The 115,343-nt window shown below is 36.0% G+C and carries 89 protein-coding genes (2 of these 89 cut by a window edge); 32 read left to right on the top strand and 57 right to left on the bottom strand.

The genetic code is table 11. From position 1 onward, the window contains the following. From C1638_RS08540 to C1638_RS08555, 4 genes are all read right to left on the bottom strand, one after another. A protein-coding gene (locus C1638_RS08540; RefSeq protein ID WP_109620632.1) for a beta-mannosidase crosses the window boundary here: on the bottom strand, positions 1 to 1,748 show its 5' portion. Its footprint begins 733 nt before the window's first position; only the first 1,748 of its 2,481 coding nucleotides appear in the window; its start codon is at positions 1,746 to 1,748; its stop codon lies beyond the left edge, outside the window. Between the two features lie 142 nt (positions 1,749 to 1,890). After that, positions 1,891 to 2,553 carry a copper homeostasis protein CutC gene (locus tag C1638_RS08545; RefSeq protein WP_109620034.1) on the bottom strand — a complete coding sequence of 221 codons (663 nt, stop codon included), beginning with the start codon at positions 2,551 to 2,553 and terminating at the stop codon, positions 1,891 to 1,893. A 14-nt stretch (positions 2,554 to 2,567) separates the two neighbouring features. Then, entirely contained in the window at positions 2,568 to 3,131 is a 564-nt protein-coding gene (locus tag C1638_RS08550) for a hypothetical protein (protein WP_109620036.1), read from the bottom strand. Between the two features lie 171 nt (positions 3,132 to 3,302). Next, on the bottom strand, positions 3,303 to 4,298 hold the full coding sequence (locus C1638_RS08555) for an isoaspartyl peptidase/L-asparaginase family protein (RefSeq protein ID WP_109620038.1): 996 nt from the start codon (positions 4,296 to 4,298) through the stop codon (positions 3,303 to 3,305). Between the two features lie 112 nt (positions 4,299 to 4,410). Here C1638_RS08555 and C1638_RS08560 point away from each other — a divergent pair, with 112 nt between their 5' ends. The 4 genes from C1638_RS08560 (at position 4,411) to C1638_RS08575 (ending at position 8,146) form a co-directional block, all read left to right on the top strand. Then, positions 4,411 to 5,016 (top strand): Crp/Fnr family transcriptional regulator, encoded by a 606-nt coding sequence (locus tag C1638_RS08560; RefSeq protein WP_185140418.1) that lies wholly within the window; start codon positions 4,411 to 4,413, stop codon positions 5,014 to 5,016. A 205-nt stretch (positions 5,017 to 5,221) separates the two neighbouring features. After that, the gene (locus tag C1638_RS08565) at positions 5,222 to 5,593 is read left to right on the top strand and encodes a DUF3302 domain-containing protein (protein ID WP_109620040.1); all 372 of its coding nucleotides are present in this window, start codon (positions 5,222 to 5,224) and stop codon (positions 5,591 to 5,593) included. Next, on the top strand, positions 5,587 to 6,744 hold the full coding sequence (locus C1638_RS08570) for an HlyD family secretion protein (RefSeq protein ID WP_109620042.1): 1,158 nt from the start codon (positions 5,587 to 5,589) through the stop codon (positions 6,742 to 6,744). The genes C1638_RS08565 and C1638_RS08570 overlap by 7 nt, the downstream gene beginning before the upstream one ends. A gap of 1 nt (position 6,745) precedes the next feature. Then, a complete protein-coding gene (locus tag C1638_RS08575; RefSeq protein WP_109620043.1) occupies positions 6,746 to 8,146 on the top strand; it encodes a TolC family protein in 1,401 nt (466 codons plus the stop codon). Positions 8,147 to 8,298: 152 nt separating this feature from the next. On the opposite strand, the gene C1638_RS08580 is transcribed toward C1638_RS08575, so the two are convergent. From C1638_RS08580 to C1638_RS08605, 6 genes are all read right to left on the bottom strand, one after another. Next, the gene (locus C1638_RS08580; RefSeq protein ID WP_109620634.1) at positions 8,299 to 8,787 is read right to left on the bottom strand and encodes a DUF6691 family protein; all 489 of its coding nucleotides are present in this window, start codon (positions 8,785 to 8,787) and stop codon (positions 8,299 to 8,301) included. Between the two features lie 26 nt (positions 8,788 to 8,813). Then, the gene (locus C1638_RS08585; RefSeq protein WP_109620045.1) at positions 8,814 to 9,377 is read right to left on the bottom strand and encodes a YeeE/YedE family protein; all 564 of its coding nucleotides are present in this window, start codon (positions 9,375 to 9,377) and stop codon (positions 8,814 to 8,816) included. Positions 9,378 to 9,397: 20 nt separating this feature from the next. Then, complete coding sequence (locus C1638_RS08590) at positions 9,398 to 10,810, bottom strand: MBL fold metallo-hydrolase (protein WP_109620047.1); 1,413 nt, start codon at positions 10,808 to 10,810, stop codon at positions 9,398 to 9,400. Positions 10,811 to 10,894: 84 nt separating this feature from the next. Beyond that, entirely contained in the window at positions 10,895 to 11,698 is an 804-nt protein-coding gene (locus tag C1638_RS08595) for a sulfite exporter TauE/SafE family protein (protein WP_109620049.1), read from the bottom strand. A 233-nt stretch (positions 11,699 to 11,931) separates the two neighbouring features. Further along, the gene (locus C1638_RS08600; protein ID WP_109620051.1) at positions 11,932 to 12,573 is read right to left on the bottom strand and encodes a Crp/Fnr family transcriptional regulator; all 642 of its coding nucleotides are present in this window, start codon (positions 12,571 to 12,573) and stop codon (positions 11,932 to 11,934) included. A 20-nt stretch (positions 12,574 to 12,593) separates the two neighbouring features. Continuing rightward, positions 12,594 to 14,843: a beta-N-acetylhexosaminidase gene (locus C1638_RS08605; protein ID WP_109620053.1), complete on the bottom strand. Its 2,250-nt coding sequence runs from the start codon at positions 14,841 to 14,843 to the stop codon at positions 12,594 to 12,596. A gap of 265 nt (positions 14,844 to 15,108) precedes the next feature. Here C1638_RS08605 and C1638_RS08610 point away from each other — a divergent pair, with 265 nt between their 5' ends. Next, complete coding sequence (locus tag C1638_RS08610; protein WP_185140419.1) at positions 15,109 to 15,921, top strand: DUF4197 domain-containing protein; 813 nt, start codon at positions 15,109 to 15,111, stop codon at positions 15,919 to 15,921. 200 nt (positions 15,922 to 16,121) lie between these two features. Here the strand turns inward: C1638_RS08610 and C1638_RS08615 are convergent, their stop codons facing one another. Then, a complete protein-coding gene (locus tag C1638_RS08615) occupies positions 16,122 to 16,775 on the bottom strand; it encodes a CoA transferase subunit B (protein ID WP_109620055.1) in 654 nt (217 codons plus the stop codon). Positions 16,776 to 16,780: 5 nt separating this feature from the next. Beyond that, a complete protein-coding gene (locus C1638_RS08620; RefSeq protein WP_109620056.1) occupies positions 16,781 to 17,479 on the bottom strand; it encodes a CoA transferase subunit A in 699 nt (232 codons plus the stop codon). A gap of 381 nt (positions 17,480 to 17,860) precedes the next feature. Between C1638_RS08620 and C1638_RS08625 the strand changes: the two genes are divergently transcribed. Further along, complete coding sequence (locus C1638_RS08625) at positions 17,861 to 19,408, top strand: toxin-antitoxin system YwqK family antitoxin (protein ID WP_109620058.1); 1,548 nt, start codon at positions 17,861 to 17,863, stop codon at positions 19,406 to 19,408. 278 nt (positions 19,409 to 19,686) lie between these two features. Here C1638_RS08625 and C1638_RS08630 read toward each other — a convergent pair whose 3' ends face one another. After that, positions 19,687 to 22,425 carry a fibronectin type III domain-containing protein gene (locus C1638_RS08630; RefSeq protein ID WP_109620060.1) on the bottom strand — a complete coding sequence of 913 codons (2,739 nt, stop codon included), beginning with the start codon at positions 22,423 to 22,425 and terminating at the stop codon, positions 19,687 to 19,689. Positions 22,426 to 22,717: 292 nt separating this feature from the next. Between C1638_RS08630 and rplS the strand changes: the two genes are divergently transcribed. Then, on the top strand, positions 22,718 to 23,074 hold the full coding sequence (rplS, locus tag C1638_RS08635; RefSeq protein ID WP_109620061.1) for a 50S ribosomal protein L19: 357 nt from the start codon (positions 22,718 to 22,720) through the stop codon (positions 23,072 to 23,074). 76 nt (positions 23,075 to 23,150) lie between these two features. Here rplS and C1638_RS08640 read toward each other — a convergent pair whose 3' ends face one another. Next, positions 23,151 to 23,594 (bottom strand): SRPBCC family protein, encoded by a 444-nt coding sequence (locus tag C1638_RS08640; protein ID WP_109620063.1) that lies wholly within the window; start codon positions 23,592 to 23,594, stop codon positions 23,151 to 23,153. 101 nt (positions 23,595 to 23,695) lie between these two features. Beyond that, entirely contained in the window at positions 23,696 to 24,478 is a 783-nt protein-coding gene (locus tag C1638_RS08645; RefSeq protein WP_109620065.1) for an AraC family transcriptional regulator, read from the bottom strand. 75 nt (positions 24,479 to 24,553) lie between these two features. Here C1638_RS08645 and C1638_RS08650 point away from each other — a divergent pair, with 75 nt between their 5' ends. Further along, positions 24,554 to 25,699 carry an MFS transporter gene (locus C1638_RS08650; protein WP_109620067.1) on the top strand — a complete coding sequence of 382 codons (1,146 nt, stop codon included), beginning with the start codon at positions 24,554 to 24,556 and terminating at the stop codon, positions 25,697 to 25,699. Here C1638_RS08650 and C1638_RS08655 read toward each other — a convergent pair whose 3' ends face one another. The 10 genes from C1638_RS08655 to rpsA all read right to left on the bottom strand — a co-directional run bounded on the left by C1638_RS08655 (position 25,700) and on the right by rpsA (position 39,348). Continuing rightward, positions 25,700 to 26,191, bottom strand: coding sequence for a DUF3592 domain-containing protein (locus tag C1638_RS08655; protein ID WP_109620069.1), 492 nt, complete (start codon positions 26,189 to 26,191; stop codon positions 25,700 to 25,702). It lies immediately after the preceding gene. 27 nt (positions 26,192 to 26,218) lie between these two features. After that, entirely contained in the window at positions 26,219 to 26,929 is a 711-nt protein-coding gene (locus tag C1638_RS08660) for a hypothetical protein (RefSeq protein ID WP_109620071.1), read from the bottom strand. Positions 26,930 to 26,974: 45 nt separating this feature from the next. Continuing rightward, positions 26,975 to 27,769, bottom strand: coding sequence for a hypothetical protein (locus tag C1638_RS08665; protein WP_123838361.1), 795 nt, complete (start codon positions 27,767 to 27,769; stop codon positions 26,975 to 26,977). A gap of 79 nt (positions 27,770 to 27,848) precedes the next feature. Further along, entirely contained in the window at positions 27,849 to 30,665 is a 2,817-nt protein-coding gene (locus C1638_RS08670) for a hypothetical protein (RefSeq protein WP_109620075.1), read from the bottom strand. Positions 30,666 to 30,667: 2 nt separating this feature from the next. After that, positions 30,668 to 31,144, bottom strand: a complete 477-nt coding sequence (locus C1638_RS08675) for a DUF4280 domain-containing protein (protein ID WP_109620077.1) — start codon at positions 31,142 to 31,144, stop codon at positions 30,668 to 30,670. 48 nt (positions 31,145 to 31,192) lie between these two features. Then, the gene (locus tag C1638_RS08680) at positions 31,193 to 32,182 is read right to left on the bottom strand and encodes a hypothetical protein (RefSeq protein WP_109620079.1); all 990 of its coding nucleotides are present in this window, start codon (positions 32,180 to 32,182) and stop codon (positions 31,193 to 31,195) included. A gap of 116 nt (positions 32,183 to 32,298) precedes the next feature. Beyond that, positions 32,299 to 33,294: an alpha/beta fold hydrolase gene (locus C1638_RS08685; protein WP_109620081.1), complete on the bottom strand. Its 996-nt coding sequence runs from the start codon at positions 33,292 to 33,294 to the stop codon at positions 32,299 to 32,301. 84 nt (positions 33,295 to 33,378) lie between these two features. Next, the gene (locus tag C1638_RS08690) at positions 33,379 to 34,365 is read right to left on the bottom strand and encodes an EamA family transporter (protein ID WP_109620083.1); all 987 of its coding nucleotides are present in this window, start codon (positions 34,363 to 34,365) and stop codon (positions 33,379 to 33,381) included. Between the two features lie 128 nt (positions 34,366 to 34,493). After that, positions 34,494 to 37,130 carry a T9SS-dependent M36 family metallopeptidase gene (locus C1638_RS08695; RefSeq protein WP_228428087.1) on the bottom strand — a complete coding sequence of 879 codons (2,637 nt, stop codon included), beginning with the start codon at positions 37,128 to 37,130 and terminating at the stop codon, positions 34,494 to 34,496. Positions 37,131 to 37,557: 427 nt separating this feature from the next. Then, positions 37,558 to 39,348 (bottom strand): 30S ribosomal protein S1, encoded by a 1,791-nt coding sequence (rpsA, locus tag C1638_RS08700; protein WP_076353893.1) that lies wholly within the window; start codon positions 39,346 to 39,348, stop codon positions 37,558 to 37,560. A 388-nt stretch (positions 39,349 to 39,736) separates the two neighbouring features. Between rpsA and C1638_RS08705 the strand changes: the two genes are divergently transcribed. Then, positions 39,737 to 41,044 carry a DEAD/DEAH box helicase gene (locus C1638_RS08705; protein WP_109620086.1) on the top strand — a complete coding sequence of 436 codons (1,308 nt, stop codon included), beginning with the start codon at positions 39,737 to 39,739 and terminating at the stop codon, positions 41,042 to 41,044. 84 nt (positions 41,045 to 41,128) lie between these two features. On the opposite strand, the gene C1638_RS08710 is transcribed toward C1638_RS08705, so the two are convergent. Beyond that, on the bottom strand, positions 41,129 to 42,022 hold the full coding sequence (locus tag C1638_RS08710; RefSeq protein WP_109620088.1) for an SMP-30/gluconolactonase/LRE family protein: 894 nt from the start codon (positions 42,020 to 42,022) through the stop codon (positions 41,129 to 41,131). A gap of 257 nt (positions 42,023 to 42,279) precedes the next feature. Here C1638_RS08710 and ccoG point away from each other — a divergent pair, with 257 nt between their 5' ends. Beyond that, positions 42,280 to 43,722 (top strand): cytochrome c oxidase accessory protein CcoG, encoded by a 1,443-nt coding sequence (gene ccoG / locus C1638_RS08715; RefSeq protein WP_109620090.1) that lies wholly within the window; start codon positions 42,280 to 42,282, stop codon positions 43,720 to 43,722. Between the two features lie 29 nt (positions 43,723 to 43,751). On the opposite strand, the gene C1638_RS08720 is transcribed toward ccoG, so the two are convergent. Further along, positions 43,752 to 44,633, bottom strand: coding sequence for an AraC family transcriptional regulator (locus C1638_RS08720; RefSeq protein ID WP_109620092.1), 882 nt, complete (start codon positions 44,631 to 44,633; stop codon positions 43,752 to 43,754). 131 nt (positions 44,634 to 44,764) lie between these two features. Further along, entirely contained in the window at positions 44,765 to 47,440 is a 2,676-nt protein-coding gene (locus C1638_RS08725) for a zinc-dependent metalloprotease (protein WP_109620094.1), read from the bottom strand. 178 nt (positions 47,441 to 47,618) lie between these two features. Between C1638_RS08725 and C1638_RS08730 the strand changes: the two genes are divergently transcribed. Continuing rightward, positions 47,619 to 47,963 (top strand): MerR family transcriptional regulator, encoded by a 345-nt coding sequence (locus C1638_RS08730; protein ID WP_109620096.1) that lies wholly within the window; start codon positions 47,619 to 47,621, stop codon positions 47,961 to 47,963. 224 nt (positions 47,964 to 48,187) lie between these two features. Beyond that, positions 48,188 to 49,420, top strand: coding sequence for a helix-hairpin-helix domain-containing protein (locus C1638_RS08735; protein ID WP_228428089.1), 1,233 nt, complete (start codon positions 48,188 to 48,190; stop codon positions 49,418 to 49,420). Positions 49,421 to 49,535: 115 nt separating this feature from the next. Here C1638_RS08735 and C1638_RS08740 read toward each other — a convergent pair whose 3' ends face one another. From C1638_RS08740 to C1638_RS08770, 7 genes are all read right to left on the bottom strand, one after another. After that, positions 49,536 to 50,759, bottom strand: a complete 1,224-nt coding sequence (locus tag C1638_RS08740; protein ID WP_109620100.1) for a YncE family protein — start codon at positions 50,757 to 50,759, stop codon at positions 49,536 to 49,538. A gap of 170 nt (positions 50,760 to 50,929) precedes the next feature. Then, positions 50,930 to 51,652, bottom strand: coding sequence for a 23S rRNA pseudouridine(2604) synthase RluF (rluF, locus tag C1638_RS08745; protein ID WP_109620102.1), 723 nt, complete (start codon positions 51,650 to 51,652; stop codon positions 50,930 to 50,932). Then, positions 51,652 to 52,146, bottom strand: a complete 495-nt coding sequence (locus C1638_RS08750) for a hypothetical protein (protein ID WP_123838362.1) — start codon at positions 52,144 to 52,146, stop codon at positions 51,652 to 51,654. Before C1638_RS08750 ends, rluF begins: the two co-directional genes overlap by 1 nt. A gap of 80 nt (positions 52,147 to 52,226) precedes the next feature. Further along, positions 52,227 to 52,925 carry a tRNA pseudouridine(55) synthase TruB gene (truB, locus tag C1638_RS08755; RefSeq protein ID WP_109620106.1) on the bottom strand — a complete coding sequence of 233 codons (699 nt, stop codon included), beginning with the start codon at positions 52,923 to 52,925 and terminating at the stop codon, positions 52,227 to 52,229. Positions 52,926 to 52,947: 22 nt separating this feature from the next. After that, complete coding sequence (locus tag C1638_RS08760; RefSeq protein ID WP_109620108.1) at positions 52,948 to 53,766, bottom strand: undecaprenyl-diphosphate phosphatase; 819 nt, start codon at positions 53,764 to 53,766, stop codon at positions 52,948 to 52,950. 93 nt (positions 53,767 to 53,859) lie between these two features. Next, on the bottom strand, positions 53,860 to 54,156 hold the full coding sequence (locus C1638_RS08765; protein ID WP_109620110.1) for a DUF3098 domain-containing protein: 297 nt from the start codon (positions 54,154 to 54,156) through the stop codon (positions 53,860 to 53,862). Positions 54,157 to 54,158: 2 nt separating this feature from the next. Further along, complete coding sequence (locus C1638_RS08770) at positions 54,159 to 55,058, bottom strand: cell division protein FtsX (protein WP_109620112.1); 900 nt, start codon at positions 55,056 to 55,058, stop codon at positions 54,159 to 54,161. 91 nt (positions 55,059 to 55,149) lie between these two features. On the opposite strand from C1638_RS08770, the gene rsmA reads away from it, so the two are divergent. Continuing rightward, positions 55,150 to 55,920, top strand: coding sequence for a 16S rRNA (adenine(1518)-N(6)/adenine(1519)-N(6))-dimethyltransferase RsmA (rsmA, locus tag C1638_RS08775; RefSeq protein WP_109620113.1), 771 nt, complete (start codon positions 55,150 to 55,152; stop codon positions 55,918 to 55,920). A gap of 88 nt (positions 55,921 to 56,008) precedes the next feature. On the opposite strand, the gene C1638_RS08780 is transcribed toward rsmA, so the two are convergent. The 8 genes from C1638_RS08780 to C1638_RS08815 all read right to left on the bottom strand — a co-directional run bounded on the left by C1638_RS08780 (position 56,009) and on the right by C1638_RS08815 (position 68,792). After that, a complete protein-coding gene (locus C1638_RS08780) occupies positions 56,009 to 58,366 on the bottom strand; it encodes a choice-of-anchor L domain-containing protein (RefSeq protein ID WP_109620115.1) in 2,358 nt (785 codons plus the stop codon). Between the two features lie 275 nt (positions 58,367 to 58,641). Beyond that, positions 58,642 to 62,229, bottom strand: coding sequence for a choice-of-anchor L domain-containing protein (locus C1638_RS08785; protein WP_109620117.1), 3,588 nt, complete (start codon positions 62,227 to 62,229; stop codon positions 58,642 to 58,644). A 169-nt stretch (positions 62,230 to 62,398) separates the two neighbouring features. Then, positions 62,399 to 64,759 (bottom strand): choice-of-anchor L domain-containing protein, encoded by a 2,361-nt coding sequence (locus C1638_RS08790; RefSeq protein WP_109620119.1) that lies wholly within the window; start codon positions 64,757 to 64,759, stop codon positions 62,399 to 62,401. 213 nt (positions 64,760 to 64,972) lie between these two features. After that, positions 64,973 to 65,506 carry a DUF1003 domain-containing protein gene (locus tag C1638_RS08795; RefSeq protein WP_109620638.1) on the bottom strand — a complete coding sequence of 178 codons (534 nt, stop codon included), beginning with the start codon at positions 65,504 to 65,506 and terminating at the stop codon, positions 64,973 to 64,975. Between the two features lie 11 nt (positions 65,507 to 65,517). After that, positions 65,518 to 66,288, bottom strand: a complete 771-nt coding sequence (locus tag C1638_RS08800; protein WP_438829975.1) for a TIGR02757 family protein — start codon at positions 66,286 to 66,288, stop codon at positions 65,518 to 65,520. Between the two features lie 6 nt (positions 66,289 to 66,294). Then, entirely contained in the window at positions 66,295 to 67,209 is a 915-nt protein-coding gene (locus tag C1638_RS08805; RefSeq protein WP_109620120.1) for a ribonuclease Z, read from the bottom strand. Between the two features lie 134 nt (positions 67,210 to 67,343). Then, the gene (gene rdgB, locus C1638_RS08810; protein WP_438829976.1) at positions 67,344 to 67,931 is read right to left on the bottom strand and encodes an RdgB/HAM1 family non-canonical purine NTP pyrophosphatase; all 588 of its coding nucleotides are present in this window, start codon (positions 67,929 to 67,931) and stop codon (positions 67,344 to 67,346) included. A 30-nt stretch (positions 67,932 to 67,961) separates the two neighbouring features. Beyond that, on the bottom strand, positions 67,962 to 68,792 hold the full coding sequence (locus C1638_RS08815) for a CPBP family intramembrane glutamic endopeptidase (RefSeq protein ID WP_109620122.1): 831 nt from the start codon (positions 68,790 to 68,792) through the stop codon (positions 67,962 to 67,964). A gap of 198 nt (positions 68,793 to 68,990) precedes the next feature. Between C1638_RS08815 and C1638_RS08820 the strand changes: the two genes are divergently transcribed. Next, positions 68,991 to 70,586, top strand: a complete 1,596-nt coding sequence (locus C1638_RS08820; RefSeq protein WP_109620124.1) for a peptide chain release factor 3 — start codon at positions 68,991 to 68,993, stop codon at positions 70,584 to 70,586. A gap of 339 nt (positions 70,587 to 70,925) precedes the next feature. Further along, a complete protein-coding gene (locus C1638_RS08825; RefSeq protein WP_109620125.1) occupies positions 70,926 to 71,867 on the top strand; it encodes a DUF4349 domain-containing protein in 942 nt (313 codons plus the stop codon). A 286-nt stretch (positions 71,868 to 72,153) separates the two neighbouring features. Here the strand turns inward: C1638_RS08825 and C1638_RS08830 are convergent, their stop codons facing one another. Then, positions 72,154 to 72,519, bottom strand: a complete 366-nt coding sequence (locus C1638_RS08830; RefSeq protein ID WP_109620127.1) for a hypothetical protein — start codon at positions 72,517 to 72,519, stop codon at positions 72,154 to 72,156. A gap of 21 nt (positions 72,520 to 72,540) precedes the next feature. Then, positions 72,541 to 73,680, bottom strand: coding sequence for an acyl-CoA dehydrogenase (locus C1638_RS08835; RefSeq protein WP_076353842.1), 1,140 nt, complete (start codon positions 73,678 to 73,680; stop codon positions 72,541 to 72,543). Between the two features lie 355 nt (positions 73,681 to 74,035). Between C1638_RS08835 and C1638_RS08840 the strand changes: the two genes are divergently transcribed. Next, positions 74,036 to 75,814, top strand: a complete 1,779-nt coding sequence (locus C1638_RS08840) for an AMP-dependent synthetase/ligase (protein WP_109620129.1) — start codon at positions 74,036 to 74,038, stop codon at positions 75,812 to 75,814. A gap of 206 nt (positions 75,815 to 76,020) precedes the next feature. Here C1638_RS08840 and C1638_RS08845 read toward each other — a convergent pair whose 3' ends face one another. Together C1638_RS08845 and C1638_RS08850 are read right to left on the bottom strand one after the other, a co-directional pair. After that, positions 76,021 to 76,797 (bottom strand): zinc ribbon domain-containing protein, encoded by a 777-nt coding sequence (locus tag C1638_RS08845; RefSeq protein ID WP_109620131.1) that lies wholly within the window; start codon positions 76,795 to 76,797, stop codon positions 76,021 to 76,023. Between the two features lie 2 nt (positions 76,798 to 76,799). Further along, a complete protein-coding gene (locus tag C1638_RS08850) occupies positions 76,800 to 77,897 on the bottom strand; it encodes a Nif3-like dinuclear metal center hexameric protein (protein WP_109620133.1) in 1,098 nt (365 codons plus the stop codon). A gap of 61 nt (positions 77,898 to 77,958) precedes the next feature. On the opposite strand from C1638_RS08850, the gene C1638_RS08855 reads away from it, so the two are divergent. Together C1638_RS08855 and C1638_RS22300 are read left to right on the top strand one after the other, a co-directional pair. Beyond that, positions 77,959 to 78,786, top strand: coding sequence for an ion transporter (locus tag C1638_RS08855; protein WP_109620135.1), 828 nt, complete (start codon positions 77,959 to 77,961; stop codon positions 78,784 to 78,786). 43 nt (positions 78,787 to 78,829) lie between these two features. Further along, the gene (locus C1638_RS22300) at positions 78,830 to 78,988 is read left to right on the top strand and encodes a hypothetical protein (protein ID WP_164463094.1); all 159 of its coding nucleotides are present in this window, start codon (positions 78,830 to 78,832) and stop codon (positions 78,986 to 78,988) included. Positions 78,989 to 79,174: 186 nt separating this feature from the next. On the opposite strand, the gene C1638_RS08860 is transcribed toward C1638_RS22300, so the two are convergent. From C1638_RS08860 to dnaE, 3 genes are all read right to left on the bottom strand, one after another. Continuing rightward, positions 79,175 to 81,964 carry a T9SS type A sorting domain-containing protein gene (locus C1638_RS08860; protein ID WP_109620137.1) on the bottom strand — a complete coding sequence of 930 codons (2,790 nt, stop codon included), beginning with the start codon at positions 81,962 to 81,964 and terminating at the stop codon, positions 79,175 to 79,177. Between the two features lie 125 nt (positions 81,965 to 82,089). Continuing rightward, the gene (locus tag C1638_RS08865) at positions 82,090 to 85,587 is read right to left on the bottom strand and encodes a T9SS type A sorting domain-containing protein (RefSeq protein ID WP_109620139.1); all 3,498 of its coding nucleotides are present in this window, start codon (positions 85,585 to 85,587) and stop codon (positions 82,090 to 82,092) included. A 332-nt stretch (positions 85,588 to 85,919) separates the two neighbouring features. Further along, a complete protein-coding gene (gene dnaE / locus C1638_RS08870) occupies positions 85,920 to 90,587 on the bottom strand; it encodes a DNA polymerase III subunit alpha (RefSeq protein WP_109620141.1) in 4,668 nt (1,555 codons plus the stop codon). 270 nt (positions 90,588 to 90,857) lie between these two features. On the opposite strand from dnaE, the gene C1638_RS08875 reads away from it, so the two are divergent. From C1638_RS08875 to C1638_RS08885, 3 genes are all read left to right on the top strand, one after another. Next, entirely contained in the window at positions 90,858 to 92,999 is a 2,142-nt protein-coding gene (locus tag C1638_RS08875; RefSeq protein WP_109620143.1) for a S8 family peptidase, read from the top strand. A gap of 396 nt (positions 93,000 to 93,395) precedes the next feature. Further along, complete coding sequence (locus tag C1638_RS08880; RefSeq protein ID WP_109620145.1) at positions 93,396 to 95,468, top strand: alpha-ketoacid dehydrogenase subunit alpha/beta; 2,073 nt, start codon at positions 93,396 to 93,398, stop codon at positions 95,466 to 95,468. A 204-nt stretch (positions 95,469 to 95,672) separates the two neighbouring features. Further along, a complete protein-coding gene (locus tag C1638_RS08885) occupies positions 95,673 to 96,701 on the top strand; it encodes a bestrophin family protein (protein WP_109620147.1) in 1,029 nt (342 codons plus the stop codon). A gap of 56 nt (positions 96,702 to 96,757) precedes the next feature. Here the strand turns inward: C1638_RS08885 and C1638_RS08890 are convergent, their stop codons facing one another. Continuing rightward, positions 96,758 to 97,216 carry an Lrp/AsnC family transcriptional regulator gene (locus tag C1638_RS08890; RefSeq protein ID WP_109620148.1) on the bottom strand — a complete coding sequence of 153 codons (459 nt, stop codon included), beginning with the start codon at positions 97,214 to 97,216 and terminating at the stop codon, positions 96,758 to 96,760. Positions 97,217 to 97,373: 157 nt separating this feature from the next. Here C1638_RS08890 and C1638_RS08895 point away from each other — a divergent pair, with 157 nt between their 5' ends. Then, complete coding sequence (locus C1638_RS08895) at positions 97,374 to 98,600, top strand: aminotransferase class I/II-fold pyridoxal phosphate-dependent enzyme (protein ID WP_109620644.1); 1,227 nt, start codon at positions 97,374 to 97,376, stop codon at positions 98,598 to 98,600. Positions 98,601 to 98,700: 100 nt separating this feature from the next. Here the strand turns inward: C1638_RS08895 and C1638_RS08900 are convergent, their stop codons facing one another. The 3 genes from C1638_RS08900 to C1638_RS08910 all read right to left on the bottom strand — a co-directional run bounded on the left by C1638_RS08900 (position 98,701) and on the right by C1638_RS08910 (position 101,361). Next, a complete protein-coding gene (locus C1638_RS08900) occupies positions 98,701 to 99,705 on the bottom strand; it encodes a glycosyltransferase family 2 protein (protein ID WP_109620150.1) in 1,005 nt (334 codons plus the stop codon). 85 nt (positions 99,706 to 99,790) lie between these two features. Further along, positions 99,791 to 100,192 carry a branched-chain amino acid ABC transporter substrate-binding protein gene (locus C1638_RS08905; RefSeq protein WP_109620152.1) on the bottom strand — a complete coding sequence of 134 codons (402 nt, stop codon included), beginning with the start codon at positions 100,190 to 100,192 and terminating at the stop codon, positions 99,791 to 99,793. Between the two features lie 2 nt (positions 100,193 to 100,194). Continuing rightward, positions 100,195 to 101,361 (bottom strand): THUMP domain-containing class I SAM-dependent RNA methyltransferase, encoded by a 1,167-nt coding sequence (locus C1638_RS08910; RefSeq protein WP_109620153.1) that lies wholly within the window; start codon positions 101,359 to 101,361, stop codon positions 100,195 to 100,197. A gap of 138 nt (positions 101,362 to 101,499) precedes the next feature. Here C1638_RS08910 and C1638_RS08915 point away from each other — a divergent pair, with 138 nt between their 5' ends. Together C1638_RS08915 and C1638_RS08920 are read left to right on the top strand one after the other, a co-directional pair. After that, a complete protein-coding gene (locus C1638_RS08915) occupies positions 101,500 to 102,225 on the top strand; it encodes a class I SAM-dependent DNA methyltransferase (protein WP_109620155.1) in 726 nt (241 codons plus the stop codon). 2 nt (positions 102,226 to 102,227) lie between these two features. Then, positions 102,228 to 102,956 (top strand): ZIP family metal transporter, encoded by a 729-nt coding sequence (locus C1638_RS08920; RefSeq protein ID WP_109620646.1) that lies wholly within the window; start codon positions 102,228 to 102,230, stop codon positions 102,954 to 102,956. 81 nt (positions 102,957 to 103,037) lie between these two features. On the opposite strand, the gene C1638_RS08925 is transcribed toward C1638_RS08920, so the two are convergent. Together C1638_RS08925 and C1638_RS08930 are read right to left on the bottom strand one after the other, a co-directional pair. After that, a complete protein-coding gene (locus C1638_RS08925; RefSeq protein WP_228428091.1) occupies positions 103,038 to 104,417 on the bottom strand; it encodes an OmpP1/FadL family transporter in 1,380 nt (459 codons plus the stop codon). 57 nt (positions 104,418 to 104,474) lie between these two features. Beyond that, the gene (locus tag C1638_RS08930) at positions 104,475 to 105,536 is read right to left on the bottom strand and encodes a prolyl-tRNA synthetase (protein WP_109620159.1); all 1,062 of its coding nucleotides are present in this window, start codon (positions 105,534 to 105,536) and stop codon (positions 104,475 to 104,477) included. A gap of 142 nt (positions 105,537 to 105,678) precedes the next feature. On the opposite strand from C1638_RS08930, the gene proS reads away from it, so the two are divergent. The 6 genes from proS (at position 105,679) to C1638_RS08960 (ending at position 113,084) form a co-directional block, all read left to right on the top strand. Further along, positions 105,679 to 107,154, top strand: a complete 1,476-nt coding sequence (gene proS, locus C1638_RS08935) for a proline--tRNA ligase (protein WP_109620162.1) — start codon at positions 105,679 to 105,681, stop codon at positions 107,152 to 107,154. Positions 107,155 to 107,270: 116 nt separating this feature from the next. Then, positions 107,271 to 108,599 carry an OmpA family protein gene (locus C1638_RS08940; RefSeq protein ID WP_109620163.1) on the top strand — a complete coding sequence of 443 codons (1,329 nt, stop codon included), beginning with the start codon at positions 107,271 to 107,273 and terminating at the stop codon, positions 108,597 to 108,599. Between the two features lie 113 nt (positions 108,600 to 108,712). Beyond that, complete coding sequence (locus C1638_RS08945; RefSeq protein ID WP_109620165.1) at positions 108,713 to 110,047, top strand: Nramp family divalent metal transporter; 1,335 nt, start codon at positions 108,713 to 108,715, stop codon at positions 110,045 to 110,047. A gap of 189 nt (positions 110,048 to 110,236) precedes the next feature. After that, entirely contained in the window at positions 110,237 to 110,776 is a 540-nt protein-coding gene (locus C1638_RS08950) for a nucleotide exchange factor GrpE (RefSeq protein WP_438829979.1), read from the top strand. 110 nt (positions 110,777 to 110,886) lie between these two features. Then, positions 110,887 to 112,005 (top strand): molecular chaperone DnaJ, encoded by a 1,119-nt coding sequence (dnaJ, locus tag C1638_RS08955; RefSeq protein ID WP_106916500.1) that lies wholly within the window; start codon positions 110,887 to 110,889, stop codon positions 112,003 to 112,005. Positions 112,006 to 112,076: 71 nt separating this feature from the next. After that, positions 112,077 to 113,084, top strand: coding sequence for a hypothetical protein (locus C1638_RS08960; RefSeq protein ID WP_109620169.1), 1,008 nt, complete (start codon positions 112,077 to 112,079; stop codon positions 113,082 to 113,084). Positions 113,085 to 113,153: 69 nt separating this feature from the next. Here the strand turns inward: C1638_RS08960 and C1638_RS08965 are convergent, their stop codons facing one another. Continuing rightward, a complete protein-coding gene (locus C1638_RS08965) occupies positions 113,154 to 114,035 on the bottom strand; it encodes a DUF808 domain-containing protein (protein ID WP_109620170.1) in 882 nt (293 codons plus the stop codon). A gap of 145 nt (positions 114,036 to 114,180) precedes the next feature. Here C1638_RS08965 and C1638_RS08970 point away from each other — a divergent pair, with 145 nt between their 5' ends. Both C1638_RS08970 and C1638_RS08975 read left to right on the top strand, forming a co-directional pair. Beyond that, on the top strand, positions 114,181 to 114,672 hold the full coding sequence (locus C1638_RS08970; RefSeq protein WP_228428093.1) for a tetratricopeptide repeat protein: 492 nt from the start codon (positions 114,181 to 114,183) through the stop codon (positions 114,670 to 114,672). Positions 114,673 to 114,696: 24 nt separating this feature from the next. Continuing rightward, positions 114,697 to 115,343 carry the 5' portion of an alpha/beta hydrolase gene (locus C1638_RS08975; protein WP_109620174.1) on the top strand. The gene runs 223 nt beyond the window's last position, so only the first 647 of its 870 coding nucleotides appear in the window; its start codon is at positions 114,697 to 114,699; its stop codon lies beyond the right edge, outside the window.

The following is a 115,343-nucleotide window of genomic DNA, read 5'->3' on the forward strand; positions in this document are numbered from 1 at the left end:
TAATCCCGCTTCATATATTCGTTGATGATTTCCCAACCTCTTGTATGTTTTTCGTGAGCTTTAATGGTTGGGTTTTGCAGGTTTAGATCCGGAACACCTGAAAACATCGTTTTAGTAGTTCCCAATGTAGGCATACCTTGAAAACCGTATTCAGACATAAAGCGACCTACTTTTTCATTATACATTTCAAAGGGCTGTTCTCCCCACCAAACTCCCCAGTAATGGGAATCTCCCTCGGTAAGACTTTCTTTATGTCCCCACCCTATAGAAGGTGAACTTGGCCAATAGATATTCTTATCCGGCACAAGATTTTCTTTTAATGTATTGGGAATTACTTCATGAAAAAGCTTTTTATAATCTTTCCAGACCTGTAATGAGTCATTTTTTGAATATTTAAACTGCTTTTGATATCCCCAGTTGACAATGGCTTCATCAATCTCATTATTTCCACACCATAAGGCTATGGACGGATGATTCTGGAGTCTGTTGATTTGATCTTTTACTTCTTCTTTTACGTTATTCAGGAAGTCTTCATCTGCGGGATAGAAACTCCCAGCAAACATAAAGTCCTGCCACACCAAGATTCCGTTTTCATCACAGGCTTTATAAAATTCTTCATCTTCGTAAATCCCGCCACCCCAGATTCGGATCATATTCATATTGGCTTCTTTGGCAGCCTTGATGAGTCTTTGGTATTTTTCTTTTGTGATTCTTGGTGAGAAACTATCGGCAGGAATCCAGTTGGTCCCTTTGATGTATAAAGGATTTCCATTTACCTTAAAATAAAACGATTTCCCTTTTTCGTCTTTTTCCTGAATAAGTTCAACATTTTTCAAACCATAGGTAACATTGATATCACGAATAAACTGTCCTCCTTTTTTATATAATGTGATCTTCGTAGTATATCGATCAGGCTTCCCTATGCCATTGGGCTGCCATATTTGGGGGTTGTTAATTTTATAGGGAAGCACGATGGTATTTGAACCTTTTTTAAGATGAAAACGATGCATTCCTCTGTTCAGGTTAAACCTGGTAAAGTATTCTCCATCTTCTTCAACAAAGACTTTCATATTAAAGGAAACCTCAGCTAAAGTATCCGTTAATTTTTTCTGCTGAACCTGAACATTATTAACCTTTGCATTATTCCAAAATTCAAGCTTCACCTCTTTCCAGATTCCCGCAGTAACCAGCCTTGGCCCCCAGTCCCACCCAAACTGATATTGGGCTTTTCTTACAAAGCTTCTTGGTGCTTCCGGCATAGTAAACGGAACTTTTTTTGCCAGTTCCTTTCCTGTATTGACGGCAGATTTGAATCTGACCTGCACTATATTATCACCAATTTTAAGATTCTGTTTCACCGGAATCTCCCACTTTCTGAACATATTATCAGTTTTCTTCAGCAATTTTCCGTTAAAGTAAATCTCAGAAAATGTATCTAATCCGTTAAAAACAAGTTCAATATTATTGTATTCAAATTCTTTTGATGAAACTTTAAAACTAGTCTGGTAATCCCAGTCTTCATTCTCCACCCATTGTACTTTCTTTTCATTTTCATCCTTGAAAGGATCCGGAATGAGTTTATTCGTCATTAGATCCTGATGAACTGTTCCCGGTACTTTTGCGGACAGCCAGCTTTGATCTTTGCTATTTTTGAACTGCCATTTCTCGGAGCATAAATTTCTTTCAGAAAACTGTGCTAAAAGGATATTCTGAATGAAAAGGAAAACAAAAAGGAGAGATTTATTCATGAATAGTTTTTCTGGAGTGTACTGGAGTGTGGTTTGTTTAAGTGAGTAAAGAATTACTGCCATTCATTCCTTACTCACTTAATATCAAACAATTTCATTTAAAACTCTATGTTTGGGATATCCCAAACAAAAAGCTCTGGCTTTATTTATTTTTCAGGGTGACCACCTCATCAGCATTAGCAAATGCCCCACCATCAGTGATGGCTGAAGAATGGAAATACTCTGCCTTTGTATAAGCTCGTATATCTTCAATATTTGAGGAGCGAAGACCTCCGCCTACAAGAATTTCCAGTCTTCCATCTGCAAGTTCTACCAGTTTTTTCAGATTTTCCTTTCCTTCAGAAACGTTAGGTTTTTGACCTGAAGTAAGAATGGTAGTAAAGCCACATTCAATTACTTTTTCCAGGGAACTGTCCAAACTGTTGGCTCTGTCGAAAGCACGATGGAACGTACAAGGAAGCGGTGAAGCCAGTTCTACCAAGATCTTATTTTGTTCTCTATTTACCTCATCATTTTCATCCAGAATACCGAATACAAAGCCATCTATATTTAATGACTTCAGGGCAATTAAATCAGTTTTCATCTGCTCAAATTCGGTATCTGAGTAGGTAAAATCACCTCCTCGTGGGCGGATCATCACGAAAATGGGGATGTTTATTTTCTCCCGAAGTTTTTTTGTTGTTTCAAAATTAGGAGTTGTTCCTCCTTCGCTTAATCCGTCACACAATTCTATTCTGTCTGCTCCGTTTTCAAAGGCAATGATTGCTGATTCCGGATTGAAACATGCTATTTCTATTTTTGACATTTTATTGTTTTTAATTAATTAGGTTCTTCCTGCAATACATCTGCAATCAGAAAGGAACCGTTTTCCTTTACTACTTTTACAACAGAGGGATATTTCGCTTTAAAACCATCATCTCTCAATACTACATTGAAGACATATTCATCCTTTGAAGATGATTTTAAATCACAATTTTCAACTTCAATATTGATCCAGTCCTGTCCGGAAATAAGAAATCCTATACCAATTCCTGCCTTTTTTGTATCAAACTTAGATTTCCATTTATTATCGAATTCTTTTTCTGTAAGGCTTCCGTCTACATCCATATCTACATTCATTGCATCGGTCTTATATTCATAGTAATCCTTGGTTGTTATTTTCTGCATTTCCTTATCCAGATTACCAAGATCAGTCTTAAAATAGCTTACCAGATTTTTTTTCAGCCACTGTTGTGCTTCCTGAGATTCGTTTACAAGAGTATCTGCTTCAGTCTTTTCAACAACATTTTCCTTTACCTGTGGTTCTTTTTGTACGTTTGTCTCTTTCTTTTCTTCCTTGCATCCTATCATTAAAAATAAGGAGGCTATCATTATTCTTTTCATATTCTTTCTGTCGATTTATATTTTGCTAAGCTATTTAGTGTTAAAATTATGGAATTAAACAAAGGTCGCAAATTGATACCATATGTATCATTACATCTCAAAGTACCAGTATTCAATTTTATCAAAGATAAAATCGTTGTGCATTTGCCTAAAAACAATATATTAATTAAGCTATTTTAAAGCAAATTCAGGTTTTTCAAGACGATTTCCTTTTTGATCATATACTGCGAAGTTGAACCCATCCTGAATACAGTAAGATCCATATTCACCATTCTTGTTGATGGCAATAAAACCTACCTGAATATCTTTTACATTTTTATTTCTTCTCTGATTGATCTTTACAATTCTTTCCACTGCTTCTTTGCAGGCTTCCTGTGGGCTTCTTCCCTGTCTCATCAATTCAACTACCAAATGGGTTCCTACTGTTCTAATGACTTCTTCACCGTGACCAGTTGCCGTTGCAGCCCCTACTTCATTGTCTACAAACAAACCGGCACCAATAATTGGGGAATCTCCCACTCTGCCATGCATTTTAAACGCCATTCCACTGGTGGTACAAGCACCTGAAAGGTTACCTTGCGCATCCAATGCGATCATTCCTATGGTATCATGATTTTCAATATTGGCAATGGGTTTATATTTGCTTGTCTTCAGCCATTCTTTCCATTCTTTTTCTGATTCGGGAGTGAGAAGATTTTCTTTTTTAAAACCTTGTGAAAGGGCAAACTGCAATGCTCCATCCCCTACCAGCATTACGTGAGGTGTTTTTTCCATTACCGCTCTGGCAACGGAAATTGGATTTTTAATGTTTTCAAGACATGCTACAGAACCGATATTATAGTTTTCATCCATGATACAGGCATCCAGCGTTACTCTTCCATCTCTGTCCGGACGTCCGCCATACCCTACACTTCTTTCTTTGGGATCCAGCTCCACCAGACGTACACCTCTTTCCACAGCATCCAGGGCCTTTCCTCCCTTTCCAAGAATTGTCCAGGCTTCTTCGTTTGCTTTTAACCCAAAATTCCAGGTAGAAAGAACAATGGGTTTGTTTACAGCTTTATTGTTTTGAGGTAATTGTGCTGCCATTAGGTCTAACGGATTTACAGCTAGTGCTGCTGTTGCGATCCCCAGCTTTTTGATAAAACTTCTTCGGTTATTGTTCATTGTATTTCAAATTATATAATACCTAGCAAATATCTTAAAAAAAGTTTAATGAAAGTCCTAAGACTGCTTAACCTAAACGTATATCTTATTTTTATTTATCTTTACGACCGTAATGGATCCATTTAAAACTTTCAGGAATATTGTTTTCTTTCAGGAATTATCTGATGAGGAAATTAATGTTTTGGTGAGTATCAGTACCCCGAAACTTCTTCGTAAAAAAGAAAAGCTGGTGGTACCGGGACAATCTTTCAATCATTTATTTATCCTTTCTAATGGTTTATTGAGGTTTTTCTTTGATGACGAGAACGGTATTGAAAGTAATCTTTTTTTACCTTCAGAAAAGGAAGCCGCCATTATGGAAAGCCCAGAATCATATTCTGGTGAAACTGAAAGAAAATATACTATAGAAGCCGTTATTGAAAGCCAGATTTTCTTATTTAACAAGGGTGAATTTGAAGAGGTTGCATTTCAGCATAGAGGCATTTATACTATGTACCTGAAGTCTTTGAAACAGATTATCGGCATTTTAAAAGTTCGTACTGAGCAGTTCTGTTCTACTTCTCCGCACTCCAGATATGAGGAGTTTCTGGAAAGCCGCCCATTCACTTCCCAAAATGCCAACAGAAAGTATATTGCTAATTTTCTGGGCATTACTCCCAATTCTCTTTCACGCATGACTGCCCGTATTCATAAAAAAAGGAACGAAAGAAAAAAATAACTTAGGAATACTTTTTCTCACTTTATTCATTCTATTTTTGCTTACTCAAAATACTGTTACACAATTTATTAAAAGCAAAATGAGAAGAATATCATTCACTAAACATTATCTATTATAGAATTATCTTTAAACTAAGGTAGCTGCCCTATTATCGTGTAGTTACAACCTTGTCTTACATTTCATTATTACCTTATACAATTATATTATGCAAAGAATATCCTTACTTCTCTGCCTGTTATTATCATGCAATTTTGTTCAAGCATCAACAGGTCATGTAGAAGACAATATAGCAAATGCCGCTTCATGGTTCATTTTACTTGTTTTACCAATCGCCGGCATCTATCTTTTCTGGAAAGTTCACATCTATCCTGAAAAGGTTGCTGAGGAAAAGAACCATCCTCAGCTGAAAGCCATAAAAAGTATGTGCCTCCTTTCCCTAATTTTTGGAGGCCTTTTATGGCCGGTTGCCTTAATCTGGGCCAACTATGATTATGGTAATCAAAATGATCAGAAAAAAGACACAGATCATATTGAAGAAGAAGAACTTAACACAATTGAAAACCAAACCCAATGCTAGAATTACTTGTTGCTATATATGCCGGAATATGCTGGCTTCTTATCAAAAAATTTAAACTTATTCCCTGGACATTTACTACTCAGGTTGTGGTATATTCTCTTCCTATTTTCGGGAGTATTGCTTTAATTCTGAGTCTTAATTACTATTGCCCCATTACTTCCGATGTAAAGGTGGGAAACAGAAGTGTTGACATCACTACCCAGGTTTTGGGAAAGGTAAAAAAGGTATATGTAAGTACCAATCAGGAGGTAAAGAAAGGAGATACATTATTTGTTCTGGACAGAGAACCTTATGTACAGGAGATTAAATCTCTGGAGGCGAAACTCAGCAATATGAAAGCTACTGTAAATTCCTATAACACAGATATTTCAGCCTCCAGAAAAAATATAGCAGGATTACAGTCTCAACTGGACCTTGCCAATAAAAGGGTTACCCAATATCAGGAACTGGTAGAGGCAGGTGCTGCAAACAAGTTCGATCTGGAGCAGGCGATAACAAACGTTCGTGATCTTCAGTCCCGAATCAGTGCTTCGCAATCACAGCAACAGTCTTTGGAAACAAAATCCAATGCTTCCTATGGCGGAGAAAATTCTTCTGTTTCTGAGATTCAGGCGAAACTGGATCAGGCGAAATGGAATCTTTCTCAAACGGTTGTTTTGGCGCCTACAGATGGTATTATTCCCAATGTTCAGTTAAATGAGGGGGCTATCATGGCTCCATTCAAGTCGGCCTTTGTTTTAATTCAAAAACAACAATCTGTTATTGGGTTCTTTGCCCAAAATGAGCTTGAATCTGTAAAAAATGGAAATGAGGTTGAACTTGCTCTTAAAACAGAACCAGGAAAGGTTGTAAAAGCTAAGCTTGAATATGTTATTGATGCCACCAGCCAAGGGATTATGAACAATGCAGGAGGAATGCTGGGCGGAAACGGATCTACCGCAGGACTTCCGGATACAGCCAGACAACTCCCTGAGACGGATGGAAAACTTATTGCCAAGTTTGTATTGGTAGATGAGCAAAAACAACTGACTGTTGGGGCAAGAGGAACAGCAGTGATCTATTCTGATCACATCAAGCCGCTTCATCTTATCCGAAAGGTAATGGTGCGCATTAGCAGTAAAATAAACTTCCTGATCCCTAAACTTCACTAAGATGTATAAAAAATTAATTGTACTGGGAGTTCTTTCTTTAAGCCTAAGTTCTTGTATTGGATACAAGGAACCTACGAAAGAAAATATGGATCAGCTTAAGGAAAAAAGCGAAATTGTTTCTCATCTTCAAATTCCGGATGACTGGATCTTTGACCGAAAAACTGATGCCAACTCATTTTCTTATGAATGGATTACAGATCTTAAGGACCAGCAATTGGAAACCCTGATTAATGAGGGAATGCAATACAATGCAGACATTATTATCGCCAAAGAAAAGCTCAATCAGGTGGAACTGGCTATGGAAATTGCAGGAAGCGATCTGTATCCAAGTGTAAGTGCTGTTGCCAATACCTCCAATAATCTGGTGAGTGAAACCCAGCTTCGACGTCTTGCCCTGAAAGCTAGCTGGGAAATAGATCTATGGGGTAAAAATAAGTCTTCACAAATGGCAAGTACAAGCAATTATTTTTCGGCAAAGCATCAAAATATCTTGCTTCATCAATCTATTGCGGGCATGATTGCAAAGGCTTATTTTTTAAATATTGCAGGAAATATTCAGGAGGATAAGATTGAAAGCTATATTCAGAAGTCTAAGGATCTGGAAAAGCTGTACACCCTCCAAAAAAAGGTGGGAACGGCTAATTCTTTGGATATTTCAAATATAACTGCGGAGATTATTTCTCTGGAAGGATATCTCGAAAAGGTTAAAAATGCAAATACTCAGTCCAGAAGATCTCTTGAATTGCTTACAGGAAAATATCCGGAGGGAAAGTTAGCAACCCAGAATTTTTTTAATCCTGTAAACAATGAGATCCCTAAGTCTTTCCCCTTTCAACTTTTAGAAAACAGATCGGATATACAGGCCAGTCATTTTCAAATAGAAAAAGCTTTTTATGAGGTGCAGCAGGCCAAAGCGGCAAGGCTGCCTTCCATTAGCATAAGCTCTTCTTTAGGAACTGCCGGAAGTAATGTAGAATCTCTCAATTCTTTATTTTCCAATCCGTTATTAAAGGTAGGTAGTGGATTAGTTTCTCCCTTATTCAATAATGGAAAATTGAAAAAGAATGTAGAAATAAAGGATTCTCAGCAAAAACAGATCGTTGAAGAATATTCAAAAACAGTGTTGAATGCACTGAATGAAGTGGAATCATCTTTAGCCAATCTACACTCCATTGAAAAACAATCTTCCTATAACACGAAAGCGATCAATGAATTGAAAAACAATATTAGTCTCACTCAGAAACAAATAAAGGTAGGTGCTAACAATAGTTTTGTATTAATCCGAAAGCAAAGGGATCTTCTTAAAAATGAGATGAACCTGATTAATCTGGATCTTCAATACAGAATAGAACGCATTAATCTTTATATGGCCTTGGGAGCAGAACACTTCATATCTTCATAATTTTATACAAAAAAAGACTACGGATTATTATTCGTAGTCTTTTTTATTTGGACTAAAACCCTCCCGTCAAATTTTCAATTTGTCAATCTGAATTTCTATAATACAAAATGGTTATATGGAAATGGTTCTTTAATTATTTCTTGTATAAAGTATCAATGAGGTAATTGATCTCTGAAGTATCCGTATACCCAGGTTCCGGCTATGGCACTCAAGAGGGTAACAGACACTGCGAGAGCACCTGTTCCAATCTGAGCAAAGAGAGGTCCGGGGCAGGCTCCTGTAATGGCCCAGCCAAAACCGAAAATTAATCCGCCGTAAATCTGCCCTTTATTGAATTTTTTCGGAGCTAAGGTAATAGGCTCTCCATACATTGTTTTGATATTGAATTTCTTAATCAAAAACACTGAAATCATCCCTACCAACACGGCACTTCCGATGATTCCGTACATGTGAAAAGACTGCAGACGGAACATTTCCTGAATTCTGAACCAACTAATCACTTCAGCTTTTACGAATATAATTCCAAATATAATTCCTGCTGCGAGGTATTTCAGGTTGTGATACCATTTATGCTGAAGACCGCTTTCACTTACACCAACGGAGTCCTGATGGTGAACGTCCTGTTCTTTATCTTTTATCATTTCTTTCATTCAGTTTAAAATTAGACTTATAGGGAAAGGATTATGGGCAGGATAAGATTAGCCATTAAAAAGCCTCCTATCATAAAACATACCGTTGCTACCAAAGATGGCCATTGAAGGTTAGAAAGTCCCATGATGGCATGGCCGCTGGTACATCCTCCGGCATATCGTGTTCCGAAGCCTACCAAAAACCCGCCTACAACCATCATGATAAAGCCTCTCAGCGTAAAGACACTTTGAAAATTCATCAGCTGAACCGGAACAAGATTGCTGTAATCTGTAATTCCATAGCCTGCCAATTCGGTTTTCAGATTAGGATTGACCGTAATTTCCGTTGGATTGAGCATAAAGTTGGCAGCAATCATTCCACCGAAGAAAATTCCCAATACAAAAAATAGGTTCCATGCTTCTTTTTTCCAGTCATATTTAAAAAAATTGACATTAGCCGGTACACAGGCAGCGCAGATATGCCTTAATGAGGAACTTATTCCAAAGGATTTATTTCCCATAATAAGCAAAGCGGGAACAGTTAGCCCAATCAAAGGACCTGCTATATACCATGGCCACGGTTCTTTTATAATCTCCAACATATATTCTTTTTTAATCTAATTTATTTTAAAATTTTAGTCTGACACACAAAATCACTTTTTTTAATCCCTGTAGAGGATATGGCTTTAAAACCACCCTCAATTTCTGTGAAATTTCTGTACCCTCTTGCCTGAAGAATACTTGCAGCCATTGTGCTTCTGTAACCACTTCCACAATGCATGTAAAAATGTTCTTCCGGATCTAAAGTATGAATCCATTCATTGATATAGGCTAAAGGCTTGCTGTAAGCTTCATGAATGTGTTCTGCATTGTATTCACTTTCTCTTCTTATATCAATGATTTTTGCGTCTTTTTCTTGGATCTCCTTTTCAAATTGTCCGGCAGAAATACGAGGGACATGATCTATTTCTTTTCCGCTTTTCTTCCATGCATCAAAGCCTCCATTCAAATATCCCAGAACCTGATCGAATCCTACTCTGCTTAATCTCGTTATGGCTTCTTCCTCATCTCCTTTTTCTACTACTAGCAAAATAGGCTGATTCACATCTGCAATTAAAGCACCCACCCAAGGGGCAAAGTCACCATCCAATCCTATATTTACAGATTGCGGAATAAAACCCTGAACAAATGTACTACTGTTTCTTACATCCAGAACTAAAGCTCCGGAAACTTCAGCTATTTCCTCAAACTGTTCAGGCACAAGAGACTGTAATCCTTGTGATAAGACCTCATCAAAGCTGTGATAGCCTTTTTTGTTCATCATCACATTCATTCCGAAATAGGCCGGTGGTGGTAAAAGCCCATCTGTTACCTCTTTGATGAAACTCTCTTTGTTTTTTTGATTCAGGGCGTAATTGGTTTTCTTTTGGTTTCCAAGAGTATCCATAGTTTCTTTCTGCATATTTTTCCCACAAGCAGAACCGGCTCCATGAGCGGGATACACCACAATATCATCTGCCAAAGGTAAAATTTTGCTGTATAGACTTTCATATAACAGTCCTGCAAGCTCATCCTGCGTCATATCTGTGGCTTTCTGAGCGAGATCCGGACGTCCTACATCTCCCAAAAATAAGGTATCTCCACTGAACAGAGCCTTTTCTTTTCCATGTTCATCTATCAGCAAATAGCAGGAACTTTCCATCGTATGTCCCGGTGTATGAAGAACTTTAATTTTAATTTTTCCTACTTCAAATATCTGATGATCTTCAGCAATGATAGCATCAAAGTCAGGTTTCGCAGTGGCCCCATAAACAATTGGAGCGCCTGTTTTCTTGCTTAAATCAAGGTGCCCACTTACAAAATCAGCATGAAAATGGGTTTCAAAAATATATTTTAATTGTACTTCGTCTTTTTTCAGCTTTTCTATGTAGGGTTTTGTTTCACGTAAGGGATCAATAATTGCAGCTTCTCCATCTGAAATAATATAGTAAGCACCCTGAGCCAAGCACCCTGTATAAATCTGTTCTATTTTCATTTTTAAATATTTTGATTCTGTTATCTGATACAAATCTCCTGCTTTCCATTTTCTGCCACAGTTACTTTTGTTACATAAGGTTTTTTAAATGATCCATACATGATAGATTTCCTTTGTGATAATGTAAATGCCCATTGCTAAAATAAACCACCCGAATACAGGTTTGAGCTTCTTACCATCTATTCTTTTTGATAGCTGCGTACCAATAACAATTCCTATTACAGCAATAAAAGTAATGGCCATCAATAATTTCCAATCTATTACAGAATGATTTATAGATGAAGCAAAGCCAATCAGAGAGTTTAGGGAAATAATAACCAGAGAAGTTCCTATGGCTTTTTTCATCGAAATTTTCAAAAGATTGACAAGAGCAGGAATAATCATAAATCCTCCTCCGGCTCCCACCAGCCCTGTTAAAACCCCAACAACAGTTCCTTCTCCTGCTGCCAGCAGAGTATTTTTATCTGAATGGTTTTCCAATACGTTGATAGGAGTATTATTTCTGATCATTTTGTAGGAAGCAAGGATCATTAAACCTGCAAAAATCAAGAGTAAAAAAATGTTTTTAGTGATGAGAAAACCCTTTATCTGAATAAGTTCATCAGGAATCAAGGGAAGTAAATAGGTTCTGGTAATAAAAATTGAAATAATGGATGGTATTCCAAATATCAATGACATTTTAAGATCCACCAATCCTTTTTTAAAATATGAAAATGACCCTACCACACTGCTTACTCCTACTATAAAAAGAGAATATTCCGTCGCCAGCAAAGCATCTATACCGAAGAGATAAACCAATACCGGGACCGTGAGAATACTTCCGCCTCCACCTATTAATCCTAAAGAAATCCCTATTAAAACTGATGCTGTATACCCTATAATTTCCATTGTAATCTTTTCTTTCTGAGTACAAAAATGGAATTGTTTAGAAGGATGTACAGCTACTTTTGTTACATAAGGGTGCTTGTAAACACAAATGATACTAATTTTTCACAAATAGAACCAGTCAGTTTCATTTGATTATAAAATTTTTCATGTTTAGATTCTTTAGATATTTCAAAATGAACTACCCCGTCAAACCTTTGATTCGCCACCCCTCCAGCGGAGGGTAATACGTTCGCTTATAACTGATTGAGGGTTTCCAGAAGAATAATTTTGTTTCTTCCGAGCTTCACCTTTCCTTCATCTTCAAGTTGTTTCAGGAGTCTGGAGACCACTACTCTGGCAGTTCCCAGTTCATTGGCAAGCTGCTCATGGGTAGTATTGATGGTATTTGTACCGGTAATTTCCACCTTTTTATGAAGAAGATTCAGTAATCTTTCATCTACTTTCTTAAAGGCAATGGCATTGATAATATCCAATAATTCTTCAAAACGTTTGTGATAAAGCCTGAAAATATAATCCAGCCATTCGGGATGTTCTTTGATGAATAAAGAAACCTTATCTACGGGAAGAAAAAGAATCTCTGCATCTTCTTCTATTTCTGCTTTTACAACGCTTTTTTCATTGTGCATTCCGCCCAGAAAAGACATTATGCAACTTTCTCCTGCCTTGATATAGTACAGCAGGATTTCACGTCCGTCTTCTTCAGTTCTGATCACCTTCAACATTCCTTTCATTACGATAGGAATAGATCGGATGGAAGCATTTTCATCTAAAATAATATCTCCCTGATTGTAATTTTTAGTAATCCCGTTTTGGTATAATTTTTCAACCAGTTCCGGTGATGATGAAAACTCTGAGGAAAGTATCGTGTCTTGCATCTTGTAAAATTCAATAGTTGCTAATTTACGCCAATTTCATCAACAAACAGCCACGCTTTCGAATCAGCTCCCGGATTTCCGGCCGGAATAATTCCTGCATTTTCTATTCTCAGTTTCATATATCTTGAGCTTTGCTGACCTACATTCAATTTAATTTTTCCATTGGCATTTTGAATTTCTTCTTTTCCTATTTCCTTGATTAGTTTAAAGCTTTTATTATCATCAGAAACGAAAATCTGAGCAGATTTTGCAAGGTGAATCCAGCTTCCTTTATTTTCCAATGTATTAAAATAAACCTCTGAAAAGCCTGTTTTCTGCCCAAAATCTATTGTTGCCACAACATCTTTCCCCATAAAGCCCAGCCATGTTTTACCTAACTGCTTTGGGTTACCAATAATTCCGTCTACAAGGGTAAAGGCGCCCCCAAAAGAATAATTTTCGCTTGGTTGCTGTTCAAGAGTAATATTTCTTCCTGTTGCTTTTGAAACGATAAATTGCTGCGAAGAAACTGCACTTTTAAGCTGCTCGTCTTCAAAATAAGCAGATTTTATAATTAAAGAACCGGGTATTGAAACAGGTCCTTGATACGTTTTAGAATGTATTGTGGGAGTAGTTCCATCCAGAGTATATCTTATTCCATTTGAACTTTGTGAGGTTGAAAGTTCGTAGGCAATGCCTTTATTAGCAGGAATTACCTTTCCTGAAATATTGTAAATGCTTTTGGAATAATTGACATTCATCTTATCCAAAACCTTAAACTGGTGTATCACTCTGTTTTCAAATTCTTTATAATTTTTAGGATCCGAAGTTCCCCATCCTACTTCCGAAAGCGCCATCAATCTAGGAAAAACCATATATTGAACCTGCTTGAAATCAAGAATGTATTCTGTCCATAGATTGGCCTGAACCCCCAAAATATACTTTGCCTGCTCCGTATTCAATTCATCAGGAATCGGGTTATAGGAATATACTTTTTCTAGTGGTGTAAAACCTCCAAAAGCATTGGGTTCTGTCTGCGGATCTCCTTGATAATGGTCAAAATAACAATATGCTCCTGGCGTCATTACTGCAAAATGCTTTGACTTTGCCGCTTCAATACCTCCGTTTACTCCTGTCCAACTCATAACCGCTGCATTAGGAGCCAATCCACCTTCTAAAATTTCGTCCCAGCCAATGATCTTTCTCCCTTTGCTGTTGATGTATTTTTCAATTCTTTGGATAAAATAACTTTGCAGCCCATGTTCATCCTTTAAATTATTTTTCTTGATGAGTTCCTGACAATGGGCACATTCTTTCCATCTTGTTTTGGGACATTCATCTCCACCAATGTGAATATACTGTGATGGAAATAGCTGAATAACCTCATCCAAAACGTTTTCCAGAAACTTAAATGTTTCATCTTTAGGGCAAAATACATCATCAAAAACACCCCATTTTGTAGCAGCCTCAAAAGGTCCTTTGGTACATGCCAACTCCGGATAAGCTGATAATGCAGCCAAGGCATGCCCTGGCATTTCAATCTCAGGAACAATCGTTACGTGTCTTTCCTGAGCATATTTTACTACATCCTTGATCTGTTCCTGAGTATAAAAGTAGGGTCCATAAGGTTTTCCATCAAAAGTATTATCAACGTAAGCACCAATCATGGATTCCTTACGTTTTGAACCGATTTGTGTCAACTTTGGATATTTTTTAATTTCAATTCTCCAGCCCTGATCGTCTGTTAAATGCCAATGAAAGGTATTCAGTTTGTACATCGCCAGATAATCAATGTATTGTTTTACTTCATCAACGGTAAAAAAGTGACGGCAAACATCCAGATGCATTCCCCGCCAAGCAAATTTAGGTTGATCTTCAATCTTCATGGCCGGAATTTTCTTTTCAGCCTGAGAGTTTTCAAATAACTGAATCAGGGTTTGAAGCGCCAGAAAATATCCTTGCTGAGTATAGGATTGAATAAGAATTTGTTTGGGCGAAATTTCTATACTATAAGATTCCTCCTTTCCCGCAGAAGCTTTTGGCCATTGGGAATAAACCAATTGGGCATCTGACTTTTTAGAGTCTTTCAATTTTATCATAGAACCCAGACGCTTCCTGAAATAATCTGTTTCTTTTTTAGGCAAATCATTGCTGATATTCAACACATCGGGAACCATAAAACTGCCCTCTTTTATCTCAACATTTTGAGGATAAGGGATCAGGTTCAATTTATTTTGTGAAAAAACAAGACTTGAAATCATTATAAAAAATGCTAAAAAATTACGAGTCATTGGATATGAATTAAGGGTATAGCTAAGATACTTATTTTCTAAAACTTTTGAATAATTAAATGGTCGAGAAGTTTCTTTTAAAATTTATAGCGCTATGAATTTTTCCATTTTAAACGCAGTAAATACAAACATTTTAAACAACTACAAATCAAAAGCTTGAATTAAAAAAAGAGAGATTATTTAAATTTATAAAATTTTATGGTTTATTTTTTGATAAGCTTACGTCACTTAAAAGATTAAACATCTAAATTTGTAAAAAAATACAATGAGAAAAAGCATTTTTATAGCAGCAGGATTATTATTTTCAATGTCTACTCAGGCTCAGCTTCTTGATATGATCAAATCTACCGTTAAAGATAAGACAGGGATTGATCTTAATACGCCTCCGGCTACTAAAGGTTCCACTGCAACGAGTACAAGTACGAATACTACACCTACTAAAAGTTCTCCGGCTAACCTTGGAAATCTTACATCAACCCAGATCTCTTCAGGATTAAAGGAAGCCTTGAATATTGGGGTAACGGATGGAGTGAAAAAACTGGCTTTAACTGACGGTTTTCTAAAAAATGAAGCGGTAAAAATCCTAATGCCTGAAAAATTGAGAAAGGTTGATACTACGCTACGTTCCCTTGGTATGGGAAGCCTTGCAGATGAGGGAGTAAAGTTGCTTAACAGAGCGGCTGAGGATGCGGTAACGGAAGCGGCTCCTATTTTCACCAATGCAATCACTTCTATGACGATTACGGATGCTAAGAATATCTTATTGGGAACAGATAATGCTGCTACCAACTATTTACAAGGCAAAACTCAAAGTCAGTTATTTACAGCTTTCCAGCCCAAAGTAAAAGCTTCACTAGGAAAAGTAGGTGCCGATACTGTCTGGAAAAACCTTATCTCAAAATATAATACATTTACAGGACAATCTGTAACAACCGATCTTAATGAGTATGTTACCACTGAAACCATCAATGGGGTTTTCAAAATGGTAGCTGATAAAGAAAGCGGAATCAGAAATACTCCGGCCATGAGAACTACAAGCATATTGCAGAAAGTTTTCGGAGCGCAGGATAATAAATAATGATTAGAGTTTAGATATTAGTGGTTAGAAATTAGATTGATAACCGCTGTATCTTAATGGATAAAAAAAGACTGTTTCATAACTGAGACAGTCTTTTTTATGTTTCGGTTTCCGATGTCATGTAAAGGAATACATATTCCAACAAAGGATAACCTTGTACAATAAAAAAACCTTGCTGTGCGCAAGGTTTTGTATTTTATCTAGAGCTGCATTTCAGGAACTTCGCCATCAATGATCAGATCTGCTTCTGTAGCTTTGATAATGTCTTCTACTGAAACACCCGGTGCTCTTTCCACCAGCTTGAATCCGTTCGGAGTGATGTCCAATACGGCTAATTCTGTAACTACTCTTTTTACACAGTTTACTCCTGTTAAAGGCAGTGTACATTTTTTAAGAATCTTGCTTTCTCCTGCTTTGTTTACGTGCATCATTGCTACGATAATATTTTCTGCAGAAGCCACCAAATCCATTGCTCCTCCCATTCCTTTTACCATTTTTCCTGGAATTTTCCAGTTGGCAATATCTCCGTTCTCTGAAACTTCCATTGCTCCAAGAATGGTAAGGTCAACTTTTTGTCCGCGAATCATTCCGAAACTAAATGCTGAATCGAAGAATGAACCACCCGGCAAAATAGTGATGGTTTGTTTTCCTGCATTGATGATGTCTGCATCTTCTTCTCCTTCAAAGGGGAAAGGTCCCATTCCCAGCACTCCATTTTCACTTTGGAATTCTACGGAAATATTGTCTGAAACGTAGTTGGCAACCAGAGTTGGAATTCCTATTCCCAGGTTTACGTAATAACCATCCTTAACTTCTTTGGAAATACGTTTTGCGATATCTTCTTTTGATAACATTCTTCTTATTTTTTTCTGGTTGTACGTTGTTCTATTCTTTTTTCAAATTTCTCTCCCTGGAAAATTCTCTGGATCATGATTCCCGGAATATGGATCTGGTTAGGATCTAATTGCCCTGGTTCTACCAATTCTTCCACTTCAGCAATCGTAATTTTTGCAGCTCCAGCCATTGGGTGATTGAAGTTTCTTGCGGATCCTTTGAAAATAAGGTTTCCGGCGTGATCTCCTTTCCATGCTTTTACAATAGAATAGTCTGCTTCGTAGGCATGCTCCAAAATATGAGGTTTTCCGTGGAATTCTTTCACTTCTTTTCCTTCTGCTATCTCAGTTCCATAGCCTGCAGGGGTATAGAAAGCAGGAATTCCGGCCTGCGCTGCTCTGCATTTTTCTGCCAAGGTTCCTTGTGGAGTCAGTTCAACATCCAGCTCTCCTGAAAGCATTTGTCTTTCAAATTCAGCATTTTCTCCTACATAAGACGAGATCATTTTTTTTATCTGTCTTTTGTGAAGGAGTAATCCCAATCCGAAATCATCTACTCCGGCATTATTTGAAATGCATGTTAAATCTTTCACATCACTTTCCACCAAGGCGTTAATTGAATTTTCGGGAATACCACAAAGTCCAAATCCGCCTAGCATCAGTGTCATTCCATCTTTAATTCCGTCGATGGCCTCCTTTGCATTTTTTACTCTTTTATCTATCATGAAATATTAGATTTTTCTGTTGGCTAAATTTAATAAATTTTATCGTATATCCGATGATCAGAAATAATCGGGGGTTTCATGATTTCCTGAATGGTATTTTCATATAATTAAAATAATTATAATCAGTTTTTTACAAGCAAAAGCGAACAAATCGGTTCATTTTATTTATAAATCTCGGCAAATTGATTTATATTTGGGGTCTTAAATCAAAAAACACCACATATTTTATAGCCCTCGGGCTTTATATATTTAAACACAATTTCTATGAAAATTATTTCAGACAGATTCAAATCTGCCTCTTCAAGAGCTTTTAACTTCTTACTTTCATTAGTACATAAAAGCTAACTAACCTTAAACAAAAAATCAAACCTTAATAAAAACATGAAAAAATTATTTACGTCAGCGTTACTTGCGTTGGTACTCAGCATCAACGTATATGCTCAGGAAAAAACTTATTTCGATGAGAATTGGGAAAAAACGACAAAGGAGAACATGGAATATTACCGTGAAACTTCTGCAAAGGGCAAGCTTACCTTAATCAAGGATTTTTACAAAAACGGGACGCTTCAAATGGAGGGATTGGCTTCTGATACTACTCCAAGCAGTGAGGTTTTCGATGGGAAAGTAACATGGTATACACCTGAAGGAAAGGTAATGAGCATGGTAACTTATTCTAACGGAAAGCAGGTAGGGCCGTCTCAGTCTTATGATGATAAAGGCAGATTGTTGGAAGATATGGTCTATAAGGCGGATGGTACTTTCTCCGGAAAAATGTTCAGTTATAAGGATCCGGAAAGTGAATATTATTATAATAGTCTTACTGTATACGAGAATTCTACACCTTCCCAGACGATTATCTATGATGAAGATATCAAGGGAATCAGAACTGAGACCATTATGGGCAAGGATGGCAGCTATGAGAATAAGTATTATGGTGAAAAGGGTAAGTACCTAGGTAATTCAACTTCTGAATCCGGTGAAAATTCATTTGCAGATTATTACTATAATCCGATGAGGCTTTCAAAATTTGAAAAATATAAAAGTGACGGCAGTATAAAGGAAAGCGTTATCTATTCTAAAAACGGGAAGATTCTGCAGGAACAAAAAAGAAATAAAAAAGACGGTTATAAAACGACCTATGATGAGTCCGGGAAAAAAATAGGGCATCTTATTTATCAATATGATAAAGAAAATGACAACTACAAACCTATGGATGGTGAGGATTATCAGCTAAGCTATGATTACAGCAATATTTCATCCATTGATGTTTACAAAAATGGTTCTGTGATATTGAATAAAGTGTTTGATGAAAACGGAAAACTTGCAACAGAAAAAATATCGAAGGATGATGTTACCCAAGAGATCAAATATTATGCTCCGGACGGAAAACTGAAATCAATATTAACCTATCAGGATGAGATGCCTTACAATGGTACAGCATATGAAGGATTGAGCGAGATTCAATATAAGGACGGGGTTTTAATAAGCACAAAAACATATTCTGAAGAAAATAAGCTGAAATCTGAGAAGAAATTAAACTCCAAGAAGACAGCTTATGATGCGACAATCTATGATAATAAAGGGACCATTTTATTCACGTATAACCAACCCTTGGATGAGGAGGTAAACTATGCTTATGGCTATAGTTATAACTTCACAGCACAAATTGTACAATATGTAAAGGGGAAACCAGCCAACAAAGCGTCTGTAAAAGAGGGAATTCTCCAAAGTGGAAAAATCAAGATAAGAATGATCAGTGGAGTAAAGGAACTTGAACGCAGCGGAAAATGGATCTTATTAAAAGCGTACAATCCGGAAGGAAAACTTGTTCAGGATACTAAAATTCTGGCAGATACCGGTGATGATTATCTATCCGGAGAAAATCAGACTTTTATTCAGGAAGATTATTTATCTGCGGATTTTGAATAATATTTAAATCATTTTACGATAATGAAGGCAGCCTCAGTTTTTTGAGGCTGCTTTTTTATGTGAAATTTCTTCATTCTTGGTTATTATAAAGAGGGTAAAATTTGGAATCAATTGACATAGATTTCATGCAGAGACTTTTTATAGCTCGCAGGTTTCACGGATAAAGCAGACGTTTGTGGAAAATCTGTGTCATCTGTGGGAAAACTTATAGCTACAGCAAATAAAAAAGAGGTCATCATTACTGACGACCTCTTTATTTTTATGATTGATTTTCTTTATTACTGAATGATCAGCTTTAAAGTAAATAATTTTCTTGCGTGAACTTTTACAAAGTATACTCCTTTTGGAAGATTTTCATTCACTAAAGAGAAACGTTGATTGTGAATATTCTTCGATTCATACAATAGTTCTCCTGAAGCAGAAACCAATTCAATTTTTTCAATTGGATAATCACTCTTAATAAACGTAGGTTCTCCTGGTTTTGTAGGGTTTGGATACAGAATTACATTTTTCTCTGTACTTTTTACCTCATCTACTCCTAAAGTTCCTGAGCTTACCTGAAACTGTACTCTGTTTGAAACTTCTGTATAAGAATCGTTTGTAAACATTACCATATAATAATTACCCGGTGTTGTAGGAATTGCTGTTCCCTGAATGGTTTTAGTCCCTTGCGTCACTCCGTCGAAGTAAGTGTAGGAAACAAAATTATCATCCGGTGTCTGAATATTTTGAGGATAGATTCCTAACCAGTCTTTAATAATCCCCGGAGAATCCGTCCATGAAGCAGTAATATTCTCTCCCAATGAATAAACAGGTTTGTTGATCCATAATTCGGTAACAATATCTCCAACTTTAAAGAATACTTTGTCTCCGATTCCGTTATATCCATCTTCCAGTAAATACTGTGCGTAGTAATACCCTTTTGGAAGACCTGTAAAGTTAAGAGTTCCGGCTGGTGTTGTTACGTAGTTCCATTTTATCGCGGCAGTAGTTCCCGGAGTCTGGCCCATTTTATAAATTCCGATCCAGTCTTTCTGCAAATTCGGACCATTGGTATAATTAATAGCAACGGTTCCTCCTACAGGATAAGTATCAGCTGTAGCCTGCAATTGGACTTTCGGTCCTACATAGAAATTTTTTCTTGGTGTGATTTCTGTGTATCCCCCATTAGCAAAGAACCCTGCAAAGTATTGACCTTTATTAGCCAGTCCATTATTAAATGTAACTGTTCCTGCTGTTTGTCCGTTAGTATAAATAAAACCTTGGGAAGTGGTAGTGGTTGGTGTCTGTCCTTTTTTATAAAGACCGACCCAGTCCTGCTGGTTTCCTGGTCCTCCGGTAAAAGTCCCCACTATGGGTTCATTTTGAGCATATTCAGTTTTATCTAAAGTAAATGTCGGGTTTGAAACAACACTTCCCGTAATCTCAAACTGCTTCACATCACTCCAGTCACTCCATTCAAGGTTTCTGTCTCTGTAACGGGTTTTTGCATAATAAATACCATTCGGAATAGAGTTGGCTGCCAACATTACTTTCGTAATATCTACTCCTTCATTTAAGTTCTTGGCTTTATCCGGATTTCCGTTACCATCTTTACCGAACCAGTTTTCAAAATCACGATACACTTCTTTTTCCACTACAGAAAAATCAGGAGCTTTACTTATTAAGAATTGAGTAGTGTTTAGCAGTTCCCCATTTGAAGATGAAAATGTACTTCCATTCAATGTCAACGGCAATGTAATTGGACCTGTGAAAGCATTGGTAATGGACGGTTTTGCCGGTTTAGGCTGATTTTTATATCTGTGGAAAGAATCTACCAATTCATTATTTTTCTTGGTATAAACTCCACCAATTGAATAACATTCTATGTCTACTTTTCCTGTTGGGATATCTACTTCAACAATTTGATACGTCCAGTCTGTTAATGTTTTCTGAACATCATCAAAATCCTGCTCATTAGACATTCCCCAATACTGATCCCAAGCTGTTCCTCCGGAAATGATCTGGTAGTTTGGCGTATTTTTCAGCTGTCCTCTGTGATATAAGTGATGGTGAGCACCTACATGCATCAGATATTTATCAGAAGTTACCAAAAGTGGTACAGCATTATTTCTTACCCAAGTGGAAATATCTCCCACATACTGCTCTGCCTGATAAGGCCTGTGGCTTAAAGAAATAATCCAGTCTACAGTAGAATCACTATTAGCCGCTGTTAGAACCTGCTGTAGCCATGTCTGTTGTGCTGATCCTGTGTGCTCGGAGCTTAAGCTTATAAATAATACGTTCCCTGCCTGCTGAGCATAATAATTTTCATTTCCTGAGCTGATGTTCTTATATTTTATTTCATCTATATAGAAGTGAGCGTAATAAGAATTCATCCCCAAAGTTCCATAGGTTTCATGGTTTCCTACCGTTGTCTGAATAGGCAGATAAGGTGATAACTTCACATTCTTTTTGAAGTGAACATTCTCATAATGATCCAGTGTTCCTACATCCACCTGATCTCCTACCATAAATGTAAGAGCAATATTATCGGATGGATCTGAGTTGGCTCCAAATTTTTGTTTCAACTTTTTGAAAGCATTTAAAGTAAGACTGTCATATCTTGGCTCTGCCTTAATCTGGTTATCTCCCATAATTAGAAACCTGATTTTTCCATCATTTGTTACAGCCTGCCCTGGTAATGGAAGTGTTCTGAAATTGTAGACTGCAGACTCATTGGCTCCGGTCTTTATTTTATAATAATACTTGGTATTAGGCTGCAGGTTAGTAACTTTTGCAGTGTGATAATAGTAGTTATTATTATATCCGGTATCTGAAAAGATGTTCGTAGTCCCTGTTACGGTAACATTCAGATTGGAAGGTGAGTTTCCGTAGATCACAGTGGTTTCGTTATCGGAAGCGGTCTTCCAATTGACGATCATGGAATTCGGAGTCGGGTTTTGTAGGTATGGGAACAAAACCTGTCCGAACGCCATTTGTGCTACGAAACAAAAAAAGAAGAAATAGTGTTTCATAATAGTTTAGTTTTAAAATGACATATTGAGTTTTAATTTGTAAATCAGGAATTTAAAATCTGTATCTCAGATTTTAATTTCGGGCAAAAGTAGATTTCCCATATAAACTCTGGCTGATGGTATTTTAAAGAAACTGTTAATTTTTAAGCAAAATCAAAATGAAAAAATTATAGTTTTTGCTACATTAATTATTTGGTGTATTCAAAAACTATTTTGTATATTTGCAACCTGTTATTCAACCTCTGACGATAAACGTGTAAGTTGCTTAGCATTAACATTTTATTTTATAATAATGGATTTATTAAAGTACGTACAAGACAAGTACATTGCGAAAAAAGAATTCCCTGAATTCAAAGCAGGTGATACAATTACAGTGTATTACGAAATTAAAGAAGGACAAAAGACAAGAACTCAGTTCTTCAAAGGGACAGTTATCCAATTAAGAGGTAGCGGTTCTACAAAAACTTTCACAATCAGAAAAATGAGTGGTGATGTAGGTGTAGAAAGAGTATTCCCTATCAACTTACCTGCACTTCAAAAAATTGAGGTTGACAGAAGAGGTAGAGTTAGAAGAGCTAGAATCTATTACTTCAGAGATCTTAGAGGTAAAAAAGCGAGAATTAAAGACGCTGCTTACAAGAAGAAATAATTCAGACAACAATACATACAAAAAGAGACTGTTTACTTGTAAACAGTCTCTTTTCTTTTATATATATCTTAGCTTATTATTCTTTATATGGAATTCCTTTTCCTGTTTCCAGAAATAGTTTCAAACTATTGATAAACTGTATCCAGCCATTAGAGCATATGTCATAGCACTCAATAAGCGGATGCAAACCCATATGGGTAAGCGTCAGCAGAGTCATATTTTCTTTCTCCTCTATATCCCAAATCACGGTAGTACCAATCCATTCTGTTTGATTCTTCAGTTCAGGAATGGCAATCAACGAATCTTCAATATACCAGATAATCTTTGAATTGCTTTCGATCTCTTTTACTTGTATTGTCTTGTGAATATGATCACCAAACCGTACAGTAAATACCTCACCCGCTTTCCCAGATGCTCCTTTAAACATTTCAGACCACCAAAGAGGAACTTTGTGAGCCAGAGCATCATATACTTTATCTGGTTTAGCTTTTATGTCGATTGTATTGCTGTAATTATCCATAAAATGTATTCTGTTTGGTTATACAATTTTATGTCAATTATTTTTCAGACGTCTTTGCATAAGGCAAGAAATCCTTTAAAAATACATTACCTTATAAATTTCTATTCGTTTTTCATTAGATATTGCAATGGCGTAGATCCTGTATGTTTTTTGAAGAATTCTATAAATGCACTATCTGATGAAAAGTCCAGAATATGAGATACCTCTCCTATGGAGTTTCCCTCCACCAAAAGTTCAATAGATCTCTGAAGACGCCATTGCTGTCTCCATTCCTGATAAGACAGTCCGGTTTCTTTTTTAAAAATACGGGTTATTGTTTTTTCTACTACCCCAGTTTCCTCTGCTAGTTTTTTCAGCATAGGTGGGATAGATAGCCGTTTTGTCCATTCTTCTATTATATTCTTAAAACGTCTGTCCTGAGGCATATTAAGTTCTAATTTTTCTTCAGGCGCATCATCCATTTCATTCCAGAATACTTTTAAAATATTATCCTGATTCTTACTAAGAACATCCCAATCCCAGAAGCAGATTCTTTCAATAATCTCTTTCAACAATGGATTTACATGTAAAACCTTAAGGCTGGAATTCATGTGCTTTTCTGCATACTCCTCATCAAAATAAATGGATCTGTACGCTACTATATTTCGGAAATTCACCCGATGAACTTCATTGGCCGGAATCCAAAGCATTCTGAACGGAGGCAGCACAAACTGTTTATCTGATGTGGTAACCGTCATACAACCGGACGGAGCATACAGCAACTGCGCTTTGGTCGTATGGAAATGAAATCCGGAATCATGCATCACCATATCGGAAGCAATTCCAATTACTTTTTCCTGAAGAGAATCTGCATCAAATTCTTCATTTTGCCCAAGTATAGCCATGTCCTATTTTTGATGTTTTTTGTTTTTATATCATTATGAATATACACTAAAATTTTCAAAACTTTGCAGAAAAAAATGAAAAAGACAAACCCACTTTGGTTACTGACCCTGCTGGTAATGCTTCCTCAGTTTGTAGAAACCATCTACAGTCCTGTTTTACCAATGGTTCAGGAAAAATTTGAGGTGAATGAGGAATCTACTACATTAACCATCAGTTTATATTTTATAGCTTTCGCTCTGGGAGTTGCATTTTGGGGAGTACAATGTGACAGGATCGGAAGAAAAAGATCTTTGGAGTACGGATTGATCACTTACGGAATAGGAACTTTTGCTGCCGTTTTTGCCCCTAGCTTCATCGTTCTGCTTTCCGCAAGAATAGTTTCAGCTTTTGGAATTGCCGTAGGTTCAATTGTTACCCAGACCATCCTACGGGACACTTATGACAAGGACCACATCAATAAAGTATTTTCCTGGATAGGGATCGGCTTATCCATCAGCCCAATTATCGGAATGACCTCAGGCTCTGTACTTGCTTCAACTACAGGACATCAAGGTGTTTTTATCACTTTATATCTGCTTGCTATATTATTTTATATTCTTTCAAGAAAAAAGATCTCTGAAACCCGAGATTCAGGAAAAGAAATAAATATCCGTACTCTCTTCCATCTATTAAAAAGAATGCTTGGTGATCGGGAGATTATCAGATGCTGCTTACTTATTATGAGTTTTAATGTTCTGTTATTTTCGTATTATTCACTAGCTCCATTTATTTTTAAGGAGCAACAGTATTCATCCTATATTTTTGGATACAGCAGTATCATATTGGCTGCTGGTACTTTTACAGGAGCTAAACTTAACAGATTTTTGTTATTAAAAAGTATTTCGCCTAAAATTTTAGTTAACGGAAGTATAATAGGCGCATTTGTAGCTTCTACTTTTGTCTGGATAGTAATGGATTATGGAATCTATTTCTTAATCCCTTACTTTTTTATTGTTATGGCATTCAGTATGGCCATTCCTAATATTTTAAGCACTGCCTTACTTCATTATAAAAATGAAACGGGAAGCGCAGGTGCTTTACTGGGTCTCATTTATTATATATTGATAGGTATTGGACTGATAAGTATTGGATGGATTCAAAACCTGGGTATCTCATGTATTATCTTTTCCGGTATTGGTGTTTTGGCTTTATTGATTCAGTTAAAAAGGAAGGCCGTTTAACTATAAACGGTCTTTTCTTTTAAATAACAAGTCGATATAATATTTAAGGACAAACAATCCTATTCCTAATGGGATCATTGAAAAGCAAAGAATCATAAACGGCCAAAACCATAAATGCCAAAACCCACCACGAATGGCTTTTGACGGATTATCCTTGTCAAAATATACGATTACTTCATTGGACCACGCCTTATTGCTGGAGCTGTAATCTGCATAAAGCTCATGAGGCTGATTGGATGTATCATAGTATCTGATTATAGGAGAATACATTTTGGTATATCCGCCATCGTCGTCCTTTGACCAACTTTCTTCGTAGCCGGTAATGTTTCCTCCTGTTTTAATGCCATTGGAGACCAGCTCTATATGTCTGGAAAATTTACTGTAGCTATAATAAACTCCTCCCCCTCCCATTCCTAGAAATAAAAGCATAAATATAACAGAGAAAAAAACTACCCAAAAACTATCGCCTTTCTTTTCCTTATTGAATTTCATATCTGTATTTTAATGATCAATATATATTTATTTATTCTGAGAAATTAATTGCTTTTCCCTGATCATCATCATTAAAAAAGATAAGTTAAACGCCAGTAAAGCTGCCGGCACAAAGGATTCCTCAGTCTTTCCCGAAAAATAGATTCGTACTGCATATAAAATGATAAATATGGGTATTGAGATTTTAAAACTATTCATGATGAGGCTCAATCTATTAGCCACATTGAACATCATATCTTTTGCTTCATGCTTTAATTGATAATAGAGAAATAAAGTCAACAGTAAGCAAGGTATTAATATTTCAATATTCTTTATCATTACTTCATTAAGCCCTATTACCAGCTTAAAAAAGTCTCCAAAAGGAGATTTTAAGATCAAGACAATAAAAAGAGATCCTAAAATAAGAATTGCTGCCAACATAGATAAGAATGCTTTACGCTTATTCACTCCCTGGCTTTGCATATCTTCCAGATATTTCGAATACATTACTTTCAATCCTGCAATTTTTTCATTTTTACTATTCTTAATCTTATTGTACAATAGGTACAAGAATAAGACTTCTGCCTGAAAGAAATTGATTACAATGACTTTTTCAAACTCAAAAAAGGTTTCCCTATTCAAGGAAAACCATAGATCTATATAGGAGCTTATGAAAACATATACGATGGCATAAATCTGAAAAAACAGCAAGAAGTTTCTTCCTAAAAAACTTAAAATGCCCTGTATTCTACTTGTCAAAGTTTACGTATTTAAATGCTGTAATTTGTATTGAAAAATAATCGACTATAAGATAATTTCTAAAGGAGAATTTTTGTTTTTTCTATAAAATAATATATACTCCATAAATGCTTCTTTCTCATCCTGATTATCAATAAATACCCCCGGGGCATCGTCTTTCTTTTGAAGACCAACTAGTTTTCCGTTTCCATAAAATACGAGTTTATAATTTTCTAATGGAAATAGCTTCACTTTATCATTTTCAATACCCGAAACATAGGAGTTTTCAGCTTGCCCTCTCTGTTCTTTTGTATAGTACATTGATGCAAAGGTATTATCTTGTCTCAATTTTGTAAGTTCTTTATATTTAGCCAGATCAGCATTTTTAAATGCATCTGTATATTCTATATATTTTTTTCCCAATTCCTTTAAGATCACTGCCTGATCTTCTTTTGTAAGATCTACACCTTGTTTCCAATCTGTTAATTCATAGGGAACATTTGCAACAAATGATTTTTCCATGGCAAAACTTCCTGAGTTTTTGGGGTCAACAGGAGGTGTTTTATAAGAAAACTTGGTTTGTCTTTCTCTAGCTTCTCCTTTGGGATATTCATCCACTGTTAAGGATACTTCAGCTCCGGAAGGAAGCGGTTTTCCCTCTGCAACTGAAATCATTTTCATAGAAATTCTTTGCTCTCCACTTTTCGGGATAAAGCTATTAACAGGTAATCTAAATGCTGTTGCACCAACATTATAATGAAAATAGACAGGAACATCATTAATATAAATTTCAAAATAACAACCACGGGCATCAATTGCTAATTCATACATGGGCTGATTGGTGTCAATTTTTTTTTCCATTTCTATTTCTTTGGTATTAGATTTTTTTGTACATCCGAAACTTACTATCATAATTAAAAAAATTACGCAGTAAATTACTTTATTTGCTATCCTTTTCGTCATCCGTATATATTTTTTCTGGACCATACCATATATCTTTTTCTAATAGTTTGTGTACATTATTATGTTTTACATCTCCTTTTTGGTTAGAAACAACTTCGTCGTTGTTGTACACTGTTTTCTTTCTTCTTGTAATGGAAGAGTAAACTTCTAATTTTGCTTCTGCACCCAGGAATGTAACTGTTACATTTTTAAACATTCCTTTCTTATCAGAGTCCCATTCTTCCTTATATTCTACGCCTGCGCCAAGAGAAGCTTTTATTTTTAATTCTTCCTGAGTTTCATAGGTTATGCCATCTCTTACAATTGTTGAAATCAGTGCAGTTCCCTCATAATTTACTCCTGCTTCAAGACTGGCATTAACTGTAATGGTAAACTCTCTTTTCAGTTTTTCATCCCATCCATCCAAATTGTGATAGCCAATAGAGATACTTCCTGCTACTTCTGCCGTAAATACGAAATTAAAGAAAATATCTAAACCTTTAACGGTATATTCTAATGCCTTAATGATTAATTCTACTGCTTTACCAATCCATCCAAATTTCCCTACTATAGGTACTAAATCTACTGTAATTCCAAAAGCAATAAAAGGTTTCAATGCTACTCCTCCCTCAATTCTCCATCCTACTTGTCCTAGATATTCTGCTTTTTTTGCTACTTCATGTTTCCATTTTAAAGCAATGGCCACATTTGGTGGATCAATGGTGAAATCAAACTTCTTTAATACTCCTTTTTTATAGGCAGCAGATTGTGTTACATCCTCATTTGTTCCATCAAAAATTTCTGATTTCTCATAAACAGCATTGAACGTGCCTATTACTTTTTTTATAGACTTTTCTATTTTATAACCGGCTTCGTAATCTTTACCGCTTGTAGAAGCTTTTAATGTAAAATCAGCCCCTACTTTTCCTTCTGTTTCTGCTTCAACACTTAACTCTTTCCTTACATACTTGAACCCAAACTGTCCATGATAACCTCTTAAATTTTCTCTTGTAGCTTGAAATTTGAATGTTGTTTTTTTCCATAAAGGAACAGCAATAAGAGCCGCTAGTTCCCATTCAATATCTGGAAATATTTTTACGCTGGCAATTTGATTTGGATATCGGCATGTACTGACTGGTAAAAAATAGGTTTGTGAGTTGCCTGAAGATAAAATAAAATACTTTAGTGTCCACAAAGAATTCACCGCTTCATTAGCATACTTACTATTTGCATAGGCCTGTACACTTTCAAAAGCCGTTTTATTATACACATATTTCAGCATTAGGGTAATCTTCTCATTGCTGTCTATCTTGTAATCAACTCCCTCTCGCCATTGCTGGGCCACTCCTGCATTATATGAGCTGTTTGTTTTTACAACATCTGTGTCATTCTCATTTTCTTTAGTAGTAGCAACTCCTGCATTTTTCTGTTGTTCCTGATGGGTGGCATCTGTACGTCTTACATAGTCATTTCCATTCTTTAAAGCGGCATACACCTTATCAACCTGAAAAACATTCTTTTTCTCAGAATGCTTCTGCCCCTGATCTAACAGCAACCCCTGACAAAAAGTATCCTGAGTGGTAAGCTGATCCAGGGTAATGGAAATATTCTTTCGGGTATCTCCGGTTATAATAGCAAAGCTTTGTTTGGTCTTATCTATTGCCCCTACAGCTGCTGTTTCATCAAATATGACAAATGATGCTCTATCTTTATCATCCTCATCTTTTAGCGTAATCTTTGAATAGCCGCATGGGTCAAACTCTCTTTTTTGATACTCAACATCCCCAATATATTGGATCATGTTATTTTTCTCCTGTTCAATACGCTCAAGATAATGATCCATCAGTTCTTCAGAAACGATAAATCTACTGGAAATAGATTTTTTATTATCTATATCTTTTAAACCCAGTATTTCAGGATCATATTGTACGAGATCGGTTGTTGGATCATCTGCATAATTTTTATAATTAACTCTTTCTTCTTTCTGATTAGTTCCATAAATCACTCCGGGCTCTTCCCAATATTTATAAACTTCTATTACAACAGTGAAGTTTTTCTTTGTTAGCTGGTTTTTCTTCCATTCAATATCTATTGGAAAATTAAGATTGATGTAAGAATTCCAATTATCTCCACTTACACCATTTGCTATATTATATACTCTGGGCTCTTTCCAAAGGTTATTATCTTCAAAATCATCCGTTTCTTTAAGGCCTTTTGCAATATCTTCTTCTAATAAATATAATTTTGCTTTGTATTTATTCTTCTTATCCAAATTATAGGCATGCAGCATGATCTGCAATGAAACATTTTCTCCATAGCGTTTTACCTCCTCACTTTTTGTAAAATAAGCAAAGGATATCTGAGGCTTATCCACCGGAATAATATAAAAATAAAATCCTGTTCCCGGACTTTCAGTAAAAAGTTCAACCCTCTGTTTATATCCATAATAATAGCTATAGCTTTCCGGTTTAAAAATAATTTTACTCCCTTGTTTATATTTGGTACCCAGACCATATTTAGCTACATTATCTGTACCTCCACTAAGAGGTCCCCATAAGTTTTCAGAGATATCTTCCTGTTTTGCTTTTTCTAGTTTCTGGAAGAAAAACTCATAAATAAAAGCCCATCGGGCCTTACTCACTGTTTCCTTAGGGTTCTTGGTTTTTCCGCCAACACATCTTTCATCAACACTAAACTCGTTATTATTATTTGTATATAATATAAAGGTTCCTCCCTTAGACACAGAGAATAACTTGTCATTTTCTTTCCAGTAACAACCTTGTAACCCAACTTTATTTTCAATATTTTCTGCCATAATTATTCAGCATTTAGAAATTTGTAAGGGTCTTTTTTGTCAAGGTTTTTCATATCCATCATTGGGTTCACATGTGACTGCAGCTCACTGTCAGCTTTCTCAATGTTCTTTTTCGTGGGTTCTCCCATTTGCCCTGTCTTGATGATGGTGATGCAGTCGGTGCCGCCTATTGGGCAGGTAGCTTTACTGTCTTCCAGTAAAATATAACCTCCGGGTGGATCGTAGAGTTCTTTTTCATAATAACCGCTCCACTGTGTAACAACAGCAGAACAAGGGGTATTATTCTTTTTGGCGCATGAACCGAAAGTATTCTTTTCAAAAGTAGCTCCAATATCTTTATGAGTAGCTGCCAGTTTACTGCTGCTCTCATGGTCATTCACATAATATTTGGTTTGCGTAAGTACCTTTAGCTTATCTGGTGCAGTGCCAAAATTGCATTTGCAGAGTGCTCCCTGTACTACTTTTTCTTTTAGTGACATTTTGGTGTGTTTTGGTAAAAATAAACCTTTTTATTGAACTGGTGGTTTCTACCAGTCATTTTCTATTCTTTCGAAATTATCAAATCCCCACTTATTGGGAGGCAACTTTACCAAACCTCCTGTAATAAAGGGACTGCTCTCATCCAGTACTTTATTTTTGTACTCATCTACCCCAATCTGGTATTGGGTATACTGTATTTTTTTAATAAAACTTTTCACTCCTCTTCTATCCTTGGAAAACACTTCAAAATAGGCTCTTGTATGCATGGGAAAATGATGATACAGATCATGATCAAAAATTACTTTTAATGTCATGAATAAAGGATTTCCCCTGGTATGACCTTTGGGATAAAAGTAATCGGGAGCCAATATTTCCAGGCTTTCAAATTCTATCACAAAAGAATGGTAATCTGTAGGAAATTTGTTGATGGTCTGTATTCCTGAAAACTTCAATGGCTCCTGATACGGAATAACAGCAAGATATAAATCTCTAGCTACGCTTCTGGCATCTCCGTAATGGATAAATTTAGGATGGAAAAACAGATTCCAATACCAATCATAACGTAGGCTCTGCTCAATAAAGGTTTTATTTTGAAGTTTCTTTTCAAAGTTGACAAAAAATTCATCCAAATCACCACTGCTATATTTTTCGGATAACTTTGACTTCTGAACATTCCATCTTTCTACAATTTTGCTGTAATTGGTAATTTCACCTGTTCCTGTTCCTTTTTCATTCAGATCTATTTCAACAGGATAAACCGTTGCTGATAAGGCAGAGGAAATGATCTCGCTGACCTGATCTGCCTCATGCTGATTGTAAAATATATCTTCTTTATTGAGACTTAGCGCACCCTTACCATATTCTATATTTAGATGGGCTGTTACCGTATAATCTATTCTTTTGGATGGATTTTCTTCATTACCAGAAAAGTATTTCACAGACACACCATATCTTCTCTGTTGAAGTCCAGAGGGCTTTATTTTGATGGTATTCAGCCTGCCTAATATTTCTTTTTTGGATAATCTTATTTCTGACATTATTAACTCCTTGTGTTTCTACATCCTCAAAGTTAATAAATTTCTATTTTATCTCATTCTTTTGAAAAATAAATACAAAGAGTAACTTAATATTGTCTATTTGCTATTTAAATTAACTATTTAATAAAATTATATAAAGCGTCAAAAAATTTAGAATAGACTTCTATATGAGGAAGATGGCCTACGTTTTCAAGTTCTACCAATTGAGAGCCTGCAATTTCATGTTGGGTTTTCTTCCCAAGCTCTTGATATTGTCCCATTTTAGGTTGAAGCTCTTTCGGTGCTCTATCCTTTCCTATAGCTGTTCTGTCCCTTGTTCCAATGATAAGTAAGGTGGGCGTTTTTATATTTTTAAATTCATAGCAAACAGGTTGATTATAGATCATATCAGTGGTAAGAGCAGCATCCCACGCTACCTGCGGATAATCCTTGTGAAGAGTCCATCCTGCAATCAGATCAAGCCATGGTTGGTATTCTTCTTTCCATTTATTATCATAGTAGAATTTTAACTGGTAGTTTTTATAAGTTTCCGCTGTATTTTTAAGCTCAGACTGGTAGGCCTGATCTATATTTTGGTATCCTGCAAAAGTTTTATAATCTTCCAGTCCAATTGGATTTTCCAAGATAAGTTTCTGAACTCTTTCCGGATAAAGCAATGCAAATCTTGTGGCAACCATTCCTCCCATTGAATGACCTAAAACTATAGTTTTTTCGATCTTCAATTCATCCAAAATAGATCTTGTATTTTCAGCCAGCTGTGAAAAGGAAAACTGATAGTTGTGAGGTTTTGAAGATTTTCCAAACCCGATCTGATCGGGAATAATCACCCTGAATCCTTTTGCGCATAAGTCTTTGGCCGTTCTTTCCCAATAAGCCCCATTAAAGTTTTTTCCATGAAGAAGCATGATGGTTTTCCCATTAGGCTTTTGTGGTTTCACATCCATATAAGCCATCTTCAAATTATTATCCTGAGATTTCAAATCTAAAAAATGAACCTCAAAAGGATATTGATAGTCTGAAAGCATTGCATCCAAAGGCTTTATTTGCGAATATATAAAACCCGGTGCAGCTGCTAATAGTATTGCCGCCACTACATTTCTGAAATACTTCATGGAATTTTCTTTAAGTTCCTAAAATTAAAAAAACCGCTCCAAAGGGAACGGTTTTCAACTGTTATTTTTAGTTAAATATTTTTTCTAAGATAATTCTGCCATTGAAACTTCTTTCTCCTTTTTGGACGGAAGGTTCATTAATACAATAGCAAAAAGGATCAAAATAATCCCTACCCATTGTATTAAAAGTACTTTCTCACCCAATAAAACGAAAGCCATCGTTACAGAAACCGGAAGTTCGAGCGATGAAACAATACTTCCCAGACCTAACCCTGCATTCGGGAAACCAATATTGAATAAAATTGGAGGGATGATCGTTCCAAACAGTGCTAAAACAAATCCATAGGTAAGGAAAATAGAATAATTAAAAGGGTGAATATGCTCTGTATTGTCTGTAAAATTCAGATAAAATGTTTTTAATCCATCAAAATACATCGGTCCTATCTGTGCAAAGAATAAAAATGCAAAAACAACAATGGAACCACCTGTCAGCATAATAAGGCTCTTTCTAAACACAGGCAGATGTGTAGCCAATGTGTTTGAGGTAAACATTGTTAATGTATATGAAGCGGCTGCCATCAGTCCCCAAAATACTCCATGCCAATCCAGCTCTATATCCATATTGATAAGATTGGTTGCCAAGATTGTTCCTGCCAATACAATAACTACAGAAACCACTTTTCTTGTATTAGGCAGCTTTTTGGTCAGAATACTTTCCACCACTACACTAAACCATACCGACTGCATCAGCAATACAATAGCAATGGAAACATTGATATATTGCACCGCGATATAATAAAACAAACTTGTTCCACCCAATGAAGTTCCTGCAAGCATAAGCATTCTTAGCTCCTTGGAATTTGGCAGTGATAATTTCTGCTTTGAGGTTAACGTTTGGATAAAATTCAGGATCAAAAGCCCTGCAAGACCTAATACGAATTGGGATGTAGTAACTTCAGAGGTTGTAAAACCATCATGATAAGCCATTTTCACAAAAGTGGCCAACATACCGTATATACTAGCTCCAATCCCTACAAATAAAACACCTTTTAGTATATTTTTCTTCTTCATAATTTTTTTAACAGCCTGCAAAGTTACGACATATAAATTAAAATGCCTTAAGGAGTAACTATGATAGATAAATAAAATCGCCACAAGCAGTGCTTGTGGCGATTTTTAAAATTGATTATATAAGCTAATTATTTTTTAACAATCACTTTTGAATTTGCTTCAAAACCAAGTCCTTTCACTTTTACCATATAGGTACCGTTAACTAAACGGTTTGTAGAAATTGCTTTTTTAGCTTCCGGTGAAATTTTATCTTCAGAAGATACTAGTTTACCAGACATATCATAAAGTTCTACGCTTACTTTACCAAGAGTCTTACTTGGGAATGTAATATAAAACTCGTCTCTTGCAGGGTTTGGATAGATAGAAATTTTGTTGTCTTTGGCAGCTGAAACTTCATCGGTAGCTAGTAAACAGTCTGCAGGTACATTAAAGCTCTGCTCCTGATCATTAATATTTGTTTTTACACCAGCTGAAGCCCCCAGACCCAGACCTCTTTTTGCAAACACTCCCCAGATCATACATCTATCCTGTCCGTTAGTTTTTGCCTGATCTGCAGCCAATATTGCATCTCTACCCTCAACAAAGCTAGGATTACAAGGCTGAAGTTTCAATGCATCTGTAACCAATTGCAATACTCTTGTACTTCCGTTTGTAGTATTAGACAATACATCTGAAGAATAGCCATATTTCTCAACATACTTCCAGTGAAGATCCCATAGCATTGTAGCCCAAACGAAACCAATAGAGTGTACATCCGGAACTAAAACATTATTTGTATTAAGATATTCCATTCCGTTGGTATTTCCATAGGTATAAGCATTAACAGCAAAACTCGGAGAGTATTTTTTAGGTCTTATACCATCCCCATCAATTCCTTCTCCTCCTGCGTAAGTACCCATACCTCTTGCTACTGTAGCATTATCTCCTAACTTATTGGTTAGCATTAGAGCGAAGAAATCAGACCATCCTTCTCCCATTTGCTCTTTACTTGCACTTGAACTTAGACATCCATATCCTGTTCCTGTCAGTCTGTTGGATATTCCGTGACCATATTCGTGGATTACAATTCCGTTATCGAAACTTCCATCCGGAGTTTTATTACCTTTTAATGTAACATTTACTGTTGTACTTCCAGCAAGCTGAGTTTTTATATATTCTCCTTCAGCATTGGTAATAAGTACTGAAGAAATCGTAATAGTTGGATCATCTCCAGACATATTACTCAAAGTAGCACCATTGACTGCATTGTTATAAATAACAACTGCCTTAGCACCAGCATTCTGAAGATTTTTTGTTTTAATAGCAAATGCACAGTTCCCTCTTTCAACCAAACCGATTTTCTCAGTAAGAGATGCTGCCGGTAAAGCAGTACATCCATCTAAGACAGGTGATAACATTACATCACCTGTAATTCCGGCCATAGGTAAAGCTGGTCCAAATTGTGCAGTTCCTGTTCCTGGTGCACGAGGAATAGCCGCAGCTGGTGCATTATAATAAAATGCTCTTCCTACAGGTGACCAAAGGTACATCTGCATTCTAGGATTACCTCCATCCGCAGGGGTACCAAAGTTGGCATTATTAAGTCCTCCTCCATCTTGAGATTCTGCATATACTGAATCATCATCTCCTACTCCCACTGGAGTTTTTCCAAAATTATTCTGTTGGAAATTTCTTGCAGTCTCTGTAAATCCAAACTGATAAAAAACATCGTGGATTCTATTATTCAGATAAAATAAATTAGTGATCGCTGCATTTCTGTTATTAACAGGAGTTCCATTGATATCAAAAGGAAAATCAAAATTTCTGGTTGCTCCACCCTCTGCAGGAGTTCCTGGTAAATAGTCTGGTGGTATAGTTAAGGCTGTTCCTGCAACATCTTCGTAGGCAAAAACATTATTTCCTCTTGTAACCGTGTATGTATTTATTCCATCAGAATGCCATCCCTCAGGAGATGCATTAAGAATCCAAGGGTTAGTAATGATTGATCTCGATCCAAATGTAGGAGCTTCTATAGGCAAAGGAAGCACATTATAAGTAGCGTTATCAGGAGCAAACAATGCAAGATTGCTACTTGCAACATTGTTTTGTGGTCCAATATTCACATTTGCAAAATGATTGGAATGATCGTGTCCTGGGTCTGAAGAATAGGCGTCAGGATGGAAAGCACATGATACCGTTAAGTTACTCTTATCCAGAATTTTCCCATTATTAGCATCAACTACGATTAACCAATGATTCGGAGATTTTGGCTCCATCACAGTATATTCGTAAGCCAAACGCAGATCTCCGTTAGCATCATTTGTATAAACCAGTCTTTGCTTTGCTGATCCGGGTCTGTTCTCAGACTTTTCAGAACGTTCTAAAATGGTGAAATTAGCAATTTCCGGTTTCTTCAAATCTTCTGCGATCTTTTGAAGAGCAGTTGCTTTATTGATGGCTGCAGTAGCTGGTGTTGATTTCGAATAATCCTTTACAAAATTATCTACATAGTACACAACCTTATTATCCCGAATAAGCGCAGTTGCTGAAGTGCTATATACTGGTAAACCATTATAAAGCTGTACAAACTTCACTACATTTCCATTCAATGATTTTGAATAATCAACATTATCTAAAATAATATTGTTAAGATCAGACTTCTTATATTCTCTAATTTTATTTTGAGAAATATAATCTTTAACGAGCCTTTCATTATCTTGTCCAAACAATAACGTTGGAAAAGCAGAAAATACGGCAAACAAAAGAGGTAGAGTTTTATTTTTCATATCCATTATTAAAGCCGCTAATCTACAAATAATTAATAAATAAAAGTGTTTTTAATTAACTTAAATTTAAAAATAAATTAATAAAATTACCAAACAAATGTTTAAGTATTATTTAATATTTCACAATCATAAGAAGAGAAATTCAATAGTATGCCTACAATAGGATGTTTAGCTACAATTCTGAATTTATTTATTTGCTTAACTTCTAATATTTCTACCCAAGAAAAAGTTTAAGTTTTGATAATGTTTCATTTAAGTTTCAAGACGCTTTTCAAATCTTTACACTCATTTCAAGTTTAAAATTCTGAATGTTGGGTTACAAATCTACCTGTAAATGATAGCTATTCCATAGATTAACTTTCTTACAATAAAAAACAAAAAAAAGCCGCTCAAATGAGCGGCTCCCTATTTATAAATGGTTTAAGGATTATTTACCTTCTTCCATTTTTCTTTTCAACTCTGCTAATGCATCAATGTCTCCAAGAGTAGATCTTTCTTCGTTGTTAGAAGAAGAAGATACGTTTCTAGAAGAAGATTCTTTAACGTTTTTCTTTTCTTCGTCTCTGAAGATACCTGTGTGAGAAACTACAACTCTCTTGAATTCTTTGTTGAATTCAATTACTTTGAATTGAGCATCTTCACCTTTCTTGATTTTAGATCCATCTTCTTTCTCTAATAATCTTGAAGGACAGAAAGCTTCAACCTCAGCATCTTCGAATTGTACAGAAGCTCCTTTATCGTGAACTTCTACAGCTTTACCAGCGTGGATAGTTCCTTCAGCATATTTAGTTTCGAATTTATCCCATGGGTTTTCAGTCAATTGCTTGTGACCTAGAGATAATCTTCTAGCTTGGATATCTAATTCAAGAACTACAACATCTAATTTATCACCTACTGCACAGAACTCAGATGGGTGCTTGATTTTCTTAGTCCAAGAAAGATCAGAGATGTAGATTAATCCGTCGATACCTTCTTCTAACTCTACGAATACACCAAAGTTAGTGAAGTTTCTTACAGTTCCTACATGCTGAGATCCTACAGGATACTTAGTTTCGATGTTTTCCCATGGATCTTTAGACAATTGCTTGATACCAAGAGAAATTTTTCTTTCTTCTCTATCTAAAGTTAATACTTCAGCTTCTACTTCATCACCTACTTTTACGAAATCTCCAGCAGATCTTAAGTGAGTAGACCAAGACATTTCAGAAACGTGGATTAATCCTTCTACACCTGGAGCGATTTCTACGAATGCACCATAGTCAGCAAGAACTACTACTTTTCCTTTTACTTTGTCTCCAACTTTCATGTCAGCAGAAAGAGCATCCCAAGGATGAGCTTCTAATTGCTTCATACCTAATTGGATTCTTGTTTTCTCATCATCGAAATCAAGGATTACAACTTTTACAGTCTGTCCGTCCTCTAGGATTTCAGATGGGTGGTTCACTCTAGACCAAGAAAGGTCTGTAATGTGGATCAATCCATCTACACCTCCTAAGTCAATGAATACACCGTAAGAAGTAATATTCTTAACAGTACCTTCAAGAACCTGACCTTTTTCAAGTTGAGCGATGATTTCTTTTTTCTGACCTTCGATATCTGCTTCGATCAATGCTTTGTGAGATACAACTACGTTTTTGAACTCAGGGTTGATTTTCACAACTTTGAACTCCATAGTTTTTCCTACGAACTGATCGTAATCTTTAATTGGCTTAACGTCAATTTGAGAACCAGGTAAGAATGCTTCGATTCCGTGAACGTCAACGATCATACCACCTTTAGTTCTAGATTTAACAAAACCGTTAACGATTTCTCCAGTTTCGTGAAGTTCGTTTACTTTATCCCAAGCTTTAAGCGTTCTAGCTTTTCTGTGAGATAATTGTAATTGACCAGTTTTGTCTTCTCTCTTGTCAACCATTACTTCTACCTCGTCACCTACTTTTAGGCCTTGGTTGTAACGGAATTCGTTTAGAGAGATAACTCCTTCAGATTTGAAGTTGATGTCTACGATAGCTTCTTTATCAGTTAATCTTACAACTCTACCAACTAAAACGTCATTATCGTTTAGGCTGTTAAGAGATCCGTTATAGATTTCTTCTAAATCACTTTTTTCTTTTCTCGCATCTGCATCAAGACCTGATTCAAATGAATCCCAATCAAATTGTTCTGGAGTTACGTTTTGGTTTAATAAAACCTCTGCTGAATTTGTCTCTTTTGACATTTTCTAATAAAATTTGTATTCCTTCTTTTTTAACGGTTTGAATAAATGCGGATTAAAAAATACGGAAGTAATTAATTATAAGTATTTTACTCATCAAACCTTTTCGCCACAAAAGTGGATGCAAAGGTATAATTTTTATTTGAGATAACCAAAGATTTTCTATTTATGAAATTACTCCATAAATAACTGAAAGTCAACACATACTATTAGATCAACCAAGAAACAAGGAGCAAGATACCGTATACCATTCATCAGATTTTTCACCCTTTAAATGTTATTTTAATACCTAATATATATAGGATATGAAATAAAGTCGTACTAATTTATACAACCCATTACCTGTCACTACTATCTGCAACCTACCACCTAAAATCATTATCTTTGCACCATGGAACTACAATCAATTTATCAAAAACTGCAGATTCAGGATATGAATCAGATGCAAAAATCTACCTATAAAGCTACAGAAAACCAACAAGACGTTGTTCTGCTCTCTCCTACAGGATCAGGGAAAACACTCGCATTTTTATTTCCTGTTCTTAGAAATCTGAAAAAAGACACTTCAGGAATTCAGGCTTTAATTTTAGTTCCTGCAAGAGAACTAGCCCTACAGATTGAACAGGTTTTCAAAGCCATGGGATCAGACTTTAAGGTTTCCGTATGCTATGGTGGACATGATAAAAAGATTGAGGTTAATAATTTAATTGAAGCTCCTGCAGTTTTAATAGGAACTCCGGGAAGGGTTGTTTATCATTTAAGAAATAATAATTTTGATCCGAAAACAATTCAGACTTTAGTTCTTGATGAATTCGATAAGGCTTTAGAATTAGGCTTCCATGAAGATATGGAATATATTTCCAATTCTCTGAAAGGATTATCACAACGCATTCTTACTTCTGCAACAACGATGGATGAAATTCCAAAGTTTACCGGCCTAAAAAATGAAAAACTTGTTGATTTTCTAAAATTAAGTGAAGTAAAACCAGATATTCAATTGCGAAAAGTAATGACTATTTCTGAAGAGAAACTAGACACCCTTTTTAATTTGATCTGTAAAATAGGAAACAAAAGAACACTGATTTTCTGTAATCACCGTGAAGCTGTTGACAGGATCTCTGAACTTCTACGTGAAAAAGGAATTGATAGAGAAACATTTCATGGCGGAATGGAACAAGATGAAAGAGAGCGCGCCTTACTGAAATTCAGAAATGATTCTGCAAGGATTTTAATCACAACAGATCTGGCTTCAAGAGGATTAGACGTTCCTGAAGTTGAATCTATTGTTCATTATCAGCTACCTCCAAAAGAAGATGCTTTCATCCATAGAAATGGGCGTACTGCCAGAATGAATGCAAAAGGTTTTGCTTACCTGATCATGACTGCGGAAGAAAATTTCCCATTCATCAAAAACAATACTCCTGAAGAAAGTGTTGCAGGATTCAATAAAGCTCCTGAGAAAACACCTTTTCAAACCATTTATATCAGTGCCGGAAAAAAAGATAAGGTAAACAAGGTTGACATTGTAGGATACCTCCTTAAAAAAGGAGAACTACAGAAAGAAGATGTTGGCGTTATTGAAGTGAAAGATACGACCTCTTATGTAGCGGTTTCAAGAAATAAAGTGAATGCTCTTTTAAGAAAACTTCAGAATGAAAAACTGAAAGGCAAGAAAATAAAAATGGAAGTTGCTTATTAAAACTACAGCAATATCTTTATATATCACAAAAGCCACAAAATGTTTAAACACTTTGTGGCTTTTGTGATATATATTTCAACCTATTTACTTCACTCCTCTTACTTTAGTCGGAAAAGTATAAACAGACTTTGAAGCAGTAATGAATAAGACATCATTATTTTCTCCTCCAAAAGTTACATTAGACGTCCATTTTTCAGGGATAGAAATGTGATAAATTTTCTTTCCGGAACGGTCAAAAACAGATACTCCATCTCCGGTTAAATAAAGATTTCCATGCTTATCCAGAGTCATTCCATCTGAACCCATTTCACAGAATAGCTTTTTATCCGATAACTTTCCCTCTCCTAAAATATCATAAACATAAGTTTTTCCTGCGTCAATATCTGAAACGTATAGTTTTTTCAGGGTTTCACTTCCTACAATTCCATTGGGTTGTGTGAATGTTTCCAACTTCGTAATCTTACCGGCTTTATTTCTGTAATAGAGACTTTTATTTGGGATCTCCTGCTTAAAATCTACCCAATATTCTCTCTCATATAAAGGATCTGTAAAATACATTCCTCCAAAGGAATCATTCCAAACATCATTGGGCCCGTTGAGTCTTTTTCCCTCAAAGCCTTTAAACAAAACTTCTACTTTTTTATCCTTTGATATTTTCCAGATTTCCCCATGGTCATCTGAACAGGTAATTAGAAAATCATCCTTATCAAAATGGGTTCCGTTGGCACGTCCCGTTTTGTCTAAAAACTCTATTACCTTATTGGTTTTCCAGTCCCAATAATAGATTTTATCGTTGGGTTGATCCGTAAAATAGACATTCCCTTCTTTATCCGTTGATGGACCTTCTGTAAAGCTAAACTTATCCGAAACCATTTCCGGTTTTACTCCTCCATAAAACATTTTACTACTTTTTACTGATTGGCAGTTTACTAATGCGAAAACCAAACCAATCAGTCCTATTTTACAGATATTCTTCATACTTCATTTTTAAGCCTGCAATTTACGACATGCTTAATGGGTTTCAAAAATATTTTCTCATTTTGAAATATTAATCCGTTCAACAACCAATGTCCCAATTGTCCTATTTTTGAAGTAGATCATATTAGTAGTTTATCAATATAATTCAGAGCTTTGCAGTAACAGAATCAGTAAGTTTTTTTTATCTAGAAAAAGTTGTAAAAACAAGACTGATCTGGATGAAAAATATTACCAAAATACTTTTATAGCATACGATAATGAGCGCAGAGTCCAACAACACCAAATCCTTGGAAATTGAAAATGAAGATTTCAGAAATTCAGTGGGAACAATGGATGAGAATGGAAAAAGAAAATGGATATTCCCCAGAAAACCCAAAGGTAAATACACCAATTACAGAAATTACACCAGCTATGCTTTACTTGCTTTATTCTTTGTATTGCCTTTTGTAAAAATCAATAATAATCCTTTTCTGCTCATTAATGTTATTGATGGGAGGTTCTTTATCTTTGGGCAGTCTTTTTATCTACAGGACTTTTTTATTCTTGCATTAGGAGCTGTAACGTCGGTAATCTTCGTGATGTTGTTTACTGTGGTTTTCGGAAGAATATTCTGTGGCTGGCTTTGTCCACAAACCTTATTTATGGAAATGGTATTCCGTAAGATAGAATATTGGATCGAAGGAGACCGAAACAAGCAGATGAAACTGGAAAGACAGGAATGGGATGCTGAAAAAATAAGAAAAAGATTAACAAAATGGTCTGTTTTTCTTTTGATCTCACTCATCATTTCTCACTTCATGTTTATGTACATTGTAGGGTATGAAGACGTTTTTCGTATTATGGCACAAGGCCCGACTGAAAATTCCCTTAAGTTTACAGCCATGATATTTTTTACCATGACATTCTATTTTGTATTTGCATGGCTTCGTGAGCAGGTTTGTACTTTGGTCTGCCCGTACGGAAGACTTCAAGGGGTACTTATCGACAAGCAGACGATTAATGTATATTATGACTTTAAAAGAGGAGAAAACCGTTCAAAATGGAGAAATAATGAAGACAGAAAGGCCACAGGAAAAGGTGACTGTATTGATTGTAACCAATGTGTTGTAGTATGCCCTACCGGAATTGATATCAGACACGGACAGCAATTGGAATGCGTTAACTGTACCGCATGTATTGATGCCTGCGATGAAGTAATGGAAAAAGTAGGGATGCCTAAAGGTCTTATCCGATACGCAACGGAAGCTGAAATTGAAAATCGTGAGAAATTCAGTTTTACGCCAAGAATGAAAGCTACCACATTAATTCTAGCTCTACTGATAGGATTCCTTGGATTTTTAATGTATGACCGTGGATCTATGGAAGCTAAGTTCATTAAGCCTGCAGGCTCTACATTCTTTATTAAAAATGGTAAAATCACCAATACTTTTATCTACACTCTTCTGAATAAATCTAATGAGAAAAAGGTATTGACAATTAAAGTCGTTAGTCCTGAAGATGCAGAGATTACCTATTTTGGTTCTGAAAAAATTATTTTGAAAGGAGATCAGATCCTGAAAGGAAATATCAATATCTCTTTCCCCGAAGAAAAAATTAAATTCTCTAAGCAAAATATGGTCATTGGTGTTTTTGACGAACAGGGAAAACTGGTGGATTCGTTTGAAACTACTTTTGAAGGGCCATTTAAATTAGTACTATAGACCGGATAGAAACTTGAACCATTGAAACCTTAAGCCTTATATTTCCTCATAAACTGAGTAGGGGTCATTCCGGAGCTTTTCCGGAAGACTCTTACAAAGTAGGAATATTCTTCATAGCCTAATCTAAAAGCGATTTCAACAAGGCTTTCATCAAGGTACATCAACATTCTTTTAGCTTCCAGCACTACCCTTTCTGTAATGACTTCTGTAGCTGTTTTCTGAACCACCGTTTGTACAATTCTGTTCAAATGTTTCGATGAAATTCCCAATAAATCTGCATAGTAAGCTATTGATTTATGTTCTGTAAAATGTTGTTCAACAAGGTTTTCAAAATCCTGATAATGTTTAAAGTAAGAAAGCCCCGCTGTGGATGCCAATGTATCAAAATCCCTTGAAAACAATCGTGTTGCATTAATAAAGATTTGTGACATTAAGGACAAGATAAGACCATTCTTCATGATATTTTTAGAAAGATGCTCCTTGCCTAGTTCCTGAAACAGATGAATATTTTCTTTCAATTCTAAAGCATTCAGCTGAAGTTTTCTTGGAAAAGATACAGATCCAAAGAAAGGAAAATTCCTCAGCTTCTGATTTACATAATGCATTTCATAAAACTCTTGCGAACAAAAGAAAATATATCCCTCAATATCTGCAGAAAGTTCCCAGCTATGAATTTGTCCCGGTGACAGAAAGAAAAGACTTCCCTCTGAAACCTCATATTTTTGAAAATCAATTTCATGAACACCATTCCCTTCTGTAAAAAGAACTGCTGCGTAAAAATCATGCCTGTGAGGCTTTTCTATATGCCTATGCCCCACAACCAAGTGGTTTTTCATGGTATTAAAATAAAAATCCGAAGGATTCTTACCACTCTGAAAAAGATCAATATGAAGAACGGAAATAGAGTTCATCCTATGTTTTAATGAGGAAAATAATTGATTAAATGATGTATAAAAGTACTATAAATAAAGTCAAATGACAAGTTTCGACATAAAAAAAGGACCGACTGCCGCCGATCCTCTTTTATAAAGTTTAATGATTCTTATTTTATAATCAATTTACTGTTATATATTCCTTTTGAAGAGTTGATGCTAATTACATATACTCCTTTAGGTACATTTACATTAAATTCTTTCGTATTGTTACCCTCGCTTTGATAAGCTGAAGAATAAATTAATCTTCCACTTGAGTCAAACATTACTACTTTCAATTCTCCTTTTATATTTTGAGATTTGATGAAGAATTTGCCATCAGTTGGGTTAGGATAAATTTTAATATCATCTGCTAAAGGAGAAGAAACTTCTTTGGTTCCTAAAGTCTGAGTAGTACGGGTACATACTTGAAGACTCCAACCATTAATATTTCCCACATCTCCCGTATAATTGTCAGAAGCAAATAACTTCCATTGTCCTTGTGCAGGATGCCCTATAAAAATCCCAAGTGCTTCATTAGACTTCACTTCTCCCTGAATAGGTGTAGCACAAGTCGCTGCAGCTCCCGCATCGCTGAAAGTCGCAATGATATTATCCTGAGAAGTACATTGTCTGTTCCAGACAAGAGCAGATGTTCCCATAGGTCCTTCTATTCCAACTGACAGGTCTTTTACATAGGTATGTGTAATGGAAGGTGTTACTTTAATTTTAGTAATGATTCCTGGATTATTAACTGTCAATGGAGCGGAAACTGGAGGGGATGCAATAGCAGCGTTTCCTCCGGGACCATCTTTAATAGCAACAACAGGACCTCCATAAGTGTATGTTGTACATGCTTCCCCCTCTACTGTATAATCAATCACAAAGCTAGGACTTACAGCATAATAAATATTTCCTACTGCTTCTACCATAATAAATGCATTGGCAGAAGTAGAACCTGCCGGAATCGTAATTTGTTCGCTTCCGTCATTAGGTGTATTGGCTGCAATAGTAGTAAAGGTTTGTCCCCCGTCTTTAGATAATTTGATATTTACGTTAGCTGTACTTACAGGTGCCTGGGTTGTATTAGCTACATCCCATACCACATTAAATACTGAACCTGAAGTTGCAGACTGTCCAAATGCAGGAGCAGTAACTTTAAATGGTCCTGAGGCCGCATCTACAACTATTGACATTGCATCCTTACTTGTTTGGGGAGCTGCAATACTATTATTTCTTACAGTCAATGCAAAGTTAAGGTTTCGCCCTACTCCTGAAACAGTTTCCCATTTTGTATTAAGGACACCTGCTAAAACTTTATTAAAGTCAGGGAAATATCTTACGGGAGTACTCACTGGGTTCAAAGATCTGAACGTAGGACCCGTTGGCTTATTTAGATAAGGAATTGAATTAGATCCGGTCTGAGAAGAACCTGAATCCATCTGTTCCCATGTATAAGTATAAGAAGCAGTATTTGCATCTGTTGAAGTACCTTTAAGTACAAATGCAGTAGATTTTGGAATGGTATAATCCGCTCCGGCATTCACCGATGGTGCAGGATTCGAAAAAGGAGTATTTACACCACAGGCAATACTATTTATTCTGTCTTTGATCTCTTGTACACTAAACCCATGAAAATAATCATTGGAATTGAATTGCACATCATAATTAGCTGTAATTCCTGTATAGGCCATGATAGTAGATCCACTACCCGGTTCCACCAATGAAGCTAGGTTCCCTGATGCTGTACTATAACTGAATGAATGATTAGCACCTAGTTGATGTCCCATTTCATGAGCTACATAGTCAATATCAAAGCCATCTCCCTCAGGGAAATTACTAGCTGTCCATCCCATAGCCTTAGAAGCATCGTCACAAATATCTCCGGGAGCATATCCATTTCCGTCTTCTCTATCAAAAATGTGCCCCATGTCATAATTGGCAGCACCAATAATATTGGTAATCGTAGTCTGGCCCGCTTGGTTCTGCTCACCTGATGCGGTATAAGGATCTGAAGCTGGATCTATATAAATTATAGCATCATTATTAGCAACCAGATTAAAATGAAAAGAAAGATCTTTTTCAAAAACACTGTTCAAACGTGTTAAAGAAGCATTCATAGCTGCTAAAATCACCCCTTTCTTCTCTGCTTCCGTTGCTGTAGCAGGTGTTCCCGCAGCCGTCAGATGATACTGTGCATATTCACCTGTACAGGTAATGGCAAGCCTGAAAATATTAAACCCAGCTGTTCTTCTATTGGCAGCATCGTTTTTTTTTTCAGATTTGTTTAATTCCTGCTTGCTGGGTGTAGCACATTCAAAAGGCTCTTTATCCTGTCCTCTTCTTGCATTGGAATCAAAAACAGCATAAACAGTTCTGTCCTCTGTATAAGGTTCAATAAATTCTGATATACCGGAACGAGTTATCATAGAAGAAAACCCAACCGGAGATAAACTGAATCTTAAATATACGGTAGGATCTTCTAATGCTGTTCCTACATAAGATTTAATATCAGGAAACTTGGCTTGTAATTCCGGAGCCATATTGGAAAACTCCCAAACCTGAAATTTCTCCAGTCTCCCATTAGACATAGGAAGTGTAACCACAACTCCTTTGTCATTTGAAAAGCGCGCTGGTGCATTTTTTAAGGCTTGCTTAAGCTGATCTGTATTCAGTGTGTAAAGCCCTGCAAATTCTAATTTTTCTTGTGATTTTTTTACTTTTTGAGACCTAAGCTCAGTTCTTGTCCACTGAGAAAACCCTAAAAATGGAATCATCAGTGTCAGAATAAAGAAATAATGTTTCATATCATAATAAGTTTTGTGTTTCACGAAATTACATAAAAAAAATAAATATTAAGTTTTTTTCACATAATTATGAATAAAAAAATCAATATTTCAAACTAAAACCTTTCTAATACTTTGAAAGATATATTTGGAGGATGATTTAAAAAATTTTTATCTTTGAGGTTTAGGAGTCATTAAAATGAAAATAAACTTACCTGATAAACTGTATTACTCTATAGGAGAAGTGGCCAAGGCATTCGATGTAAATACTTCATTAATACGTTATTGGGAACAGGAATTTCCTATCATTAAGCCTAAAAAAAACAGAAAAGGAAACCGATACTTCACCCCTGAAGATATCAAAAACCTACAAATGATCTACCATTTGGTAAAAGAAAAGGGATATACTCTGGATGGAGCACGAATTGCTTTAACTACTAATAGTAAAATTTCCGAAACAATTACCATCATTGATCGTCTTGAATTTGTTAAAGCTGAACTTTTAAAATTGAAAGAGTCTTTAGGAGAAAGAGATTCTGAATAATTCGTTAAGTTCAAATATTGAAATAAGGATATTCTTTGGTCTTTTTTAGTTCAGATTATCTTTAAACAATTCTAAATTAAGGATATAAAAGTTTAATTCTAAATGAATTACACTTATTTTATATCCTAAAATTAACCAATTTACCTTTCGCCATTGCCCCGTTTTGTTTTTATCAATATGTTTACCATATGATGAGAAAAAACTATTACCAAAAATTGGCTTTTATGGTTATTTTACTGACCATCCTATTGGTTTTTCAGAAATATACCAGCAGAAGCAGAGACCCGCTCCCTGATATAAAATTTATTGCCGGATCTTCGATTCCTAAAAACATATCAGATTTTGATCCTAATATCTTAGATAAAGAGCAATGGGGGAAGCTTGGGTTTTCTGAAAAACAGATAATCACGATTCTTAAATATAAGGATGTGGTGGGTGGAACTTTTACCTCAAAAGAACAGTTGAAGAAATGTTATGCAATTTCAGAGGAAAAATTTAAAGAACTGGAATCCTTTATCCTTCTTCCTGATGCCGGTAAAATAAATAACCCCAAGTATTCTAATCATTTTGAAAAGAAAGAAATTTCTGTTTCCGGAAAATTTAATCCTGACTCATTCTCCTCTCATGATTGGATCAAAATGGGATTTAGTGAACGGCAGTCTGAAGCTATTTTGAAATACAAAAGTTATCTTGGAGGAAGTTTTGTAAGTAAAGAGAAGTTTAAAGAATGTTTTATTATTTCTCCGGAAAACTACAGGAAGATGGAACCTTACCTACTATTACCTTTAAAAACACCTGAAAAGTTTAAGACTTTCGGTACAAACTATCCTGAGAAAACAAAGGTACAATATCATCCTTTTGACCCCAACAGCATGAATATTGATGGCTGGAAAGAATTAGGTTTTTCGGATAAGCAAGCTAATACCATTGTGAATTACCGTGACAGAAATCTAGATGGCAGCTTTAAAAATCTAGAAGATATACAGAAATGTTTTGTTATTTCTGCAGAGAAGTTTCAGGAACTACGACCTTATATTAAGCTCAACCCTGTGGAAGTGAAACAGGAAAAAACAGATTTTTCAAAAACTGATCTTAATACAATTACCTTTAAACAACTTATAGAGTTTGGACTGGATGAAAAAAGTGCCGGTTCAATTATTGGCTTTAGAAAGAAATTGAGAGGTTTCGTGAATAAACAACAAATCTTAACCACTTATAATATTGATAAAGATCTGGTTCAAAAGTTAATCTCCATAGCCCCATTGGATGCTTCAACAGTTCCAAAATATTCTTTAACTGAAGCTCCCGAGGAATGGTTGAAAGATCATCCTTATTTTAAATATTCTGCTGATAAAATCATCTTCTACCGAACCACCTATCCTGATGACAAGAAGATCTGGAAGTTTTTAAAATTAAAACCGGAGTATGAGGAAAGGATGAAATTATACGTAAAATAATTTGGATGCAGATAGAAAATTGAATTTCAGATATCAATTTATATCCGGTAAAAACTATTCCAAAAAGTTAGATGTTTTTTGGAATAGTTGATCACCGGGAATATTATTTTAAATTTTAGTGATGCATATAGTTGCTGGGACCATTGGTTCCTTCAATTGATTCTGGAAGTATTCCGTATCGGGTACGTAAATTGACAGTCCCTAAGTTTTGCCCGGTGTTGATATCAATTATATTAATCGTTCCGGAATTTAAGTTAGGTATATTCAGTAAATTATTTTGTACCGCCACCACTTCTTTTCCTGATTTGGTTTTGAAGAAAGCCATATGATGGGCTCCTTTATCAGCATTAAAAGTCTTCAACAGCTTTAGTTGAGGAAGATTACTTAAATCAAAGACAAGCACTTTTCCGGGATCTGCAAAACTCACATAAAGTTTGTTTGTATCGTCAATGTACATTTCAAGAGTCCAGCCTAAACCTTGTGTGCTACCGTCAAATACTTTACTAAAAGCATCGTATTTTTTGGTTGTAGCATTGTAGGGAGCAATCCAAATATCACCTCCAAGCATGGTTGTAGCAAGAGCATATTGTGGAAATTTCCCTCGTAATAATAAAGTCTCAACAGGAGCAGACATATCTGTTGGTGAGTCTGCTATCTGATAAGTTTCCTTTATTTCATAGGTATTTAGATCTAATAAAGTACAAGTATTTCCTACTCCGGTAGTAAGATCCGGATGAATGGTTGAAGTTACCATCATTAATCCTTTATCTTCATTAATTGAAATACCATGCGGGTACATTATAAACTTATTGGGATTGTCTTGAATGGGCGCTTTAATCGTTTTGATAAGCTGATTATTATTGGCATTAAAAACACCGATACTACCATCTTTTGGGCCTCCTGCTCCCCCCATAAAGGTCATAAAATATCTTCCGTCATTGGTGAAAAATAAATTTTCGCCTACAGTATTTTCACCTGTATCAATAGGTGTCGAATTAATTAATTTTGGCAACCCATTTTGATCTACTCCTGTTTTCACCTCATAGAGATAGCTACCCCCTAAAGCAGTTGTGTATAATTTTTTTGCATTATTATTATAATAAAGGTGATGTGGTAATACACCAATACCCAATTCTAGTTTACTACTAATGTTTCCAAAATTTGGGGCTTCGGGATCTAGCTCTATTACAGCAATTCCGTCTGATAATCCATTTAAACTTCTGTAATCAATGTAAAAGGAGGAATCATGTGGCTGCTCACCATTATGATTATCATTTTGACAATTAGTAAACATTGCCAAAATAGCAAATAAAAGAACTGTATTAAATTTTAATTTCATGATTTTCAAGTTATAGTTGTGTCTATTGTAAATGTAATATATTTTTTGTGAAAAATAAAATATATTACACTACTACGTGAAAAATCATCAAATAACTACAATTTAATTACATTCCCAGTGGTTTGTACTAGAAAGTATGAAAGTAAAAATGGTAAGGTATATTATTTGTCCTAGTCGATTGTCTTGCTAGAATCTTCCAGCAAATCATTTAGAGTATTAAGTTCTTCGTCTGTCAGATCTCTCCATTTTCCTATCGGGAGATCTAGTTTCATATTCATGATACGAATTCTCTTTAGCTTTTTCACTTCGTAGCCTAGATATTCGCACATTCTACGAATCTGTCTGTTAAGTCCTTGGGTAAGAATAATCCTGAAATTCATTTCATCAATCTTCTCTACCTCACATTTTTTGGTTACCGTATCAAGGATAGGAACTCCGTTTCTCATTTTATCCAAAAACTTCGGGGTAATTGGCTTATCTACTCGTACCAGATATTCTTTTTCGTGATTGTTTCTGGCACGTAGAATTTTATTTACGATATCACCATCATTGGTTAAAAGAATAAGTCCTTCACTTGGCTTATCTAATCTTCCGATCGGGAAAATCCTTTTTGGATAGTTAATATAATCTACGATATTATTCTTTTCACGTTTAGTATCTGTAGTACAAACAATTCCTACAGGTTTATTGAAAGCAATATAAACGGGGGTTTCCTGAGGTTCTCTTACAGGTTTTCCGTCTACTTCTACCAAGTCATCATCAGAAACTTTGGTTCCCAGTTCAGGAATCTTACCGTTAATCTTTATTCTGCCTTCTTCCAATAGTTTATCTGCTGCTCTTCTTGAACAGTAACCTACTTCTGATAAATATTTATTGATACGTGTCTTTTCCATTAGTCTTGTCCGTAACCGGTATAATTTTTATTACTGAAAATAGTAACTCCGTAGCTTAATCCGATGAAAAAGCCATCAGCTCCATTTTTCAATTTGTGTGATTCAAAAACAATTCCTCCCTCCTGGCTCAGCCTTTTTGAATAGGAAACCTGCATTCCCAACCTTCCACCCCAAAACTCAGTATCTGAAATGGCAGAATGATTAAGCTGTTTTCCGTAATTAATATCTATATAAAAAGGACGGTCTCCTGGAGAAAAAATAATTTTTGGCTGTATAACCCAATAAATTAGGTGATAATTATCTTGTATAAAGCTATATTTCAATCCGGTTCCTATAGCAAAGTTAGGAAGAAAATTATATCCTCCAATAGCTGTGATACCGTAAGTGAATTTTCCTAATACTGATTTGGGTTCAATGTACTGCGAATTACTAGTTTCACTCTTATTATTAATATTAAAGCCAACATTTAGGGATGGATTGAAATAAAAATCCATTTTTGGCTTTCCAGTTTCTGTATCTTGAGAAAAGAATTTAAAAAAGGGTACTATTAATAAGAGAAAAGATAGTTTTATTTTCATGATTCCAGAAATCTAAAATCATTATTTAAAAACTGATCTGTAGCATCTTCAATCTTGTAATCGCCAATTTTTGTTCGTCTTAATTGTGTAAGATAGGCACCTACTCCCAGTTCCTGCCCTATATCATGAGCTAAACTTCTGATGTAGGTTCCCTTTGAACAGCCTACTGTAAAGCTTATCAAAGGAAAATCTATTGTAACATCTTTAAGATAATGAATAGTTGTCTTTCTGGACTTCATTTCCACTTCCTCTCCTGCTCTTGCCAGATTATAGGCTCTTTCGCCATCAATCTTTATCGCGGAATAAACCGGTGGTTTCTGTTCAATTTCACCAACAAACTTTTCCAGAACTTCCTTTACCTGATCTTCGGTGATATTTGAAATATCCTGATGAAGAATTTCCGGCTTTTCAGTATCATAAGATTCTGTTTGTACTCCTATTTTGATCTCTGTCCAATATTCCTTAGGAGCATCCTGTATTTCAGGAATCTTTTTAGTGAATTTTCCACAGCATACGATCAAAAGACCTGTTGCTCTGGGATCCAGAGTTCCGGCATGGCCGATTTTAAATTTTTTGGGAAGATCAAATTCCCTTTTAAGTTTATATTTCATTTTATTGACAGCCTGGAAAGAGGTCCAGTCCAAAGGCTTATCCAATAAAAATATGTGTCCTGATTTCAGTTCTTCAGCAGTCATGAATGGATATAATGAATGTTTTTTATTTAAAGAAATAAAAATAGATTAGTAAAGCTACCCCTACAAAAATACGATACCACCCCCAAGGTTTGAAACCATATTTATTAAGTACACCAATGAAAGCCTTGATGGCAATAAGTGCTACAATAAATGCTACTACATTTCCTACTACAAAGATCATAATATGATCCTGTGAAGCCATAATCATTTCATATCCTTTCTGAGGATTAGCCGTTTCTTTTCCCCATGTTTTCACAAAAACAGAGTATACAGTTACAGCAAGCATAGTAGGAACAGCAAGGAAAAAAGAAAATTCTGCTGCCGCTTTTCTGGTAAGCCCTTGTGTCATCCCTCCAATAATGGAAGCTGCACTACGGCTTGTTCCCGGCATCATTGCAAGACATTGCCAGAATCCTATGGTTATAGCTTTTCTTATTGTAATTCCTTTTTCATCATCAATTTTAGGGTTCTTAAACCATTTGTCGGCAAATAGTAAAATAACACCACCCAATACCAATACTGAAGAAATAGCAATCTGATTTCCAAGAATAGCTTCAATTTTATCGTCGAATAAATATCCTAATACTAATGCAGGAACTACTGCAAAAGCTAACTTAAAATAAAACTGAATATTATTTAAATCAAAAAACTTTTTCCAATAGGCAACAACGACAGATAAGATGGCTCCAAACTGAATGGAAACCTGAAACATTTTCAAAAACTCTGTTTCTTCCAGTCCCATAAGATTTGCTGTAAATCCCATGTGTGCTGTAGAAGAAATAGGAAGATATTCTGTTAATCCCTCTACAATGGCAATAATGATTGCTTTGATTAAATCCATAATCTTTAAAAAATTAAAAGATTAAGAGATCCGGATCTTCAGAATATGTATTCTGAATTTCCTAATCTCTTAATCTCTAAATATAATTTGTATTTATTTTCTTTTTAAAATAGCGTATACTTCTATTGCAAAACCTATTACAACAAATAGCGGAGCTATTCTGATTCTTCTGATGGAGAAAATACCGTCATTCCATGAATTCGGGTCAAATTTACCATCTACAGTATTAGCATCAGGTCCCATCATTAGGAGAAACCCAACAACAATAAATGCTAATCCTATCAACATCCATTTGAAATTCTGCTGTCCAAAATAGAACACATTTTCCGGTGTTGCTTTTGTTTCGTTTCCGAAATCTGAAGCGGAAATTTTATTTATTTTTTTGCTCATTTTTAAGAGTAGTATAAATCGTCAACGTTTGATTTTAAGAATCTCCATGTAGCGAAAATAGTACTTAAGACAGAAATAAAGATTCCTACTCCTAATACTAAGATAACTAACCAGAAGTACTGATTGTTGTCCTGTACGAAAGCTGAGCCAATCTGGCTTGTGAAATAATACCAGACACCACCTAATGCAAGAAGACCAATAGCAGAACCGATGGCTCCTAAAATAATTGCTTCAATGATAAACGGCTTAAGGATAAATCTCCTTTTTGCCCCTACCAGCTGCATGGTTTTAATAATAAATCTCTTGGAGAATATTTTCAGACGGATTGAATTGTTGATCAATACAACAGCCAATACTAAAAACAACACTGAGAATCCTAGAATCCATTTTAAGATCCTGCTCAGGTTGTTGTAAACATCTACCATTAAGGTACTGTCATTTTTAACATCTATAATCCCCGGAACAGATTTGATGACCTTGATGGCTTCATCAATTTTTGCCGGATCTACATATTCAGGTTTTAAAGCTACTTCGATGGATGAAGGGAAAATATTTTCCTCAAACAAGGCATCACTATCAATCCCCATACTTTTTTTGGCTTCCTTAGCAGCCATACTTCTTGAAATATAGGTTGCTTTTTTTACAGGAGCTAAGGTCTGTACCTTTTTAAAAGTTTCTTCCTCTAGTTTTACAATTTTTACAGAGTCTTTAGCGTCATAATTTTCATCAAAGTAGGCGTTCACCACCAATTGTTCTTTGATATAGTCGGAATATTTCTGGGCATTGATTAAAATAAGCCCCATTAATCCCAACAAAAATAACACTAAGGCAATACTTATCACTACTGTAATATTGCTGGACCGAAGCCTTTTCTTATTAAATTCATCTACAGATTTAGCCATTAATATTAAAATTTTTGGCTAAAATAGAAAAAATCTTCCGAAATTTGGGACGAAATAAAGAAAATCATTGTTAATAAAATCATAAAAAACCTTGAGTGTAAAAGCAAAAAAACATCTTGGACAGCACTTCCTGACAGATGAAAATATCGCAAGAAAAATAGTAGAAGGTCTTAGTTTTGAGAACTATAATAATATTATGGAGGTAGGTCCCGGCATGGGGGTTCTTACCAAATATCTTCTTGAAAAGGACCAAACCATTTACCTTGCAGAAATTGATACAGAATCCATCGAGTATCTGAAAAACAACTATTCTAAGGTTACAGAAGATACCTTTGTAGGAGATTTTTTGAAACAGGATTTTAATTTTATCAAGGATGAACAGATTGCCATTATTGGTAATTTCCCGTATAATATTTCATCACAGATATTATTCAAGATTGTGGATCATTATGGAATGATTCCTGAAATGGTGGGAATGTTCCAGAAAGAGGTTGCACAAAGAACAGCTGCAGTGCCAAGAACTAAAGATTACGGTATTCTTTCGGTTCTTATACAGGCTTACTACGATGTATCTTATATGTTTACCGTTCATGAGAATGTATTCAACCCACCGCCAAAAGTAAAGTCCGGTGTTATCAGGCTGACAAGAAATCCTAAGGAAGGCTTGGCTGGTAATGAAGTTCTCTTTAAGCAAATTGTAAAAACAGGATTCAACCAGAGAAGAAAGAAACTTTCTAATGCATTGAAGTCTTTAATTATTCCTGAAGCTTTAAAAGGCCATGAGTTTTTAGACAAAAGAGCAGAAGAACTGAGTGTCTCTGATTTCATTCATTTTGCAAATCTTTGGAAAGAAAACCAATAGACATGTAATAAAAAAAGCTCCTTTATCAGGAGCTTTTTTTGTGATAGTTTTATAAGTAAAGCCTTGTATTTGAAAGGCTTTACTTTTTTTATTCTCTGTTTTTCAACATGATCCATCCGGACCAGTTCATCTGAGTTTTTGATTTTGGATATTCAAAATTAAACTTATACCAGTAGGTTGCTGAAGGTAATCTCTTGCCTGCTACTGTTCCGTTCCAAGTTGGATTTTCTTTTGAAAACTTGAACATTTCCACTCCATATCTGTCATAAATAGATCCTGTGAAGTTTTTAAACTGACCAAGAGCTTTCAGATCCAACACATCATTAATACCATCATCATTAGGCGTAATGATATTATTAATCTGTAATGTAAAGAAATCAAAGGTTCCTACACAATGAGTTCCTACTCTTCTTACCAGAATCGTGTAGTTTGTATTATCTAAAAGACCTGTGAATGTGTTGGACTGCTGCCATGTAATTCCGTTATCAATAGAATATTCAAGGCTACTTGGTGTATTGTTCATTGGTGGGTTTTCTGCCATCACTGTCAATGTCTTTTTAGTACTCTCGTAGTCTAATCCAATTACATAAGGTGTTGCAGCTCCCATTACTTTAACCGGGAAACTCTTTTTACAGAATCCGTTATCAATCTCAACAGTATAAATTCCCCACTGATTTACATTAATCTTTTGAGTAGTCGCACCAGTACTCCATAGGTATTTATAGTTAGGTCCTGCTCCGGCATCAAGAGTAGCCTGATCTCCAACACAAATTTCAACGTCTGTTAAAGGTGTTGTGATTTCTGGGGTTACTTCTATTCTTATTGTTGCAGGATTAAGAGACTTACATCCCTTTGCTCCAATGGCATATACTGTAAATGTGGTACTCTGATATAAAGTAACATCTTGCATATTGCCTGTTCCCGGGAAGTTGCTCCACAAATAAGTGTCTCCACCTTCTGCTGTAAGCGTTACAGTTTCTCCCGGACATATTTTTATACTTGAAGCTTTCACCTTTGTTGTTGGCGTTGCTTCTTTCAATAGTTTCAATTCAATCATTTTGCTACAGAAACCACCATTTGAAACCACTACATACAAAATCTGACCATCATTACCGTTGTAATTCAAGATATTTTGAATGTTATTGTTGTTTTGTGCAAGCGCGTCTGCCTGTTGTTCATAAAACTTGAAAACGGCACCAGGAGTTGGACTGATAGACGGTTTGATTGTACTTAAATCAAAGGTTGTAATATCCGGAGTGGTACAAAGTAGCATTGTTGCATCATTTGCCTGCGGAGTTGTTCCTCCGTGAATTTCAATTGAAGCTTTCCCCGGACATGGATTTCCTGGTACACTCACCTCAATGGTATAAGTTCCCGGCTGCAATGCTGTAATTGTATTGGTAGTAGCATTAGGTACTAGAGTACCATTGTAATACCATTGGTAAACTAAATTAGGGTCACTTACAGAAGCCGTAATTACCTGAGGTACATTATCACAGACATTAATGTCAGAAGGCAATTTTGCGCCTCCAGGGCCTAATAGGTCTACTCCAATATTGAAAGACCCTCCTTCCAAAAATACGGCAGTATCATAACTATGGTCACTATAATCGGCAATTACCATTTTGAAATGATATTGCTGTCCCGCCACAACATCTGCAATAGCTGTAAGCGGAACTGTTCTTCCATTAAAATTCGTTTCAACGTTCGCTGTATTGTATCCACCAAAATACTGGGCATTAACAGCCCCGCAGCTTGATCCGATTGCAGGGTGAATATTCGTAATACTCACCGGTCCTGCCCCGCCGGGTAATACAGCCATGTTTACGTAAGGTCCACCTGAAGTAGGTCTCAGTAATATAGCAAAAGCATCCGCAAAGGTACAAGGGAATGAACCTGTATATTCCTCAGATGCTATCAGGTAATTAAATTTTATCTGTGAAGTGGTAGGTACGAAATCAAACTCCAGAAGTACAGCATCATTAAGCTTAGTTTCTACTACCCCAATAATCTGCGCTAAATCTGCATCAGATCCACCTCCATTAACATTATCAAGAGCTCCTTCAAAATTATTACCGGCTCTTCTTGCAAATCCGGTAGAAAGTATAATCCCATCCTTGAAAGGAAAATTAGTAGCTGCCTTATGATAGTATCCCCAAGCTCTATCTGCATCCCCTACCGCGTGGTTAGGAGTAATCTTTACATTGGTTACATTTGGAGTAACACAAGTATTGGTTCCCGATGAGATTAGTACATCCTTTACTAATTTTTCTATACTATAATTGGTCTCCAAATACCCTGCAGCATTCACGTCAATAAAGGCTCCAGCTCTTCTGGATTGAGCAGTACTTTGCTCCCTTACTGGTTTTCTGGGATATTGGGTTTGTGAAAATAAAAAAGTCGAAATGACTAAAAAAAATAAACAAAGCGGTAGATGTCTTCTCATAATATTTTTGTTTCAACAAATTTAATTTTTTTTTAAATATCCCATACACATATTTATGTTTTTTATAACAAAAAGAACAAAAATATCACTTCTTGCAATCAATTTTTCATTAACAAAACCCTTTAAATAAATAATAGTAAACATTAAACCTTATTTTATCAAATTTATATCTTTCTTGAAATAAATCACAAAAGTGAACATCTTTTGTGATTAAAAAAAATAAAACCTTTCATTTCTGAAAGGTTTTATTAATTATTTTCTATTTATCTGAATATTTAGTTTCTATTTTTCAAAAGTATCCAACCTGAGCGTTGTTCTAATTTCTTGTTTGCAGGATTTTCCCACTGAACTCTATACCAATAAGTACCGGTTGGCAGGTTTATTCCTTTTAAAGATCCTCTCCAGATTACATCACCTTTTGAAGCCTTGAAAACTTCAGCTCCGTATCTATCAAAAATTGAAGCTGAAAAGTCCTTATATCCGCTAATTCCTGTGAAATCTATGGTATCATTGATACCGTCCATGTTAGGAGTAATAGCATTGTTAAGTACAAATGTGAAGTAATCTAACGAAGTACCACATTTAGCATTTTTCACTCTTACCATTAAATGATAGGTTGTATTATTCAAAATACCGGTAAATACATTTGAACTCTGCCATGTCACCCCTCCATCAATAGAGTATTCCAGAGTTCCTCCCGTTGGATTACTTGCTGTAAGGGTAAGAGTCGTCTTTTCATGAGCTACATTCGTAAACTGAGGAAGATCAGGATTGACCAATTGTGCCGTAAATACTTTAGAACACACCCCGTTACTAATAGTTACAGAATAGGTACCGGCAACATTTGTTGTTATTGTTCGGGTAGTTGCTCCCGTGTTCCATAGGTAGGTATAATTAGGTCCAGCTCCGGCGTCCAGAGTTCCATTATCTCCCGCACATACATACACATTCTCCAAGGTTGAAACTATGGCAGGAACTACATCAATAGTTACCTCAGCAGCTTTCACAGAGCTACATCCATTTCCACCCAATGCATATACAGAATAGATAGTCGTCACTGTAGGGGTTACCACTTGGGTGTTACCATTCCCTGTAAGTCCTACCCAATTATAGGTAAATCCTCCTGTAGCTGTAAGGGTAACTGATTCTCCAGCACATATTTTCAATTTCGATGCTGATAATCCTGCGATAGGAGGCCCTACCTGAACGGTAACCGTTGCAGGGGTTGCAGAAATACATCCATTAGCTCCTATTGCATATACAGTATATACTGTGGTAAGTGTTGGAGATACCACCTGAGTATTTCCGGTACCGGTAAGCCCATTCCCCCATTGGTATGTTGTTCCTCCTGAGGCCGTTAATGTTACCGATTCCCCAACACATATACGAGGTTGTGATGATACAAGCGCCGCAACAGGTGCCGTTGTATCTTGCGTAACCGTAACTGATGTAGTGTAGGGACAGCTTAAGTTTCCGGGTTGTGAAATATTAGTAACCGTTAATGTATATGTACCTCCAGCACTTACAACAGGAGTAAGTGTATTGGCTCCGGACACGATATTTCCTCCAATAGTAGTCCAGGCAATTGTAGAACCAGCTGGTACTACAGAAGTTGAAGCATTAAGAGTAACCTGAGGCGTTGTACAGGTAACTGTTTGGGGATTAGCAATCGTTAATGTTGTTTCAGCAGTCCTCAGCAGTTGAAGAGAAACCACATAGCTACATCCGCCATTGCTCACCAATACATAAATGGTTTGATTCGCTGAAAGAGGTGTATACACTGTAGTACCTGTGATAAAATTACCATTAGCAGCATTAGCATCGGTTTGATTTACATAATAAGTAAATGTAACCCCTGAAGCGCTGGTAATCTGGCTCTGGGCCTCTGTAAGGTTATAAGTTAATCCCGGTTGATAACATTTATGTAGGATTGCATTTTGTGCAGTAAACGGCTCTGATACTTCAATGGTTAAAGTAGCCGGATTTGGAGATGCACACCCATTGGATCCTACTGCAGTAACTGAATAAGTAGTAGTCACTGTAGGTGATACCATCTGTGTATTTCCGTTTCCTGGAAGACCGCCACCCCAATTGTAGGTAGCTCCTCCTGAAGCCGTTAATGTAATCGATTCTCCCTTACATATTTTAACCTTAGTTGCTGTAAGTAATGGATTTGGTGGTGCACTGTTTCCAGTAACCACTACATTTCCAACTGCTGTACAGCTAAGATTTCCCGGTTGATAAACTTGTGATATAGTTAATGTATATGTTCCTGGTGCATTGATAACAGGGTTCAGGGTATTTCCACCAGAAACGATGTTCCCTCCTGTTGTCACCCAATTGAATGTAGCTCCCGGAGGATAAACTGAAGCCGTAGCATCGAGTGTTATTTGAGAATTAGTACAAGTTAAAGCTATAGGAGGCACAATAGATACAGTCATCTGTGGAGCTTTTACTAATTGCAGTTCCGCAACTTTAGCACAAAATCCATTTGCCACCCTCACATAGACGGTCTGCCCTCCCGGACTAGGATAAGCTGCAGGAGTAGGAATTGTATTAGCGTTTCCTGCATTAGCATCTGCCTGTGTGGCGTAATATGAGAAAACAGCTCCTGGTGTTGTACTTATTGAAGGCTGTGCTATTGGTAAGTTAAAAGTAGCATTTCCAGCTGTATAACAGGCTGTGAGTGTAGCATTTTGTACTGTAGGAGAAGTTCCACCCACCACGGTAATTGTTGCTTCTCCCGGACAAGAGCTTCCTTGGATATACACTTTAACGGTATAAGTTCCAGGCTGTGTTGCTGTATAACTTGCATTAACTTCTCCCGGAATAGGGTTATTATTTAAAAACCACTGATACGTCACGTTAGGTTCCTGAACAGATGCAGTAAAGGTTTGTGGTGTATTATCACACATATTCACAGAAGCAGGAAGCTGTACTCCTCCCGGGCCTAGAATTTTCACCCCAATATCAAATGATCCAGCTTCTAAAAATACTGCCGAATCGAAATTAGGATCCTGAAAATCTGCCAAGACCATTTTAAAATGATACGTCTGCCCCGGAATCACAGCTGCCTTTGCTGTCAAAGGAATTGTACGACCGTTAAAATTGGTTTCTATCTGAGCTGTATTTGTTCCGCCATAATAGGCTTCATTTTTAGGGCCACAAGTAGGGGGAAATGCCGGGTGAATATTAGTTACACTCACAGGGCCTGCTCCTCCAGGAAGTACCGCCATATTGGTATAGGTAGGATCTCCCACTTTTTTCAGTAATAAAGCAAAACCATCCGTAATATTACATGGGAAATTTTGCTGATATTCTTTAGATGCAAATAAATATTTAAAGGTAACTTCTGAAGCAACAGCTACAAAATCAAACTCTATAAATGTAGCATTGGTAAGAAACGTATTATCAATATTCAGGGCAGTGGCTAAATCCATATCTCCGCCTGTTGCCAGATCATCGCTCAGATCACCAAGAAAAAAATTTCCCGCTTTATTTGCATATCCTGTAGAAAGAACAATCCCTCTATTGAATGGAAAATTAGTCCCTGCTTTATTAAAAAATCCCCAGCTTCGGTTTTGATTACTGGGCTGCAAGTTAGGAGATACAACAACATTGCTCACATTAGCACTGGCACATCCTCCTCCTGATATAAGAACATCTTTTACTAACTGCGTAATGCTGTAACCAGACTCAGGATAAGCGGGAGTATTAACGTCTATAAAAGCGCCCGCTCTTAAAGTGGCTGCGCTGGGCCTTCTGAGTTCCCCTATTTTTCCTCTGTTCTGAGCAAAAATAAAGCTTCCCATAAAAGCAAAAAATAACGCCAAAAATAAATTCCCTGTCCTCCTATTTAACATTTTATATTATTTTAAACAAAAATACTATTTTTTTTGATTGAAATTCAGTTTAACACAATTTACATTATTACTAATGCAAATTTATTTATGATAGAATATCAACTCTATTTATTTTAAAATAATAAAAAAAGACTGACAAAAAAGCCAGTCTTTTAATTATCGTTTAAAATCATTCTATATTCTTAAGCAATATCCATCCGGTTTTCACAGTAAGAAGCTTGCTTGCAGGATCTTCATAGGTGATTTGATACCAATAGGACGCTGTAGGCAGTCGTTTTCCCTGGAAATAACCATCCCAATAAGGTCTGATTTTTTCAGCTTTAAATACCTCTTTTCCATAGCGGTCGAAAACCTTACCACTGAAATCCTTATATCCGCTCACTCCTCTGAAATCAATAATATCATTGATATTATCTCCGTTTGGAGTAATTACATTTTTCATAACAAAGGTAAAGAACTCCAGATAGCCCTCACAACTTGTATATTTAACTCTTACACGTATAGTAATCACTTTATTCTTAGGAACATTGGTGAAGACATTAGATGATTGCCATGTAATCCCATTATCTATTGAATATTCCAGTATACCATTGCTTGGATTACTTGCTGTAAGAATGATGGTTCCTTTATCATTATAATCAACGTTTGTAACTTCGGGAATAACAGCCTTAATCACATCTGTTTTAAATTCCTTGGAACAAACTCCGTTGCTGATTGTCACTTTATATTCTCCTGGTTTATCTACTGTAATGGTCTGGCTGGTTTGCCCTGTACTCCACTCATAAGTATAACCGGGTCCTGAACCTGCATCTAATAGAATTCTATCTCCTTGGCAGATATGCCCACCCTTTAATGTAGAAACAATAGCCGGAACAACTTCAATAGTAATCTGTGCCGGTTGCAATGATTTACAACCCTGCGCTCCAATAGCATATACAGTATAGGTCGTTGTTTTAATCGGGCTTACAGTTCTAGTTCCTCCTGTAGTAGGATTATCACTCCATTCATAAGTTACTCCGCCAGATGCGGTTAACAGAACTGATTCACCTACACAAATTTTTAATTTTGAGGCATTAAGTTTTGCGACAGGAGTTTCTTCTTTTCTTAATGTAAGGGTTGCAATTTTACTACAAAATGCTCCATTGGAAACAAGGACATACAACACCTGGCCGTCCGTCCCATTATAGTTTGTCAGATTGGGGATATAGCTATTATTTTGTGCCAGCGCGTCTGCCTGATTAAGATAAAAACGGAATATTGATCCCTGTGTTGTACTAATCATAGACTGTGCAGCCAATAGATCAAATGTACTAAGTGTAGGAGTGGTACAAAGTTTCAGTACTGCATTTTGTACCGTAGGGCTTGTTCCGCCAATAATCGTAATAGTAGCATCTCCCGGACATTGATTTCCCGGAATCATTACTTTTATAGTATATACCCCTGGCTGGGTGGCAACATAAATAGCATTGGTAGCACCAGGAATTAAAACTCCATTCTTATACCATTGAAAAGTCATCCCTGGAATGGTAGCCAACTGAGCCTTTAATGACTTGGGGGTATTGTCACACATATTGATCGTTCCCGGTAAACTTACTCCAGTTTCATCCACGATTTTAATACCTATATCAAATGAACCTCCCTCAAGGAAGACCGCAGAGTCATGCCCATTATCCTTTGCATCAGCCAGCACCATTTTAAAATGATAGGTTTGTCCCGGAATTACATCTGCAATCGCAGTCAATGGTACTGTTCTTCCATAATAATTAATACCGACATGTGGGGTATTCATCCCTCCAAAGTAAACCTCATTGATGGGTCCGCAAGAGAAACCGTTACCAGCAGGCACAATATTCGTTGCACTTACAGGTCCTGCACTACCAGGTAATACAGCCAAGTTGGTATAGGTAGGATCACCCACTTTTTTTAGAAGAAGTGCAAAAGCATCCGAATAACCACCGGAACAAGGATAATCTGAATCATATTCTTCCGAAGCAAAAATATAATTGAATTTTACCTGCGTAGAGTTGGGAACAAAATCGAATTCAAGAGCTACAGCATCTTTCAGTTCCACAGTAGGATTGGTCGCAGCCACAAGATCCGGATCACTTCCGGTTCCTACAGTTTTACCTAGCAATCCTATAAAACTATTTCCCGCTTCTTTTGCATGTCCTGTTGTGAGTACAATTCCATCTGTAAAAGGAAAAGCTGCTGTTCCTTTATTGAAATACCCCCAAAATCGGGTAACATTATCAGCAGCATGATTAGGACTCACCGTAACATTAGTGACATTGGCTGTGGTACAGGTAGATCCGCCATTAATTAAAATCTCTTTTACCAACTGTTCAGGAGAGTAATTTGAAGCAGCATAAGGAGGAACATTTACATCTATAAATGTTCCGGCTCTCAAACTTTCCGTAGAAGGTCCTCTTCTTATCTTCTTTCTGTCCGGAGAGATCTGAGAAAAGACAGAAACAGAAGCCAGTAAAAACGTTAAAAGAAAAAAGTAATTTTTTAATCTATAATTCAACATTTTAATTTCATTTCTTCAAATGTAGCAAAAATAATGACAACAAATCAGCATCCCAGGCACCTATTCTTAAATTTAATATAAAAATCATAACAAATATGCATTATTATTATAATTTCAATAAATTAAAACTAGATTTTAATCATAAAAAAACCAGATCAATAAAGACTGATCTGGTTTTTTACTTTCTTAAACTAAGATACTTTTAAAGGTATATTATTCATCATTTTTTAATTGCTCAATTTCATTTTGTAATTGAGTAATAATATCTTTCAGAGCCTTTATTTCATTTTTATTGGAGCTTACATTGCTTTTTAGGATTACATTTTTTGCTCTTTCAATATGATCCTCTTCTTCTTCCTCCTCATTGATCTCTTCAATATCTTCGCTGATCTCTTCAATGTCTTCCTGGATATCTTCTATATCTTCATTAATCTCCTCAATATCCTCTTGAATATCTTCAATATCTTCGCTAATCTCCTCGATATCTTCCTGAATATCTTCAATTTTCTCATGGCTTTTATTGACAGACATCTGAATAAAGATCGCCAGATAAATAGCTTCCAAAGAGAGTACTGTAGTAAGAATCAGAAGCATCTTATCAAATTCTACAAGATGTACCATGGGAAGTAAAAACGAAGTAAAAAAAAGCAAGGTATGCACAATCAAAGATTGAATAGATCCAATCCATGAGGTAACTCGGTCTGCTATTTTCTCAAGAACTTCTGTTTTTTCGTTATATTTTTTCATCATTTCTTTTTTTACAAGAGTTCCTTGGTTACTCCCAATCCAAACAAGGCATAGTCATATTTTGCAGGATCTTTTTCATCAAATTTTCTAATCGCTACATCCAGCTCTTCCACCGTTTTCCAGTCATTTTGTGTTCTTGAAACCAGCTCCAGTTTTCTTGAGATATTACCGGTATGTACATCAAGAGGAATAGACAGGTATTTCTGGTCTATATTTTTCCAGATTCCAAAATCTACCCCACGCTTATCTTTTCTTACCATCCATCTCAGAAACATGATAATCCTTTTAGCTGATGAATTTTTATAAGGTGAACTGATGTGTTTGTGGCTTCTGTGCTTTTCAGTTTCCAGAAAACTATTTCTGAATCTTTCTATGCCATGTAGAAAATTTATTTCCGAGTCTTTTATTTTGAATAAATCCTCCAGGCTATCATTTTCCTTATATATTCTATTAAATTGCTTAATAAAATATGAAAAATCCTGCCCGTTAAATGTTCTGTGAATACTTTTATCCTGAATGCTTTCCAAATCTTTTTCAGAATAGTTCAGAACGAAATCATAGGGAGAGTTCCCCATAATATCAAGCATTTTATTGGCAGAATTAATAATCGACTTCCTGTTTCCCCAAGAAATTGTAGCTGCTAAAAAACCGGCAATCTCGATATCTTGCTTTAATGAAAAACGATGCGGAATCTGTATCGGATCATTTTCAATAAAATCGGGAGTGTTATACTGATCTGCTTTTTCATCCAGAAAACTTCTGAGTTCTTCAAAATTCAGCATATTCATTTAAATTTTTACACTTTCCAAGGCCTTTGGCAAGAACGAATTTGGAAAGACATTTCTGGCTTCATCTGTAAACACCGTTAAATCGGCATATCTGTTGGAAAAATGCCCAAGGATCAGTTTTCCTACCTGAGCTTTTTGAGCAATGGTAGCAGCTTCCAACGCTGTAGTATGCCCTGTATAATCTGCCATTTCTTTCAAATCATGCAAAAATGTAGATTCGTGGTATAAAACCGTTACATTTTTAATAATCGGAATTACAGATTCAAGATATCGGGTATCACTACAGAATGCATAAGACACTGATGGAGCAGGCTCAACGGTCAGAACTTCATTTTTAAGGACATAACCATCACTTAAAACAAAGTCTTTTCCTGCTTTTATATTATGGTAATCGCAGCTTTCAATTTCACTGTATTTAGCAATCTCCTGCATATTAAGATGTCTGTCCTTTGGTTTCTCCTTAAAAAGATAACCATTGCAATAGATCCTGTGATCCAAAGGAATGGTATACACCTCTACTCTATTATCTTCATAGATCTTTTCAGAATAATCCTTATCCAATTCATGATAAACCACTTCAAAACCACGGTGGGTTTCTGTAATCTGAAAGATCGTCTCCATCATCTTCTTGATCCCTTTTGGCCCATAGACATGCAATGGATTATCTCTTCCCAAAAGACGGAAAGAAGCAATAAGACCGGGAAGACCAAAGCAATGATCTCCATGAAGATGAGAAATAAAAATATGGTTGATTTTTGAAAATCTGGCTTTTGCTTTTCTCAGCTGCACTTGTGTTCCTTCTCCACAATCAATCAGGAAGAGTCTTTCTTCCATTTCCAGCAACTGAGCTGTTGGTGAAGTATTAATAGTCGGAATCGCCGAGTTAAAACCTAATATTGTTAAATAAGTACTCAAATCAATAGTTTATTGAAACAAATGTACGACAGAAAATTGAAAACGTATATTCTACCGTTAAATTTAAAAGGAAAAGCATAGTAAACCATTCTTTCAAGAGAGGGAGAAATGGGTTTCTTTTAGCTTATAATATTTTAATCAGTCACTTTTAAAAAATCCATAAATAAATCTAATGCCTGCTTACGATGGCTGATCTTGTTTTTATCTTCAGGATTCATTTCTGCAAAGGTTCTTTCATACCCTTCAGGAACAAAAATAGGATCATATCCGAATCCTTTGAGTCCTTTATTTTCAGTTAATAAATTCCCATGAACCCTTCCTTCAAAGTACTGAACTCCATTTTCATCGTAATAGCATAAAACAGTAACGAAGTAAGCCTTTCGGTTTTCTATTCCCTGCATTTCTTCCAATACCTTTTCAATGTTTTTTGCAAAATCATGATCTCCTGCATAACGGGCAGAGAATATTCCAGGTCTTCCATCCAAAGATTCTACTACCAACCCACTATCATCCCCTAAACTTGGAACTCCTGTCTTTTCAAAACAATACTTTGCTTTAATTAATGCATTGGCATGAAAAGAATCTCCATCTTCTACAATTTCTTCATGAATATTATAATCTGTAAGGCTTTTAACCGTACATTCATTCCCAAGAATCTGCTGAATTTCTTCTTTTTTATGTTCGTTGTGTGTTGCTACCAATAATTCCATGTCTATATTCATTTTCCAATTTTACTTTTTAGCTACCGTTAATTAAATTTCAGAGTAATGTACTTTATATTTTTTCGTAAAAAGATAGTAAAACAAAGAGAAAAGTACAATTCCTACGGCTAGAATAAGCCATTCTGAAACATTCAAAAACTTTGCAAAACTTTCATTCTTTCCAAACAATACCAACAACGAAAGGGTTAGGTTATTAAACCCATGCAATAACATTGGTATAAGTAAGGATTTTGTTTTATAATATACCAATCCCAAGACACACCCAAGCATTACTGCACTGATAAACTGCCAGGGATTTCCGTGAACGATCCCAAAAATAATGGAAGCATACAAAATAGCTTTCCAAGGCTCAACTCCTTTATTGATCAATCCTTTTTGAATAATCCCTCGGAATATAATCTCTTCAAAAATAGGGGCCATCATTACAGTCATAATCAACATTATCACGGGATCATCCGTCAATTGGCTCATTAACTGGGTAAAATATTCATAAAAATCTCCAAAAAACGGTCCTGTTATCGGGATTAGAGAGGTAATAAATTCTGCAATAAACATCATTCCCAACATCATGGGAAAGACTAGAAGATAAGTATAGAAATTAACTGACGAAAAATTGAAGTTAAGCTTCATGTTTGTAGTTCGTCTTACAATAAAAAAATCAAAAAAGGCAATAGATGTAAGAAACCCTACTGAATTGGCTACCATAAGAAACCAGTCCTTAAGCTCTAAATTTTCTTTGAAAGCCACTTTCCAAAAGGTACTGAATAGAGAAACAGCCATTGTTCCCACAAACAGTCCAACTACTAAAGTAACAGCGCCCAGCCATGTGAAAGTAAACTTTGGATACCTGCTATTTTCCATTCTTTTTCTCTGTAAAAATTTATAAAAACAAAGATAATTTTTTTGAATGCTACAGGCAACTAAAAAGGAAAATACTTATTTTCGTTACCCATGTAAATATGACAAAAAATAAGGTTCTTATCCCAGTGGAAGAACATTGTTCTAATTTATTTGAAAACTTCATAAAAAATCACGATTTTTGCAACTTCAAAATACGATATGTCAGACTTAATCAAAGAAATACAAAAAAGAAAGACCTTCGGGATCATTTCCCACCCGGATGCCGGAAAAACTACTCTTACGGAAAAACTACTACTTTTCGGGGGTGCAATTCAGGAAGCAGGTGCGGTAAAGTCCAATAAGATAAAAAAAGGAGCCACCTCCGACTTTATGGAAATTGAAAGACAGAGAGGGATCTCTGTAGCAACTTCCGTATTGGCTTTTGAATATAAAGACCATAAAATTAACATCCTTGATACACCTGGTCACAAGGATTTTGCTGAGGATACCTATAGAACTTTAACGGCCGTAGATTCTGTAATTGTTGTAATTGACGTTGCAAAAGGGGTTGAGGAACAAACTGAAAAATTAGTTAAGGTTTGTAGAATGAGAAACATTCCGATGTTGGTATTCATCAATAAACTTGACCGTGAGGGTAAGGATGCTTTCGATCTACTGGATGAAGTAGAACAAAAATTAGGATTAAGAGTTGTTCCGCTTTCCCTTCCTATTGGTATGGGAAGTGATTTCCAGGGAATTTATAACATCTGGGAAAACAATATCCAGTTATTCCTTGAAGAGAGAAAGCAAAAAGTAGGTGAATCTATCACTTTTGATGATATTAATGATCCTTCCATTGATGAGGCGATAGGTCCCAAAGCTGCTCAAACATTGAGAGAAGAATTAGAACTTATTCAATCTGTATATCCTGAATTCAGCCGTGAAGATTATATGAACGGTGATCTACAACCTGTTTTCTTTGGTTCTGCCCTAAACAACTTTGGGGTGCGTGAATTATTGAATGCATTTATCGAAATTGCTCCAATGCCACAGCCTAAGGAGAGTGATCTTCGTATGGTAAAGCCGGAAGAAAGTACTTTCACTGGGTTTGTTTTCAAGATCCATGCTAATATGGACCCTAAACACAGAGACAGGCTTGCATTCGTAAAGATTGTTTCCGGAACATTCAAAAGAAATGAAAACTATCTATTGGTAAGAGAGGGCAAAAAAATGAAGTTCTCTTCACCCAACGCATTCTTTGCTGATAAAAAAGAGGTTGTAGAGGAAAGTTTCCCTGGAGATATCGTGGGTCTTCATGACACGGGAAGCTTCAGAATTGGTGATACATTGACAGGTGGTGAAAAACTAAGCTTCAAGGGTGTTCCAAGTTTCTCTCCTGAACACTTCCGTTATATCAACAATAATGATCCGCTTAAAGCTAAGCAATTGGCAAAAGGTATTGATCAGCTGATGGATGAGGGAGTTGCGCAGCTATTTACTCTGGAAATGAATAACAGAAAGATCATCGGAACTGTAGGAGCACTTCAGTATGAGGTTATCCAATACCGTCTGGAGCATGAGTATGGTGCAAAATGTACCTACGAACCTTTATCCATGCATAAGGCATGTTGGATTGAAGCAGATGAAAAATCTGAAGAGTTTAAGGAATTTGCAAGATTAAAACAAAGATTCCTTGCCAGAGATAAATACAACCAATTGGTATTTTTGGCAGATTCATCATTCACGATTCACATGACGCAGGAGAAATTCCCGAATGTGAAACTGCATTTCATCAGTGAGTTTCAAGATCACTAAACAAAAGAGCAAAATCGCTAAAAATATAGATCCGCAGATAACTTCTGCGGATTTTTTTATGATATACTCTCTGAAACCACCCCGTCAAAAATTCTTTGAATTTTCGCCCCCCTCCGAATGAGGGGAATTTTTAGATTTCCAATTTAATATTTAGAGAAAAGACAAAGCTTTCAAGCAATTTCAGGTTTCAAATGTAGAAAGACGCTTTGTAAATCTCTTGTAAAAAAAATACAAAATATTGATAATGTATTAATTATAATTTTACGAGTACAATACATTCCATTTACAAGGACTTCGAAAGCTTCATGACTAATTTTACTTCATCAAAAAATTAATGTTATGAAAAAATTCATTTTACTAGCAGTTGTATCAGGTACATTCATTATGTGTGGTAAAAAAGGTGAGGTTTCATCATCTAAGATTGGTGAAGCCGTACAAAGTATAGACAGTGCTGCCGCTGTTGCTACAGAAGCCATTGATAATGCCAATACAACAGCCAGCCAAGCTCTTGATTCTGCAAGCATAAGAATAAAGGATATTGAAAACACCAAAAATGACATCCAACAGAAAATAGAAAATACTTCCAAGATTGTAGATTCTTTATCAGACAAAATTGCTTCTACAAAACTGGAATCAAAAATTGAAAAAAAGGATTCTGCAACCAAGAAATCTGAAAAGATCGTGGTGAACGTTCCTGCTCCAAAGGTGATCAAGGAAACAAAGATCATTTATAAGGAGAAGCCTAAAAATGACAGCTATGAACTGAATATGCCAAAAGATAAAATGGTAAAAACGGGATACCTTGTGATAAAGGCTGATAATGCAGAAACTGTAAAGGAAATTATCAAAGAAGAATCCATTAAAAATAACGGCTATATTAAAAGCGAAAGTCTTTCTTATGCAGAATCTGCCAATCGTAGCGATGAAAATCAAAAAGTACACAGTATAGACATCAAAGTTCCTATCCAGCATTTTGATGGCTTAATGGAAGCTCTCAACACCAATATAGGAGATATTGAAACTAAAGATATTCAGGTTTCAGGACATAATTATGCTGACAATACTATCTGCAGCATCAATATAAATATTATGGATAAAACTGAGGCTGAAAAAGAACCTAAAACTTTCGGTGGAAAATCTTTGGCAGCAATAGAGTCAGGCTGGGATGTTATTACATCCATTTTCCTGTTTCTTCTTCCATTGTGGCCTGTATTTTTAGTGGGTGGTATTGGATACTATTTTTATAAAAAGAAAAACATTCCTAATAAAGATTCTCAATAGATTTTCAAGTCCACCCTCAGGGGTGGATTTTTTATTTTAAGTTTTGTCTAAAGCCAGGTGAATAGGTTTTATCTATTTTTTAAGCGGTCTGAAGCCTGTTCCTATTGAATATTACAGCTATAACGAGATATTTAACAGTAAAAAAATCCATCATAAAAAATAGCCCCGATAGCAACGGTTACCCCACAGCAAGATTTGGCCAATGCCTTGGAGCGAGGAGTATGAGTGAATAGCGGGAAGAAGCTCCTGAAAATAAAAAAGGCCTCCAAATCGGAAGCCTTTTACATTATTTCATATTCACTACTTTGTCTACAACAAACTTTGTGTTTCCTCTCCAGGGAAGAGCGCCATTGTATTCCTTGTAATGGAGATCAAAGGTTTTACCACTGTTGGTTTCCAATTGTTTGAAAACTTCAGGGTCATCTACAGAAAACTCAAACTCATAGCTTGTAAGTCCTCCTGTTTTTCCTTTTCCGAAACCTTCCTGAATAAGTTTGCCTTCATAGGTTTTGAAGACATAGCCTTTTTTCATGGCATAATTCAGATATCCGGATTTCACGCCTTCTCCGAAAACGAAGAAGTACTTATACCATACAAATACTCCTAACAATAGCAGTACGACACCTAGGGTAATCCACAAAGATTTTTTCATAGAGAGTGTGTTTTATTAAAATTATTTTGCAATACTTCTGGAGATCACGATTTTCTGGATTTCAGAAGTTCCTTCGTAGATTTGAGTGATTTTTGCATCTCTCATTAATCTTTCTACGTGGTATTCTTTCACATATCCGTATCCACCGTGGATCTGTACAGCTTCAATAGTAGTATCCATAGCTACCTGAGAAGAGTATAATTTTGCCATTGCTCCGCTTTCAGAGATATCTTTTCCTGCATCTTTTTCACATGCTGCCTTGAAGCATAGCATTCTTGCTGCAGTGATTTGAGTAGCCATATCTGCTAATTTGAATGCAATTGCCTGGTGATTGATGATCTCAGTTTTGAATGCTTTTCTTGTTTTAGCATATTTCAAAGCCATTTCATAAGCTCCTGAAGCAATACCTAAAGCTTGAGAAGCAATACCAATTCTTCCACCGTTCAATACAGCCATCGCAAAGTTAAATCCGAATCCATCCTCACCAATTCTGTTTTCCTTTGGAACCTTTACATTGTTGAAGATCAAAGAGTGTGTATCACTTCCTCTGATTCCCAGTTTATCTTCTTTTGGTCCGATTTCAAAACCTTCCCATCCTCTTTCTACGATGAAAGCATTGATTCCCTTATGTTTTTTCTCAGGATCTGTTTGTGCGATTACGATATAGTAAGAAGCAGTACCTCCGTTTGTAATCCAGTTTTTGATCCCGTTTAATAGATAGTAATCTCCTTTGTCTTCAGCAGTTGTTTTCTGGGAAGTTGCATCAGAACCAGCTTCCGGCTCAGATAAAGCAAATGCTCCGATCACTTTTCCACTTGCCAATGGAGTAAGATATTTTACTTTTTGTTCTTCAGAAGCAAACTTTTCAAGACCAGCACAAACCAATGAATTGTTTACAGACATTACAACAGCTGCAGACGCATCTATTTTTGCAATCTCCTCCATTGCCAACACGTAGGAAACACTATCCATACCTGCTCCTCCATATTTTGGGTCAACCATCATTCCTAAAAGCCCCATTTCACCCATTTTCTTCACCTGCTCTACAGGGAACTTCTGGTCACGGTCTCTTTCAATAACTTCAGGTAATAATTCGTTTTGTGCAAAATCTCTTGCTGCCTGCTGAATCATCAGCTGTTCTTCCGATAAATTAAAGTCCATAAAAAAAATAATTAGATAGCCGTAAATTTACACTTTTTAAGCAAATCTGAAAAAATAAATTGGAATGGTAGAAAAGGCTGGAATAAAGGCAACTGGAAGAGCTTTTGGATTCGGGTAATGAAAACCGGAAAACCAGAAAACATCAAAAGCAAATAAGGCGGGGACTATGCATTTTTAAGAAACCACATTAGTGGAATAATTTAATAACAACACCATCTCTATCAAGCTTACGGCCCCCTTTTTGATAAAAAATATTATGGTAAGCATTTAACTAAATTTCAATTATTAGAATCAAAGGTCTACAATTAAAAAAAATGCTTATATTTAAATTTCTTTATAAATTATTTAAAAAATCATGACGATCAAGAGATTATTCGATATTCCGCACTATGCTTTAGAAAAATATCCTAAAACGGATATGTTTGTTACAAAGTATCATGGTGAATGGAAAAAAACTTCTACGCAGGAGTTTATCAATGAGGGAAATAAGATATCCAGAGGATTATTGAAGCTAGGTATAAAACCTGGTGATAAGATCGCTTTGATAACCACCAATTCCCGTACGGAATGGGCTATTATGGACTTTGGACTTTCACAGATCGGTGTTGTTTCAGTACCGGTTTACCCTAGTATTTCCTCAGAGGATTACGAATTTATCTTCAACAATGCTGAAATACAGTACTGTTTTGTTTCTGATAAAGAACTTCTTAATAAGGTAATGAAAGTAAAACATAACATCCCAAGTTTACAGGGAATTTTTACTTTCGACAATATAAGTGGAGCTGCCAATTGGAAAGAAATCATGGATTTGGGTGAAGATGAATCCACACAAATTGAGGTGGAGGATCTCTCTAATGCCATCAATACTGAAGATCTCGCTACGATCATCTATACTTCCGGAACTACGGGAAGACCTAAAGGAGTAATGCTTACCCATAATAATATTGTATCCAATGTATTAGGGTCTATCCCAAGGATTCCTAAGAAAAAAAGCCTTGACTATAAGGAAACAAGAGCATTGAGCTTTCTTCCTATTTGTCACATTTTTGAAAGAATGCTTTTTTATCTGTATCAATACAATGGTTTTTCTCTTTACTTCGCCGAGAGCATTGAAAAAATGGGCGAAAATGTAAAAGAAGTAAAACCTCACTATATGACTGTAGTACCAAGATTGGTAGAAAAGGTATATGATAAAATATATAATACAGGATCTTCTGCAGGTGGATTAAAGTCCAAGATCTTTTTCTGGGCTTTAAATCTCATTTCCAAAAAGAAAGTCATTTCCAAGCCATCAGGAATTCAGGAAATGATTGCTGATAAACTGGTTTTCTCTAAATGGAGAGAAGGTTTAGGAGGTGAAATTGTTACCTTGGTTTCCGGATCTGCAGCATTGTCTACAAGACTGAACTTAATGTTCCAAAATGCAGGGATTCCAATTTTGGAAGGATATGGTTTAACGGAAACATCTCCGGTAATTTCTGTTAACAGTTTCGACAAGATGAAAGTAGGAACCGTAGGAGCACCATTGGATAATCTAAAGGTAAAAATTCAGGAAGATGGTGAGATTACTGTAAAAGGACCATCTGTGTTTAAGGGCTATTTCCAAAACGATGAGATGACCAGAGAAGCTTTTACTGAAGATGGATTTTTCAAGACAGGAGATATTGGTCATATCGACAATGAAGGGTTTTTACAGATCACAGACCGTAAAAAGGAAATGTTCAAAACATCCGGTGGTAAATATATTGCTCCCCAAACCATAGAGAACCTTGCTAAAGCTTCAAAATTCATTGAGCAGATCATGGTTGTTGGTGATGGTGAAAAAATGCCATGTGCATTGGTACAACCTGACTTTGAATTTGCAAAGAACTGGGCCATGAGAAATAATCTCAACATAGGCTCCACTCCGGAAGAAATTGCTAAAAGCACTGAGCTGAAGCAAAGAATTGAAAAGGAAATGGAGGGAATTAATGAGCATCTTGGAAACTGGGAGAAAATCAAAAAAATTGAATTGACTCCTGAAATCTGGAGCATTGAAGCAGGACTTCTGACACCAACGCTAAAACTGAAAAGAAAAGCCGTTAAAGAGAAGTTTATTGCTCTGTATAATAAAATGTATGATCATCAGGAATAACATAAAAAAACCGCTTCGTTATGAAGCGGTTTTTTTATGAGATTTGACTTGGGTTTTATTATGTTTTAACTAAAGTCCATTGCTACTGAATTTATTGATTGTCGCAGACCTGCTGTCAATACAGTTTTTCAAAAGACTTTAATTATTAAAATAAAAAAAGCTGCTTCATTTCTGAAACAGCTTTTATATTATTTAAAATCGAATAATTAGAATTTAATTACTGATTTCATTTTGTCGTTTTCTTCCATTACCAACTCGTCGTCAACAAGGATTTTTCCAGAATGCTCATCAATAATGATTTTCTTTCTCTGAGCGATTTCCATCTGCTTTTGTGGTGGAATAGTAAAGAATGACCCTTTTGGAGCTCCTCTTTCTAATCCTACTACAGCAAGACCGTTGATAGAGCTTGTTCTGATTCTGTTGTAAGAAGCTAATAATCTTTCGTCAATTTTACCAGCGAATTCTTTAGATTGCTCTATTAAGTATTCTTCTTCTTTCTGAGTTTCAGAGATCAAACCATCTAATTCTTCTTTCTTGAATTTCAAGTGATTTTTTAAATCGTCGATCTTTGAAGTTAGTTCACTTAAAGTTTCGTTTTTGTGAGCAATTTTAACTCCGAATTCCTTAATTCTTTTTTCAGCAAGTTGAATTTCCAGATCCTGGAATTCAATTTCTTTCCCTAATGCTTCAAACTCTTTATTGTTTCTTACATTATCCTGTTGAGATTTATACTTCTCAATTAAAGTTTTTGCATGGTTAATAACTTCATGCTTTGTTTTGATCTGATCGTCCTGATCTTTAATGTCTGCATGAAATTTTTCAGCTCTCTTTTCAAGACCTTCAATCTCGATTTCAAGATCTTCAACTTCAATTGGCAATTCTCCTCTAGTATTTCGGATTTCATCCAATCTTGAATCAATGATCTGTAAATCGTATAAAGCTCTTAATTTTTCTTCAACTGAAATATCGTTGGTTTTTGCCATATTTAAATGAAATAATTTACTGGGTTTGTTTTTTCAATAGATTTTGAAATTGCAAATGTACTAAATTTTTGTGACAAAATTTCAAATAATTGTTGAGTTACAAATTGTTCTGATTCATAATGTCCTATATCACAAATCATCATTTTGGACTCTGCCAAGAAATAGTCGTGGTATTTGATATCTCCGGTAAGGTAAGCATCACATTTCTTGGAAACTGCAGATCGGATTCCGCTGGCTCCGGACCCTCCCAGAACCCCTACTCTTTTAATTTTTTTGTTGTTGAAAGAAGAATGTTTTATCACTTCAAGACTGAATTTTTCTTTTACAAATTTTAAGAAATCCTTTTCGTCCATCTCTTCTTCCAGGTCACCATACATCCCCAGTCCGGTATGATGATTTTTATTATCCAGGCTATATATCTGATGGGCAACTTCCTCATACGGATGAGCATTTTTCATTGCTCCGATGATCTGGCCTTCTTTATAGGTTTCAAAAATTACGGAAATCATATCTTCATCAGCATTTTCGCGGATATTTTGCTGCCCGGAAAAAGGATTTGAACCCTCTATTGGTCTAAATGTTCCGTTTCCATTGATTGTAAAGCTACATTCATCATAAAACCCTATATTACCTGCTCCTGCAGCAAACATAGCTTCTCGTACTTTATCAGAATGCTCCTTTGGAACGAAAACGGTAAGCTGTTTTAAGTTCTTTTCTTTTGGCTGAAGGATTTTCATATTCTTCAATCCCAGTTCACTGCATATTCCATAATTGACTCCAAAGAAATCATTATCAAAAGCTGTATGAATGGCGTAAATGGCAATTTTATTTTCAATAGCCTTTAAAACCGCTCTTTCTACATAGTTTTTTCCTGTCAGGGACTTTAACCCTGAAAATATAATGGGATGAAAGCATACAATCAGATTACAGTTTTTCTCAATTGCTTCTTCTACAACATTTTCCAATGCATCATGACAAACCAGAATTCCGGAAACGTTACGATCCGGAACACCACACAGTAATCCTACGTTATCAAAATCCTCTGCTTGCTGTATGGGAATCAGCTTATCTATTTCTGCAATTACTTTTCTTATTGTCATTTTATTCTGTATGTTTGCTACGAAAATAACGATAATTTGTTAATTTTAAAAAACATTAAAAATGGAAAGAGAGCATAATCTTGTTCCTGAAGACAAACTTTGGAAAAGATTCCTTTACCGAATAATTTATCGCTCCGATACCAGGCTCGGAAAACTCTTCGATATCATATTACTATCCTTAATCCTTGCAAGTACTGCCATTATTATGATGGAAAGTGTACCTCAGCTTGATAAAAGATTTCATTATACCTTTGTGATTCTTGAATGGATTATTTCTATTTTTTTCACTGCTGAGTATTCCATGCGGATTGCCGTGATAAAAAATAAACGCAACTATATCTTCAGTTTCTTCGGAATTATTGATTTTCTTGCTCTGGTTCCTTTCTTCCTTAGCTTTTTCTTTCCGATTACGAAGTATTTCCTGATCTTCAGAATGCTGAGAATGCTGAGAATATTCAGGATCTTCAACTTATTGGACTTTATGAATGATGGTTATCTGATTGTAAGAGCATTGAAGAACAGTTCAAGAAAAATTTATATATTTCTTTTGTTTCTGATCATATTCTCGGTTATTGTAGGCTCGCTGATGTTTATGGTAGAAGGTGGCCGTCAGGGTTTTGAAACTATCCCACAGTCGATTTACTGGGCTGTAGTAACGGTAACTACCGTAGGATATGGTGATGTGTCTCCCATTACTCCAATGGGGAAATTTTTCGCTGTTATTCTGATGCTTGCGGGTTATTCTATTATTGCTGTTCCTACTGGAATTGTAACGGCAGAAATGCGAAACAAAAGACAGAACCTGGAAATGATCTGTGACCGTTGTGGTAATGAAGATATTGATGATGATGCAAGATATTGTAAGCAGTGTGGCAAGAAATTAGCTTGATATTAGGTATTAGTTTAATTTATTCACCAAATACCACAAAATCATGGAACCAAAAAAGAAAAATAAACCCAATAGTTTAGTGATTATTCTTTTCGCACTTATTGCGCTGATGATTATCATTTATTTTATTCTTGTGATGTTCTTCCCAACTGTTTTTGATCTTATGAACACTGGGGATATACAGCCAGTACCTAATAAGTAGTGAGTAATAATAAATAAATTACAGATCGTGATCTGTTTATCAATAAAAAGAAGAGTGGAAATTTCCACTCTTCTTTTTTTAGTTTTAAGAACCTTATCAGCTAATTGAACTCTTACTCTTCTTGAAATCTTTTCCATAAAAAAGACGGATCAAATGACCCGTCTCTCTATTTCAATAATTTCTCAATTATTTCTTAATTGCTTTAACCGTCTGCTTAGTTCCATCTTTCATATTCAGAACTACTAAATACATTCCTTGCTTTAAGTCTCCTAAATGAAGAACAGAAGAAGGATTTTCAATAGTTTTTACCAATCTGCCGGAAACTTCCAGAACAGAAATAGATTTTACAAGATCTGCTTTTGAAATATTCAATACTTCTGCAAATGGGTTTGGATATACCTTAATATCATTCTTAGCTTTAGATGTTTCTGAAGTTCCAAGATTTTCTTTATTAATAGTAATCGTAAAGGTTTCTTCCAGTTTATCTTCATCATCAGAATAATGTCCTACATTCACATGGTACACAGTTCCTGCAACCGTTGCCACTGATACTGTTTCGGTAGTACCTCCACCACCGTTATCAGCAGTAGCTACACAAGTTAAATTATCACAGCTTCCGCTGAAAACTCCAATTTGAGGATCGAAGCTACTTCCTGCAGGCATTGACACCGCAATTTCGTGAGCTGTACCATCTCCTGTGAAAGTAAACCAAGTACCATCATTCATTGGATTATTTGAACAAGTAGTAATGAATCCACCGTTATTAGTAGCTCCAGCTGCATCAGCCTGAGTATAGCTATAAGGGAATACAGATGCCATCAACGCACCAGCACAAGCATCATTTACCGGAGGAGGAGGCAACGTTCCTACACATATCTTAAAGCCAATTGCCGTTTCTGTTCCACCATAAGTGTAAACTCTTACATAATAAGTACTTCCTGCAGTAAGGCCAGAAGCAACACCTGATAGAGGATCTGAGCATAGAACACTTACTAAGGCATCACAACTTCCGCTGAAAACCTGGAAATAACTATCTGTAGTTTGACTTGTACCAAGAGAAACAACATCGCTTAATGTAATAGTATGGCTAGCTGCAGTTGCTGTAAATTTAAACCATACATCATCATCAGGATTACCATAACAAGGAGCAGGAACCAGACCAGAATCTGTTGCACCAAGTGTATGACCAGAAGTAACTGTTCCACAGTTCATATTTGGATTTACTGTCAGCGTAACAGCACTCGCACAATCATCGTTTGTTGGTGGCGGAGGTAATGTTCCTACACAGATGTTGAAACTTTGAGCTCTTCCTGTTCCTCCATAACTATAAACTCTTACATAATAAGTCTCACCTGTGTTAAGACCAGCAACAATTGCTGATTCAGGATCTGAACATAAAATGCTTGTCAAACCTCCACAGCTTCCGCTGAAAACTTGGAAATAAGTATCTGTACTTGTACTTCCTGTTCCTACTCCAACAATATTTCTAAGTGAAATAACATGAGAAGCTGCCGTTGCAGTAAATTTATACCACACATCATCATCAGGAGTACCAAAACAAGGGGTTGGGTCTAAACTAGAATCTGTTGCTGAAAGTGTTGTACCAGCGGTAACAGTCCCACAGTTCATATCAGGATTTACTGTTAAATTAATAGCAGCAGAACACTCATCGTTTGCTGGAGGCGGAGGCAATGTTCCTACACAGATGTTGAAATTTTGAGCACTTCCTCCATTACCATAGCTATAAACTCTTATATAATAAGTACTCCCTGCAGTAAGTCCGGTTGCAGTTGCTGTTTCCGGATCAGAACATAAAATACTGTTTAAAGTAGCACAATCACCACTGAAAACCTGGAAATAAGTATCTGTACTTGAAACTGTTCCTGCTGAAACTACATTCTTAAGTGAAATAACATGATTTGATGCAGTAGCTGTAAACTTATACCACACATCATCATCAGGAGTACCAAAACAAGGATCTGGAGTCAATCCGGAATCTGTTGCAGAAACCGTTGTTCCTGCAGTAACAGTTCCACAGTTCAGATCTGGGTTTACTGTCAGATTTACTGCAGCAGTACAGTTATCATTGGCCGGAGGAGGAGGTATTGTTTTAAATTTCACATCGGTACAACCGGAAGATTCACCACCTGTCCCAACTGAAATCACTTTAAGGTAATAAGTAGTATTAATAGCAAGAGGAGCTGCCGGAGTGAAGCTGGTTGTAGTTACCACTTGTTGATTCGCGATATCTGTTCCTCCCGGAGTAGTTCCAATGGAAACCTTATAACTTGTAGCCCCTTGTGACGCAAACCAAGTAATGGTAGGAGACAATGGTACCAAGGTTGCATTGTTTGCTGGATATGATACAGCAGCACAAGCAGGTATTGCACTTGGAGTAAGACCCATAAAGCTTATGACTGATCTATATCCTAATGATGTTCCAACTGGTGGATCGGAAGGATCCGGATCTTCAAAATCACTTGAATAAGCAATAGCTCTATCCTGCACTGCATTATATACAGAAAATACTTCATCATCATCATAATCAGACATATTTTCATCTATGGCAAGCACCAGGTTCTGAATATTGTTATACGCAAATGGTGTAGCGAAAGTAATCTCTACCACTCCGTTTGAGTTTGAAACAGTTCCAGCAAAAACTTGAGTCATCTGTGCAAGAGGAACCCAGTTGCTTCCAGATGTAAAATTAGTTTTTGTAGTATGACCTAGATAAACAACCCAATCTGATGAATTGTCTATTGTTCCAGCAGGGTCCAGATAGAATTTAAGACCTGTAATATTTCCTGCAGCATTTGCATTAATTTCCTGCTTTGTGAAAATTTGTTGGGTATAGGAATACCCGTAATAGGTATTGACCGGAGCATTTCCGATGGTTGTACTACCTTCACCTAATGTGATTTGAGCACTAAGAATCATGCTTACTGTGAGCAAGCACAAGAGTAAGATTTTCTTCATATTTAATTTTTTTAAGGGGTTATTACATTTGCCAAATTAATAATAATTTAAACACAACCTTAAAAAAATATTAAAAAAAAGCAGCAACTATTTAGTTACTGCTTTAAATACTTATATTATTCGGTTTATTTCTTAATTACTTTAATCACTTGTCTTGATCTGTCTTTCATATTTAATGTCACTAAATACATACCTTGTTTCAAGTCTCCCAGTTGAAGAACTGAAGAAGGTTTTTCTATGGTTTTCACCACTCTTCCGGCAAGATCAATAATATAAACAGACTGAACGTTGGAAATATCAGAGATATTCAGAACATCAGTAAAAGGATTAGGATAGACTTTAATCTCTTTCATTTTCTCAGCAACTACAACTTCAGATGTCGCCAATAGACTGCTCGTAACATTGATATCAAAGTTACCCTCCGAACTATCTAGTGTTGGGGAATAATACCCTACATTCACATAATATACAGTTCCTGCAACAGAACTGAAAGTAAGGGTCTCAACATTATCAACTGCAGCTGCTTTTTCGTCTACTGTACCTACACAAACAAAAGCTCCACAACTTCCACTATATACAGATACTCTATGATCCCAGCTTGTAGTACTCTTCGCAGAAACAGTGATCTCTCCTCCGTTCCCAGTAAATTTAAACCACATTCCATCATTACCTCCTGAACATGTTGTAATAAACCCAGTTCCATTCGTAGCACCTACTCCATTAGTCTGTGAATACGCATATGGGAAAGATGTTGCAAGCAATGCTCCTGAACAGTTATCATTTGCTGGCGCAGGATTCGCATTTACGGTGAATGTTCTTTCAGCACAAGCTGTTGAGGTATCCGTATTTACTTTATAATAATATTTAGTTCCTAATGTTAATGGAGCCGTAACGGTATATGAAGAAACGTTTCCAATATTTACATTATTCATAATATCAGACCCACCTGCTGTTGTACCAATAGTTAAGGTATAATAAGCTGCTGCCGGCATTGCATTCCATTTTATGATAGGATTTATTGGTTGAAGCGTTGCAGCGTCTGCAGGATATGTCACAACCGGACATGCTCCCTGAGTCGTAAAGTTATTTATGGTACAAGCAGTGCCCGTAAGCGTTCCGGTATATCCTATTACTGTATAATAATATTTAGTTGTAAATGCTAAAGACGTAGCAACAGTATACGAAGTAACATTCCCTATATCTACATTATTTAAAATATCAGTTCCTCCAGAGGTAGTTCCCATCGTAATTTTATATCCTGTAACTCCCGTGATTGCTCCCCAAGTAATGGTAGGAAGCAGAGATACACCTGTTGTACCTGAGCTAGGTGAAGAAATTGAAGGACATAAAGTGGATGTCGTAAAGTTTCTCTCTGTACAAGCAGTTCCTACTGTACTTCCTGAATATGCAATCACTTTATAATAATATTTCGTACCGAATGCTAAAGGTGTAGTAAGAGTATAGGTAGCTGCAGTTCCTACATCTACGTTATTCAAGATATCACTTCCGCCTGCGGTAGTTCCCATGGTAATTCTATATCCTGTAACACCTGTGATCGCTCCCCATGTAATGGTTGGTAGTATTGAAACTCCGGTTGCAGAAGAACTTGGCGCTGAAACAGTAGGACATAAAGTGGATGTTGTAAAGTTTTTCTCTGTACAAGCTGTTCCTACCGTGCTTCCTGAATATGCGATTACTTTATAATAATATTTCGTATTGAATGCTAAAGGTGTGGTATGAGTATAAGTAGTTGCATTTCCTACATCTACATTATTCATGATATCGCTTCCACCTGCGGTAGTTCCCATCGTAATTCTATATCCTGTAACTCCGATTATTGCATCCCATGTAATAGTTGGAAGCACAGAAACTCCGGTTGCTGAAGAACCTGGTGCTGAAACAGAAGGACATAAAGTAGCAGTTGTAAAGTTTCTATCTGAACAAGCTGGCCCCATTGTGCTTCCTGAATAAGCAACAACTCTATAATAATACTTCGTATTGAACGCTAAAGGTGTAGTAAGAGTATAAGTAGATACATTTCCTACATCCACATTATCCATAATATCATTTCCTCCAAGCGTAGTTGACATATTAATTCTATATCCCGTAACTCCAGGTATTGCACCCCATGTAATAGTTGGAAGTACAGGTACTCCAGTTGCAGAAGCACTAGGTACAGAAACAGAAGGACACAATGTATTTGTTGTAAAGTTTCTCTCTGTACAAGCTGTTCCCTCTGTACTTCCTGAGTAAGCAATCACTTTATAATAATACTTAGTATTAAAAGACAAAGGTGTAGCAAGAGTATAGGTTACTACATTTCCTACATCCACATTATCCATGATATTATTTCCTCCAGCGGTAGTTCCCATGGTAATTCTATATCCTGTAACTCCGGAGATTGCACTCCAAGTAATAGTAGGAAGTACCGATACACCACTTGCTGCTGAGCTAGGTGCTGAAACAATAGGGCATAAAGTAGCTGTTGTAAAGGTTCTTTCTGTACAACCTGAACTCACAGAGGTAGGGCTATAGCTATTAACTGTATAATAATATTTTGTATTAAATAGCAATAGAGTTGTAAGTGTATAAGTAGTAACATTTCCTACATCTACATTATTCATAACATCTGTACCACCAGCTGTACTTCCTATTGAAATCTTATAGCCCGTAGCTCCTGATACTGACGACCAGCTAATAGCAGGAAGTGCTGATACACCTGTTGCTGCTGAAGAAGGCGAAGAAACGGTAGGACAACCAATATTCAAAGTCAAGAAAGAGCTTTCTGAACATCCGGTATTATTCCCAAGATTGTTGGTAGGAATTACCTTTACATAATATGGTGTTGAATAGTTCAGCGCATTTGCAGCAGGAATAGTATAACTAAGAGCATTTCCTACATTTACATTATTCAATATATCAGTTCCACCAGAAGTAGTTCCTACATTAATTAAATATCCGGTAGCTCCCGCTGCACTGTTCCATTTCAGTGTAGGAGTTCTGGACACTCCTGTTTCTGCTGCCGCAGGTGCCATTAGCGTGGTACATCCAGGAGTCGTAGTGATAGGCTGACTCATTTTGATGTCATCAAATCCTATATAGAAATCTGATGGAGAAACATAGTTGGCTGTAATTCTGAATTTAAAATCCGCCCCCGCTGGAATTATCCCTGCTGGAATTGTTCCTGAAACAGTAGTACACGGAATTGGAGTTGCATTGGGGCTGTCAAGATTGACAGGAGCAACCAATGTAGTCCAGTTGGCTCCGGCATCAAGAGAATACTCTGCTGTAAAGTTCCCCTTGATAGCCCCAGTGGTAGAAAATCCTTTAGCAGCATACTTGAATGAATAATCAAGTGCCAGACCATTTGAATTGAGAGAAGAATAAACAAGGTTATAGGATGTAATATTGTTATAAAGGTTCCTATACGCCATATTTACACCTGCGCAAGCAGAACCACCAGACCACATCCCTATCGATAAGGTTTGTGAAGCAGTAGCCGGCAATGCCGAAGAGGTCCACCCGGTGGGTATTGATGATCCCTCAAATCCCTCGTCAACGAGAATCTGTGCCGAGGCTCCCATACCAAGAGCCATCATACACATCAGTAGAATTTTTTTCATAAATAGTAATAATAATAGTTAAGGCGGTAAAAGTAAATAATATTTGAATAAATATCATAAAATATTAAAAAATACTGATTATTAAAAAACCAATAAGCTTTATCTTTATCAAAAAACTAAACATGTATTTAAATATAATATGAATTTAAAAATCAAATAATAAAACACAACGAATTATATATCAGTAACTTAAATTACAACACAACGAATTCCTACCTGTACAATAATTACTATTTAACATAAAAATATATTTTAAAAAAAACATCTCGTATTGATTCATAAAAACAAAAAAAGTGGCAAAAAGCCACTTTTCAATCAATTATACTATAGATTTAGTTCAAATAGAACTCATACTTATTGAGTAATTGTATTTCTTTAATCAAATCTCCATTTAAATCTACGGAATGTTTCATAGACTGAACTTCAATATGAGAGTCGTCATCAATATTCTTAATGAAGAACTTTAATTTTTGACTTCCTTTATTTCTATCCAGCACTGTTCTGAAAAAGTCAAGATCTTCCGGCCTTACATCCATCACATCCATCACAAGAGAAATACTTTTAGCAAATCTTTCAAAAGCTTCCTGAAGCTCAATCACATCATTTACATTCACAAAAACGCGTCCGTCTTTTACCTGAGCAAATTTTATTTTGAATATAACAAATCTCTGAACTTCAAGTTTTTCTTTCAACCTCATATAATCCCTATCTCCCAATCTGAAAGAATAAGATCCTGAATAGTCCTCCAGAGTTACAAAAGCTACTTTTTCACCACTCCTGAAACCATCCTGAACTCTATATTCTGTAATCAAACCTGCAACAGTGTACTCTTTTCCACCACCGCCATTTTCTCTTTCTTTCTGAAGTGTTTTCCAGTCTTTCTTTTTTTCTTCAAATAATTCTTCGGGCTTATTGGCAAAAGCCTGTTCCTTATATGCATCCACCTCATCAAGGTTTAAGAATCCAAAAATACCCTTTGGCTCTGCTTTTTTCGTCACCTCTTCCACTACTTCCTCTTCCCCCACAGACAATTCATCAGAAACAATCTCTACAAGATCCGTAGTTTCATCTTGTGAATCCTGTTCCAATACAGGAGCCTCATCTGTAGTTGTTTTTTCTTCTTCATCTTTTTCCAGAACAGACTTTTTGGAAAGTCGTCCCTGCATAAACTGGAATTGATACTTAAATTCATCTAGTGGGTGAGCAGAAAGATAAAATCCGATAGTTTCTTTTTCTTTATTTAATTTATGCATATTTGGCCATTCCGGACAAGGGGCTAATTTAGGTTGCTCAATCTGCACTTCATCGGCAAAGTCGGCAAACAGAGAGTGTTCCATCTCATTTTTACTTTCCTGAAAGCTTTGCCCATACCTGATTAGTCTTTCCAAGTTAGTTCTTCCTGCCATATCAATATCGAAATACTGACCTCTGTGAAAAGAACCTAATTCATCGAAAGCTCCGGCCACCACTAAGCTTTCCGCTACCCTTTTATTCATATGGGATGGCATTATTCTTTCAAAAAAATCATAGATATTTTTAAATCTTCCGTTTCCGCGTTCTCTGGTAATCGCTTCACTCGGCCCCTCACCAATTCCCTTGATCGCTCCTAATCCAAAACGAATTTGTCCTTTCTCATTTACTGAGAATTTATATTGAGATTCATTCACATCAGGACCTAAGACATCAACTCCCATACTCTTACAATCCTCCATAAACATGGTAATTGAATCTGTATTGTTAATGTTATTACTCATTACACTTGCCATATATTCGGCAGGATAATTTGCTTTTAAGAATGCAGTCTGATAAGCAATAAAGGCATAACAGGTAGAGTGAGATTTGTTGAATGCGTATTCAGCAAATGCTTTCCAGTCATTCCAAATTTTCTCAAGCCTTTCTTCATTCAGATTATTCTTTCTGCCTCCTTCAATAAATTTAGGATACATTTTATTAAGAACATCAATCTGCTTTTTACCCATTGCCTTTCTCAGGGTATCTGCCTCACCTTTTGTAAAGTTGGCCAATTTTTGGGATAAAAGCATTACCTGCTCCTGATAAACGGTAATTCCGTAGGTTTCCTGTAAATATTCTTCTGTTTCCGGTAAATCGTATACAATCTCTTCTACTCCATGCTTCCTGTTAATAAAGTTTGGAATATACTTGATCGGACCCGGACGGTATAATGCATTCATGGCAATAAGGTCAGCAAAAACCGTAGGCTTAAGCTCTCTCATATATTTTTGCATCCCGGGACTTTCATACTGGAAAATACCAACTGTTCTTCCTTCTTTAAATAATTGATAGGTCTTAGTATCATCCAAAGGAATTTCATCTGGATCAATATCCAAACCATACCTTGCCTTTACAAGCTTTAGAGCATCTTTAATGATCGTTAATGTTCTAAGCCCAAGGAAGTCCATTTTCAGCAGACCCGCGCTTTCTGCTACTGAGTTATCAAACTGAGACACCAAAATATCAGCATCCTTAGCTGCAATAGTCACAGGCACCAGATTACTCACATCTTCCGGTGTAATAATTACACCACAGGCATGAATCCCAGTATTCCTGATACAACCCTCCATCTTTTTAGCACTCGCTAACACTCCATGGCGTGAATCATCAGGGCTTTCAAGAACATACCTCATCTCATCGACAAGCATTTGTTCTTCAGGTTTTAATTTGTCATATTTTGCTAAAGCCTTTGCAATGTTCATCCCCGGACTCGGAGGAATCAGCTTAGCAATATTGTTTGTATCAGGAATAGGAACATCCAAAACTCTTCCGGCATCTTTAATGGCAGATTTCCCCCCCAATACTGAATAAGTAATAATTTGTGCTACCTGAGTTTTTCCATATTTTTCAACTACCCATTTGATAACTCTATCCCTTCCCTCATCATCGAAGTCAATATCAATATCGGGCATCGAAACCCTTTCAGGATTCAAGAATCTCTCAAAAAGGAGGTCATATTTAATAGGGTCAACATTCGTAATTCCAATACAATAAGCTACAGCAGATCCGGCAGCAGATCCTCTTCCGGGACCCACCCAAACTCCCATATTACGGGCTTCATTACAGAAATCCTGTACAATAAGGAAGTATCCCGGATAACCCGTATTAGCAATAACCTCAAGCTCAAAGTCAAGACGTTCTTTTATTTCATCGGTAATTCCCGTTTCTACATATCTTTTCTTTGCCCCTTCATACGTAAGATAGGTAAGATAAGCCATCTCACCGCGCTTCCCACCATCTACCTCATCTTCTGCATGAATAAACTCTTCCGGAATATCAAACTTTGGAAGAAGTACATCCCTTTTTAATGTATAAGGTTTAAATTTTGCAAAAAATTCTTCATAGGCTTCAAATGCATCAGGATACGCTAAAAAGGCTTCTTTTATTTCATGAGAATTCTTCATGTAATATTCTCCGGTTGAAAGACCTCTTCTCTTACCAAATCCTTTTCCGATAGGAGTTGAAAGCTTTTCACCATCTTTAATACAACTTACAATATCCTGAATATTGGAGTCATCTTTATTGCTATAAAAAGTTTGGTTTTGAGCTAAGATCTTAACATTATATTTATCTGCAAAATATAAGAGAACTTCATTCAAATGCTCTTCTTCAGGTAATTTATGGTTTTGAAGCTGAACATAAAAATCATCTTCAAAAGTATCTTTCCACCATTTGAAAAGCTCCTCTCCTTTTTGTTCACCTGTATTTAAGATAGCATCAGGAATATCTCCAAGAATTCCCGAAGTTAAAGCAATAATCCCCTCTTTATACTGAGCTATTAATTCTCGGCTTATCCTAGGAACCCCGAAATAAAAACCTTTCAGAAATCCAATACTCGAAAGTTTCGCCAGGTTTTTATACCCGTTAAAATCTTTTGCTAAAAGCACAACCTGAGTTCTCCTATCCGGATCATCCTTGGTAAACTGCTTTTGCTCATAACGGTCTGAAATATAAAATTCACATCCCACAACAGGAATTAACGGTTCTGAAACAGGCTCTACATCATTGAACTCTGTTCCATTTTCTTCCGCTTCCTGCTTTTTAGCTAAGTATTCTTTATGTTTTTTTGCTCTGTCCCCATTCGTTCCTTCTACTGCAGAAACAAACTTGAAAGCCCCCATCATATTCCCCAAATCAACCATTCCGACAGCCGGAAAGTTTTCATCAGAGGCCTTTTTAATCAAGTCATTGATACTTGAAGTAGCCGTTAGTGTTGAGAAAACACTATGATTGTCAAAATTGAAATATTTCCCGAGATCAATCTCATCAATACTTCCAAAATCCTGCTGCTTTTTCTTATTATTAAAATCAGCAACCTGTCTACGGATAACAATTCCAAAAGGTTTGATTGGATCAGGATAAAGACTCTTGAAATAACTCAGCTGATCTTCTGATATCTTCAGAATTTCTGCGGGAACTATTCCAATTCTCATCATTTCAAAGAAGACCCTTGCGGTAGCGTTTACGTCCGCAGCAGCATTGTGAGCTTCATCAAATTTACTTCCGTAAAGTTTTTCGTAGAGTTCTTCAAGTTTTGGAGACTTATATCTCCCTCCTCTTCCACCGCCTAACTTACAGTAGTCGGTTCCCAGGATCATTGTATCAGCCTTTGGCTTTTCCTGAAGATTATCTTTTAAATTTTTCCTATAAAATTCTGCTCCTACAATATTGTAGTCAAACTCAACATTGTGTCCGGAAACCACTCTTACTCTTTCAAGAACTTCAGAAAATTCTTCCAAAACTTCTTGAAGATCACGCCCCTCTTCATTAGCAATTTTAGTGGTAATACCGTGAATTCTTGCCGCATTAAAGGGAATGTCATACCCCTCAGGTTTTATTATATAATCCTGATTTTCAATTAAATTACCATTATCGTCATGCACCTGCCAAGCAATCTGTACCATTCTCGGCCAGTTATCTGAATCTGAAAGTGGTGCGTTAAAATTTTTAGGTAAACCGGTTGTTTCTGTGTCAAAAATTAAATACATGTAATTTTCTAACTTTTTTATAAAAAAGAGAATGTAAAGTTACTTCATTTTTTTCAAAAAATAGTCTAAAACAACAATACAAACAACAAACATCATTTTAAAAATTCGCAAATAAAAACCGTTTTAAATAATACATAAAAACAACCTACACTAACGAATAATATAAAAATTTTAATCAAAAATAATATTTAATCATTAATAACTCCACTTATTTAATTATTTTATCATATATTTGATGAATTACAATTTTTTAATATTTTACTAACCATTATGAAGAAACATTTACTTTTGGTTGGCACTTTAGCTATTTCAATGCTAAGTGCACAAAACAATGAGGGACTAAAAAGAGAGTTTGAAAAACAAAACAAAGAGAACAGCGCAAAGTTTGATTCTTATGTTGCGAAAAACTTTGGAGCAAACAGAAACCCAGAGGCTCTAAAAGAGCTTTTGGAACAAAGAAGTAATTTAGCTGGATTCACTCCAGATGGCAGACCTTATTTTCGCCAGTCTGAAGATATGGATCAAATTAAAAATGCTAATGCAGATTTTCTTCAAAACGGAACAATCACTGGAATTACAGGAGCGTTTAATGGAGAAAATATAAAATTTACTGTTTTTGACGGAGGAAGAATATATGGGGGACACGCTTTCTTTGATAACATACCTGGTGGAAGAATTACCAGTAAAGAAGCAACTACAATGAACTATAGTGCTCACGCTACTTCCGTTGCCGGGTTTATAGGAGCAAGAGCACATACCCAAACACTTAATTTTACTGATGGTACTTCCAAAACAGTAAACTTCCAAGGGATAGCAAAAAATTCAACAATGGATTCTTACGCTTTCCGTGATTCTGTTTTACCTGGAAATACTGCTTCTAGCAATGTATTTCAGAAAATAGTAATTGCTCAGCCAAAAATATCTAACCACTCTTATGGAATTAATCTAGGATGGGCTGACAAAGTAGTAAATGGAGTTGACGCACTAGTATGGAACGGAGATTTTACAAGTCCTAGTTCTTCTCGTGATTTACAAGGTACTTATCTTGATAATGACCAAAATTATGACGCTATTGTATACGCCAACCCATCATACATTATTGTAAAGTCTTCAGGTAATTATTTCGGAACGGGGCAAGAATATTCTACTCCACCTGCTCCACCTACACCAAGATACTATATGCAAGGTAATACTCCGGTTGCATTTGCTGCTACGGATGTACTACCTCCTGTAAACTGTAGTCAAGGATTTGACTGTATCGGAACAGGTTCACTAGCTAAAAACATTATTGTTGTAGCTGCTACAGATATCATTACAGCCAATGGAGGAAGATATCTGACAGCCGCTAACGTTGTTCACTCTGACTACAGTAGTGCTGGTCCTAGAGATGACGGAGGTATTAAACCAGACATTTCAGCTGTAGGAACAGGAGTAGGAAGTGGTTCAACAGCAGAAAACACAACAGGAAGTAATGGTTTAACAGTAGGTAGCGGAACATCTTATTCAGCGCCAGTAGTTACAGGTATCATTGGTCTTTGGACTCAAATCAACAAGCAATTATTTGACAATACTGAATTAAAAGCTGCTTCTGCAAAAACGTTAATGATTCACTCTGCTTCTGAAGCAGGAAATGTAGGTCCAGATCCACATTTTGGATGGGGATTCATTAATGCAAAAAAAGGTGCTGAATTATTAGTTGGAAAATCTAACAATAGTGTTATTTTTAAAGATGAAACTCTAAATAATGGTACTACAAACACTAAAGTAGTTAAGGCGTCCGGGACTGAACCTCTTAAAGTAACTATTTCTTGGATTGATCCAGAATTCAAAATTTCTGAAGATCTTAGCTGGGATGAAGCTTACAACAACAGAAGTTCAAGACTAGTAAATGACCTGGATTTAAGAATCACAGATACTACGAACAATACAGTATATATGCCTTGGAAATTAAATGCAACAAGTCCAATGACACCTGCAACCAAAGGAGACAATACTGTAGATAACGTAGAGCAAGTAGTTATTGATGCTCCAGTAGCAGGAAGAACTTACAAAATTGAAGTTTTACATAAAGGAACATTAAAAAACAATGCTACGCCAAGTGCAACTGCTCCTCAAAACTATTCAATCATTGTAACAGGACACAACGAAGTATTAGGAACTAAAGAGTCTGCTGCAAATGCTTTAAGCAACCTTGCTGTAGCACCATCCATTACTAAAGATGTGACAAACATTTTAAATGCTCCTAAAAAATCTACATTCAATGTATATGACCTATCTGGTAAGAAATTACAGAGCGGAAATATCAACAGTGATAAGGAAGCAATTAACTTATCATCATATACAAAAGGTGTTTACATCATTGAAGTAAAAACTGAAAAAGATGTTGTTGCTAAAAAAGTGATTAAGGAATAATCCTATAGCACATAAAAAACCTAAACAGGCCATTGATAAAAATCGATGGCCTGTTTTATTTGATATATAGCCTTATTTTTATCAATAAATCTATTTAAAGCTTAGATTCGGTTAGTGGTTTATTAGACCTCAATTTAAACTCCATAATAGTAGATCCTTTAATTTCAATTATTCTATTTTATTCTGACTATCACATCCTCTATTTCACTAATAAAACACCAAGCAAACAAACAGCTAATAAACAATGTTTTACAAAAGAAATTCATCTTATTAAAACATAAGACAACAAAGAAATTCCTGTGAAAAACAATTAACGAATAATCAATAAATACATTAATTTCTTACAAAATACTAACAGTTGTTAGTATTTTGTTTTTTTATGTATATTTGCTTTCTATGGAAAATACACTTCACGAAAAAGTTTCTCAGGATATTTTACTTAAAGCGTACAATCACATGATGCTTGCCAAAGCGATGGCAGATATTTACGAAGAAAACAGAAATATCTGTAAATACGTTCATAGTACATCAAGAGGCCACGAAGCCATTCAGTTAGCAACTGCTTACCAATTAAAAAAAGAAGACTGGGTATCTCCTTACTACAGAGATGAAAGTATTCTTTTGGGAATTGGTTTTGAACCATATCAACTTATGCTTCAATTATTGGCTAAAGCTGAAGATCCTTTTTCAGGAGGTAGATCTTACTATTCTCACCCATCAAGCAGGGATGAAAATAAGCCAAAGATTATTCATCAAAGTTCTGCAACAGGAATGCAGACCATTCCTACCACTGGTGTTGCGCAGGGAATAAAATACATTCAGGAATTCAAACTTCAGAATTTCGAAAATAATCCTGTTGTAATCTGTAGCCTTGGTGATAATTCCGTAACCGAAGGAGAAGTAAGTGAAGCATTACAATTTGCAGCATTACATCAACTACCTATTATATTTCTTGTTCAGGATAATGAATGGGGAATTTCCGTAACTAAGGAAGAAGCCAGAACCTGTGATGCCTATGATTTTGTAGCTGGATTTACAGGATTAAGCAGAATGAGAGTGGACGGAACTGATTTTGTAGAAAGTTTTGAAGCTATGAAAAAAGCGGTAGACTTTGTAAGAACAGAAAGAAAACCCATAGTTGTTTGTGCAAAAACAGTATTGATTGGCCACCACACTTCAGGAGTAAGAAGAGAATTCTATAGAGATGAGGAAGACTTAATTAAACATAGAGCAAAAGATCCAGGAGAAATTCTTAGAAAGCAATTGCTTGAAGCAGGCGCTAACGAAGATCTTTTGAAACAAATTACAAAGAAAGCACGCCTTGAAGCTGAAGAAGCTTTTGAAAGAGCTAAAAATGCTGAGGATCCAAAACCAGATACCGTAATGCAGCACATTTTCGCCCCTACTCCAATTATTGCGGAGGCTGGAACACGCGAACCCGCAAACGGAGAAAAGATTGTAATGGTAGACGCAGCCATCCATGCTATACAGGAATTGATGTGGAAGCATCCTGAAGCTATCCTTTATGGGCAAGATGTAGGAGAAAGAATCGGTGGAGTCTTCCGTGAGACCGTTACCTTGGGTAAAAAATTTGGGAGCAAAAGAGTTTTCAATACAGCAATTCAGGAAGCTTACATTATAGGTTCCACAGCAGGAATGAGTGCTGTAGGATTAAAACCTATTGTTGAAGTTCAGTTTGCAGATTATATTTATCCGGGAATTAATCAATTAATTACAGAAATTTCAAAATCAAGCTATTTAAGTCAGGGAAAATTCCCTGTAAGCAATATCATCCGTGTTCCGATTGGAGCATATGGCGGAGGTGGCCCTTACCATAGCGGAAGTGTAGAAAGTATTTTAGCCAATATAAAAGGAATCAAAATAGCCTATCCGAGTAACGCTGCAGATTTCAAGGGATTATTGAAAGCAGCTTATTACGATCCAAATCCTGTAATCATGCTTGAACATAAAGGATTATACTGGAGTAAAGTTCCGGGAACTGAGGATGCTAAAACAATTGAACCTGCCGAAGATTATGTTCTTCCATTTGGAAAAGGCAAAGTAGTGATTGAAGCAGACAAAAACGAAACCGAAAAAGGAAGAACTCTATTAGTCGTTACCTACGGAATGGGAGTTTATTGGGCGAAAGAAGCTGTTAAGAATTTCAATGGAAGAGTTGAAGTAATTGATTTAAGAACTTTAATTCCTTTGGATGAAGAACTGGTTTTTGAAAGAGTAAAAGCGCATGGTAAATGTATCGTTCTAACGGAAGAACAGCTTAACAACTCCTTTGCAGAAGCTTTTGCACACAGAATCTCTAAGAACTGCTTCAAATATCTGGATGCTCCGGTAGAAACAATGGGATCTCTGGACACACCAGCAGTTCCTATTAATCTGGTACTGGAAAAGGAAATGCTTCCCAATGCTGAAAAGCTTTCCAAGAAGATAGAAGAAATGCTACAATATTAAATTGATATCAATAAAAACCTCTAAAAATTTTTAGAGGTTTTTTTATGCATTTTTTTCACTACTTTTATTTAAGATTATTAATCTCAATCTTAAGTCATTATAACTAAAGAAAACTTGAAAAATCAATAGATACAGACATTATAGAATAAACTTTTATAAAGTTTGGTATTCATTTTGTCTGCACAGAAAAACACATCCCTCTTTATGATCACTACAAAATACGTTAATTATAAACAAGTTCTCAACCTATCCGGTTTACATCTTATCTTAATTTCTATATGGTGTACTCTAATTGCTATACTTTTTTATTTCTTCAATTGGCACTGGATGACTATTCCATGGGTTCCTGTAGCATTGATAGGTACAGCAGAAGCATTCTTGGTAGGTTTCAAAAATAACCAGGCATATGATAGACTTTGGGAAGCCCGAAAAATATGGGGTGGAATTGTAAATTCCAGTCGTTCATTTGCATCAATGGTGCAAGCTTTTGATACTAAAAATGAAGAAATAGGTGTTTTTGATCTGGAAGACCGAAAAAGAAGAATCATCTACCGTCATATTGCATGGCTATATACTTTCCGTGAGCAGCTGTTAGTTCCTACAGAATGGGAGCATATCAGTACTGAAAACAAGTTTGGTAATATCAACTTGAGAAGAAACAGATTAATCAAAGCTGGATTTCCGGATTATGGAAGAGCTCCAATCTTCCTCCATAAATATCTTTCGGAAGAAGAATACGACCGAAAAAGTGAATATAAAAATTTTGCTACATACCTGATCTCTCAACAGGCAAAAGACATTAATGAACTTAAAAACATGAATGCCATTACAGATTTTAATCAGACACAGCTACAAAACTGTCTGAATGAGTTTTATGGTTTTCAGGGACAGGCAGAAAGAATTAAGAAGTTTCCGTCACCAAGACAATTTGCAAGTACAGCATTTGTCTTCAATATCCTTTTCATTACTTTACTTCCACTGGGATTGGTGAATGAATTTGCTAAATTAGGTGATTGGGGAATCTGGACCTCTATTCCTTTCTGTATCATCATTGGATGGATTTACATTATCATGGAACTCGTGGGAGATTATTCTGAGAACCCTTTTGGCGGATTAATGTTTGATGTTCCAATGCTTTCCATCTGTAGAACTATAGAGATTGATCTGCTTCAAATGACTGGAGAAACAGACCTACCTGACCCAATAGCTTCTAAAAATGGAGTACTGGTTTAAATAATAAGCAATGAATGACACTGATAATGAATCTGTCATTCCTATTTTTTACGCTCTTACAATACAATTGCTGTGGTATTCTTTACTTCAGAAATCATAAATGAGCTGTGCGTGCTTGCGATGTGCTGAAGCGTCGTAAGCTTTGTCAGCATAAAATTTCGGTAATCTTCAATATCCCTCACCCCAATTTTAAGGATATAATCATAATCTCCGCTTACATGGAAGCATTCTGTAACTTCCTGAAGGTTCATTACCTCCTTTTCAAACTGTAGCACAAATTCTTTCTTGTGCTGCGTTAATTTCACGTGGCATAAAACGATAAAGTTTCGCTTAACCTTATTCTTATCCAACAACGCAACATATTTTGAAATGACACCGGCGTTTTCCAGTTTCTTTATTCGCTCATAAATAGCTGTAACTGATAATCCAAGCTTGCCGGAAAGCTCTTTGGTGGTTTGTTTACAGTCTTCCTGTAAAAACAACAGCAGTTTTTTATCCGTTTCGTCAAGTTCCATAGATAAATTTTTGGTGAAAATTTAATATTCTCGAATATACTAATTATATTTTCTATATAATCAATATTTTCCAGTTTTATATTCTATAAATTCAAATTTATATTGTAATAATTAGGAAAATAACTCAAATTAGGCAAATAAAATAAAAACAATGCTTATGGAAAACTTTAACGCAGCCAACGAGATTCAGGATCTTCAGTATTTTGGCGAATTTGGAGGAGTGAATCCTTCTATTTCAGACAGTTCCACGTATACTTTCCTTTCCGCAAAGACGATGTTTGATACCTTTGAGGGAAATGCAGAAGGATGTTATTTATATTCAAGACATTCATCTCCCATGAATCTTTACCTGGCACAAGCTTTGGCAAAGATGGAAAATACAGAATCTGCCAACGTTACAGCATCCGGAATGGGAGCCATCACTTCCGTTTTAATGCAAGTATGCAAAAGTGGAGACCATATCATTTCAAGCAGAACCATTTATGGAGGAACCTATGCCTTTCTTAAAAACTTTTTACCACAGTTTAATGTAGCAACTTCTTTTGTAGATATCAATAATTTTGATTCCATAGAAAATACTATAACTCCCAATACAAAAGTAATCTATTGCGAAAGTGTAAGTAATCCGTTGCTTGAAGTTGCAGACCTTAGAAAGCTTTCTGAGATTTGTAAAAAGCATAATTTAAAACTAATTGTAGACAATACATTCTCACCTCTTTCCATTTCTCCACAACTATTTGGAGCAGATATCGTTATTCATAGTCTGACAAAGTTCATCAATGGAAGCAGCGATACTGTGGGTGGTGTGTATTGTGGAACACAGGCATTTATTGATGATACTAAAAATGTAAATTCCGGAGCTTGTATGCTTCTTGGTCCTACCATGGATAGCCTAAGAGCTTCAAGTATCCTGAAAAACCTGAGAACTCTTCATATCAGAATAAAACAGCACAGTCATAATGCCATGTACCTTGCCGAAAGGTTTGAAAAAGATGGTTTAAAAGTTTCTTACCCGGGCTTACCATCCCATAAAAATCATGAGTTAATGAAAAGTATGATTGATGAGGAATATGGGTTTGGAGGATTATTGACATTGGATGCCGGAACTACGGAAAAAGCCAATGAACTGATGGAAATGATGCAGGAAGCCAACTTGGGTTATCTGGCAGTAAGTCTTGGTTTTTATAAAACCCTATTCTCGTGCTCAGGAAAATCTACCTCTTCTGAAATTCCGGAGGAAGAACGTGCTTCAATCGGTATTTCTGATGGATTAATCAGATTCTCTATCGGTTTAGATCACGATATTAAAAGAACCTATCATAAGATGAAAGAATGTATGCTGAAAGCAGGTGTTCTTAACCATGAAAACATTTCTATATCCTAAATTTATTGTAAAAAGAAGGCTGCCTTAATGAGACAGCCTTCTTTATTTTTTATAGGTAAACACCAATATTTTCATAAGTAATACAAACTTAATCAATGTATTATTTTTTATGATAATGATGCGGAAACGCTTCTTCAGGCTTCATTTTGAAAACATTTAAAAGAACCCAAGACTTAAGGAAACCATAGCCATAGGAAAGCATCTGAATATAGGTGGAAATTACTGCCATACCGGCAATACTTATATTTTTAGTCAATAGCAGGGCATGAAATAATACCAAAAAGGTATACAACCCATAAAATGTAAGAATAATTCCTCTTCCTAAAAAGAAATATTCAAAAAAGCCCATAATGTACCCCAACATAAATAAGGTAGGAAAAGCAAAAGAGATCTTCACATAATTAGGATGTCTCTGATTAAGAATCGGTCGGGCACAGCCAAACTGAAAAACTTGCTTGGAGAATTTTCCAAAATCCACCCTACGCTTATGATATACAGCAATATCATCAAAAAAAGCAGTGGTAAACCCATTTTCCCAAAGAGTCATAGACAAATCAGGATCCTCTCCTATTCTCATCTCAGAAAAGCCACCTACTTTCTCAAAAACAGCTTTTTTCACTCCCATATTAAAGCTTCTTGGCTGAAATTTCGAAACCGCTTTTTTATTCCCTCTGATTCCTCCTGTCGTAAATACAGATGTCATAGAGTACGAAATGGCTTTTTGCATCAGATTAAAGCCTTTATGAGCCTTATCTGCTCCTCCAAATGCATCACATGGAATGGTCAGTATATCATTTTTAATATGCTCTATATAGTCTTTCTCTACAATTACATCACTATCTACAAATACCAGCCATTCATTGGCTGCTCTTTTCGCCCCATAATTTCTCGTAAGCCCAGGTCCTGAATTATCCTTTCTGAAATATTTAATATCAAGGCTTTCCTCAAAGTTCTTTATTGTAGGTTTCAAGTCTATCAGAGAACCGTCATCCACAATAATGATTTCAAACTCTTTATCGGTCTGCTGGGTCAATGAGGTCAGTAACTCGAAAAGTTCATCCTTTCGGTTGTAAATAGCAACAATAATAGAAATCGTAGGTTTCAAATTGAAAATTTTTCAAAATTACTTATTCGCAGAAGAAACAGCAAACAGTTTAACAGGTTATTCGGAGAAATTAACTTTTATAAGTTTATATAAAAACTCCTGATTGAAAATAAACACACATTACCAAGGCAATAAAAAATGCAATTACAGAACAGCTAAAAAGAAGAAGCTTAAAAACATTTTTAAAGTAATAAAGCTCCATCAAATTCAAAACAAAAAACAACACACATGAAATTGCAAAACCAATTAACGAGGTTACAATTAAAGTTTGCACATAATTTTCTGCGGGTACCGGATCTTTAAAAGCAATTACAAAGAGAATGACAGACGCAAGAATAAATCTTGCGCTGACTTTCTCTGTAAAATATTTATCTTTTTGTTTACCTTTCTTGCGGGCACGAGCTTCGGAATCTTTCACAGGTTGAGTTGCCACTGCAGAAAATGCATCCGCCGTCATTCCCAATACTTCAAAAAAATTCCAGGACATAATTAAGACTTATCTTCTAATTTATGCACCTTTTTCGTTCCTTCATACATTTCATACTGTAAGAATCTTGTTTCCAGCTTTCCGTTGAAAAGCTTAATTTTTCTTGAAGGGCGTAAACCTATCTTCTTCACAGCTTCAAGGTCAGATGAAATTAACCACGCAAGAGTATTTGGATAGTGAGTTTTGAAAGTATCTCCTATTTTTTTGTAGAAATCATCATCATTAATGGAAATTCTCTCATCATATGGAGGGTTAAATACCATCAATAGAGGGAAAAGTTCTTTTTTAGATTCAAAGAAGTCTTGTTTTGTGATCTCGATAACATCTTCCATTTCTGCTGCTTCTACATTTATTCTTGCAGCATTCAACATTCTTGAATCAATATCATATCCAACGATCTTTCCATCAAATTGTCTCACTCTATTAATTCTGAACTCTTTAATTTTTGAGAACAAATCTGCATCATAGTTTTTCCAGTTCTGGAATCCAAATCTTTTTCTGAAGATCTGAGCCGGAAGATCCATTGCAATCATTGCTGCTTCAATCAACAAGGTACCGGAACCACACATCGGATCCAGGAAGTTACCTTTCCCATCCCAACCGGCAAGCTGAAGCATTCCACTTGCAAGAACTTCATTAATTGGCGCTTCGCCCTGTTCTCTTCTGTAGCCTCTTTTAAACAATGCATCCCCTGAAGAATCCATAGAAATCATCACCAACTCCCTGTCAATGTGAAGATGGAATTTAATATCCGGATTTTTGGTTTCTACATTGGGACGTCTTCTATGCTTTTCCTGAAAATAATCTACAATCGCATCTTTCATTTTCAAGGTTACAAACTGAGAATGTTTAAACGTTTCAGAGTTTACAGTTGCATCAATAGAGAAAGACTGATCTACATCCATAAATTCATCCCATTCAAATTTGAACAATCTGTCATAGAACTGATGTTGATTAAAAGCCTTAAACTGATGAATCGGCACCAAAATCTTCAATGCTGTTCTTGCCGAATAATTGATCTTATAAAGAAAGCCCAAATCTCCTTCACAGTTTACTGCTCTATTTTTGATTTCAACATTTCTACCACCCAATTTTTTGATTTCTTCCGCCAGAATCTGCTCCAGTCCGAAGAATGTTTTTATCTGTATTTGTAGATTTTCTATATCCATAAGTAATTAATTAAAAGATTTAAAGGATTAATAATTAAAAGATTAGCTATCCAACTTATTGACCAATTGAATTTTTCAATCTATTAATGTTGTAAAATACTTTGCTTTTAAGACCACAAATTTAGTTATTTTTGCATTATGGAATGGTTTGAATCTTGGTTTGATACCCCTTATTATCATTTGCTTTATAGCAACAGAGACTATACTGAAGCCGAAAACTTCATTACAAAACTTACTGCGGACCTACAGCTGCCGCCTCAATCCAAGATCATAGATCTTGCCTGTGGTAAAGGAAGACACTCTGTTTTCCTCAACAAATTGGGCTATGATGTTTTGGGATTAGATCTTTCAAGACAAAGCATTGAGTCTGATAAACAATATGAAAATCAAACTTTAATCTTTGAAGTTCATGATATGCGAAATCCAATTGATGCGGACCCTATGGACGCTGTTTTCAATTTATTTACAAGTTTCGGATATTTTGACAATGAAAATGACGATAAAAAAGTTTTCCAGTCGGTTTACAACGCATTGAAACCGGGAGGGTATTTTGTTTTGGATTATTTGAATGAAGAATATGTAAGAAATACCATGGTTCCTGAAACTTTAGTTACCCGTGGTGATATAGATTTTAAAATTCTTAAAAAAATTGAAGGGAGGCATGTTATTAAAGACATTCGTTTTGAAACAGATGGTAAGCCTTTTCACTTTTTTGAAAAAGTAAAACTTCATACATTAGAAGCCATACAAACCTATGCTTCAGAATGTGGATTTGAAAGAATAAAAATCTGGGGAGATTATCAGCTTAATGAATTTAATAAAGAAAGTTCCCCACGTTGCATCAATTTATTTAAGAAAAAATAATGATAACAGTACTTTTACTGATTTTAAGTGTAATTACAGGAGTATTTCTGGGAAAACATTTTGGTAAAAAAGAAAAGCTGGCCAAAAATCTATTGATATTAAGTGCCGGATTCCTTATTACCATTTGTTTAAATGAGGTTTTCCCTCAGGTATACACTTCCACAGAAAGCAGTAATCTTGGGATATTTGTCATTGCAGGAGTTCTTTTGCAAATGATTCTGGAAGCTCTTACCAAAGGTTTTGAGCATGGTCATTTTCATCATCATGGTGAACATAACATTCTTCCTATGGCCTTAATGGTAGGCCTTTTTATTCATGCATTTATTGAAGGAATTCCTCTTGCCAATGAAGAGCATGAATTATCTCCCTATCTTCTGGGAATTGTATTCCATAATCTTCCTATTTCATTTATACTGGGAGCATTTTTATTTAATAGAAAAGGAGAATCAAAAAGTTCATCATCTTACCCGTCTCTCTTAATTGTTGCCCTTTTTGCATTGGCTTCACCTATGGGGATGTTATTGGGGAATTATTTCAACCCGGATCTTCAGCCTTATTTTCTGGCTATCGTAGGTGGGATTTTCCTTCACATATCATCCGTGATTATTTTTGAGAGCAATAAAAACCATAATATTGACTGGCTTAAAATAGGGCTTGTGGTTTTAGGAGTTTCCCTTGCATTGCTTATGCATATTTTCCATCATCACCCTAGTCCTGTTCATCATCATTAAACTTATTTTTACCCATAAAAAAGCTCCGAATTTTTCAATTCGGAGCTTTTTATTTTTAATATTCTTCAAGTGAGGTTGAAATTAGAATTTCCAACCAACAGTAAGGAAGAAATTATTTTTGCTATTTTTAACACTACTTACTGCGTAAGTAACATTTTCATAGATAGAATTTGAATTGGTTGAATAATAAGCACTATCGTAATCTTTTCCAATAACACCTCTCATAGATGGACTGTTATATTTGGAAGTTATATTCTGATATGACGCATCAATATAGAACGATTTGAAATCATATCCGATACCGAAAGAAACTAAATTTCTGTCACTTAGCATAAGATCATTATAAGACTGATCTTCTATGTTACCCGCATTATCAAATCTTTTAATGGTAAGCACATCAACAGGATTGGATAAATAAGAATAACCTCCTCTCAGTCTTAATTGCTGTACTCTATATTCCGCCCCTATTCTAACTTCTGACATGTTTTTGTAGTTATCTTTAAAGAAAGAATTCAAATCTCTTTCTATGATACTATATACTTTATAATCAGGTTTTGTAAGACCCAATGTATAATCTACATTCAATGAGAAGTTTTTACTCGCTACAAATGCCGCACTCAGTGTTGCCTTAAGCGGAGATGTAAATTTTCTATTTTCGGTTCCAACACCATTTCCATAATTAGGATTATCATAGAAGCTAAAATCACGATCTATGCTCCAGAATGTAGGTGTTTCAAGGGAAGCTCCTAATCTGAAATTAGGACTTAGTTTTCCAATAACCCCTACCGAAGCAGAAAACCCGGAAGCTCTCTCCCAATAAGGACTATCCTGCTTATTAAAAACGTCAATATTATTATTTTTAGCCATTTGGAATGCCAGCTGATCATACTGATCTACTGAGGCATTGAAAAAATTCAACCCTGCTCCAATGTATAAACTATGATTATAATTGGCTCCAACACCGAAACTCATCTTTGATAAATTTCCAGCTCTTGAATATTGATGTCCAGCTAATACAGCTCTTCCATCCGGTAAGTCCGTTTTAATATTCGCATTTCCTGGAGATTCTACTACATTATCAAGAGATTGGTTGGAAAAATTAACCCCTATATTAATAAACTTCCATGCAGACTTAGTCATTAACGGAAAAGCAATTATTCCACCTACATTTCCCAAATCCCCTCTCGTTTTACTATAGTCTATTGTAGAGCCTGCTAAAGAAGTACTGTTTTTATTACCTGTAATAGATAAAGTTGCAGAAACCTCTCCTGAAATAGCAACTCCCAAACCTGCTGGGTTAGTAAGCAGTGAACTCGCATCACCTCCTAGTGCTCCATTAGCTCCTGCCATCGCATTAAACTTGGCAGACCCCACCATAGGATTGCTTGAATAAACATCTACAGTATTCCTTATTAATGAAACATCTTGAGCCTGCGCAAAAAATGCTGCAGAAATACTCATTAATACTAAAGATTTTTTTAACATTATTTTTTTAATAGTTTTTTATGAAGTTGAATATTATCTGAAGCCACCGGATCTAAATCCACCGCCTCCACCGGATGAACCACCTCTAAAGCTTCCACCGCCAGATGAACCACCGGATCTGAAACCACCACTGGAATTATTAAATCCGCCATTGTTTCTAAAACCTCCGGAATCACCCGACCTGAAACCACCATTGTTGTATCTTTGCTGTTGTTGAGGAGCCGAATTACGGAATCCTCCTGAATCTGAATTTCTGAAACCTCCATTTGAATTTCCGTTTCTAAATCCACCAGAATTTCCATTTCTGAATCCACCAGAGCTTTCGTTTCTAAATCCACCGGAATTCTGATTTCTGAAACCACCACTAGAGCTATTTCTAAATCCGTTGTTATTTCTAGCAGTATTTGTTCTGTAGACAGCATTACTCATACTTGAACCACTTCCACTATTACCACTTCTCATATAAATTCTATTATAACCTCCTCCGTAACCCCATGAGTTACCATAATATCCGCCCCAGAATGGATCATAGTAACCACCCCAGTAAGGAGAATATCCGTAGCCCCAGTATGGACTTCCCCATCCGATAGAGCCGCCCCAGCCCCAACCGAATGATCCGCCCCAACCCCAGGACATGCTTCCACCCCAGCCCCAGCCGCGGTTAAAGCCCCAATATGGGCTATAGCCTCCGTACCAGCCCCAAGGAGATCCCCAACCCCATGAATTATCATAGTAATTAGTTTGGGAACCTGCATACATTCCCCAATCAGAGTCTGTAGCATTGGATGTCCAATTGGCATTGGTACCACTCCATTCGTTATATTTATTCTGTTGTTCTCTTGAATTCGCCTGTGCATTTTGAATCACGTTGGAATCCTGATAGTAGTCATAATATTCGCCTACTCTATTTTCGCTACCATTAATGATAACTCCTTCTGGCAGCGTATCCTTATTAGGGTCATAATATACCCCATCTGTCTCGCTATACCCTCCCATCTGAGCACCACAAGACATAAGCAATAATCCACCTGATATTGCCAAGATCCCTTTGGATTTTAGCAGACCAAGCAAATTTTTATGTATATTTCTTTTCATGATAACGTAAAAATTTTTAATTTAAATTATATTTGCAATCAGTACCAAAAATGTACCAATACTGATTAAAAAATCTATCAAAAATAGATTTTTATTTTTAGATAACAATAATGTACAAAAGTTAAAAAAATTTTAAAAGATAATGGCAAAATTAACCTCAAGAAGCGAAGATTACAGCAAATGGTATAATGAGCTGGTTGTAAAAGCTGATTTAGCTGAAAACTCAGGAGTACGTGGATGTATGGTAATCAAACCGTATGGCTATGCAATCTGGGAAAAAATGCGTGATGAAATGGATAGAAAATTCAAGGAGACAGGTCACGTGAACGCATACTTCCCGCTTTTTGTGCCCAAGAGCTTATTTGAGGCTGAAGAAAAGAATGCAGAAGGTTTTGCAAAAGAATGTGCTGTAGTAACTCACTACAGATTAAAAACAGATCCTAACAACCCTTCAAAACTTATTGTAGATCCAGATGCAAAACTGGAAGAAGAACTGATCGTTCGTCCTACTTCAGAAGCAATTATCTGGAATACCTACAAAAACTGGATCCAGTCTTACAGAGATTTACCAATACTTATTAACCAATGGGCAAATGTTGTACGTTGGGAAATGAGAACCCGTTTATTCCTTAGAACAGCAGAATTCTTATGGCAGGAAGGTCATACCGCTCACGCAACAAAAGACGAGGCAGTAGAAGAAGCTGAAAAAATGAACAAAGTATATGCAGATTTTGCAGAAAACTTTATGGCAATGCCTGTTATCCAAGGATTGAAAACACCCTCTGAAAGATTTGCAGGAGCAGACGAAACTTATTGTATTGAAGCATTAATGCAGGATGGAAAAGCACTTCAGGCCGGAACTTCTCACTTCTTAGGTCAGAATTTTGCTAAAGCATTTGACGTAAAATTCACCAACAAAGAAGGAAAGATAGAACATGCATGGGCAACCTCATGGGGAACTTCAACTCGTCTTATGGGTGCTTTAATCATGACGCACTCTGATGACTTCGGATTGGTATTGCCTCCAACTTTGGCGCCTATTCAGGTAGTAATTGTTCCTATCTTTAAAGGAGAAGAGCAATTGGCACAGATTAGCGAAGTTGCTCTAGATATTCAAGCTAAGCTAAAAGCTAAAGGTATTTCTGTAAAATTCGACAATGATACACAGAACAAACCGGGATGGAAATTCGCAGAGTATGAATTGAAAGGTGTACCAGTAAGAATTGCAATGGGACCAAGAGATCTGGAAAACAAATCTGTTGAAATTGCAAGAAGAGACAACCTTACTAAAGAAGTTCGTTCTATTGACGGGTTAGATACTTATATTGAAGAACTATTAAAGACCATTCAGGAAGATCTTTACAACAAAGCCCTGAACTTCAGACAGGATAACCTTACAAAAGTTGATACTTATGAAGAGTTCAAAAAAGTTTTAGAAGAAAAAGGAGGTTTCATCTACGCTCATTGGGATGGTACAGATGAAGAAGAAGAGCAAATTAAGGAAGAAACTAAGGCTACAATCAGATGTATTCCTTTGGATGATGACATAGAAGAAGGTATTTCGCTGATTTCAGGAAAACCTTCTAAGAGACGTGTGTTATTCGCAAAAGCATATTAATAATTTTAACGATTTAAAAAAAAATCGTTAAAATTTAAAGAAATATTCAAAAAAAAATGACATTTGGACGGATTTTTGTTTAAATTTATCACAACATTAATCTAAAAAAATTTATTATGTCTTTAAATGTCATTGATTTAATTAAAGGACAATTAGGTCCCGCTTTGGTTTCACAAGCTGCATCACAGTTTGGAGAAAGCGAATCAGGAATCTCTAAAGCAATTGGTGGCTTATTACCTGCCGTAGTAGGTGGATTAGCCAATAACGCAGACAACCCAGGTGTTGTGGATGCTATTACAAAAGCCTCTTCTAGTGGAATTTTAGGAAATCTATTAGGCGGATCGTCTAGTAATCCTATTATTACTACTTTGTTATCTTCACTTTTCGGAGATAAAGTAGGTGGATTAGTAAATTCCATTGCCAGTTTTTCAGGAATCAGCAATAATTCTGCAGGTTCTTTACTAAACTTGGTTACCGGGGCTACAGTAGGCACTGTTGGTAAATACGCGGCAGACAATAATTTGGGTGCTTCAGGTATTTCCGGCTTACTGAATGATCAGAAAGGCATTATTTCTTCTTTATTGCCGGCAGGTCTTTCTTTGGCTTCCTTTGGATTAGGGGCTGAAAATTGGTTTGGTCAGGCTAAAGAAACAGTTTCTTCAGTAACATCTACTGCAAAAGACAACCTTGCTGAGGGTGTTGCTACAGCTAGAGAAAATGTTAACGAGGGAGCAAGAGAAATAAGAGAGCAATTTAATAATAACAACAATGATAATCAAGGCGGAGGTTCAATCTGGAAATGGTTGCTTCCGCTTTTATTATTAATTGCAGCTGGATATTTCCTATGGAAACAGTGTGAGAAAAAACAAACCACCACTACGATGGCTTCTTCCACAGATTCTACAGGAACGTCTACAGATACAGCATCTGCTGCATCAACACCAGCTACAACTGCAACACCAGCAGCTAAAACTGATGAAAACATTGACCTTAACGGTGTCATGTTAAAAGGTTACAAAGGAGGAATGGAAGACCAAATGATTGGATTCCTGAAATCTGGCGGATACAAGAGTGCTGCTGATGATTCAGCATTGAAAGAAAAATGGTATGATTTTGACCATGTTAACTTCAAAATGGGAAGTTCTACAGAGTTAGAGGCAGGATCACAAGGACAATTGGATAACTTAGTAGCTATCCTTAAAGCTTTCCCTGATTCAAAAGTTAAAATCGGTGGTTATACTGATAAGACAGGAAATGAAGCTTCTAATGTAAAATTATCTCAGGCAAGAGCTGATTATATCAAAGCTGCTTTAGGAAAAGCAGGAGTTGGAGCTCAGGTTCTTGGAGCTGAAGGGTACGGAAGTAAATTTGCTAAGGTAGATGCAAAAGCTACTGATGCAGAAAGAGCTGCTGACAGAAAAATGTCTGTAAGATTTGCAAAATAATCTTTAGAATCAATAAAAATTAAGTCCCGGAAAGTTATTTCCGGGATTTTTTCTTTCCCTAATTTTTGTGTTTACATTTATTTAATTAAATTTGTTAGTCATTTCTAACATTTATGAATCTCAATTTAAAAAACGCTTGGCGTAAAGATAAAACATCTCACTCTTTATCAGAAGTTTATTCTTCCATTAAAGTTCCTAAAAATGGTAGTTTTTGGAGGAAATATCTTGCTTTTGCAGGACCTGGACTCATGATTGCAGTAGGATATATGGACCCTGGAAACTGGGCTACAGATATTGCAGGAGGAGCACAGTTTGGATACACATTGCTTTCGGTGATTCTTATTTCCAATATTTTCGCGATGGTGCTGCAACACCTATCCGTTAAATTGGGAGTTGTCGCAGAAAGGGATCTTGCACAGGCTTGTAGAGATCACTTCAGCCCTACCACCAATTTTATTCTTTGGATATTCTGTGAGATAGCTATTGCCGCCTGTGATCTCGCCGAGGTCATTGGTTCAGCAATTGCCCTAAATTTACTATTTCATATTCCCTTGACCTGGGGAATTGTTATTACTACTGTAGATGTCTTGATTATTCTTTTACTTCAGGCAAAAGGATTTCGATGGATAGAAAGTATAGTAGGTGGACTTATCTTTATTATCCTCGCCTGTTTTGTTTATGAGATTGTTATCTCTCAACCTGCCTTTAATGAAATTTTAGGGGGGCTGGTTCCACAAAAAGAAATTATTCAGAATCCTGCAATGCTTTATATCGCCATTGGGATTTTAGGGGCTACTGTGATGCCTCACAATTTATACCTCCACAGCAGTATTGTACAGACAAGGGACTACACGCGTGACAGAGAAGGAAAAAAGGAAGCTATAAAGTTCGCAACATTAGATAGTACAGTTTCTTTGATGCTGGCTTTCTTTATCAATGCAGCTATTTTAATCCTCGCAGCGGCTACTTTTCACACTACAGGAAATGAACATGTTGCCGATATTCATGATGCATATAAAATGTTGACTCCAATTTTAGGAGCTTCCATGGCAAGTATCGCATTTGCTATTGCCCTATTGGCGTCAGGACAAAATTCAACACTTACTGGAACTTTGGCAGGACAGATCGTTATGGAAGGCTTTTTGAACATCAAATTAAAACCTTGGCTGCGAAGATTGATCACAAGACTTATTGCTGTCATTCCGGCCTTAATTGTTGCTATACTTTATGGGGAAAAAGGAACAACTGAATTATTGGTTTTAAGCCAGGTTATTCTGTCTATGCAGCTAAGTTTTGCCGTAGTGCCTTTGGTTATGTTTACCAATGACAAAGCCAAAATGGGAGAATTTGTCAACAAACCATTCCTTAAGGTTTGTGTATGGATCATTTCCATTATTATTATTGTTTTAAATCTCTATCTATTATACCAGACATTTATGGGAGCATAATAATCAGAGGTAAGAGTTTTAAGGATTTTTTTAGCATAAGCAGTGGCGAAAATATAAGTTCTAATCTCTCTTTTTTTATTGACAATTCATCCTCTTTTACCATTTGTATGAGTGATCTTTTTCTGCCTTAATGTCTTGTTTTCTCCTTTGGCAGAGTCTTTGTCAAACAATTGAGTAAATAAATATTGAATTATGGAAAATCAGGATATTAACGAAGAAAGCATCAATAATCAGGAAGATAACAATGTTCAGAATGACACAGCGTCTCAGGACAATGTGACAGCGGCACCTTCTGCAGAGGAACTTTTGGCAGAGGAGAAAGACCGTTACATTAGATTATATGCTGAATTCGAAAACTATAAAAAAAGAACGTCTAAGGAAAAAATGGAGTTCTTCCAATTTGCTAATCAGGAAATGATGGTTTCTATGTTAGGCGTTTTGGATGACTTCGAAAGAGCATTAAAGGAAATTGCTAAAAACGGAAATCCAGCTGATCTGCAAGGCGTAGAATTGATCTATCAAAAATTCAAAAATAAACTTACCGAAAAAGGCTTAAAACCAATGGAAGTGAGAGCTGGAGACAGTTTCAACGTAGATTTCCATGAAGCTATCACTCAAATCCCTGCTCCATCGGAGGATCTAAAAGGGAAAATCGTAGATGTTATTGAAACAGGATATACTTTAAGTGATAAAGTAATCCGTTTTGCAAAAGTAGTAACAGGAAACTAATATTATTAATGATAAATGATGAGTGATAATGGATAGACCGCTATACTTTTATTACTAAATTTTAAATATCTTTTATCATTTATCGATCATCAATTATAGAATAGAAAGTCATGTCAAAAAGAGATTATTACGAGGTTCTTGAGATCAGCAAATCTGCATCGGCCGACGAAATAAAAAAAGCATACCGAAAAATGGCCATCAAATTTCACCCGGATAAAAATCCAGGAGATAAGGAGGCTGAGGAAAAATTCAAAGAAGCTGCTGAAGCTTATGAAGTACTAAGCGACGATCAGAAACGTGCCAGATATGACCAGTTCGGACATGCCGGAATGGGAGGAAATGGAGGTTTCGGAGGCGGTGGCTTCGGAGGTGGAATGAACATGGAAGATATTTTCAGTCAGTTTGGAGATATTTTCGGTGGTGGTTTCGGAGGATTCGGTGGCGGTGGCGGTGGTCGCCAGCAGGTAAGAGGTTCTAATTTAAGAATCAGAATCAAGCTGAACCTTGAGGAAATGGTCAACGGAACTCACAAAACCATTAAGGTTAAAAAAATGAAGATGGCGGAAGGAGCCACTTCAAAAACCTGCCCTACCTGTAATGGATCTGGTGTTCAGCTTAAAGTAATGAATACCATGTTCGGTCAAATGCAAACCCAAACCACTTGTGGTACTTGCCAGGGAATTGGAAAGGTTGCTGATAAAATTCCTACAGGAGCTAATGCACAGGGTCTTGTGAAAGATGAAGAGGAAATCACAATTAATATTCCTGCCGGAGCAAGAGACGGAATCCAGCTTAATGTAAGAGGAAAAGGAAATGATGCTCCATTTGGTGGAACTCCAGGTGACTTATTGGTAATCATTGAAGAGGAAGTAGATCAAACAATCAAGAGAGAAGGCGATAATCTTCACCAAGAACTCTATATTTCATTTGCTGAAGCTGCTTTAGGAACTAAAAAAGAGATTCCTACCGTTGGTGGAAAAGTGAAAATCACTGTTGATCCGGGAACACAATCCGGAAAGATCTTAAGACTTGCCGGAAAAGGACTTCCAAGCATCGACAGTTATGGAAAAGGAGACATGTTTATTCATATCAATGTCTGGACTCCACAGAAGCTTAACAAGGAGCAAAAAGACTTCTTTGAAAAGCAGATGTCCAGCGGAGAAATGGTTGCAGAACCATCCGGAAAGGAAAAAACTTTTTTTGATAAAGTAAAAGATTTATTCAATTAATATAAAGAGGCCTTAGGGTCTCTTTTTTATTGTATCAATTTATATATTAGTTCTTTATTAAAAGTTCCAAAATGAAAAGAATAGTATTTTTTTTAATGTTTTTTACGATTCCATTAAAAGCATTTGGACAGCAAAATAATAACAAAGAATTTGATACTGTAATCAAACAATGGTTTTGTGCATGGTCATTGGTTTACAAAGACCTTTATAAAATTGATACACTTCAGCCTGTACAATTTGTATTTTTTGATGATACCTATGTATATTCCACTTCTTCAGTTACTATTCCTAAAGGTAAATTAATAAAGGGTTATAATCTTTTAAATTTGAAACTGAATTGGAAAAGGGCTCCTCACCATAACACACTCACATTACCGGATAAATCATCTGTTCCTGTAGGAATTATGTCATTTGCGGCAGAAATCCCAACAGATAAACATCAGTCATTTTTTGTAATGCCCTTACCTAGTTTCTGGAAAAAAGCAGGGGTTGAAAGCAAGGAACTAGGATTAGATAATTTAACTACGGGAGTGTTCATTCACGAGTTTTCCCATTCTCAGCAAATGCAAAGCTTCGGCAATAAAATGACACAATATGAGAAACAAAATAGCTTTGGAGTTTCTTTTAACGATGATATGATACAGGCTATTTTTAGTGAAAATAAAGATTATCTTGATCTGTATCACTCAGAAATAAATAGTCTTTATACCAGTATTATTGATAAAGAGTTGAACAAGGAACAACTTTTAAACGGGCTAAATTTCATTAACCAAAGACAGACAAATTATTTTAAAGACAAATATCAAGGACTAAAAGAGATTGATGACCTTTTCCTTACCATGGAAGGTCTGGGGCAATATTCCATGTATTTGTGGCTAATCCATCCTAAAGGTGGAAAAATTGAAAAGAGCATCGCTATGGCTGGTGTTAGACGAAATAAAAAATGGTGGTCACAGGACGAAGGCTTTGTTCTTTTTTTAATTTTGGAGCGATTAAAAGCTCCCGAGTCTTGGGCAAAGGATATGTTTGGGTCAAAAGTTATCACAGCAATTGAACTGATCAAAGCTAATATGAAGTAAAATAATCAACCAAATAAAAATCCTGTACTATTTTTCAAGTACAGGATTTTTTATGATTCAAAGTATAACTTATTTTTTTGTAGCTAATGAATATATTGCTTTACCAATTGTAAACAAAGCAACTGCACCAAGGCCTCCTACAATACCGAATGTAAATTCTTTAAGCATACCAGGCCATGTTGGTAACAATTCGTGTAAATAATGAATATTATGAGCAAAAATTCCTCCAGAAACCAAGATAAGAGCGATGGTTCCTACTACTCCTAAAATCTTAATAATTATTGGCAAAGCTTTTACCAATAAATGTCCCAACATGGAAAAGAATCCCTTGTCGTGGCTTTTTTTGATTAATTTAAAACCTGCATCATCCATTCTCACAATAAGTGCAACAATTCCATAAACCCCTACTGTAGCAATAAATGAAACAAAGGTCACAGTAAGAATTTGTGTAAGAAGTGGGTGATTTTCCTGAATTACCGTCCCCAATGCAATAATTACAATTTCAATGGAAAGGATAAAATCTGTTCTGATTGCTGAATTTATTTTTGTTTTCTCAGAAACTTCAGAATCCTCATCTTCAGTGCTTTCTTTCACTACTTCATGTCCTTTTTTAGAACGATGAAACAGAAATTCAATGATTTTTTCCACTCCTTCAAAGGCTAGATATAGACCTCCCAAAATAAGAATCATCTCAATAGCTGGTTTGTAAAGCCAATTGAGTAGGAAAGCAATGGGAAGAATAATAAGCTTATTGATAAAGGAACCTTTTGTGATTGCCCACAAAACAGGAAGTTCTCTGGAAGAAAGAAAGCCAGTGGCCTTTTCTGCATTTACAGCCAGGTCATCTCCCAAGATCCCTGCTGTTTTCTGTGTAGCTATTTTACTGGTAACTGCTACATCATCCATTAATGCTGCAATATCATCTAAAATTGCAAAAAAGCCTGATGCCATATTTTAATTTTTTTTTAATCTTTGTTAAGTTCAACAAAAATAAATATTTAATTCCATTTTATGATTCATAGCACGACAATTATTTTAAGAATTGTAAAGCAATACTTCGCTTTCAATATTTTATATCTTTGTTTAAAATTATATCATGGATGAAAACTGGGAAATCCAACTACAGAGGATTTGGCAGAAGCTTGGAACAATAAGCAATGAAGAATTTATTCAACAAATCAAAGACCATATCACATTATTTAAAGGCTCACAAGCTATTGCTGATTTTGAAATGGCCTGTACTTTTGACTCAACCGGACATGAAAAGCAAGCTGAACCTTTATACAGATCTGCATTGGCTCATGGATTATCCGGTTTACGAAGAAGGAGAGCAAGAATCCAACTGGCAAGTACATTAAGAAATAATGGAAAAATAGAAGAAAGCATCCATATTTTAAGAGAAGAAAAAGCAAATTATTCAGATGAACTGAACGATGCAGTAGACTCTTTTTTAGCGCTTTCCCTTTCTTCAGCAGGAGAATATAAAGAAGCATTATCATTAACCTTAAAAGCAATTTCTCTACATTTACCCAGATACAACCAATCTTTGTCTAATTATGCAGATGCACTCTATAAAGAATCTTTTTAAAGCTACTGTTTTCGGTTCTAATTTATGAAAAAGCTCATTCTCAGATATCATTTTTTCGCTATGGGATGCTTCAGTTTCCTGTTGCAGTCTTGCAATACGAAATTCAGGGTTTGGGTAGGACCAGGTGGCCAGCAAAAAATCTATAACTTAAAATATGGAGAGCATAAAAGACAAAAAATGGATGTCTTCCTTCCAAAAGATTATTCCGAAGACTCTCCCGTTGTTCTGATTGTACATGGTGGAGCCTGGACACTTGGGAAAAAGGAACATATGATTCAAATCCAGAAAATGCTTTTTGAAAATAAGATTCCCAGTATCAACATGAACTACCGATTGGTATCTAAGAAGGGCAACATTACCTATAAGCAGCAACTGGAAGATATTGGTTTAGTCATCGAAAAGTTTAATTCTCTGGCTGAAAAAGCAGAACTACAACCTAATAATTATGTCCTTTTGGGTGAAAGTGCCGGTGGACATCTTGCTTTATTATATGGATACCAGCATCCTGATCAGATCAAAAAAATCATTTCTCTAAGTGGGCCTACAGATTTTTACAGCTCAGAATATCTGAATTCATTTTATTCTAAATATACTTCTCCTACTTTTCAAAAAGTGGTGGGAGCTAAGTTTGATCGTAAAAATATTTCTGAAGCTTTCAAGGAAGCCAGCCC

The organism is Chryseobacterium oncorhynchi (assembly GCF_002899895.1).
In the GTDB taxonomy this organism is placed as follows: domain Bacteria; phylum Bacteroidota; class Bacteroidia; order Flavobacteriales; family Weeksellaceae; genus Chryseobacterium; species Chryseobacterium oncorhynchi.

What these genes read in the sequence shown, in the direction of transcription:
- C1638_RS08545 (WP_109620034.1), bottom strand. Translation starts at nt 2,553, where the DNA reads ATGTCAAAAATAGAAATAGCATGTTTCAATCCGGAATCAGCAATCATT.
- C1638_RS08550 (WP_109620036.1), bottom strand. Translation starts at nt 3,131, where the DNA reads ATGAAAAGAATAATGATAGCCTCCTTATTTTTAATGATAGGATGCAAG.
- C1638_RS08555 (WP_109620038.1), bottom strand. Translation starts at nt 4,298, where the DNA reads ATGAACAATAACCGAAGAAGTTTTATCAAAAAGCTGGGGATCGCAACA.
- C1638_RS08560 (WP_185140418.1), top strand. Translation starts at nt 4,411, where the DNA reads ATGGATCCATTTAAAACTTTCAGGAATATTGTTTTCTTTCAGGAATTA.
- C1638_RS08565 (WP_109620040.1), top strand. Translation starts at nt 5,222, where the DNA reads ATGCAAAGAATATCCTTACTTCTCTGCCTGTTATTATCATGCAATTTT.
- C1638_RS08570 (WP_109620042.1), top strand. Translation starts at nt 5,587, where the DNA reads ATGCTAGAATTACTTGTTGCTATATATGCCGGAATATGCTGGCTTCTT.
- C1638_RS08575 (WP_109620043.1), top strand. Translation starts at nt 6,746, where the DNA reads ATGTATAAAAAATTAATTGTACTGGGAGTTCTTTCTTTAAGCCTAAGT.
- C1638_RS08580 (WP_109620634.1), bottom strand. Translation starts at nt 8,787, where the DNA reads ATGATAAAAGATAAAGAACAGGACGTTCACCATCAGGACTCCGTTGGT.
- C1638_RS08585 (WP_109620045.1), bottom strand. Translation starts at nt 9,377, where the DNA reads ATGTTGGAGATTATAAAAGAACCGTGGCCATGGTATATAGCAGGTCCT.
- C1638_RS08590 (WP_109620047.1), bottom strand. Translation starts at nt 10,810, where the DNA reads ATGAAAATAGAACAGATTTATACAGGGTGCTTGGCTCAGGGTGCTTAC.
- C1638_RS08595 (WP_109620049.1), bottom strand. Translation starts at nt 11,698, where the DNA reads ATGGAAATTATAGGGTATACAGCATCAGTTTTAATAGGGATTTCTTTA.
- C1638_RS08600 (WP_109620051.1), bottom strand. Translation starts at nt 12,573, where the DNA reads ATGCAAGACACGATACTTTCCTCAGAGTTTTCATCATCACCGGAACTG.
- C1638_RS08605 (WP_109620053.1), bottom strand. Translation starts at nt 14,843, where the DNA reads ATGACTCGTAATTTTTTAGCATTTTTTATAATGATTTCAAGTCTTGTT.
- C1638_RS08610 (WP_185140419.1), top strand. Translation starts at nt 15,109, where the DNA reads ATGAGAAAAAGCATTTTTATAGCAGCAGGATTATTATTTTCAATGTCT.
- C1638_RS08615 (WP_109620055.1), bottom strand. Translation starts at nt 16,775, where the DNA reads ATGTTATCAAAAGAAGATATCGCAAAACGTATTTCCAAAGAAGTTAAG.
- C1638_RS08620 (WP_109620056.1), bottom strand. Translation starts at nt 17,479, where the DNA reads ATGATAGATAAAAGAGTAAAAAATGCAAAGGAGGCCATCGACGGAATT.
- C1638_RS08625 (WP_109620058.1), top strand. Translation starts at nt 17,861, where the DNA reads ATGAAAAAATTATTTACGTCAGCGTTACTTGCGTTGGTACTCAGCATC.
- C1638_RS08630 (WP_109620060.1), bottom strand. Translation starts at nt 22,425, where the DNA reads ATGAAACACTATTTCTTCTTTTTTTGTTTCGTAGCACAAATGGCGTTC.
- rplS (WP_109620061.1), top strand. Translation starts at nt 22,718, where the DNA reads ATGGATTTATTAAAGTACGTACAAGACAAGTACATTGCGAAAAAAGAA.
- C1638_RS08640 (WP_109620063.1), bottom strand. Translation starts at nt 23,594, where the DNA reads ATGGATAATTACAGCAATACAATCGACATAAAAGCTAAACCAGATAAA.
- C1638_RS08645 (WP_109620065.1), bottom strand. Translation starts at nt 24,478, where the DNA reads ATGGCTATACTTGGGCAAAATGAAGAATTTGATGCAGATTCTCTTCAG.
- C1638_RS08650 (WP_109620067.1), top strand. Translation starts at nt 24,554, where the DNA reads ATGAAAAAGACAAACCCACTTTGGTTACTGACCCTGCTGGTAATGCTT.
- C1638_RS08655 (WP_109620069.1), bottom strand. Translation starts at nt 26,191, where the DNA reads ATGAAATTCAATAAGGAAAAGAAAGGCGATAGTTTTTGGGTAGTTTTT.
- C1638_RS08665 (WP_123838361.1), bottom strand. Translation starts at nt 27,769, where the DNA reads ATGGAAAAAAAAATTGACACCAATCAGCCCATGTATGAATTAGCAATT.
- C1638_RS08670 (WP_109620075.1), bottom strand. Translation starts at nt 30,665, where the DNA reads ATGGCAGAAAATATTGAAAATAAAGTTGGGTTACAAGGTTGTTACTGG.
- C1638_RS08675 (WP_109620077.1), bottom strand. Translation starts at nt 31,144, where the DNA reads ATGTCACTAAAAGAAAAAGTAGTACAGGGAGCACTCTGCAAATGCAAT.
- C1638_RS08680 (WP_109620079.1), bottom strand. Translation starts at nt 32,182, where the DNA reads ATGTCAGAAATAAGATTATCCAAAAAAGAAATATTAGGCAGGCTGAAT.
- C1638_RS08685 (WP_109620081.1), bottom strand. Translation starts at nt 33,294, where the DNA reads ATGAAGTATTTCAGAAATGTAGTGGCGGCAATACTATTAGCAGCTGCA.
- C1638_RS08690 (WP_109620083.1), bottom strand. Translation starts at nt 34,365, where the DNA reads ATGAAGAAGAAAAATATACTAAAAGGTGTTTTATTTGTAGGGATTGGA.
- C1638_RS08695 (WP_228428087.1), bottom strand. Translation starts at nt 37,130, where the DNA reads ATGAAAAATAAAACTCTACCTCTTTTGTTTGCCGTATTTTCTGCTTTT.
- rpsA (WP_076353893.1), bottom strand. Translation starts at nt 39,348, where the DNA reads ATGTCAAAAGAGACAAATTCAGCAGAGGTTTTATTAAACCAAAACGTA.
- C1638_RS08705 (WP_109620086.1), top strand. Translation starts at nt 39,737, where the DNA reads ATGGAACTACAATCAATTTATCAAAAACTGCAGATTCAGGATATGAAT.
- C1638_RS08710 (WP_109620088.1), bottom strand. Translation starts at nt 42,022, where the DNA reads ATGAAGAATATCTGTAAAATAGGACTGATTGGTTTGGTTTTCGCATTA.
- ccoG (WP_109620090.1), top strand. Translation starts at nt 42,280, where the DNA reads ATGAGCGCAGAGTCCAACAACACCAAATCCTTGGAAATTGAAAATGAA.
- C1638_RS08720 (WP_109620092.1), bottom strand. Translation starts at nt 44,633, where the DNA reads ATGAACTCTATTTCCGTTCTTCATATTGATCTTTTTCAGAGTGGTAAG.
- C1638_RS08725 (WP_109620094.1), bottom strand. Translation starts at nt 47,440, where the DNA reads ATGAAACATTATTTCTTTATTCTGACACTGATGATTCCATTTTTAGGG.
- C1638_RS08730 (WP_109620096.1), top strand. Translation starts at nt 47,619, where the DNA reads ATGAAAATAAACTTACCTGATAAACTGTATTACTCTATAGGAGAAGTG.
- C1638_RS08735 (WP_228428089.1), top strand. Translation starts at nt 48,188, where the DNA reads ATGGTTATTTTACTGACCATCCTATTGGTTTTTCAGAAATATACCAGC.
- C1638_RS08740 (WP_109620100.1), bottom strand. Translation starts at nt 50,759, where the DNA reads ATGAAATTAAAATTTAATACAGTTCTTTTATTTGCTATTTTGGCAATG.
- rluF (WP_109620102.1), bottom strand. Translation starts at nt 51,652, where the DNA reads ATGGAAAAGACACGTATCAATAAATATTTATCAGAAGTAGGTTACTGT.
- C1638_RS08750 (WP_123838362.1), bottom strand. Translation starts at nt 52,146, where the DNA reads ATGGATTTTTATTTCAATCCATCCCTAAATGTTGGCTTTAATATTAAT.
- truB (WP_109620106.1), bottom strand. Translation starts at nt 52,925, where the DNA reads ATGACTGCTGAAGAACTGAAATCAGGACACATATTTTTATTGGATAAG.
- C1638_RS08760 (WP_109620108.1), bottom strand. Translation starts at nt 53,766, where the DNA reads ATGGATTTAATCAAAGCAATCATTATTGCCATTGTAGAGGGATTAACA.
- C1638_RS08765 (WP_109620110.1), bottom strand. Translation starts at nt 54,156, where the DNA reads ATGAGCAAAAAAATAAATAAAATTTCCGCTTCAGATTTCGGAAACGAA.
- C1638_RS08770 (WP_109620112.1), bottom strand. Translation starts at nt 55,058, where the DNA reads ATGGCTAAATCTGTAGATGAATTTAATAAGAAAAGGCTTCGGTCCAGC.
- C1638_RS08780 (WP_109620115.1), bottom strand. Translation starts at nt 58,366, where the DNA reads ATGAGAAGACATCTACCGCTTTGTTTATTTTTTTTAGTCATTTCGACT.
- C1638_RS08785 (WP_109620117.1), bottom strand. Translation starts at nt 62,229, where the DNA reads ATGTTAAATAGGAGGACAGGGAATTTATTTTTGGCGTTATTTTTTGCT.
- C1638_RS08790 (WP_109620119.1), bottom strand. Translation starts at nt 64,759, where the DNA reads ATGTTGAATTATAGATTAAAAAATTACTTTTTTCTTTTAACGTTTTTA.
- C1638_RS08795 (WP_109620638.1), bottom strand. Translation starts at nt 65,506, where the DNA reads ATGAAAAAATATAACGAAAAAACAGAAGTTCTTGAGAAAATAGCAGAC.
- C1638_RS08800 (WP_438829975.1), bottom strand. Translation starts at nt 66,288, where the DNA reads ATGCTGAATTTTGAAGAACTCAGAAGTTTTCTGGATGAAAAAGCAGAT.
- rdgB (WP_438829976.1), bottom strand. Translation starts at nt 67,931, where the DNA reads ATGAATATAGACATGGAATTATTGGTAGCAACACACAACGAACATAAA.
- C1638_RS08815 (WP_109620122.1), bottom strand. Translation starts at nt 68,792, where the DNA reads ATGGAAAATAGCAGGTATCCAAAGTTTACTTTCACATGGCTGGGCGCT.
- C1638_RS08820 (WP_109620124.1), top strand. Translation starts at nt 68,991, where the DNA reads ATGTCAGACTTAATCAAAGAAATACAAAAAAGAAAGACCTTCGGGATC.
- C1638_RS08825 (WP_109620125.1), top strand. Translation starts at nt 70,926, where the DNA reads ATGAAAAAATTCATTTTACTAGCAGTTGTATCAGGTACATTCATTATG.
- C1638_RS08830 (WP_109620127.1), bottom strand. Translation starts at nt 72,519, where the DNA reads ATGAAAAAATCTTTGTGGATTACCCTAGGTGTCGTACTGCTATTGTTA.
- C1638_RS08835 (WP_076353842.1), bottom strand. Translation starts at nt 73,680, where the DNA reads ATGGACTTTAATTTATCGGAAGAACAGCTGATGATTCAGCAGGCAGCA.
- C1638_RS08840 (WP_109620129.1), top strand. Translation starts at nt 74,036, where the DNA reads ATGACGATCAAGAGATTATTCGATATTCCGCACTATGCTTTAGAAAAA.
- C1638_RS08845 (WP_109620131.1), bottom strand. Translation starts at nt 76,797, where the DNA reads ATGGCAAAAACCAACGATATTTCAGTTGAAGAAAAATTAAGAGCTTTA.
- C1638_RS08850 (WP_109620133.1), bottom strand. Translation starts at nt 77,897, where the DNA reads ATGACAATAAGAAAAGTAATTGCAGAAATAGATAAGCTGATTCCCATA.
- C1638_RS08855 (WP_109620135.1), top strand. Translation starts at nt 77,959, where the DNA reads ATGGAAAGAGAGCATAATCTTGTTCCTGAAGACAAACTTTGGAAAAGA.
- C1638_RS22300 (WP_164463094.1), top strand. Translation starts at nt 78,830, where the DNA reads ATGGAACCAAAAAAGAAAAATAAACCCAATAGTTTAGTGATTATTCTT.
- C1638_RS08860 (WP_109620137.1), bottom strand. Translation starts at nt 81,964, where the DNA reads ATGAAGAAAATCTTACTCTTGTGCTTGCTCACAGTAAGCATGATTCTT.
- C1638_RS08865 (WP_109620139.1), bottom strand. Translation starts at nt 85,587, where the DNA reads ATGAAAAAAATTCTACTGATGTGTATGATGGCTCTTGGTATGGGAGCC.
- dnaE (WP_109620141.1), bottom strand. Translation starts at nt 90,587, where the DNA reads ATGTATTTAATTTTTGACACAGAAACAACCGGTTTACCTAAAAATTTT.
- C1638_RS08875 (WP_109620143.1), top strand. Translation starts at nt 90,858, where the DNA reads ATGAAGAAACATTTACTTTTGGTTGGCACTTTAGCTATTTCAATGCTA.
- C1638_RS08880 (WP_109620145.1), top strand. Translation starts at nt 93,396, where the DNA reads ATGGAAAATACACTTCACGAAAAAGTTTCTCAGGATATTTTACTTAAA.
- C1638_RS08885 (WP_109620147.1), top strand. Translation starts at nt 95,673, where the DNA reads ATGATCACTACAAAATACGTTAATTATAAACAAGTTCTCAACCTATCC.
- C1638_RS08890 (WP_109620148.1), bottom strand. Translation starts at nt 97,216, where the DNA reads ATGGAACTTGACGAAACGGATAAAAAACTGCTGTTGTTTTTACAGGAA.
- C1638_RS08895 (WP_109620644.1), top strand. Translation starts at nt 97,374, where the DNA reads ATGGAAAACTTTAACGCAGCCAACGAGATTCAGGATCTTCAGTATTTT.
- C1638_RS08905 (WP_109620152.1), bottom strand. Translation starts at nt 100,192, where the DNA reads ATGTCCTGGAATTTTTTTGAAGTATTGGGAATGACGGCGGATGCATTT.
- C1638_RS08910 (WP_109620153.1), bottom strand. Translation starts at nt 101,361, where the DNA reads ATGGATATAGAAAATCTACAAATACAGATAAAAACATTCTTCGGACTG.
- C1638_RS08915 (WP_109620155.1), top strand. Translation starts at nt 101,500, where the DNA reads ATGGAATGGTTTGAATCTTGGTTTGATACCCCTTATTATCATTTGCTT.
- C1638_RS08925 (WP_228428091.1), bottom strand. Translation starts at nt 104,417, where the DNA reads ATGAGTATTTCTGCAGCATTTTTTGCGCAGGCTCAAGATGTTTCATTA.
- C1638_RS08930 (WP_109620159.1), bottom strand. Translation starts at nt 105,536, where the DNA reads ATGAAAAGAAATATACATAAAAATTTGCTTGGTCTGCTAAAATCCAAA.
- proS (WP_109620162.1), top strand. Translation starts at nt 105,679, where the DNA reads ATGGCAAAATTAACCTCAAGAAGCGAAGATTACAGCAAATGGTATAAT.
- C1638_RS08940 (WP_109620163.1), top strand. Translation starts at nt 107,271, where the DNA reads ATGTCTTTAAATGTCATTGATTTAATTAAAGGACAATTAGGTCCCGCT.
- C1638_RS08945 (WP_109620165.1), top strand. Translation starts at nt 108,713, where the DNA reads ATGAATCTCAATTTAAAAAACGCTTGGCGTAAAGATAAAACATCTCAC.
- dnaJ (WP_106916500.1), top strand. Translation starts at nt 110,887, where the DNA reads ATGTCAAAAAGAGATTATTACGAGGTTCTTGAGATCAGCAAATCTGCA.
- C1638_RS08960 (WP_109620169.1), top strand. Translation starts at nt 112,077, where the DNA reads ATGAAAAGAATAGTATTTTTTTTAATGTTTTTTACGATTCCATTAAAA.
- C1638_RS08965 (WP_109620170.1), bottom strand. Translation starts at nt 114,035, where the DNA reads ATGGCATCAGGCTTTTTTGCAATTTTAGATGATATTGCAGCATTAATG.
- C1638_RS08970 (WP_228428093.1), top strand. Translation starts at nt 114,181, where the DNA reads ATGGATGAAAACTGGGAAATCCAACTACAGAGGATTTGGCAGAAGCTT.